At 38.4% G+C, this 115,343-nt stretch carries 96 protein-coding genes, 3 tRNA genes and 2 pseudogenes (2 of these 101 only partly in view); 48 read left to right on the top strand and 53 right to left on the bottom strand.

From position 1 onward, the window contains the following. From ACFINI_RS01375 to ACFINI_RS01365, 3 genes are all read right to left on the bottom strand, one after another. Positions 1-52: the 5' end (the start) of a YadA-like family protein gene (locus ACFINI_RS01375; RefSeq protein ID WP_375645447.1), read on the bottom strand. It extends 5,714 nt beyond the left edge of the window; the window shows 52 of its 5,766 coding nt (coding positions 1-52); it begins with the start codon at positions 50-52; the stop codon falls past the left edge of the window. A gap of 635 nt (positions 53-687) precedes the next feature. Further along, the gene (locus ACFINI_RS01370) at positions 688-7,905 is read right to left on the bottom strand and encodes a Vomp family autotransporter (RefSeq protein WP_375645446.1); all 7,218 of its coding nucleotides are present in this window, start codon (positions 7,903-7,905) and stop codon (positions 688-690) included. Positions 7,906-8,972: 1,067 nt separating this feature from the next. After that, complete coding sequence (locus ACFINI_RS01365; RefSeq protein WP_375639995.1) at positions 8,973-9,479, bottom strand: helix-turn-helix domain-containing protein; 507 nt, start codon at positions 9,477-9,479, stop codon at positions 8,973-8,975. A 492-nt stretch (positions 9,480-9,971) separates the two neighbouring features. Here ACFINI_RS01365 and ACFINI_RS01360 point away from each other — a divergent pair, with 492 nt between their 5' ends. Both ACFINI_RS01360 and ACFINI_RS01355 read left to right on the top strand, forming a co-directional pair. Beyond that, the gene (locus ACFINI_RS01360; protein ID WP_375611456.1) at positions 9,972-10,418 is read left to right on the top strand and encodes a hypothetical protein; all 447 of its coding nucleotides are present in this window, start codon (positions 9,972-9,974) and stop codon (positions 10,416-10,418) included. 2 nt (positions 10,419-10,420) lie between these two features. Next, positions 10,421-10,690, top strand: coding sequence for a hypothetical protein (locus ACFINI_RS01355; protein WP_012754562.1), 270 nt, complete (start codon positions 10,421-10,423; stop codon positions 10,688-10,690). Positions 10,691-11,008: 318 nt separating this feature from the next. Here the strand turns inward: ACFINI_RS01355 and ACFINI_RS01350 are convergent, their stop codons facing one another. Beyond that, a complete protein-coding gene (locus tag ACFINI_RS01350; protein WP_375638174.1) occupies positions 11,009-12,220 on the bottom strand; it encodes an MFS transporter in 1,212 nt (403 codons plus the stop codon). Positions 12,221-12,820: 600 nt separating this feature from the next. Beyond that, positions 12,821-13,438: a dTMP kinase gene (tmk, locus tag ACFINI_RS01345; RefSeq protein WP_375645445.1), complete on the bottom strand. Its 618-nt coding sequence runs from the start codon at positions 13,436-13,438 to the stop codon at positions 12,821-12,823. Positions 13,439-14,534: 1,096 nt separating this feature from the next. Between tmk and ACFINI_RS01340 the strand changes: the two genes are divergently transcribed. From ACFINI_RS01340 to ACFINI_RS01295, 10 genes and pseudogenes are all read left to right on the top strand, one after another. Then, positions 14,535-15,752 carry a hypothetical protein gene (locus ACFINI_RS01340; protein WP_375645444.1) on the top strand — a complete coding sequence of 406 codons (1,218 nt, stop codon included), beginning with the start codon at positions 14,535-14,537 and terminating at the stop codon, positions 15,750-15,752. Beyond that, on the top strand, positions 15,749-16,954 hold the full coding sequence (locus ACFINI_RS01335) for an ATP-grasp domain-containing protein (protein ID WP_375645443.1): 1,206 nt from the start codon (positions 15,749-15,751) through the stop codon (positions 16,952-16,954). The genes ACFINI_RS01340 and ACFINI_RS01335 overlap by 4 nt, the downstream gene beginning before the upstream one ends. Positions 16,955-17,119: 165 nt before the next feature. Beyond that, positions 17,120-17,431 (top strand): hypothetical protein, encoded by a 312-nt coding sequence (locus ACFINI_RS01330; protein WP_375645442.1) that lies wholly within the window; start codon positions 17,120-17,122, stop codon positions 17,429-17,431. Further along, positions 17,346-17,675, top strand: a pseudogene (locus ACFINI_RS01325) (YqcI/YcgG family protein). Before ACFINI_RS01330 ends, ACFINI_RS01325 begins: the two are co-directional and overlap by 86 nt. After that, positions 17,668-17,808, top strand: a complete 141-nt coding sequence (locus tag ACFINI_RS01320; protein WP_375632724.1) for a hypothetical protein — start codon at positions 17,668-17,670, stop codon at positions 17,806-17,808. Before ACFINI_RS01325 ends, ACFINI_RS01320 begins: the two are co-directional and overlap by 8 nt. After that, complete coding sequence (locus ACFINI_RS01315) at positions 17,762-17,992, top strand: cupin domain-containing protein (protein WP_375645456.1); 231 nt, start codon at positions 17,762-17,764, stop codon at positions 17,990-17,992. The genes ACFINI_RS01320 and ACFINI_RS01315 overlap by 47 nt, the downstream gene beginning before the upstream one ends. A gap of 1,479 nt (positions 17,993-19,471) precedes the next feature. Beyond that, entirely contained in the window at positions 19,472-19,642 is a 171-nt protein-coding gene (locus ACFINI_RS01310; RefSeq protein ID WP_375611449.1) for a hypothetical protein, read from the top strand. Between the two features lie 365 nt (positions 19,643-20,007). Beyond that, complete coding sequence (locus ACFINI_RS01305) at positions 20,008-20,202, top strand: hypothetical protein (protein ID WP_375645441.1); 195 nt, start codon at positions 20,008-20,010, stop codon at positions 20,200-20,202. Then, complete coding sequence (locus ACFINI_RS01300; protein WP_375645440.1) at positions 20,175-21,215, top strand: MFS transporter; 1,041 nt, start codon at positions 20,175-20,177, stop codon at positions 21,213-21,215. Before ACFINI_RS01305 ends, ACFINI_RS01300 begins: the two co-directional genes overlap by 28 nt. Positions 21,216-21,540: 325 nt before the next feature. Then, positions 21,541-21,702: a hypothetical protein gene (locus tag ACFINI_RS01295; protein WP_375645439.1), complete on the top strand. Its 162-nt coding sequence runs from the start codon at positions 21,541-21,543 to the stop codon at positions 21,700-21,702. 233 nt (positions 21,703-21,935) lie between these two features. Here ACFINI_RS01295 and ACFINI_RS01290 read toward each other — a convergent pair whose 3' ends face one another. Both ACFINI_RS01290 and ACFINI_RS01285 read right to left on the bottom strand, forming a co-directional pair. Beyond that, positions 21,936-22,259 carry an HNH endonuclease gene (locus tag ACFINI_RS01290; RefSeq protein WP_375612865.1) on the bottom strand — a complete coding sequence of 108 codons (324 nt, stop codon included), beginning with the start codon at positions 22,257-22,259 and terminating at the stop codon, positions 21,936-21,938. After that, entirely contained in the window at positions 22,252-22,737 is a 486-nt protein-coding gene (locus ACFINI_RS01285; protein ID WP_375639582.1) for an AAA domain-containing protein, read from the bottom strand. The genes ACFINI_RS01290 and ACFINI_RS01285 overlap by 8 nt, the downstream gene beginning before the upstream one ends. On the opposite strand from ACFINI_RS01285, the gene ACFINI_RS01280 reads away from it, so the two are divergent. After that, entirely contained in the window at positions 22,736-22,957 is a 222-nt protein-coding gene (locus ACFINI_RS01280; RefSeq protein WP_375645438.1) for a hypothetical protein, read from the top strand. The two genes, ACFINI_RS01285 and ACFINI_RS01280, sit on opposite strands and share 2 nt — an antisense overlap. Positions 22,958-23,107: 150 nt before the next feature. Here ACFINI_RS01280 and ACFINI_RS01275 read toward each other — a convergent pair whose 3' ends face one another. The 4 genes from ACFINI_RS01275 to ACFINI_RS01260 are packed head-to-tail and all read right to left on the bottom strand — an operon-like array spanning position 23,108 to position 25,533. Continuing rightward, on the bottom strand, positions 23,108-23,260 hold the full coding sequence (locus tag ACFINI_RS01275) for a hypothetical protein (protein ID WP_375639586.1): 153 nt from the start codon (positions 23,258-23,260) through the stop codon (positions 23,108-23,110). Then, positions 23,232-23,753: an AAA domain-containing protein gene (locus ACFINI_RS01270; RefSeq protein ID WP_375645437.1), complete on the bottom strand. Its 522-nt coding sequence runs from the start codon at positions 23,751-23,753 to the stop codon at positions 23,232-23,234. Before ACFINI_RS01270 ends, ACFINI_RS01275 begins: the two co-directional genes overlap by 29 nt. A 42-nt stretch (positions 23,754-23,795) precedes the next feature. Then, the gene (locus tag ACFINI_RS01265) at positions 23,796-24,278 is read right to left on the bottom strand and encodes a ribonuclease H-like domain-containing protein (protein ID WP_375645436.1); all 483 of its coding nucleotides are present in this window, start codon (positions 24,276-24,278) and stop codon (positions 23,796-23,798) included. Further along, entirely contained in the window at positions 24,253-25,533 is a 1,281-nt protein-coding gene (locus tag ACFINI_RS01260; protein WP_375645455.1) for a TM0106 family RecB-like putative nuclease, read from the bottom strand. Before ACFINI_RS01260 ends, ACFINI_RS01265 begins: the two co-directional genes overlap by 26 nt. 179 nt (positions 25,534-25,712) lie before the next feature. Here ACFINI_RS01260 and ACFINI_RS01255 point away from each other — a divergent pair, with 179 nt between their 5' ends. Genes ACFINI_RS01255 through ACFINI_RS01240 form a run of 4 tightly spaced genes read left to right on the top strand, consistent with a single transcriptional unit; the run spans position 25,713 to position 31,953 of the window. Further along, positions 25,713-25,925 (top strand): helix-turn-helix domain-containing protein, encoded by a 213-nt coding sequence (locus tag ACFINI_RS01255; RefSeq protein ID WP_375612860.1) that lies wholly within the window; start codon positions 25,713-25,715, stop codon positions 25,923-25,925. Next, positions 25,918-28,701 carry a DEAD/DEAH box helicase family protein gene (locus ACFINI_RS01250; protein WP_375645435.1) on the top strand — a complete coding sequence of 928 codons (2,784 nt, stop codon included), beginning with the start codon at positions 25,918-25,920 and terminating at the stop codon, positions 28,699-28,701. Before ACFINI_RS01255 ends, ACFINI_RS01250 begins: the two co-directional genes overlap by 8 nt. Continuing rightward, the gene (locus ACFINI_RS01245; protein ID WP_375645434.1) at positions 28,689-30,596 is read left to right on the top strand and encodes a DNA methyltransferase; all 1,908 of its coding nucleotides are present in this window, start codon (positions 28,689-28,691) and stop codon (positions 30,594-30,596) included. The genes ACFINI_RS01250 and ACFINI_RS01245 overlap by 13 nt, the downstream gene beginning before the upstream one ends. Then, entirely contained in the window at positions 30,580-31,953 is a 1,374-nt protein-coding gene (locus ACFINI_RS01240; protein WP_375645433.1) for a DNA methyltransferase, read from the top strand. Before ACFINI_RS01245 ends, ACFINI_RS01240 begins: the two co-directional genes overlap by 17 nt. On the opposite strand, the gene ACFINI_RS01235 is transcribed toward ACFINI_RS01240, so the two are convergent. The 11 genes from ACFINI_RS01235 to ACFINI_RS01185 form a co-directional block, all read right to left on the bottom strand. Beyond that, positions 31,950-32,387: a lysozyme gene (locus tag ACFINI_RS01235; RefSeq protein ID WP_375645432.1), complete on the bottom strand. Its 438-nt coding sequence runs from the start codon at positions 32,385-32,387 to the stop codon at positions 31,950-31,952. The two genes, ACFINI_RS01240 and ACFINI_RS01235, sit on opposite strands and share 4 nt — an antisense overlap. Before the next feature lie 153 nt (positions 32,388-32,540). Continuing rightward, the gene (locus ACFINI_RS01230) at positions 32,541-32,678 is read right to left on the bottom strand and encodes a hypothetical protein (protein WP_375645431.1); all 138 of its coding nucleotides are present in this window, start codon (positions 32,676-32,678) and stop codon (positions 32,541-32,543) included. Positions 32,679-32,765: 87 nt separating this feature from the next. Beyond that, positions 32,766-33,323 (bottom strand): hypothetical protein, encoded by a 558-nt coding sequence (locus ACFINI_RS01225; protein WP_375645430.1) that lies wholly within the window; start codon positions 33,321-33,323, stop codon positions 32,766-32,768. A gap of 194 nt (positions 33,324-33,517) precedes the next feature. Continuing rightward, the gene (locus tag ACFINI_RS01220) at positions 33,518-34,066 is read right to left on the bottom strand and encodes an RNA polymerase sigma factor (protein ID WP_375645429.1); all 549 of its coding nucleotides are present in this window, start codon (positions 34,064-34,066) and stop codon (positions 33,518-33,520) included. 196 nt (positions 34,067-34,262) lie between these two features. Then, positions 34,263-34,673 carry a hypothetical protein gene (locus ACFINI_RS01215; RefSeq protein ID WP_375645428.1) on the bottom strand — a complete coding sequence of 137 codons (411 nt, stop codon included), beginning with the start codon at positions 34,671-34,673 and terminating at the stop codon, positions 34,263-34,265. Continuing rightward, positions 34,658-35,536 carry a recombinase family protein gene (locus ACFINI_RS01210; RefSeq protein ID WP_375645427.1) on the bottom strand — a complete coding sequence of 293 codons (879 nt, stop codon included), beginning with the start codon at positions 35,534-35,536 and terminating at the stop codon, positions 34,658-34,660. The genes ACFINI_RS01215 and ACFINI_RS01210 overlap by 16 nt, the downstream gene beginning before the upstream one ends. Beyond that, on the bottom strand, positions 35,503-35,850 hold the full coding sequence (locus tag ACFINI_RS01205) for a recombinase family protein (RefSeq protein WP_375629542.1): 348 nt from the start codon (positions 35,848-35,850) through the stop codon (positions 35,503-35,505). Before ACFINI_RS01205 ends, ACFINI_RS01210 begins: the two co-directional genes overlap by 34 nt. Beyond that, the gene (locus ACFINI_RS01200; RefSeq protein ID WP_375645426.1) at positions 35,832-36,044 is read right to left on the bottom strand and encodes a hypothetical protein; all 213 of its coding nucleotides are present in this window, start codon (positions 36,042-36,044) and stop codon (positions 35,832-35,834) included. Before ACFINI_RS01200 ends, ACFINI_RS01205 begins: the two co-directional genes overlap by 19 nt. After that, complete coding sequence (locus tag ACFINI_RS01195) at positions 36,041-36,190, bottom strand: DUF2924 domain-containing protein (RefSeq protein ID WP_375645454.1); 150 nt, start codon at positions 36,188-36,190, stop codon at positions 36,041-36,043. Before ACFINI_RS01195 ends, ACFINI_RS01200 begins: the two co-directional genes overlap by 4 nt. 110 nt (positions 36,191-36,300) lie before the next feature. Next, the gene (locus tag ACFINI_RS01190) at positions 36,301-36,495 is read right to left on the bottom strand and encodes a DUF2924 domain-containing protein (RefSeq protein WP_375645425.1); all 195 of its coding nucleotides are present in this window, start codon (positions 36,493-36,495) and stop codon (positions 36,301-36,303) included. Between the two features lie 10 nt (positions 36,496-36,505). Further along, entirely contained in the window at positions 36,506-36,676 is a 171-nt protein-coding gene (locus tag ACFINI_RS01185) for a hypothetical protein (RefSeq protein ID WP_375645424.1), read from the bottom strand. 368 nt (positions 36,677-37,044) lie between these two features. Here ACFINI_RS01185 and lexA point away from each other — a divergent pair, with 368 nt between their 5' ends. From lexA to ACFINI_RS01170, 3 genes are read left to right on the top strand one after another with little or no spacing between them, the layout of a single operon-like run. Next, on the top strand, positions 37,045-38,508 hold the full coding sequence (gene lexA / locus ACFINI_RS01180) for a transcriptional repressor LexA (protein WP_375645423.1): 1,464 nt from the start codon (positions 37,045-37,047) through the stop codon (positions 38,506-38,508). 4 nt (positions 38,509-38,512) lie between these two features. Next, positions 38,513-39,739: a hypothetical protein gene (locus ACFINI_RS01175; protein ID WP_375629530.1), complete on the top strand. Its 1,227-nt coding sequence runs from the start codon at positions 38,513-38,515 to the stop codon at positions 39,737-39,739. Next, positions 39,708-40,766, top strand: a complete 1,059-nt coding sequence (locus ACFINI_RS01170) for a hypothetical protein (protein ID WP_375645422.1) — start codon at positions 39,708-39,710, stop codon at positions 40,764-40,766. Before ACFINI_RS01175 ends, ACFINI_RS01170 begins: the two co-directional genes overlap by 32 nt. Before the next feature lie 249 nt (positions 40,767-41,015). Here the strand turns inward: ACFINI_RS01170 and ACFINI_RS01165 are convergent. The 4 genes from ACFINI_RS01165 to rplU form a co-directional block, all read right to left on the bottom strand. Continuing rightward, positions 41,016-41,105 (bottom strand) — tRNA-Ser (locus ACFINI_RS01165). Between the two features lie 1,255 nt (positions 41,106-42,360). Then, positions 42,361-44,892 (bottom strand): phosphoenolpyruvate--protein phosphotransferase, encoded by a 2,532-nt coding sequence (gene ptsP, locus ACFINI_RS01160; RefSeq protein WP_375645421.1) that lies wholly within the window; start codon positions 44,890-44,892, stop codon positions 42,361-42,363. Positions 44,893-46,294: 1,402 nt separating this feature from the next. After that, entirely contained in the window at positions 46,295-46,564 is a 270-nt protein-coding gene (gene rpmA, locus ACFINI_RS01155) for a 50S ribosomal protein L27 (RefSeq protein ID WP_273723965.1), read from the bottom strand. 12 nt (positions 46,565-46,576) lie between these two features. Then, positions 46,577-47,056 (bottom strand): 50S ribosomal protein L21, encoded by a 480-nt coding sequence (gene rplU, locus ACFINI_RS01150; RefSeq protein WP_375611445.1) that lies wholly within the window; start codon positions 47,054-47,056, stop codon positions 46,577-46,579. A gap of 285 nt (positions 47,057-47,341) precedes the next feature. On the opposite strand from rplU, the gene ACFINI_RS01145 reads away from it, so the two are divergent. Beyond that, a tRNA-Ser gene (locus tag ACFINI_RS01145) sits at positions 47,342-47,431 on the top strand. Between the two features lie 346 nt (positions 47,432-47,777). Here ACFINI_RS01145 and pgi read toward each other — a convergent pair. The 3 genes from pgi to ACFINI_RS01130 all read right to left on the bottom strand — a co-directional run bounded on the left by pgi (position 47,778) and on the right by ACFINI_RS01130 (position 53,902). Continuing rightward, entirely contained in the window at positions 47,778-49,442 is a 1,665-nt protein-coding gene (gene pgi, locus ACFINI_RS01140; protein WP_375611444.1) for a glucose-6-phosphate isomerase, read from the bottom strand. Between the two features lie 189 nt (positions 49,443-49,631). After that, the gene (locus tag ACFINI_RS01135) at positions 49,632-52,766 is read right to left on the bottom strand and encodes an efflux RND transporter permease subunit (RefSeq protein ID WP_375645420.1); all 3,135 of its coding nucleotides are present in this window, start codon (positions 52,764-52,766) and stop codon (positions 49,632-49,634) included. Beyond that, positions 52,763-53,902 (bottom strand): efflux RND transporter periplasmic adaptor subunit, encoded by a 1,140-nt coding sequence (locus tag ACFINI_RS01130; RefSeq protein WP_375645419.1) that lies wholly within the window; start codon positions 53,900-53,902, stop codon positions 52,763-52,765. Before ACFINI_RS01130 ends, ACFINI_RS01135 begins: the two co-directional genes overlap by 4 nt. Before the next feature lie 368 nt (positions 53,903-54,270). Here ACFINI_RS01130 and ACFINI_RS01125 point away from each other — a divergent pair. From ACFINI_RS01125 to ACFINI_RS01110, 4 genes are all read left to right on the top strand, one after another. Continuing rightward, positions 54,271-54,347, top strand: a tRNA-Arg gene (locus tag ACFINI_RS01125). Between the two features lie 756 nt (positions 54,348-55,103). After that, a complete protein-coding gene (locus ACFINI_RS01120) occupies positions 55,104-56,777 on the top strand; it encodes a formate--tetrahydrofolate ligase (RefSeq protein ID WP_375638168.1) in 1,674 nt (557 codons plus the stop codon). 188 nt (positions 56,778-56,965) lie between these two features. Next, positions 56,966-57,199, top strand: coding sequence for a 30S ribosomal protein S21 (gene rpsU / locus ACFINI_RS01115; RefSeq protein WP_012754552.1), 234 nt, complete (start codon positions 56,966-56,968; stop codon positions 57,197-57,199). Between the two features lie 1,471 nt (positions 57,200-58,670). Continuing rightward, the gene (locus ACFINI_RS01110; RefSeq protein ID WP_375611440.1) at positions 58,671-59,237 is read left to right on the top strand and encodes an SH3 domain-containing protein; all 567 of its coding nucleotides are present in this window, start codon (positions 58,671-58,673) and stop codon (positions 59,235-59,237) included. A 46-nt stretch (positions 59,238-59,283) separates the two neighbouring features. On the opposite strand, the gene irrA is transcribed toward ACFINI_RS01110, so the two are convergent. Beyond that, complete coding sequence (gene irrA, locus ACFINI_RS01105) at positions 59,284-59,796, bottom strand: iron response transcriptional regulator IrrA (RefSeq protein WP_375611439.1); 513 nt, start codon at positions 59,794-59,796, stop codon at positions 59,284-59,286. A 233-nt stretch (positions 59,797-60,029) separates the two neighbouring features. Here irrA and fabA point away from each other — a divergent pair, with 233 nt between their 5' ends. The 3 genes from fabA to fabI are packed head-to-tail and all read left to right on the top strand — an operon-like array spanning position 60,030 to position 62,684. Further along, positions 60,030-60,539 (top strand): 3-hydroxyacyl-[acyl-carrier-protein] dehydratase FabA, encoded by a 510-nt coding sequence (gene fabA / locus ACFINI_RS01100; protein WP_273722474.1) that lies wholly within the window; start codon positions 60,030-60,032, stop codon positions 60,537-60,539. A 57-nt stretch (positions 60,540-60,596) separates the two neighbouring features. After that, a complete protein-coding gene (gene fabB / locus ACFINI_RS01095) occupies positions 60,597-61,817 on the top strand; it encodes a beta-ketoacyl-ACP synthase I (protein ID WP_375611438.1) in 1,221 nt (406 codons plus the stop codon). A gap of 48 nt (positions 61,818-61,865) precedes the next feature. Continuing rightward, on the top strand, positions 61,866-62,684 hold the full coding sequence (gene fabI / locus ACFINI_RS01090) for an enoyl-ACP reductase FabI (RefSeq protein WP_375611437.1): 819 nt from the start codon (positions 61,866-61,868) through the stop codon (positions 62,682-62,684). Positions 62,685-64,622: 1,938 nt separating this feature from the next. On the opposite strand, the gene gpsA is transcribed toward fabI, so the two are convergent. From gpsA to acnA, 11 genes are all read right to left on the bottom strand, one after another. Beyond that, on the bottom strand, positions 64,623-65,630 hold the full coding sequence (gpsA, locus tag ACFINI_RS01085) for an NAD(P)H-dependent glycerol-3-phosphate dehydrogenase (protein WP_375645418.1): 1,008 nt from the start codon (positions 65,628-65,630) through the stop codon (positions 64,623-64,625). Between the two features lie 397 nt (positions 65,631-66,027). Beyond that, positions 66,028-66,996, bottom strand: a complete 969-nt coding sequence (gene cyoD, locus ACFINI_RS01080) for a cytochrome o ubiquinol oxidase subunit IV (protein WP_375645417.1) — start codon at positions 66,994-66,996, stop codon at positions 66,028-66,030. Beyond that, entirely contained in the window at positions 66,996-67,664 is a 669-nt protein-coding gene (locus ACFINI_RS01075) for a cytochrome (ubi)quinol oxidase subunit III (RefSeq protein WP_375628427.1), read from the bottom strand. Before ACFINI_RS01075 ends, cyoD begins: the two co-directional genes overlap by 1 nt. After that, positions 67,661-69,679: a cytochrome o ubiquinol oxidase subunit I gene (gene cyoB / locus ACFINI_RS01070; protein ID WP_375611433.1), complete on the bottom strand. Its 2,019-nt coding sequence runs from the start codon at positions 69,677-69,679 to the stop codon at positions 67,661-67,663. Before cyoB ends, ACFINI_RS01075 begins: the two co-directional genes overlap by 4 nt. 76 nt (positions 69,680-69,755) lie before the next feature. Beyond that, on the bottom strand, positions 69,756-70,727 hold the full coding sequence (gene cyoA, locus ACFINI_RS01065; RefSeq protein WP_375620837.1) for a ubiquinol oxidase subunit II: 972 nt from the start codon (positions 70,725-70,727) through the stop codon (positions 69,756-69,758). Positions 70,728-70,857: 130 nt separating this feature from the next. Then, the gene (gene aroQ / locus ACFINI_RS01060; protein ID WP_375611431.1) at positions 70,858-71,310 is read right to left on the bottom strand and encodes a type II 3-dehydroquinate dehydratase; all 453 of its coding nucleotides are present in this window, start codon (positions 71,308-71,310) and stop codon (positions 70,858-70,860) included. A 54-nt stretch (positions 71,311-71,364) separates the two neighbouring features. Then, a complete protein-coding gene (gene recF / locus ACFINI_RS01055; protein ID WP_375611469.1) occupies positions 71,365-72,498 on the bottom strand; it encodes a DNA replication/repair protein RecF in 1,134 nt (377 codons plus the stop codon). A gap of 20 nt (positions 72,499-72,518) precedes the next feature. Next, entirely contained in the window at positions 72,519-73,640 is a 1,122-nt protein-coding gene (gene dnaN / locus ACFINI_RS01050; protein WP_375620838.1) for a DNA polymerase III subunit beta, read from the bottom strand. Positions 73,641-73,826: 186 nt separating this feature from the next. Continuing rightward, positions 73,827-75,398: a chromosomal replication initiator protein DnaA gene (dnaA, locus tag ACFINI_RS01045; RefSeq protein WP_375645416.1), complete on the bottom strand. Its 1,572-nt coding sequence runs from the start codon at positions 75,396-75,398 to the stop codon at positions 73,827-73,829. Positions 75,399-76,099: 701 nt separating this feature from the next. Beyond that, on the bottom strand, positions 76,100-76,366 hold the full coding sequence (rpsT, locus tag ACFINI_RS01040; RefSeq protein WP_273790272.1) for a 30S ribosomal protein S20: 267 nt from the start codon (positions 76,364-76,366) through the stop codon (positions 76,100-76,102). Between the two features lie 237 nt (positions 76,367-76,603). Next, complete coding sequence (acnA, locus tag ACFINI_RS01035; protein WP_375645415.1) at positions 76,604-79,291, bottom strand: aconitate hydratase AcnA; 2,688 nt, start codon at positions 79,289-79,291, stop codon at positions 76,604-76,606. A gap of 297 nt (positions 79,292-79,588) precedes the next feature. Between acnA and ccmA the strand changes: the two genes are divergently transcribed. Genes ccmA through ACFINI_RS01010 form a run of 5 tightly spaced genes read left to right on the top strand, consistent with a single transcriptional unit; the run spans position 79,589 to position 82,510 of the window. Then, entirely contained in the window at positions 79,589-80,200 is a 612-nt protein-coding gene (ccmA, locus tag ACFINI_RS01030) for a heme ABC exporter ATP-binding protein CcmA (protein WP_375621964.1), read from the top strand. A gap of 11 nt (positions 80,201-80,211) precedes the next feature. Further along, entirely contained in the window at positions 80,212-80,877 is a 666-nt protein-coding gene (gene ccmB / locus ACFINI_RS01025; RefSeq protein WP_375645414.1) for a heme exporter protein CcmB, read from the top strand. Between the two features lie 46 nt (positions 80,878-80,923). Beyond that, a complete protein-coding gene (locus tag ACFINI_RS01020; RefSeq protein WP_375611426.1) occupies positions 80,924-81,703 on the top strand; it encodes a heme ABC transporter permease in 780 nt (259 codons plus the stop codon). Continuing rightward, positions 81,691-81,942 (top strand): hypothetical protein, encoded by a 252-nt coding sequence (locus ACFINI_RS01015; RefSeq protein ID WP_375612828.1) that lies wholly within the window; start codon positions 81,691-81,693, stop codon positions 81,940-81,942. The genes ACFINI_RS01020 and ACFINI_RS01015 overlap by 13 nt, the downstream gene beginning before the upstream one ends. Next, positions 81,917-82,510 (top strand): DsbE family thiol:disulfide interchange protein, encoded by a 594-nt coding sequence (locus tag ACFINI_RS01010; RefSeq protein WP_375645413.1) that lies wholly within the window; start codon positions 81,917-81,919, stop codon positions 82,508-82,510. The genes ACFINI_RS01015 and ACFINI_RS01010 overlap by 26 nt, the downstream gene beginning before the upstream one ends. A gap of 706 nt (positions 82,511-83,216) precedes the next feature. Here the strand turns inward: ACFINI_RS01010 and ACFINI_RS01005 are convergent. The 3 genes from ACFINI_RS01005 to ACFINI_RS00995 are packed head-to-tail and all read right to left on the bottom strand — an operon-like array spanning position 83,217 to position 86,380. Continuing rightward, positions 83,217-84,197, bottom strand: coding sequence for an Hsp33 family molecular chaperone (locus ACFINI_RS01005; RefSeq protein ID WP_375620842.1), 981 nt, complete (start codon positions 84,195-84,197; stop codon positions 83,217-83,219). Positions 84,198-84,233: 36 nt separating this feature from the next. Further along, on the bottom strand, positions 84,234-85,169 hold the full coding sequence (argF, locus tag ACFINI_RS01000) for an ornithine carbamoyltransferase (protein ID WP_375645412.1): 936 nt from the start codon (positions 85,167-85,169) through the stop codon (positions 84,234-84,236). Next, a complete protein-coding gene (locus ACFINI_RS00995) occupies positions 85,166-86,380 on the bottom strand; it encodes an aspartate aminotransferase family protein (protein WP_375645453.1) in 1,215 nt (404 codons plus the stop codon). Before ACFINI_RS00995 ends, argF begins: the two co-directional genes overlap by 4 nt. 490 nt (positions 86,381-86,870) lie before the next feature. On the opposite strand from ACFINI_RS00995, the gene ACFINI_RS00990 reads away from it, so the two are divergent. Further along, positions 86,871-87,407, top strand: a complete 537-nt coding sequence (locus tag ACFINI_RS00990; RefSeq protein ID WP_375617530.1) for a GcrA family cell cycle regulator — start codon at positions 86,871-86,873, stop codon at positions 87,405-87,407. A 529-nt stretch (positions 87,408-87,936) separates the two neighbouring features. Continuing rightward, positions 87,937-88,185: pseudogene (locus ACFINI_RS00985) on the top strand (Arm DNA-binding domain-containing protein); the annotation flags it as partial. A gap of 135 nt (positions 88,186-88,320) precedes the next feature. Here the strand turns inward: ACFINI_RS00985 and ACFINI_RS00980 are convergent. Both ACFINI_RS00980 and ACFINI_RS00975 read right to left on the bottom strand, forming a co-directional pair. Continuing rightward, positions 88,321-88,911 (bottom strand): Smr/MutS family protein, encoded by a 591-nt coding sequence (locus ACFINI_RS00980; protein ID WP_375645411.1) that lies wholly within the window; start codon positions 88,909-88,911, stop codon positions 88,321-88,323. 52 nt (positions 88,912-88,963) lie between these two features. Next, positions 88,964-89,656 carry a Tim44/TimA family putative adaptor protein gene (locus ACFINI_RS00975; RefSeq protein WP_375645410.1) on the bottom strand — a complete coding sequence of 231 codons (693 nt, stop codon included), beginning with the start codon at positions 89,654-89,656 and terminating at the stop codon, positions 88,964-88,966. Between the two features lie 174 nt (positions 89,657-89,830). Here ACFINI_RS00975 and ACFINI_RS00970 point away from each other — a divergent pair, with 174 nt between their 5' ends. Both ACFINI_RS00970 and secB read left to right on the top strand, forming a co-directional pair. Beyond that, a complete protein-coding gene (locus ACFINI_RS00970; protein WP_375612822.1) occupies positions 89,831-90,325 on the top strand; it encodes an FxsA family protein in 495 nt (164 codons plus the stop codon). Positions 90,326-90,467: 142 nt separating this feature from the next. Further along, complete coding sequence (gene secB, locus ACFINI_RS00965) at positions 90,468-90,944, top strand: protein-export chaperone SecB (protein ID WP_375611417.1); 477 nt, start codon at positions 90,468-90,470, stop codon at positions 90,942-90,944. Between the two features lie 68 nt (positions 90,945-91,012). Here the strand turns inward: secB and ACFINI_RS00960 are convergent, their stop codons facing one another. Further along, on the bottom strand, positions 91,013-93,313 hold the full coding sequence (locus ACFINI_RS00960; protein WP_375639707.1) for an NADP-dependent malic enzyme: 2,301 nt from the start codon (positions 93,311-93,313) through the stop codon (positions 91,013-91,015). Positions 93,314-93,508: 195 nt separating this feature from the next. Between ACFINI_RS00960 and mutS the strand changes: the two genes are divergently transcribed. Beyond that, positions 93,509-96,253: a DNA mismatch repair protein MutS gene (gene mutS, locus ACFINI_RS00955; protein ID WP_375645409.1), complete on the top strand. Its 2,745-nt coding sequence runs from the start codon at positions 93,509-93,511 to the stop codon at positions 96,251-96,253. A 1,048-nt stretch (positions 96,254-97,301) separates the two neighbouring features. On the opposite strand, the gene ilvD is transcribed toward mutS, so the two are convergent. From ilvD to ACFINI_RS00935, 4 genes are all read right to left on the bottom strand, one after another. Next, positions 97,302-99,140 (bottom strand): dihydroxy-acid dehydratase, encoded by a 1,839-nt coding sequence (gene ilvD / locus ACFINI_RS00950; RefSeq protein WP_375645408.1) that lies wholly within the window; start codon positions 99,138-99,140, stop codon positions 97,302-97,304. A gap of 171 nt (positions 99,141-99,311) precedes the next feature. Beyond that, on the bottom strand, positions 99,312-99,491 hold the full coding sequence (locus ACFINI_RS00945) for a hypothetical protein (protein WP_375611413.1): 180 nt from the start codon (positions 99,489-99,491) through the stop codon (positions 99,312-99,314). A 619-nt stretch (positions 99,492-100,110) separates the two neighbouring features. After that, on the bottom strand, positions 100,111-100,362 hold the full coding sequence (locus tag ACFINI_RS00940) for a DUF1150 domain-containing protein (protein WP_012754519.1): 252 nt from the start codon (positions 100,360-100,362) through the stop codon (positions 100,111-100,113). A gap of 26 nt (positions 100,363-100,388) precedes the next feature. Then, a complete protein-coding gene (locus ACFINI_RS00935) occupies positions 100,389-100,820 on the bottom strand; it encodes an Hsp20 family protein (RefSeq protein ID WP_375612819.1) in 432 nt (143 codons plus the stop codon). A gap of 120 nt (positions 100,821-100,940) precedes the next feature. On the opposite strand from ACFINI_RS00935, the gene nth reads away from it, so the two are divergent. From nth to ACFINI_RS00885, 10 genes are all read left to right on the top strand, one after another. Further along, positions 100,941-101,681, top strand: coding sequence for an endonuclease III (nth, locus tag ACFINI_RS00930; RefSeq protein ID WP_375639713.1), 741 nt, complete (start codon positions 100,941-100,943; stop codon positions 101,679-101,681). 155 nt (positions 101,682-101,836) lie between these two features. Beyond that, the gene (gene rpmI, locus ACFINI_RS00925) at positions 101,837-102,040 is read left to right on the top strand and encodes a 50S ribosomal protein L35 (RefSeq protein WP_375645407.1); all 204 of its coding nucleotides are present in this window, start codon (positions 101,837-101,839) and stop codon (positions 102,038-102,040) included. A gap of 33 nt (positions 102,041-102,073) precedes the next feature. Continuing rightward, complete coding sequence (rplT, locus tag ACFINI_RS00920) at positions 102,074-102,475, top strand: 50S ribosomal protein L20 (RefSeq protein ID WP_375645406.1); 402 nt, start codon at positions 102,074-102,076, stop codon at positions 102,473-102,475. Between the two features lie 94 nt (positions 102,476-102,569). After that, on the top strand, positions 102,570-103,652 hold the full coding sequence (gene pheS / locus ACFINI_RS00915) for a phenylalanine--tRNA ligase subunit alpha (protein WP_375645405.1): 1,083 nt from the start codon (positions 102,570-102,572) through the stop codon (positions 103,650-103,652). A 32-nt stretch (positions 103,653-103,684) separates the two neighbouring features. Further along, a complete protein-coding gene (pheT, locus tag ACFINI_RS00910) occupies positions 103,685-106,099 on the top strand; it encodes a phenylalanine--tRNA ligase subunit beta (RefSeq protein ID WP_375645404.1) in 2,415 nt (804 codons plus the stop codon). A gap of 290 nt (positions 106,100-106,389) precedes the next feature. Continuing rightward, positions 106,390-107,298, top strand: coding sequence for a metal ABC transporter substrate-binding protein (locus ACFINI_RS00905; protein WP_375611408.1), 909 nt, complete (start codon positions 106,390-106,392; stop codon positions 107,296-107,298). Beyond that, the gene (locus tag ACFINI_RS00900) at positions 107,295-108,125 is read left to right on the top strand and encodes a manganese/iron ABC transporter ATP-binding protein (protein ID WP_375639514.1); all 831 of its coding nucleotides are present in this window, start codon (positions 107,295-107,297) and stop codon (positions 108,123-108,125) included. The genes ACFINI_RS00905 and ACFINI_RS00900 overlap by 4 nt, the downstream gene beginning before the upstream one ends. Beyond that, positions 108,122-108,988 (top strand): metal ABC transporter permease, encoded by an 867-nt coding sequence (locus ACFINI_RS00895; RefSeq protein ID WP_375611406.1) that lies wholly within the window; start codon positions 108,122-108,124, stop codon positions 108,986-108,988. Before ACFINI_RS00900 ends, ACFINI_RS00895 begins: the two co-directional genes overlap by 4 nt. After that, complete coding sequence (locus tag ACFINI_RS00890; RefSeq protein WP_273790250.1) at positions 108,985-109,890, top strand: metal ABC transporter permease; 906 nt, start codon at positions 108,985-108,987, stop codon at positions 109,888-109,890. Before ACFINI_RS00895 ends, ACFINI_RS00890 begins: the two co-directional genes overlap by 4 nt. Before the next feature lie 410 nt (positions 109,891-110,300). Beyond that, positions 110,301-110,687 carry a YbaN family protein gene (locus ACFINI_RS00885; protein WP_375611405.1) on the top strand — a complete coding sequence of 129 codons (387 nt, stop codon included), beginning with the start codon at positions 110,301-110,303 and terminating at the stop codon, positions 110,685-110,687. Between the two features lie 1,466 nt (positions 110,688-112,153). On the opposite strand, the gene pncB is transcribed toward ACFINI_RS00885, so the two are convergent. Both pncB and ACFINI_RS00875 read right to left on the bottom strand, forming a co-directional pair. Further along, entirely contained in the window at positions 112,154-113,458 is a 1,305-nt protein-coding gene (gene pncB / locus ACFINI_RS00880) for a nicotinate phosphoribosyltransferase (protein WP_375611404.1), read from the bottom strand. A 132-nt stretch (positions 113,459-113,590) separates the two neighbouring features. Continuing rightward, positions 113,591-115,343: the 3' end of a GH36-type glycosyl hydrolase domain-containing protein gene (locus ACFINI_RS00875; protein WP_375645403.1), read on the bottom strand. It continues 6,812 nt past the right edge of the window; 1,753 of the gene's 8,565 nt are visible here — the last part of the coding sequence; its start codon lies beyond the right edge, outside the window — the gene reads right to left on this strand; its stop codon occupies positions 113,591-113,593.

Below are 115,343 nucleotides of genomic sequence, written 5' to 3'. Positions count from 1 at the left end.
AACGAGAAAATTTTAAATCGCTCCCTGCTAATTTTGTATATAATTTTTTCATAATGAACTCCCCAATGAAAGAAATAACTATAAACACAAAAAAGACACATTTAAACGCTATGAAGTTCCCTAAAATTGGTTTTTCTAAACGTATTCAAAAATTTAGTACCTGACTGAAAAGATAGAGAAGTTGTGTTTTTAGGTTTTATGGTTAATGTGTTTTGCTCTTTTACATTTCCTAAGAAAGTAAAATTTTTTTTGTGGTGATTGGTTTTTTTTAACCTTTAAACTTATTGGTTGTTTTTTGCAAGGGGTAGAGTTAATTTAGCGTATTGTTTTATAGCTTCTTCCAGTAAAGTTGAAATACATTTGAATGGAGATTTTTGTCTTAGTAGAAAGGTTTTTAATAGATTTGTAGAGAGCAAAAGGTTTTTTTATCTGTAGAGTGCTACAGATTTTTCAGATTTAAAAATTAAAGAAGAAAATAATAAACTTATAATTTATGAAAAAACTCATTATCTTATTTTGAAATAAGAAGTTCATTTTGTTGAAAGCGTCCGGTTTTTCTGTTTTTTAAACCTGTATTTATCGTTAGCGCTTATCAATTTATATATATATATTTACATACCTAACAACAATTCACCCCTGCCTCATGAGACAGGGGTGAGAAGGAGTTTTTATGTATTTTGTTTATTATCAATTCAATGTCATATTGAATCCCGCACCTACACCCCAGTGACCTCCAGAAGTTGTTGCGGATATGTTAGAGCGGTATTTTCCATTTTCTGAGGTGTAACCTGCACCAAAGGCAAATGCAGACTGACTACGCCATAAACCAGTACCAAATCCAACGCTTAATTTTCCAGGTGTATCATTGTAGCGTAAGTTAGACACCGCAAGACCAATAGCCGCTGCTTGTCTTGCCTCTTTTTTCACACTCTCAATACTATAGTTTAAGACATCAAACTTCATATCTGTATATTGCTTAGCCCGATCAACAGCATCATCAATCGCATCAATCACAATATTATTAACCCGTTGATCTGTATACTGCTTGGATTCATCAAGAATAATCTTCATCTGTTCTTTAGTATAATCATGAAGTTGACCACCATTTACAGCCTCTTTCGAGCCTTTTTCAATTTTACCATCAGCTACATTATCAATCAGAACAGGTTCACTGGCATCCCCCCCCGCTAATGTGATTTTATTGGTTTTTTTGCCGTTTTCATCTCTATCATAACGAACAGCATCCTCTTCAATGCCGTCAACTCTATTATTGATGTTATCAACTTTGGCATCAATATTGATAACTGTATCACCAATATCAGCAATCGTATTGGAAATGGTATCAACTCTGTTGGTAAGATGCTTCACATCTTTTTCGACACCAGTAACACGTTCATTGGTTTCCCAAAGTTGCCCACCATTGACGGCATCTTTCGAGCCTTTTTCAACTTTACCATCAGCTACATTGATAATTTTATTCGGCTTTCCATCGCGACCAGCATCATAGGCCTTTTCTTTATCATTCCACTTTAAAGCATCTGAATCGACCTTGTTGATGACATCATCAATACGGTTATTAATATTTGACATATTTTTATTGACGTCACCAAAAGCATCAGCAACATTATGGTGCTCTGTCTCAACAGTCGTACCATCAGTATTGACTTGAACAATCTTAAAAGTAGGATCTGTCCATTTGCCATTCTCATATTTGGCACCGCCACCGAAATAATTCGCAAGTTGGTTATTCGTGGAATAAAGTTGGTTACCTGTAATGGCATCTGTTGAACCTTGAGCAATCTCACCATCTAAAAGATACTTCAATTTGCTGTTTGTTTTCTTACCATCTTTTTCATGACGTGCAACGAATGCTTCTTCCTCATCATCCCACAGTAAAGCATCTTTAGAGAAATCTTCAATTTTCTGGTTAAACTCATTGGATACATTCGTTAAGCGTTGATTCACATCTTGAACATTTTTATCAAGACCTGTTAAAGCATCACCAACATTGTAAAAATTAGCCTTCCCTACTTCACCACCTACAATAGCGGATAAAGTATATTTCAGCCCTTCAAAAGCACCGTTAATGAACTTTGCACCACCACCAAAAAACTTTGCAATATCTGCTGATATTTTATTAATCTGACTACCATTGATTGCATCGTTGGAATTTTCAGAAATGCTACCATCTTTTACGTTATGAAGAGCAACTGGTCCGTTGTTCTTATCGCCGCCCAAAGTTACACTACCATAATTAACACTATTATCGTCATTCTTATCATAGAGAACCGCAGCAGCAGTTACTGTCTCAATATCTTTAGTAATATCCTTTATGCTTTTATCAAGTTGGTCTTTGTTAACAGCTTCATCACCCTTCTCTGCTGCCTTAACACCAGAAATAGAACGCGCTACACCAGCATATCCCGCAATATTGATCTCAGTACCAGCGGTATCCTTACCAATAGTGATAGGAGCAGAAACTCCGTCTTGCTTAACAAGACTATTTTTTACCACTTCGGAAATCTTATTATCAATATTTGTGATAGAAGTATTAACACCTGTAAACGCTTCCGTAACATTATGATAGGTCTCCCCCTGAATAAGGAAAGCTGGTTCTATACCGTTCAATACATCTGTACTACCACCAAAATATTTCGATGTATTTTGAGCGACTGTTTTGAGATCATTGTTAACAGTTGTAACCTTCTTATTCGTAGCAAAAAGCTGTGAACCATTTACCGCTTCCGTTGATGTTTGAGAAAGTTCTCCATCTTTTACACCGGAAAGTGTTCTTTCTTGCTTATCTTTATTTACAAGGCTGATTTCAGTACCACCGGTTGCTTTACCCACAGTAATAAGACTATCTTCTCCCTCCTGCTTTACAAGGCTATTTTCTGTTACATTATTAATCTGATTATAAATATCTGTGATAGAATCATCGACACCCTCAAAAGCATCAGCGACATTATGATGCTTTTTCTCAACAATAGTGCCATCCTCATTACGCTGAGAAACTTTGAAAGTAGGAGCATACCATTCTCCATTTTCATCATATCCAGCACCACCACCAAAATAAGAAGCAACGTCCTTCATTGAAAGGACTAAATGATGATTAACATGTCTGATATTTGTATCAAGCCCTGACAAAGCCAATCCAACATCATTATATTCCCGCTGTTTTACCTGACCATTTTCATCAATAGTAGTTAAATTATATCTCGGTTTTCTAAAGACTCCATTCTCGAATGAGGTCCCACCACCAAAAAATTCAGCAACGTTTTGGGATATTTTATTAATCTGGCTACCATTAATTGCATCATGCGATTGATCGGAAATCTCTCCATCTTTGACGTTATGAAGAGCAACTTGCCCGTTAACCTTATTACCTCCTAAAGTTACACTCTCATAATTGACAGTGCTATCATCATTTTTATCGTAAAGAACCGCAGAGGCACTTATATTCTCAATATTGTTGTTAATCTTTCCTATACTTTCATCGAGTTGTTTTTTATTAACTGCTTCATCATCATTCTCTGCAGCTTTCACGCCCGCGATAGTCCGAGCTCCTCCACTGCCTGTAATATCAATTTTCGTTCCACCTTTTTCCTTACCAATGGTGATATCCCCTTCATTTTCCTCTTGCTTGACAAGGCTATTTTTTGTCGCATTGGAAATCTGATTAGAAATCTCCGTGATAGAATTATTGACAGAACTAAAAGCAGAACTAACATCATTATGTGTAGTGCCCTGAATCGTATAGGTTGGCGCTTTACCGTTAGCTATATCTGTATCACCACCAAAATACTTCGATATATTTGTACTTATACCGTCAAAGCCATTACCCAACTTACTAATCTTTTGGTTAGTTTCATAGAGCTGCGAACCATTTACTGCATCCGTTGAATCTTCAGAAATGTCTCCATTCAAAAGAGAGGTAAGCTTGCTGTTTGTCTTCTGTCCTTCTCCGTGGAGAGCAACAAATGCCTGCTCATCATTACTCCACAACAAAGCGTCCCCTTTGACTTCTTGTGTAATATTCGTGATTTTTTCATTGACATCTTTTACTACATTCGTCAGATGCGTATTCACACTCTTCACATTTGCATCAAGACCACTCAAAGCTGAGCCAACGTCATGATAATTGGCTTTTGCCACCTGACCATCTTCAACAATAACAGATAAACTATAGTTTGGTCCTTTAAAGGCACCATTTTCAAACGAGGCACCACCACCAAAATAATTTGCTATATCTCCAGATATTTTATTAATTTGGTTCCCATTGATTGCATCATGCGAATCTTCAGCAATTTTCCCATCTTTAACATTATGAAGAGCAACGGGGCCTTGGTTATCTACCCCACCTAAAGTTACGCTACCATAATTAACGGTACCGTTTTCTTTATCGTAGAGAACTGCAGCAGCACTTGTAAGATTAATATCATTAGAAATCTTCTCTATACTTTTATCAAGCTGGGCTTTGTTAACAGCTTCATCATTTCGCTCTGCAGCTTTTACACCAGAAATTGTACGAGCATCACCAGATTTGTTTGCAACATTGATTTTAGTCCCACCTGTTGCTTTACCAACAGTGATAGTACCTTCATTTTCCTCCTGCTTAACAAGGCTATTTTTTGTCGCATTCGTAATCTGATTTTGTATATTCGTGATAGAATTATCAACAGTACTAAAAGCAGATTCAAAATCATTATGTGGCTTACCCTGAATAGTGTAAGTGGGAGCCTTACCGTTAGATACGTCTGCACCACCACCAAAATACTTTGATATATTTTTAGCAATTGTTGCCAGATTATTTGTAACAGTGTTAACATTCTGATTAGTCGCAAAGAGCTGCGAACCATTCACTGCATCGGTTGAATTTTCAGTAATATCTCCATTGGAAAGAAATTTAATTTTGCTATTGGTTTTTCCGTCTCCATGCTGTGCTACAAATGCCTGCTCATCATTACTCCACAATAGAGAATCTTTAGAAACGCCCTCAATTTTCTGAGTAAACTCATTAGCTACATGTGTTAAGCGGCTATTCACATTGTTGACATTGTCATCAAGTCCTGTCAACGCTGAGCCAACATCAGTATGTACCTTCTGTCCTACAGTACCATCTGCAGAAACAGTAGATAAATTATATCTTGGTCCTAAAAAAGAACCATCTTGAAATACAGTACCCCCGCCAAAAAACTTTGCAATATCTCCGGATATTGTATTAATTTGGTTCCCATTGATAGCATCATGCGAATCTTTAGCAATTTTGCCATCTTTAACATTGTGCAGAGCTACCTGCCCACCAGTCTTACCGCCACCTAAAGTCACACTGTTATAATTAACACTGCTATCACCATTCTTATCGTAGAGAACTGCAAAAGCACCACCCTCCTTAATATTGTTAATAGTATCAGTAATAGTTGCAATTTCACCATCGAGTTGTTTTTTATTAACGGCTTCATTGTCTCTCTCTGCGGCCTTTACACCAGAAATACTACGGTCTCCCCCACTGCCTGCAACATCAATTTTCGTACCATCTTTTTCCTTACCAATGGTGATAAGTTTCTGTTCTTCATCCCATTTAACAAGACCATTTCCTGCTATTTGATTTTTTACTTCATTCAGCTGTGCAACATTAACCGCATCAGTCTCTGCACTCCCCGCTGCCACTCCATAAACTTGTTTATTACCAGCAAAAATACCGCTACCAGTCATACGCGGACCACCAGTAATCACGAAACCAAGGTCGCTTAATTGGGTTTTTCCTGCTTGTACACGTCCAACTGTAATGAAGTCATTCAAATCAAATTCTACTGTTTTATCATCTTTTCTTACAATTTTAATGTTCTTGTTTTCATAATTCTCAAGTTCAGCTCCAGCAAAATTGACTGTTTCACCAGGCAGAATATCCACAGCAGCTTCACCATTAACAGATAACTTCCATCCCCCTGCTTTTGATACCAATTGTCTTACCTCGCTCAACTGCGCATAATTGACTGCATCGGTATCGCTTTTCCCTGCTGCTACGTCTGTAATCTTTTTATTTCCAGCAGAAATACCATCCAAAATCATTCTTGGCCCATTCTCAATAATAAAGCCTTCACTATTCATAATGCTGTTGCCTGTCGTGACACTCGTAAGCTTAAGAGTATCATTCAAAGAAAATGTGACTTTATTATTATCTTTTTCAATCTTGATATTTTTGCTTCCGTCCCCGCTCACTGCCGCAACAATATCTACTGTACTTCCTGCCCCAACATCTGTAGCATTGTTACCATCAACAGAAAGTTTCCAGCTTCCTCCCGCCTTTGATATCAATTCTTTTACATCGTTCAGCTGTGCAACATTAACCGCATCAGTCTCTGCACTCCCCGCTGCCACTCCATAAACTTGTTTATTACCAGCAAAAATACCGCTACCAGTCATACGCGGACCACCAGTAATCACGAAACCAAGGTCGCTTAATTGGGTTTTTCCTGCTTGTACACGTCCAACTGTAATGAAGTCATTCAAATCAAATTCTACTGTTTTATCATCTTTTCTTACAATTTTAATGTTCTTGTTTTCATAATTCTCAAGTTCAGCTCCAGCAAAATTGACTGTTTCACCAGGCAGAATATCCACAGCAGCTTCACCGTTAACAGATAACTTCCATCCCCCTGCTCCTTCTACGACAGCTCTCATAGCTTTCAACTGTGCCACATTGACGGCATCAGTATCTGCAGTACCAGCCGCCAACCCAGTAATCTGGCGTGTTATACTACCGTCAGCTTTTCCAACACTGATTGCACTTTTTGTACTTTTCCATGCACCATTGTTTTGTTGTGAATTTTTGTTACTTACAGGATCATAACCAGCAACATTATTAACAACACTGGCAACGGAAGCTCCACCCAAAGCAACTCCGTCTCCAGCAATCACCTGTGCATTTGGACCAATTGCAATCGAATACTTTGTTTGAGCTTGAGCAGCATAACCTATCGCAATCGTATCTTGATCCTTCGCTTCTGCGTTATTCCCCATAGCAATGCCGTGGATACCGGTTGCAAGTCCACCAATAGCAACTGCTAATTCTCCTGATGCACTTGCCTTATAGCCTAGAGCCAAACTACTTTTACCAGTCGCTTTTGTACTTGAACCAACTGAAACCGCATTTTGCGCGCCGGCTTTAGCGGCATAACCTATCGCAATCGCATCTTGACCACCTGTAGCCGCGCTGCTACCAAACGCAATACTATCAATGCCATCTGCCTTTGAAAGCCCACCTATAGCGATAGACGATCTTTTTACCGTTTCCGATCCAATCCCTATGGCAACACTTGCCGCTCCATTCGCAAGAGCAGAAACACCAAAAGCTTGTGCTCCTCCACTCTTTGCAGTTGCACCCGCACCAAATGCTGTTGAATAATTCCCTGTTGCAGCAGATCCACAACCGGTTGCAAAAGAATACACACCATAAGCCTCAGGCATAGCACTCGTGCTACCACCTGTAAGCTTCCCCATATAACCAGTGCTGCTGTTGCTCGTATTACTATCACCACTCCAAGTGACCTTATCAGTGGTCACGCCATAAGGATAACGACCAGAAAAATTTGTATTTTTGGTAAATCTATCATATTGCTGCTCTGCGGTTATTTGATTAGTACTAGCAATTGACTCCTGTTGCTTGCCACCACGACCAATGACATTATCCACACCACAGTAATTATCATCACCCGCAAAAACAATACTGCCATGGCTACCATGGTCATAAGACACACCAGAACCACTCGTGCTCATAGTTTTGTCACCCGTTATCGCGAGATTCGAAGCAACAACAGGAGAAACACTCGATAAGAGTGTGGCCATTGCCGCGCTGAGAGAAAAAGCTTTAATTAAATTTGGTGGGGAATATTTTTTTTTCATAAGAATCTCCTCCTACAGAGTTCAACATCATCACAACGCGTGAAAACACACATGGCAAACCCCTTAGTTTGCGCACTTCAAAAACCAATAAATCAAGAAAAACCCCTCCCATCGACACCGCTATTTATTACGGCATCGACCTAAAATCTCTGCAACAACATCGAATCTAGAAAAGTCCCCAGCCCTTTTAGCTAGAGGGATTCAAGCTAAAAAATAAATAAAAACACAAGACTTTGAAAATATACCGTAATCTCCATTCAAAAACACTGCGATTTATCTCTTAACAAAAATAGTTTCACTAAAGAGCAATTCTACTTTTCAAATAAAGCGCATCAGAAGAATGGCAAGAGCGTAAAAATAATTTTTTATAAATTTGTAAAAATACTTCTCAATAAATTAGCTGTTCTTATAAGCACAAATTTATGATTTTTTTAACTTATCGCACAATGTAATAGATAATGATTATCATCATAATCTCACTTTTTGTTGCGAGGTAAACTGTTTCAATATACTATACATCTCTTTGAAAGAAATCTGTTTTAAATATAATGATGCACGCTCTGTAAAAAGTTTTAACGTACTCATCTTATCATCTTCATAAAAAGACAAAAGCGCATCTATAAATAGTCTTTCGTTCTTCTCTCTTATATATCTGTTACCCTTCTATAGGAACAAAACATCGTCATTGTATTTTCACTATTGTATAAATTTTTTAATATCACAAACCGAAAAGAAGCTGTTTTCTAAACTCTTTCCTCTCACAGAACCCACTGTATTTTCACTGTTGTCCGTATCTTTTCTTCAACCAACAAATATTTCAGGAATGATGCTATACTCGCTTCCTTTTGAAGAAATTTTGTTTGTATTGCTACCTGTCGTTCTTTTTATGAACCGTTTTATTTTTAATCAGAACAGTCTATTGATTTATAATGATAGTTTCTCGTTTTTCAGGTTGAATAAGAGACTCGAAGATCGTGAGATCTTCATATTCCAAACTTGGTTATACAGCAGAAAACCAAAAAAGTTTTATTTTTTAAAAGGCTGTTCATTCGTATCTTATGAAATTTCTAGATGTGCTTTTCAGTTTCGATTTTACGCTTTAAATGTAATTTTAAAAGTGGCAAAGTGGCTTCGACTTCTTCTATATCATTGAGGTTTTGAATAAGCTCTTGCAATCTTCCATAAAGCTCTGCTGCTAATTCCGCAACATCTTCAGGAGAAAGTGTTATTTTTGCATCATGATAGGTCGTATAAGCTAAATGTCCAAGCTTTTTCATCAGCCCAACAGGTATCGCTTGCGGTTTAAAACCAGCTGCTTTTGCCTTTGCCATATCTGAAAACATCTCGCCATTTCCCGTTACTAGCCAATCTAATGAAACACCACAAATTTCTTGATATTTGGAGAGCGCAGAGGCTGTAGGCTCACTTATACCAGTTTCATAAGTTCCTATAGAGCCAGCAGTGATACCAAGATGTTCAGCAAACTGCTTACGCTCTGTAAAACCAAGAGCGTGACGCACTTCACGAAAACGTTTTGCCAACTCAGTTTTAGGTTTTGCTTCCGGACGAGCCAAAAAAACACTCCAAAATCAATATAGTTGCTGACTAAATAATTATATTGATTTATATCTATTATTACTGCCCCTTAAGAAGAGCAGTTATCACATACATAACCCCACAAAAACGGATGTTACAGCATCCATTCAAGCAGGAGCGAAAATTATGACAATTACAAAAAATGCAATCGCCGTGGTATTTTTCTGAGCTGCGCCCTGTAATATAACCTCGAAAAAACTCAAGCCTATCAGAGGTTATTTTCCAGAGTCAAAAACATTTGGACACAGGCCAATGAAAAAACTAAATGCGCCACTGCCAACTCTATCAGTTTGCATGCCAAGCCAATTCTTGCCAACTGCTTTCTCAAAAGTTGCAGTCATATTCTTTCAAAAGCAAAAAGCCTAATACGATTCTCTTCATTTCATGCTGTGCAATATACCACTGAAATCTTATTACAAAAATATGCAAATGCATTTCCCATAGGTTTTTATAAAGTAAAAAGTTTATCAATGTCTAAAAATCAATATAAAATAGGCAAAATAATTGGTATTCTACAAAAAACGAGATTATCACTCGTTATTAAAAAGTTAGACGTTTACAAACCCTGTTTGCTTATTTTATATATTAATGGCACTGATTTAGCTGTAACTGGCAATAGAGATTTCAGGGTGTTTGGTTTATCGTCAGAATACTCTTCCTCTACGCATATTAAAAGCCTTTTGGCAATGTATTTTAAATGCTATAAATTCTATAGTAAACACATTGCCATCCATATTTACAATTGGGCGCTTCAAAATCTTGGAGTAATAAAATCTTTAATAGGCTTTGATTTAAAAGCGCGTATTTTGCAGAAAATTGACAAAACCATGAGGTTCGTATACATGGCAATTCTAAGTGATGATAGTGGAGTGATACTTAAAAAAGCTGCATGGAAACCCGCAACGTTGAGGAATTAAGCATGACCTCTTTATGCGATAAAGAATTATCTGATACACTGGTTGGTCTTTATGACGACTATCAACGCGGTTTCGACATTGGAGAAGAGCTTAAATTGTGCGTGGATTTGGCGTTATCTCTTGAATTGGAACTCAGTATTCACCGTTTAAGTGAAACAGATGCTGTTTTAAAAAAAGAGATTGTGCAAACCTTGCATCGTCGTAGAAATACTCATTCCAATGAAGATGAAATTGATACAATTTTTCATATGGATTTTGAAAAACAAAAATAATACAATACTCTCCCCATGTAATACGATATTCCCTCATCGCTTTACTTTCTACTACGCTTAAACAAAAAACTTTCAAGAAGATTTAAAGTGTTACGTTTTCGTCTTCTTAACAACAGTGAGATGAATTAAAGAAACGCATCAATTCTTTTAGATCATTATCAAAAAATAGAGAGTATTCTCTAGCATACATCAATTTATGCTTTGTTCATTAAGCACCAACTTTTACATTTTCTCAACTCTCCTTTAAAAGCAAAATATGAAATGTGCTGCAGCGTAAATGTTTAAAAATAGCGTATATTGACCACTCTTAAACGTAATTTATTGTTTTTCATGTTTATAAAACAGCACTATGAGTATTCCAACAAACGCAACAATGCTTTGAAAAAAATATATCGATTGAGGTGATATGTTACTGTTATCGCTTGCCATGATGAGATAGACTCCGAGGATCAAGCATCCAGAGATACCATTAAAACTTGCCTGCAATCTTCCTTGGTATTCAGGATCACAAGAGAGTTGTGATAAAGAAATCGAAAGAGCCCAACTCGAAAGTCCAAATCCAATCATAAAGTAAACAGGAAAAACAACAAAATTGTGTGTATTAACAGATAAAATAGCGAGGCCAATAGCCATAAAAGCTAATAAAATGGCTAATGTTTTCCTGATAGATAAAACTTTACAAAGAAGTGGTGAAAAAAACGCACCTGTCAATACGCCCATAGAATAAAGCACCTCAAATATTGCAAAGGTCCTGTTATCCGCATGTAAAACCTCTTGTATATAAGGAACGAGAATAACAGGAATGGTCATCAAAAGAGTCATAATAATCATCTGGCTTATATAAGGTACAAAAAGAGCCGGATTCTGTTTAAAATAATGAAGAGATGCTGTATAATTTTCCCACCAATTTTGCTGGTTTTGTTTTTTAGATCTTCGGTTTTTAGGTACCTTCATTGCAAAATTAAATAAACCAGCAATGATAAAGAATATACCACCTATTAGAAGAGTTCCTTTTGTTCCTGCATAGGACAGTATAAATCCACTTAAGCCCATACCTACGATAGTGCCAAGTTCATAAACCATATCGATGGTTGCATTTGCATTGATGAGCTGTTCCTTCAGCACAATACTTTGAATTAAAGAAATAGCTGATGGCATATAAAAAGGAATAAAAATACCCAAAAGAGCAGATAAGACCATCAATTCAATTTCTATACCAAAATGCCAAAGCATTACCCAGCCCACGATTACCAAACCTCTCACAAGATTTGAAATAATAATCTGCGTTTTACGGTTATATTTATCTGCCAATATGCCAAAAATAGGCGCAAAAATAATGCCAGGCGTCCAAAGAAAAAGCATCATCAACGCTACACCACGGATTGAGCCCGTCTGATTGTAAGCGATCCATGACAATGTAATATAATTTAGTCCACTTCCAAATGTAGCAAATAAGCCGCTCAAAGTAAAATAGAGAAAAGTTCTATTTTCAAATAAAGCAATGCGTTCCTTCAAATTTGAAGTGAACATAAATTATCCTCTAAAATGAATACCAGTCGATATGCATGATACATCCTGTTTAAAAACAGGCATTCTTACAATTTTTATTTTAGATCATTAAATTTAAGAAAGCAAAATTTCTTTTTTGAGGCTTTTACAATCTTTGTGCTGTTTTATGATTAATTCTTCTATGAAAACGGAACATTTATGGACAAAAACAAAATTAATATTTTATGTGCGTTTTATTCAGAAGCTACACCTTTATACATCTGTGAAACAATTTTACGGTATGGAAGCTTCACTCACATTATTGTCCTTATTATTCTGTGCACTAAAATATGCTCGAGTATATTCCTCCATGTCGTTCTTCTATCACCACACTTCGTCTCTAAAAGAATAAACATACTATTATCCTCACAATAAATATTGCTAACTTTTCTACTCCCCTTCTCTAAATCTTTTAAAACAAGCCCATTACAGTTAGTTTTCTAATTAAAATATATAACGTGATATTTTTCCTGAGCAGTTAAATTATTGCAATCACATCTCTAAAGTTTCAGATTTAGAGTAAGAATACATAAAGGAGGATTTATCGTGGATAAATTGATTAATAAATGATTTTATTCATAATCAAAAAAACTTATCTATATGATGTCGTATTTGATGATGAATTAAAGAAACAGGAGTAGTTCCATTAATTGTTATAAACCGCTCATCTATTTCCGATAAAACTTTGTATACTTTGTAAATTTTTTCAATAAAAGAGAGTTTTTCTTCGTATTTTAAGTTTAAACCATCCCTTTTCTGCAACCGTTCCAGTATAGTAATGGGCGGTAAATGAAGATAAAATGTAATATGAGGTCTTGGAATAGATTGATTTAATTTAACGACACTTTCAACAGAAAGCTCTTGAGCATAAAAATAAGCAAGACTAGAATAAACATATCGATCGCTAATTAATAAATTTTGCGATGACGTTAAGGAAGGTTCAATAATTTCAAGCGTATATTTGCGTCTATCTGTCGCTGATAAGAGTGCTAAAAGCAACGGATCAATTGCTTTTCCATTATCTAAGTAATCTCTAATTTCTGGATTATTTCTATACCAATAACTGGGTTGAAAAGTTTGTATTATATGTTTTTCTGTTGAGTAATGGCGAGCAATTTCTTTTGTTTGTGTTGTCTTACCACTCCCATCAAACCCGCATAAGACAATAAAAGAACCAGAAAATTTCTTTGAAGACCACATGGAATTATAAACTTTTTTATCAAGATCATTTTGTCTATATACTTTCCATAAGTTAAATTGTTTTATGTCTGAAATCTCTTAATGTTTAATAAGGTGTTTTTTACTCGTCTCTAAACAGAAAAACACAATACTCCCGCATTTTGTATAACTTATTAACTTTATGATAAATGGCGGTATATAGACTTAGTTTTAAGATAATGTTATATTTTAGACAACTTAAAATGAGATTAAGTATTTGTAAAAAATATATTTTTTTGATCACACTCCATAACCTGCCATTTTTTAACGAATTCTAGTAGAGTTTCTGAGGATTACTCCTATAGCGTCGTGTAAATGTATAGAAATGAGTTCGATCTCAGTATATTATTGTCCTAAGAGCTGGTACTGGATTGCTCTACATAGAAATCTAATGAAATCAGCTCTATCTTTTCTCAAACCACTGCCCTCGCTATAAGCATTTGATATCCGATCCCGTCAAAAAGCAGCAGAGCAATTCTTGGAAAACATCACTGAGATATTGAAATATGCCTAGCAAAAGCGTTTGAATCAAATGTTTCACTATATTTTTCGGTATATTCATAAACTGAAACTAAGAATATTATAATAAGCCCTCAAACAACGACGATGCCCAAATCAGCCGTAATAAAGCCTCCTAAAACTGAACCAATAATACCTTCTCTCTATAAAAAGACTACTATGTAAAGGCCTTAATACAATACCTTAGCGCTAATACCATAAATGTTTCTGATAGATAACGAAGTTTATTGTCACAATAACAATCTAACAACGGTCAATAGAAAAACCTCAACCTTGAGTATAAATGGAGGCAATCTTGAGAGTGCAAACACAGCCTTCCCAAGAACATAGCTATACTGGTCATTTAGCGAAGAAACTCCTCATTGGAAAAGCACCTCACAAGAGATACAGTAAAAATACCAACCGCCTCCGCTCTCAGTTTCTCCAAAATTAGCTATCGCTATGAGAAACGTTATCGTTCAAATCTGTATCATGCTTCTATCGAAAAAACTTGACATGCCTAACAACATATATATTAGCTTTTTGTAAAAATGTATAATGTATAGCATGTGTATTTAACATGGGGGGTAATGTGCACAAACAACTGATGTTTCGGTTTTATGGGCTTGTTGTCCTGCTGTATCTTTCTGATATGGTTTTATTTTTAAGTAATCTTTGGAATGCTTATCGCATAACATCCTCATCGGTTTTCTTGGGCGTAACCATGGCTTTGGGCACCCTTATGCCCTATCTTTTGAAAAAAAGCGGTCTTGTGTGCATTAAAGCCTCACTGCGGTTGGTCGATTTATACAAAAGGCGGATCATTATCTATAGCCTTCTTTTATTGATTGCACTTTTCCATTACGCTGATTCCCCCTTTGGTTTTATTGCTGTCTCTATCTCTATCGGCTATCTCTCTTTGATTACCTTAAGCACTCTCGAGACTTATAATACTAAACTAGCACTTAGTGGTTATATTAGCGCCCAAAAGGCTTCCCGCATTATGCAAACAGTGGTGCAAATTGGCGCATTTTTGGGAGCAGCACTAAGTGGTTATCTCTTAGAAGCGACCAGCCCTCGAGGGGCAGCGGCTGAAATTGGTTATAATGGTTTGATTGTGACACTTTGTATGTTTGACATCATTATAAGCCTTATAGCCGGATATATTATCTTTTGCGATGAATACAACGCTACAGATACCACAGCACTTGCAACTGGTAAGAAGCCAGCACCTACACCGCAAGTGGATGAGCTCTCCCATGAGCTTAAACTTTTATGCGTCTGCATAGGACTTATTGGCTTTCATATTTGCGCTTATAATACGCTAGCAACTATTCTTTTTCAGAGTGTGAAAAATTTTGGCTCTGAATATTATGGGCTTTGCAGTGCGGTTGCGGGCGTGGGCGCTTTTTTGGCTGCTTTTATCAAAATCCCTCGTTTTGAATTTATTCTCCCAGCCCTTATGTTGAGCGTAGCTGATCTTATTTTTAGCACCACACAATCGCCCTATTTGGCTGTGGTCTTTTGCTTTTTTATTGGCTTTTCAATGAATACCATGCGAATTAATGCCCGCAAACATACGATTGAAGCGACCAAAACAGAGGCTCAAGCAGAGCTGGTGGGAAGCTATAGCGGCATGCTTTATACTCTCTCCCAATCGGCAGGTTATGTCATTCTTGGTCTTCTTACAAGCTCTGCCCTTATGGGTCCTCAAGCAGCTGTTTATCTTCTGCCCCTTATAGGGTTGATAATCTTTATTTATGTTCTTTTCCTTTTATCGCAGCGGAACAAAGTATGAGAAAACCTATTCTTATTGTCGACCCTTTCTCCACGGGTGCCCTCTATGGCCCTGCTTTGCAAAAATTAGGCTATGCTTGTTATGGTGTTGTCTCTCAACAAGCTCCTTTTTCACACTATATGCTTTCTTATCAGGGAAAGGGCATGGCAGAAGCGAAGCTTCATAGTGTAGATGAGATAAAGAAACGCTTTCCTATCGACACGATAGAGGCTGTAATAGCGGGTGCCGAAGGGGGTATTTATTGTGCAGATCAATTGGCGGCTTATTATAATTGCCCTGGGAATAACCCCTTGACTACCGATTGGCGACGGAAAAAAGCAGCGATGCAAAAACGCCTTTGTGAAAATGGTTTATCTTACATCCGATCAAAGATTCTTACAAAAAACGATTGTACTTTCGATGGTTTTGAAAGCCACAGCGGCTATGTGGTAAAGCCAAATGATTCTGCAGGGAGTGATGGTGTTTTATTTTTCTCTAATCTTGAGGAAGTAGTAACGTGGACCTCTGAAATCGACTGGAAGAAAAAAAATATTTTTGACGCACCTAACGAGGCTTATTTGCTCCAAGAAAGATTGGAGGGAGAGGAATACATCGTCGATGCCGTTGTAAAGGGAGAGGCTATAAAAATATGTAGTTTGTCACGATATAAAAAAGGTATTCATAATGGAAGTACTTTTGTTTATGAAACGCTTGATGTGCTTGATGCTCAAGATCCCTCTTATGCCCCTCTTATCTCTTATGCAAAACAATGCATTCGCGTGCTGGGAATTGAATATGGACCTGCGCATATGGAAATCATGCAAACAGCTCGTGGTCCAGTGATGATTGAAGTAGGAGCCCGCCTCCACGGAGGAATTGCACCCACCTTGTTCGCACATTGCTATGAAAATGATTTACTTGAAAGCTCCGTTAACCTTATTGCAGGCGTGTTTTCGCAAACACCAAGTCGCTTTAAGAAAAAAGGGCGTATTATCTTCCTTATCAACGAGATCGACGGTCATATTATAAAAGATGTTAATGTATGGCGGCAAAAGCTTCATTCTTGGGAAAATGTGGTTCATTTTATGCTCTTTTTTAAAGAAAATGAGCCCCTCCCCCTAACCATCGATTTAAATACCTGCCCAGCTATTATAGCAATTTGGGGACACAGTGATGATGAATTATCAGCTTTGGAGAGGATCATTCGTAGCAATTTCTTATAAAATACAGCAATTGGGAGGAAAACATGGATTCAGAAGCGCAGTCAATTGAAAATATAGACAAATATTAAAAATGGAAGCAAGTCATTTTTAAAGAATTCAATGCAACCATGAATAACACAATTAGGCCTTTTCTGCCTATTCGGTGTAAATGGATACTCAAAAAATATGCTTAGATTTGGGTTCTACAATAAGTTGACCGCAAAAAATATGATGGAAGACCTGATAACTTATTGCAATAATTATAAAATTTTTGGAAAGAACACATCTTTTGTTGCATTCGAGGAGCCGGCCCCATACAAAGTATCGAAGTTTATAGAGAAGAATTCTGATCTATGCTTAAAAATTTGCGAGATTTTGACAACCGAGAATGACCTAAGTATATACAAAAAATATGTACAATCGTCTATGGGAGTTCTGCTTTCATGGCGAACCTATGTTTATAGTTTGCAATATCCCGTCTCATATAAACAGAATTAAGTAAGTTCTATATTTATGTTAACTTTCCAGCTTAAGTGTTTTTTCTAAGTCTTCTCTCTACAGAACAAAATGTATTCTCATTGTAGGAAAAAGGCCTGAACCTTTTGATATTATCACAAAATCTCCTTTTTTAGGAAAATATGGCGAACCCCAAAATAGAGAATGGACGCAATACTTCCTGCAAGATAATAATATTGAATCCCCACCTTGCCCATATCATATAATGGAGCACGATAATGACTAAATTTTCTAAAATTAAATTAAATAAAAATATCTATGATATATTCAAAATGATGCTTCCAGAGCAAGGATCAATAGAGATACAAAGAGATTTTCCAAAAAAAAATACACGATTGGCATATTCACCAGGTCGATGAAACTCTCTTAATTATAGAGGGTGAGTTAGATTTTTTCTATAGCGAAAAACATATAACCTGTACACCAGGAGATATTATACATCTACCTGCCAATACAAGGCACAAATCAATTGCGGCAGATGTAGGATGCATATATGCAATTGCTACAGAAAATCTCACTATTGGAGATATTAGAGATGGGTAACCGCACGCTCTTTAATGGATTCTTTCTCATACAGGATTTTATTCTTTTACTCCTGCCTCCCATAATGCGCCCATAGATTCTGCGGAAAATAAGGCTATGAAGTTTACGTCCTCTACCCAAACCAACGTGGAAACTTTTCAGAAACCGCATTTTACAGTACAAAATAGAACGTTATTCTTTAGGAAAAAAAATGGATCAAGCTTACCGGATTAAACAAAAAGGAAATAATTTTGTTTACAGCTTTATTGTCGAGCATTCACGAATGGATTCTGGTATTATCTCTATCTGAAATTCCCTACAAGCATGAAGCAGAAAAGTTATCAAGCATATTTAGTATACCTAATGAAAACTGCTATTACCATGCGTGATGGCTCTAAAATGTAGATGGATTTGAATTTTTAAATAATTTTTAACTCTTGCATCACTTTATTTCCATACTTTTTAAATAATATTCAATAACTTAAGTAAAATAAATATTTTTATTTTGGGTTTTGTTGTGTTGTTAATCTAAAGCATGTGAAGAGAATATATTAAAGAATTAAAATATTTATATATCGAAATTGAAGATGTCCTATTTTACCCAAAAAAGAACTATTATGACATAGGTGAATTTAGCTATTAATCTTTTGTTGCCAACAAGTGGTAAAATGATGCTGAATGTAGAAAAAATTGCATAAGAACCTTTAACAAAAATGATTAAAATTTAGATAGAATTACAAGGTATAAAATAGAATTTATTCCATCAGCGCTGCAATTTTTTCTGGTTAATTTATTCTACCAATATCATTAAAGCTTTCTTCTAATGACATCGTCTATCATTGGAAGGAGATATATGATTGTTTTTCGAATTGTGACAGCACAGAAATTTCGTGATTTATTTTGTCCATTAAAAGATGTTTGTTAGTTGAGTAAGTTAAAAAATACATAGCATTCCGTATAATGTAGTGTGTATGTATAAAACTTCTCAGGATGATCGTGTTATTTGGGAAAGATTTTACAGCAATTACGAGTATCTCTAGAATGAAAAGCACTGATTTTTAGAACAGAGAAAAACATTGATTATAACAGTTTATTAGGCTAAACGCAAAATATTATTCTAATAATTGATGGTTAATTGTAACGGGATAGTTTTTTGATAATCATAAAGAAAAAGGTATAGAGCGTGTTTCTTTTAGTTAAGGAAAAGTATTGCTCATTTTTCTTTCTAAAAGTAAGCAAATTCAAAGATAATTTTTTGTTCTTGTAGTGGTGAGAAAATAATTGTCGAAGTCAGTGAAGGGGAGATTCTAATAGATTGTTACAAAGTTTAATAAAAGTTGGAATACTTAAAAATTCTTAGTTCCTATGATGATTTAAGAATACCAGATTAGGATACGGAGAATTCAAGAGCTCAAAACTTTGTGATAATATTGGTTTAGAATTACATCTTGTTCATTCAGACGAGATGAGCCAATTATTATATGTCACAGAGACATATGGGTGGAAAATTTAAAAAAAGCTTATCCAGAATCTGACTTAAAGGTTATTGGAACTTTAGTAGTAAGATTGGCTTGGTCTCATGTTTCTCAAAAATTAGCAACCAATCTTGTTGTGACTAGACTAAATTTGGAAGATCTGCTCACTGAGCGTTTTTATAATATTATGAAATGATAAAAATATTAATATTTCTTCTTGTCCGGGACATCAAGCCGGTGCTATTTGTATTTATTATCCGTTGCACCATTGTCCGAAATATATTTTAAGTAGTTGTCACTTGAAATATGCCTTGGAAAATTATTTGGCAAGAGAGCGTACCTATATGTATTGGAAAGTAATTTCCTATTATTTGTCTCAATCTATGGGTACAACGTTGCCAAGTATAGAATTCATGCTGACAGATGACTTTCAAAAAATAAGTGCCTATAACGCATTTGAACTAAACTTTTATAAAAAACTGGAATTTAGTACCGAACCATATTCGACAATGGAGAAAATCATAAAATGGCTTGAGTCTCTGTTTAAGAGGGAGGAGGCTATTGCGTAATTCTGTTTTTCTTATGATTGTGATTGGTTGTTTGACGAGTTTTTGTGCTAGTGGTGTATTATCTATTGGCCTTTCTTTGTTACAATTCCAAGATACAACGGGAGAAGCGTCTGCTACTTTAAATGTCGTTAATTTAATCGCAATTGGAATTGCTGGCTTATGTTGGCGCACTATCAAGGCTTTATAATTGGGTTTTATAGTCAAATTATTGGCGCTTGTTTATTGTCTTTCTTATTATTTATGAACAATCCAGTACTTATTTTATTTGTATTTTTTTTACTTGCTCTCTTGATGGGGGCTGATAACCCAAATAACAATAGTGCCTTGAATCAGCTGATTCCAGCTCCCAAACAAAAAGCTGGAATTTTTGCATTTTACACTAGTTGCTGTCAGTTTTTTGTTATTATATCCCCATTGCTTATATATTTTATAATTGCGCATTTGGGGCACAAAATAGCCATAGCCTTTATTGTATTTATCTATCTTTTGAATGCCTGCTTATGGTTTCGTATAAAGTCTATACAACAACTAAACAGAGCAAAAGAGCTATTAAAAAAGCCATCTCAAAAAGCTTATGGAGTTGGGTTCAGGTGCCTTTGGCGGATTTCTGCGTTGCGTTTTTTAACGATTAATCGTATTTTGAATAATTCTCTCTATACGGGGCCTATTGTTTTATTGCCACTTGTTCTTGCTTCTATAACATCAGATAATATAAAATTTACAGCCATTCAAAATTCTATTTTTGCTTTGTCAGCACTGGGTTTTGTGATCAATGGTCTTATCTCATCTTATTATTTACGGAAATTTCCATCTTTAATTCGTTTTTTTGTATGGGGGGCACCGGCTTTTGCCGTGATCGCAATCTCTTTTGTTTTATATTTAAATTTTACTCAATATTCCCTTTATATTATGGGATTTTTATTAGGTATTGGGCAATTTTATTTTAGGGTATCGGGAATAACAATTGGACAAGCTATCACACCTAGTGAAAATTTAGCCGGGGTGATTTTGGCAGGCGATGCCAGTGTACGCATCATAACAGCTTTATTCTCTATTGTACTTTTATATGCAGGAAAATTTTTTTCATTTTCTATATTATACGTCCTGTGTGTATTTATAGGCTTTTGCGCCCCTTTATTTATTTTGCACGGACTATCTATTTACATACAAAGCTTAGAGATAAAAGAAAGCGCCGCATGAATGATGTTCAATTATTATATTACGTCAGCCTTTTTTTGATTATCGTATAGATAAAAATTTTGTACAAATATTCATGACATTAATTTTAAATAAACGCATTGCGTGAGAAAAGCTGAGGTATTCGTTACCTCTCATGTGGATAAAACGCATTTAGCCCGTTAATCAACGAAATTGCAAATAGCACTATGATCACCATTAATTCTAAAAGCTCTACCAGAAGTTAGTGATAATGGCAAAAATCCTTTAATGATATTTGAAGAGATCGTTTATGCTAGATCAGGTTATCTAAGATCGAGAGGAGAGGAGCTTAAAAAGTATAAAATTCATGGAAATTCAACAGCAATTTCTAGGTGTACATAATGATAAGCATAGATCGACGCGAACTGGTGAATTGCAAACAATAAAAAATCCTGCAAATGCTGAGCTTTTTAAACTATGTCATATCAAGCATATGAAAGTTCGTTTTAAATTAATGGCGGGGTATTGACCCCCTTTGAGTTCGAATCCTCTACACCTACTATTGAGTTGCAACAATAGTCGTCCTGAAAGATAACAAAATCAAGGTTTTTGTTGCTACGGTACTGAGGGTTTGCATTTCAAATACTGGGTAGCATGAACCCTTTAATGCAGATTACTACGGTACTATACCGAGGGTTCGAATCCTGCCTTGCCTTCATTGGAAACGGATAATCGCCGCAAAATATACGGTGATTAAGCCAGTTATTCACCGCAACGTGCTGTAGCTATTGCTGTCTTAATAATCGGAGCAACAGAATCTTTAGATATATTTCTGTCAGAGCAATATTTAGAATTAAGCCATTCAAGCAAAGGCTTTTGTCCCTTGCTTGAATTACATCCACAACAACAGAGCGCTATATTTTCCCGTGTGATTATGGATGCGTCATTAATGATATGCTCCCAACTTGCCGCCGTTTTTCTAGAAACGTTTACTGGCGTAAATTCTGACCTGCAATAGACGCAAATCTTATCACGATCCCGCACTTCTTTTTCCAACCAATCAGGAATGTTCCAGTTATTAGCCAAGGTTACTTCTCCTCGGAATTTGTTGCGTATCTCCAGAGGCTGCATACTCATCCAGCCAGCAGAATGTGTTGACCAGTTTCATCTGCTCTACAGAGTCGCATGGGATTTCCAGCAATTTTGGATTAGCGATCACGACCGCCAAACACTGTACGCGTGACACGGCAACATTCAAACGGTTCTTGCTGTAGAGAAACTCAATGTTGCGCGGCAGATCTTCGGCGCTGGATGTCACCATAGAAATCAGCACGATCGGCGCTTCTTGGCCTTGGAACTTATCAACGGTGCCGATCTTAGCATTGTCCGGCAGGATGGAGCGCAGATAATTGACCTGCACATTATATGGCGTGACCACAAGAATATCGTCCTCGGTGGATCGGGCGGATGCCATTACGGTCGGTAAACTCTTGGCCAAGCAAAGCATCATATTTGGTTTTGATGATCTCGCCTTCCTCAACGCTTTTTTGTGAGCAGCCTTCATGCTCTGCCGGGATCATGACAATCCCTGCATTGGGCAGATCAACGCCTTGCAGATTCAGGCCGCGCTCAGCAGTGCTTTTATGAGCAGTCAGGCGACCATCATAAAAGGCATCAGAAATAAACTAGCAGATGCTTGGACGCATACGGCGTGTCTGGCCAAGGAAGATGCCGCGCTCAGCCGGAATAGTGGAATAATTGCCCAACAAGAATTCCAGCACTGACAATCCAGCCTCGCCCGGATGAGTGCCTTGGATAGGCTGACCAAGCTGCATTTGATCTCCTACCAGAATGATATTCTTGGTCGCCGTGGCCATCGCCACCACATTGGCGGTAGCAACTTGTCCGGCCTCATCAATAAACAGGTAATCCAGCTAACCATCAAAGTGCGGGCTGGCAAATGTCCATGCGGTATCCGCAAACAGATCAGTGCCAAGGCTCATATTCTCGATCTTGGTTTCTGAGCGGATGAATTGCCCATCAAAGACGGTTTCATCATTACCGCTGCTGGTTTTTTTTGATGCCATGGAAGTTCCGGCCTTTTTCAGCGGCAACGCTTTCCACTTTTTCCAGCAAGTTGTGAATGGCCTTGTGCGAGTTGGAGGTAACGCCGATTTTCTTGCCGCGTTTGATCAGGTCCACAATGATATGGCTACTGGTATAAGTCTTACCTGCGCCCGGTGGACCTTGGATAAAGAGATAGCTGTTATCTAATGCCGCAATGGCTTCCAGCGCATCGCCTTGCAGATCATCAGAGGTGATAACCGCTTCGCCCGACTGCTTGCCCTGAATGCGTGGTACATTTCGCGCCAGTAGTTCTGTCGCGGCATGAGTGCCTTCTGACGCTTCCAGCACATGGTCGGCATAGCGGTAAATAGCGGAGCGGATGATCTTGCTGTCAATCGGTCCCGGTGGGCCAATTGATAGGCTTTCCGGCAATGGTTCTTTGCTGACCCCGCGCTTGATTTTGACAATGCAGGCATCTTCATCGATTTCAACAATCGTGCCTGCATTTTCCATGACAGCAATATCAACGGCCTGAGCGCCGACCTTCAGCTTGTATTACTGTGAAGGAAAGCAATCGCTGTATATCAGGGAACGCTTTTCAGGCTCGGGGCTGCCAACTTGCCGCAGGCCACCAAGGCACTCCGTATCGTCAACCAGCTCATCTTCAAATTTGTTCTGCCGTTCAAAGCTGCTCCACCATTGCGGCTTGGCTTCCCGATTATGAAACTCCCGCAGATGCGATAGCCGCTCATTGATCGGCGGTGGGTTATTCTCGATCACACCAAAGCGGGTTTGGTAATCCTCATATTCGATTTCCCAGTCCTTGCGCTGTAGCTTTTCTTCCTCGGCATATTCCGGAAGGCCCTTAAACCACGGCGCATCTTCCGGCTTAAGTGTCAGCAGCCAATCACGCAGCAAATGCGTGGAAACGCAATCCACCTCGTTATAATCAGGAATCTCTTGCAGCAATTCATCAGCACCTGTTTCACGCCATTCGTTGTAGACGATGATGCTATCGGCGGCGGGTCGCCACAGCATTGGCACGCTTGTCCATATAGAAGGTTTCCATGTTTTTGATGGAATAGCCGGGTTCAGAGGTGCGGATGCTTTCACGCACCACCAGATACATATCAATGAATTTCTGGTTGCGAAGCAGATTATCCAGCTGCTCTTCGCAGACCGCATAACGGCAGGCCAATCGTATCAGGGCTGTGGTTTCATAGTGGTTGTAATGATAGATATGGGCATGTGGGTGTTTAGCAAGATGATCAGCCAGAAAGCCCATGAAGCGCTTAAAGGTCTCTTTTTCTTCTTCATGGTCATGCGCCCAGAACGGAAGGAACAGCTCCTTGCCATCTTTGAAATAATACACCCCAAACAAATACTCCAAGCCATTCGGGTAAAGCGGATCGCCTTTCATATCAAAGAACAGGTCACCATTATCCGGCACTGGCATACGGGTAAAGCCCTTGCCTGGAGGAAACGGAATGATCTCGCATTTATTCTCCCCAGTGGTGGCTTTGTGGTGTTGCAGGACAGCTTGGGAGCGCAGGCGTAAAAATACATCACGGCTCAAATCAGGGATTTTGGTGTCAGGTGCAGTGGCGGCAAGCTCTGCAACGGTGCGGATACCAGCCTTCCGTAGCTTATCCATCTGTGAGCGCTGAATGTTGGCTACAAGGCTTAAATGGTCATCTTGCACCCACTGCGCTTTGCAGCCATCACGCCACGGGCAGAAATTGCAATGGCCACAAGGCTCAGGATATGAGTCTCCAGGCAGGTTTTGCAGATAGCTTTCAAAGCGGCCTTTGGCGCGGGTGTAGTAATAGAAAAAGTCAGCCACGCGGAAGCTGTGTTTTTCATGGTCGCCCAGAAACAGATGCATATCAGCCGGGCGCAATCCTTGCAGGTCAGTCAGCAGCTCAGAATAGACGCAAAGCTGCATGATATGCTTGGGCTCAGCCGTTCGCGCCAGTTTGGTATCCAGCACCTCATAGCTGAAATCCCCTAAGTCTGATGACGTATCGCACTTAATCAGAAAGTCAGCTTCACCCCGCCAAGGCGGCACAAAGAAAACGACCTGATAAATGACATCCGCACCGGACTGCATGGCCTCCAGTGTTAGCTGGGCACAATCTTGCAGATTGCAATCTTTAGGGATTTCAACGACGGATTTACCTTCGTCTTTAAACTGCTGGAGATACACCGCCTCATGTTCCAAGCCTTTTTGCTGCAGTAGCTGAGCTGTAGTGCTGGCTTCGGCCTTATCCATGCTCTCGCTCAGCGCCTTCACATCAAGGAAGCTCGCATGGTGACACCCCAAAAAGGTGACCAAGTCCGATGGTGAGTAGAGAATCTAATCGTTACCGTATTGCTGCACTTACATCCCTGCCATTTTTTATCATTGCCCTTGTGCTTATGAATATTTTAGAATATTTTACATCTTAATGACCAAATTATAAGTGAGAAGGCATGTCTGACGAGCACGATATTCTGACAGTTGAGGAAGTGGCCCGTTACTTAAAAGTAACAGAACGGCACGTCTATAAACTCCTTTCAGACAGGAAGATACCCGCGTTCAAAGTTGGTGGAGCTTGGCGTTTCAAACGAGAGCAGCTCGAAAAGTGGATAGAAGAAGGCGTTAACGAACAATCAAAAGAAAAAAGAACCAACAAAGATGATTGATATTTTTAAGACAAAATACAGCGATTGGAATTCTCTTGAAAGAACGCTTGAGGCTATTGGTGACAACAAAGCTAAAGGCGATGCGTTTGAATATTTCTGTTATTTTTATTTGAAGTTCTTATCTGACTTACATCAGATTAAAGAGATATATTGCCCAATTGTTGATAACCGTCCGTTTCCAAAGCATGTTGTTGATAAGCTTCGTCTGGAGAAAACAGACTATGGCATAGATGGAGTTTTTATCAACAACGCAGGAGATTATATCGCTTGGCAAGCCAAGTTCCGGTCTGGGCGAGCAGCACTTACATCACGCGAACTTTCAACATTTTGGGCTGAAGCAGAGTACGCTGATTACAGGTTTATTATTTCTAACACTCACATTCTGCCGAATGTAGCTCATAAAAAAACCGGGCATCTAAGTGCATTAGTTGACCGATTTACCTCTTTGGACGAAGACTTCTTTTCTTCTTTATATCAGTCTGCCATTTCTCAAAATATTCAAATTGAAAGAGATAAGAAGAGTCCTCGACCATATCAATCTGAGATACTTCAAGACATTATTTCTGGATTTTCATCAAGTGATCGAGGAAAGCTCATTGCGGCTTGTGGAATAGGAAAGACTCTCATCGCACTGTGGACCATTGAGCATCTTCAAGCTGACAACGTAATATTTTTTGCCCCAAGCCTGCAACTTGTTAGGCAAGCACTGGAGGAGTGGTCCGCTGAGTCTTCATCGCCATTTCAGTATTTGTGCGTTTGCAGTGATCAAACAGTTGATGCAGAAGTTGATAGCAATAACATTGATATAGGCGATATTGATATACCTGTGACTACCTCAGTAGAAGCTGTACGTAATTTTATTGCCCATCCTTCTAATAAAAAGAAGTTTATTTTTAGTACATATCAGTCTGCGGAAGTAATAAAGAATGCGCTATCCGAGAATGAAAATAGCTTTTCATTCGATATCGCTTTTTATGACGAAGCGCACAGAACTGCGGGAGTTTCAAACTCTCAGTTTAATATTGCTCTTGACGATGCTGCCATTAAAACAAAGAAAAAACTTTTTCTTACCGCTACAGAGCGCCTCGTTAGACCAAAACTAAGCTCAAAACTCGAAGAACATAATCTCTCTGTTTTTTCTATGAATAATAAAAGTATCTATGGTGATGTTTTTCACCGGCTTACTTTTGGTGAAGCAATAGAGAAAAATATTATCTCAGATTATCGCATTGTATTTACGGGAATTAGCAGTTCTGAATATAATCAACTTATAAAAAACAATGTTTATGTGACTGATGATAATAGTCATACAGAAACTGTTCAAAATATTTATAAAATAGCTTTGCTAAAGAAATCCATACAAGATCTTGGTTTAACAAAGGTTATATCATTTCACTCCAAGATTTCTGAATCTCGTGATTTTGCAAATCGCTTGTCTGCTGAGAGCTATTTTGGTGATAAAAAGACTGCTATTGCACACATCAACGGAGCCATGACTGCTCAAGATCGTGCTGAGATAATACAAAATTTTGAAGACTCAGAACTGGGCGTGATCACAAATGTTCGTTGCTTGACTGAAGGAATAGATATTCCTCTAATTGATGCTGTCTTCTTTGCTGACCCTAAAGGTTCAATGATTGACATTGTGCAGGCTGTCGGTCGTGCTGTAAGACAGAAATTTGGAGAAACAGGCAGGCTTTCGTATATAATCGTTCCTGTGTTACTCGATCAAGAAGGTGAAGATGTACTTTCTGGAGCTGGATTTGAAGCTTTATTTAATCTCATTCAAGCTATGCGAGATCAAGATGAAGCTCTTGCAGAATGGATCGATTCAATCAATTTGTCTGCTGCAAAAGGTCGAATAAAAGGTAGTAGTTCTGTTCCGGGAAAAGTAGTTATAAATCTGCCAACGGAATTGAACACTTCGGACTTTGAAGATGCGCTTTTGCTACGAATTGCAAACGTAAACAAAAACCCAACGGGTAGCATAGGTGTCGGTAGTAAACTTGGAAAAAATGAAAGAAAAGGCGACTTCACACGTATTTTTAAGACACTTTGTGACTATACACCAATAAAATTAGAAGAAAGCTTAATAACTCCTACATTTGAAATTATCACTGATAACCCTGATGCAATATACACATCAAAAGAGATCAGAATAAACAATAACAATGTATCTCACTGTAAAAGGGTCGGCTTCCTTCATGAAGTAGAGAGAAACAAATACCAATTAAGTAAACTAGGCCTTTTGTACAAGCAAGGCCATATAAGCTTTTTAGACGCTCTTAGAAACCAGTTTCTTTTGTACAGGGAAGAACATAAAGACGGTATTCTCTTTCCATATAGGGAGGCGATTAGCTTCATGCTTGAAATAAAGAGCCTGAACTACATCCAGTTTTTGTACAGCTTATTTTCAATTCAATTCAATGATGGAAAGCCTGATTTAGAACTTGCAATATCGGTTGCCAAGGAAATAGAAGCTGCATACCCTAATATTTTGCTTACAAACGAAGCAAATAAAAATGAGATACTTAAAGACTTAAATTCAAGATATGAAAAGGCTTTTTCGTACAATAATGTATGGACAGATCGTACTACAGCTGGAAACCAGTATCGGTACCTTATGCGGCACCTAGAAATCTTTGATGAGTGCTTTACCTCAAATAAAAATATCTTCTTGATAATAAAGGAAAAAGAAGCGTTCCTAGCGTCACTCCTTGCGGAGTCAGAAAAACACATACATAAAGATTATGGAGATACGCTATGGGTGAAATAAATCAAAAAAAATATTTTAGCAAACATTTAAAGTCACTTGGTCACACTCCGATTTATAAAATGCATAAATATTTCGCGAGAAGACCTCACAATGTATTTCGTGAACTCATCGACTTTTATACGAAGGAAGGTCAAATAATTTTTGATCCATTTGGTGGAGGGGGCGTCACCTTAATTGAAGGGTTAACTCTTAATCGAAAAATTGTTTCGACCGATGTTAATCCGGTAGCCTCTTTCATCCAGTATTGCCAAATTTGTGACGTTGATGCCGCTAAAATTCTTTCTTATGCACTTGACCTTAAGAAAATGGTTAAAGGTCATTTTGAAGATTCTTTTACAACAAAATGCGGAAACTGCAAAAACGACAAGGCACATGTTCGTTGGATAGAGCATGCATATTTAATAAAGTGTCCACATTGTAGCAAAAACACGTCCTTTCGTAATGACAATAAAGCGCTTAACGATGCTGGAAAACCAAAGAATGGCATATATGTCTGCGACCATTGCAGCTCAAATATTAAAGCAGCAGACGCTCCCAGAATTTCCAGTGAAATAATTAGCTTAAGATATCGATGCAAGAAATGCGGAGCACATGATGCAAAGGAACCGTCTAGAGACGATATTGAGAAACATAAACAATATAGGGAAAACCTAGAGAAATTAAAAACTAGTTTAGGACTTCATTTTCCTGATTTTGAAATTCCGGCTGAATGGGACCGACAACAGGAAGATTGTCTTCATAGAAAAGGCTTTGTGAAATTTACGGATTTTTTCACCCCAAGAAACCTTTTGATTTCGGCGAGCTTTTTTGAAATGGCCAAGAAGCTTAAAATTCAAAAAGATATGAGTGATCCCGAGTATGATTTTTTAATATTTATATTGAGTTCATTAATCAGGTACACCAACAACATGAACTTCTCAACTTCATCTTGGATGGATGGAAGACCTGTTGCGTGGGCAAAGCATGCGTTTTGGATACCAAATCAATTTATTGAAGCCAATCCATTTGAATATTTTGACAATAGATTAAAGGCGATCAAGTCTGGCCTAAAAGATCGAGATTCTAGATTTAATTCAAAGAAAAATACTCTGAACTTCTCAGACCTTGAAAAGGGCTCTGCGGACTTCATGGTGCAATGCGTGGATTCAAAACAGGTCGATATCCCAGATGGTTCTGTCGACATGATTATAACTGATCCACCATATGGAAGTAATGTCCAATATGGTGAATTGTGTGCTTTTTGGCAGGTCTGGTTAGAAGGCAGAACCAAGTTTCCACTTCCAGAGAATAAGCTTGCCTCTGAAGCCGTTGTTCACAGAAAAACAAAAGATAAAACCTACCAGAAAGATTTTTCCGATTACTATGAACTTTTACTCGGCGTTTTTCAAAAATGTAACAGAGTATTAAAATCAGACGGTTGCTTGGTTTACACCTTTAACAATAAAGATATTAGAGCATGGTATGCCGTTATCAAAGCAACCTTGGATGCAGGATTTCATATTGAACCGGAAGGGATTTTTTACCAAGAAGCCATTCATGCTTATCGAGATACGGCGCACCTCCGTCACGATGGAACTCCACAGGGTGATTTTATTTATACATTCAGCAAGAAAAGTCTGCCTAATGAGAAAGACTATAATGGCAGTTTCAATGAATGTCTCAATGATACGATGTTAAAGCTTCAAGAAAAAGACTGCAGTGTGTCATTCGGGGAATTTTTAGTTGAGCTTTATGCTAACTCGGCCCTTTGCCTAATACGTCAGATTAAAGATGGAGCAAATATTGAGGATATCGAAAACGAATTTAATTCGATGTCGCTAGAAAAAGCCTATGCGCGGATAGATCTAAGAACTAATCAAGAAACGGAGGGCTTAGCGGATGTTGCAGCTTGCTAAATCAGAAAATCAAACACGTTTGATATGGTCGGATTTGGAAGATACATTTTCGTCTACAGAACTCTGTAAATCTTTAGAAGATCTAGAAGAAAAATATAATGTTTCAAATGAAGAATCTTTCTTTAAAAAACTAGTTAACACTTCTGTTTCAAAATTACAGCCATACCACAGGTGGGTTAGATACCGCGAAGGTTATGCAGGAGATCTTGTTAAAGAAATTTTATCCAGATACCCAAACGTTTCTGGCGGTATTGTTCTTGATCCCATGTGCGGCTCAGGTTCAACCTCTGTAGCAGCGTCAGAGCTAGGCATTTCATCTGTCGGCCTAGACGTTAATCCTTTCGCAATATTATCTACAGAAGTCAAATCTTACGCTTTATCTACAGGTGAACTGCAGAAACTTCATAAGATAATAAATAATTGGAATAAATGTACTGACCATGAAAAATATGAATACAACGAATATGAGGATCAAATTAGTAAATATTTTGATCAAGGCAACTTTACTGAACTTGTTAAAATAAAGCGTCGCATTCACGAAGAATCAAATAAACGCATATTCAACATTTTGAATTTTTGTTTATTAGCAATTTTGGAGGACTGTTCTAATCGAAAACGTGATGGTAACGGGCTGGCAACAAGACCTTCACCTGTAGGTGACGTTAAAAAGCGTTTCTTGGACCAGCTGCAACTAATACTGATTGATTATGAAGAGAACCCACACAATGAGGACAGTTTAGCACGTGGCGTAGAATTTGATGCAAGAAAGTTGAGTTTAAGTGCTATATCTGGCGATCACGCTGGCTCTATTATATTTTCTCCGCCCTATGCAAATTCATTCGATTATTTTGAATCATATAAGCTGGAAATTGTTTTTGGAGAATATTCTCTACTAAGCAAACTTGGCAAATACAGGGAAAGGCTTGTACGAAATTATAGAATTAAAAAGTCTGCTGAAAAAACAACTGATATTGATTTAGTTGATACGCTGTGTGTTGAAATCGAAAAAAAGATTCCTGAAAAAGAGAAAATGACTGGCAAGCGTGACATTCGTACACGTCTCGTGCCGGGTATGCTTCGATCATATTTTTATGATATGCGAACAATTATTGAAAACTGCTACGATGTTTTATTAAAAGGCGGATTTATGCACATCGTTGTCGACCAAAGTGCTTATGTAGGAATACCCATACCCACAGATACACTCCTAGCTAAGATAGCAGAAGATACAGGTTTCAAAGTAAGGGAAATGATTGTTTGCCGAGGAGCTAGCACATCTGGCCAGCAGCTGAAAATGAACCCAAGACTCAAAGAGCTGCTTAGAGAAACAATAATTGTACTAGAAAAACCACTCTAGTGTATTTGATAAAGCAAGCATTCGGCATACCTACGCCGAACTAGCCCTTTGAGCTTACGTCTGCCCGCCCAAACCCAGCGCATGAACTGTTCTGGTACTTCGGCGTATTCCTCACGATTGATTTTACGGCGCAGTGTTGAACGCTGGAGTGCTCCGCCGCCAAGATTGTAGGTGAATAACACTAGCGCATCGAATTGGCCATCTGTCAGCGGCACATTGATTAAGTGCAAGACGGCACGCTTTGCGATCGTGGCATCTTGGCGCAAGAGTTCTTCAGCCTGTGTTTCATCAATGCCTGCCGAAAAGTCCTCGTCGTTTTTCACAACATGGCCATAACCGATTGTGGGATAGCCAGCCGGGCAAAAATAAACGGTTCGAGAGAAGCCCTCGAACCGTTTGATCAGGTCCAATTCGTTTTGTGTGATATGTCTCATTTTTCCAGTGTTCCTATAACTTTAAGGTTCTTGCTCCCATATTCAAAAACGCCATGCCATTGCTCTTGCCCGAGGACTTCTTTGCGCTCAATCATCAGCATAAAGCGGTCAATGCCGTATTTGCTTGGCCGTGGCGTAATCTTCCAGTGCGTACTAAGCTTTACGGGCCAGTGTGGTGGCCATTTTCTTGACCGTGTATTCAAAAGCATCGAGCAGTGCTTCGAGCTCTGCATCGGTACACTTCTCATTTTGAACATCTTCAATCACGGCCTTGTAAAATAGTTTGCTCATGGTGTTATCTCCCTATTTTCAATTACTTTTTACACTTACAGTAACGCTTCATTCCGGGCGCTTATCAAGTGAATAAGATCTTGTTTTTCAAGGATTTGAGCGGAACTTGGCTAAGGCACGTTGATCAAACCAGAAGGACATGACAGCGGCAAATAATGCCTGTGTTTCAGCATCCCACAGGGCGATCAGTCCGTCGGTAATTCCGACACCCTGATCCAATAACTTGAACAGTGCAGCGGTTTTGACGGTGGCGAACAGAATGAAAAACGCATAGGTGATAATCGGGCGAACAGATGCACGCAGAGCCTCAACCCATTTCACCCCACTGGGCTGGCTGGCATGAGCATAGAGCGCTTTGCTTTCTGCCACATCGGCCTGCACCTGTATTTCTTCAAGACGCTGCGTATGGCCTTGACGTTGCGCTTCCATATAAAGCTCACGGATGGCAGACAGGCGCTTGTAAATGGCGCTTTGTTCTTTATCCAAAGCCTGTGCGGCAAAGGCCAGATCATCCAGAGTGGCCTCATGGATAGGTTTGGTGGTGTCTTCTTCTATGGCACCAAGTGCCGGGATTTGAATAAATGCCGAAACATATTTGGCGTAAAGGCTGTCTTTAATCAGCTTTTGTAACGATGGTTTAAACATGAAACCTCCTTGATTTCGTAGGTTAAAATTTGCTCTTTGGTCATGTCGTTTCGGCTGCCGGATTCTGACGCCGCCCAAAGAGCAAAGCGGTCGCGGTATTTCCTGCTTCAGGTCTTGTATTTCCGCGAGAACCCAGCATGTTTTCTTGCCTTCAAGGAGTTACTTACCGAGAGGGCTCAAAAACTGTCGGCGGCTCAGTGCAGATATTCCGCAAAGCCACGCTCCTTCAGCGATCCGCGAAGTTCGGACAGCGTCCCGTAGAGGGTTGAGCGTGGGGTTTTGGTTTTGCGTGAGATTTCACTGATGCTGAGCGTTCGCAGATCAACCAGCAGAAACACCAGATGCGGCGGCATCTGCTGAACAGCTTGTTCAAGGTCAATCTGAAGGTCGCGGTTGGTCAGGTCTTCGGTTGCAGGGTCAGGCAGAGCGTTGTCGTCGCCGTCCTTATCCTCAAGCCACGCATCAAGTGAAAAATCACTGATGCCGGACCCACGTTTTTGGGCGCGGGCGGCCTCAATGAGGCTGGCACATTTGTGGTTGAGGATGCGGTCAACAAAGGTCGACCATTTTGCTTTTTCAGGAACATAAGTCTGCTTGCGGAATAAATAATCCAGCATCAACTCTTGCTCGAGGTCCTCGACTTCTACGCCATGAATGGCGGAGTGCCGCATCAGGCTGCGTGCGTGATAACGGACTTGGTTTACGACATAAGGATAGATGCCTTCATAGTTGTTTTTGCTCATGGTTTTCGTCTCCAGTTGCGGTTAGCCGCCACGCGGGCGGGTCAACTGGGACTGGCGAAAACTCACTGGAGACCCTGAAAATCGGTGCGTTACTCAAGGCGCAAAAACAAAAAAGCCCCGCATGCCGGGGCTTTGGTGGGTGTAAATTTTTTTGAAAAAATTTCAAGGTGGTCGGTGAAATTTCACCGAAGGGAGATTAGGCAAATCCAAAATGCTTTAATTGCTCATCCCAAATATCGGGAAATGGGGTTTGTATATCCTGCAGGCTTAACTGGCGCGGCTGCATGCCATCCAAGATGGCCTTTTTGATCTGGGGAGCAAGTTGATTGAGGCGCAGTATCCGCGACATATAAGAGGTGTTGATCTGGCGTTGGCGTGACATGTCATCAATGGATTTATAGCGCCCCGTATCAAGCAGGTTTTGCCAGTAATAAGCTTTGGCCAAGGCCGTTACGAATGTTTCGTCTTGCTTGGGTGCTTCTTGTGGCGGGGTCATTTGGTAGCCTGCGGGCAAAATAATCATTTTCTTGCCACCATATTTCTTGATCCGCATTGGCACCCGGATTGAAATGGTGTTGTTCGCCATCATTTTTACGCATTTATCCATGCTTTCTCCTCCAGTTTTTTTGTTGAAATGCCTTGCAGCCGCTTGTCTTGCTCGTCCAATTCCCGAGCCAAACTATCCATGCCTGCAACCCTGATCCGGATATCGACAAATTCATAATTGACGATGACTTTTTCAATCATCAGCTCAAGGATGCGTTGTTTTTCAGCAGGATAAAGTTCTTTCCAGATCGGGACGATGTCATTCAGGTTGCTGTAAACCTCATGCTCCGTGATGGTCTCATCCTCTTTTTGTGCTTCGCGCCACGTTTCCATGATCATCTCCGGCGAGGCAAAAACAGCTTGAAGCTGATTCAATATCAATGCCTCCGTTTCATTGGCGCTGACATTGCGAACCTTGCAATCCGGGTTGATACTTTTGCGGTAATGTTCACAGGTGTAATAGCGATAAAGCCTGCCACCTTTTTTACGGGTATGACTTGCCACCAATCCACATTCGCATTCACCGCACTTCAAAAGCCCCATCAAAATGGCCTTGGTTTTCTTCCGCGTGATTGCGCCTCGGTTGATGGTATTTTCTTTCATGGTGGCGCGGACTTTATTCCACGTATCCATATCGATGATGGCTGGATGGCGGCCTTCGTAGATTTTATCTTTATGTTTGATTTTTCCGATATAGATGGGGTTTTGCAGAATCTTATAAAGGCCGCCTTTATCCATTGCTTTACCACCGATAACACGTCCGTTTTTGGTTGTGCGCTTTTTGCTTAATACCCCCATGCGCGGCAACATCTTTGCCATTTCCGTGGGCGACTTGGTCATCAAAAATAGATCGAATATTTTGCGGATACCCTCAGCCTCATCGGGCTCAATCACAAGCTCACGGTTTTTGACCACATAGCCCATAGGTGTGACACCCCCATCCACATGCCTTTGCGTTTGGAGGCTGCCAATTTATCGCGGATACGTTCGCCGATCACTTCACGTTCAAATTGGGCAAAGCTGAACAGGATGTTCAGCGTCAATCGGCCCATTGATGTGGTGGTGTTGAATTGCTGAGTAACGGAAACGAAGGACACTTTGTGCTCGTCAAACAGATCAATCAGTTTGGCAAAATTAGCCAAGGAGCGTGACAAGCGGTCAACCTTGTACACGACAACTGTATCAATCAGGCTGCTTTTGATGTCGTCCATAAGGCGTTTTAAAGCTGGGCGATCCATATTGCCGCCTGTAAAGCCGCCATCATCGTAATTATCGGGAAGCTGGAACCAGAGCCTTCATGCTTTTGTGAGGCGATGTAGGATTCACAAGCTTCTCGCTGAGCATCAAGGCTGTTGAACTCCATGTCTAAGCCTTCCTCGGTGGATTTGCGCGTATAAATCGCGCAGCGTTTTTTCGGTGTGGTTGTGCTCAATGTTTGTCTCTTTGTGCTTTGTTGTTTAATCCGAAGAAGGCGGGTCCAGACCAGCTGCTGCCTGTAATGGCCAGTGCAACCTTGGACAGGCTTTTGTATAGGCAGCCTGCATATTCATAACCTTCCTCAAAATGGTGACCTGATATTCGATGCCCTTATATTCCCGCACCAGTTTGATACCGGAGATGGGCCGCTGATATTGTGTCTTGCGTTTCGGCTTGGCTTTTTTGCCAGAGCCGAATAAATCATTGGACTACTATTCGATCCGGTTCTCAATCTGTGGATCAACGCCGTAAGCAAGCTCCTGCAGGCGATAAGCCAGTCTGCGGACAATGTGGCTTTTATGGCCACCGGGTGGTTCGTCCTGATACACATCCCGCCATAAAGCCTTTAAGTCGGATAACGGCATATTTGGGAGCGCCGCCACACGCGCCAGAAGTGTTTTATCCATTCTTCACTTCCTACGATTCTGCTTTTTTCTTTTGCTTCAAGCACAGGCGTTGCCAGCCCAAGCCGACAATATGGGCGACTTCCTTTTGCCGATCTGCATCGGACACAAGTCCGGCAGGAAGTTGGCCCAGCTTGATTTGTAATCGCTCCCGTTCGGTGAGCTCTTTGTTTTCATGACTCATCAGGAACTCCTTGGTTTTTTGGTTCTTCGTCATGGACATGAATGCTTGGAAAAAACCTGAAGTCCAATGAATTAGAGGGATGTGTTGGCTCGAACTGACGGTTCAGGCGTATCTTGCGACGCAGGATGCCAAGTGTCAGCAAATGCACTACCTCATTGCGGCAATCTCGTTCATTTATTAGGTTTGGAGAAAGTGAAGACATGGCGAACCTCCTTGAGAATTATTGCGTTGTTCAAGGAGTTACTTACTGAAATGACTTGAAAACTGTCGGTTCAGTCAATGCTGTGCATTGAATCAAATTAGTCTTGTGAAAATCATAAGCCTAATTTATATTAGGTTGTTAATTAAAATATAGTTGAAGTTTGAAAATGTCAATTTTGCTCAAAGATATATGGCCGATTGAAAATTTGGCCGACTATAAAATTCACTTTGCGAGATACAACCAGCACTCGCAGCCGCTAGAGGTATGGGGAAGAAGCAAAGAAGAATGGCAAGGCTGGCAGGAATACTGGCCGGGCCGCAATGATTTTAACAGGCCGCTTATTTTCTCACTCATGCAATTTCACTACGAAACCGACATCTGGCTGTTCGGTGGTGTATTCAGAGTATTGGAGAAACATGCAGACCGCTATGAGGTTGAGCTTACTGATTTGGGCAAAGAGTTTATTGGGCGTCTGAAAATCCGATCATCTTATCGCAACCGCACGACTAGGACCAATATGGAGCCACATTACCATAAGTTTGAAGTGCAAGAGATTTTGCGTGAGCCATATTCCGGTAGAGCATTCTGCGGATACGATAAAATAGACTTATCATTTGAAGAGCTCGAAGTCTTGATCAAGAATGACAGGCCAGATTGGAAAACAGCACTAGAATGCGTTAAGGGTATTTACCCGATTACCGATACGCATACGGGAAAACGCTACATCGGCTCTGCTTATGGTGATCAAGGCATATGGTCACGATGGAAGTGTTACATTGAAACGGGTCATGGGGGAAACAAAGGCATTCATGATATGATAAACAAAGCGGGAATTGATTACTGCCGTTCTCATTTCCGTTTTGCGTTGCTTGAGCAGCGGCTTAGCACCCCCCCCCCGATGAAAAAATACTGGAAAGAGAAGTCTTCTGGAAACGCATTTTGCTCACAAGAGGCGAGCAAGGGCTTAACCATAACTGAGTGTAAGATGGATAGATTAACACAAGCACAACAGAGTTTATTACAGGCCATTGAGCGCCTGAAACGTGCCATGGAGATGTCGCCCACGGTACAAGAGCTTGCTGTGGAATTAGGGGTGAAAGCACCCAGTGTGTTTGAAGGGCTCAAGCGACTGGAAGATAAAGGCTATATTCGCAGACAGGCGCGAAAAGCGCGGTCCATCGAAATCCTCTATGCACAAACACCGGATAAGACCAACCTGACGGCTGTTCCTGTTTTGGGAATGGTTGCGGCTGGCCAACCGATTCTTGCTCTTGAAAACAAGATTGGTCAGGTCATGGTGCCGAATAATGTTCTACGCGGGAAGTGCTTTGCGCTCAAAGTGCACGGCGACAGCATGATCGATGCTGATATTTTCGAAGGAGATTACGTTGTTGTGCGCCAGCAATCTATTGCTGAAAACAGCGATATTGTGGTGGCCATGGTTGGCGAAGAGGCCACTGTAAAGCGGCTGAGTATTGAAGGGGAGCGTATTGAGCTGCGCCCTGAAAATCAGAAACGAAAACCCATCATCATAGGACAACAGGATGAACTTAAAATAATTGGGAAGGTCTTACACGTCTGCTCGGGTGTTGACACCGAGGCCCTCCTAGACGAACCCCAAGGAGGATAACTACATGAGCACCTATAATTTACGACGTTTTGCCCAACCTGATGTTTTGAAACACATCGAACAAGATAATCTGATTACTTTTCTTAAACGGTATGAAAGCTACCTGACCGGACGCGGGTTCAGCTTTGAACTGAATGAAGATAATGAGCTGGATTTTGAAACGCTCTGCCAAGTTCTGATGAATCCATCAGAGGATATGGACATTGAATTCGTTGAAGCCTTGTTTTTCATTCAAGAAATGTCCGATGGTGAACATTTTGAAGAGTTGAGTGAACAGGCTGAAGCCAATAATATTGACACGCATGAAGATTCAACAGCAGCTGATTTGGCCTTAGCATTATGGCTGCACGATCCCGAGCTTTTAAAGCGTCCTCACGCAGAGGCGATGATCCTCAAGCCAAAATCATTCATGTATTTCCAGTCTGATCAAAAGTCCCCTGATACGTTTACTCTTCCAAAATCAGAAACCATGCGAACGCTGGAAGCTGATATGGACGCTTGGTTTTTGAAAAATAAACGCGGCACTGACTGTCGAATTTTGCCTGTCAGCGCAGAGGACGAAGACAAGACATACTTCCTGATCCGTCATGGCATGCCGTTTAAGCGTGAGGGCAAGATTGAATCTGGACAATCCAAGACCATTTTTTACCGCCCAGAGTTTCATGACGTGATTGTCTATGATCGTGCCAATAATGAACTAGCCGTCTTTAATAAGTCCGGTGCCAAGAAAGAGCGCACCATGTATTTAGATTTGTTCAGCCAACATCTCTTCGGTCAGGCTGAATATTTCCCCGGCGCAGAAAAATATACATTGCAGCCACTGATCGATAACGGCGTTGATGCTTTGGCTTGTGCCGATATTGATGGGCTGGAAGATATAAAGCTGGTAGAAATCCAGCACCAGTTTCTTGGACCGTATAATGACAAGCAGACGCTACGCTCAAATGATGTGTTTGCGTCCTTAGCCTCAAGAGATCGTGAATTCCCGAACTTTGGCAGACTAGTCTCAGCCAGTTTTTCGGTGAAATTTGAAAATGCCAAACGTCCACGCATGGTCAAGGTGCGAACACCGAATATGGCCAACTTTGATCGCAAGGAAGATTCTCACCTGATTGAAACATGGCTGCGGAAACGTGGCTTTGTAAATGAGCAGAAAGAGGAAGAAGACAGCAAACAACCCGTAGCACATCAGGAGAGTCATGACGCCGTATCAATCGCCGCCATGGCGTAAACTCACAGAGCTTTCTGGTGGCAAGGGTGTAAAAGCTGAATGGCTAGACTTTCCAGAAGAATTGCTTGCCATCACCAATGAGCAGGCATCTGCCATTCCCTGTAATGGCCGAGCTGGGTGCTACATGAATGTCGTGCAACATGGGTCTAGCGATATTGTTGGCATCTGCACATCAGATACCAAGCAGTGCGACCGACGCACGCTCAAAAAATCAGAACTGGCGCTGTATCGCATAGATCATAAAAAGCTGGCGACCAAAATTGCTGAGGCCATTGGTTTTACTGAGGAAAATGAAAAGATCACGGGCCAAACGGCTCTTTGGAAATTTGGTGTGCTCAATCCGCAAGCCGAGCATAGCTTTCCTGTCTATTGCTTTTTGGGCCAGACATCCTCGCAGTTGGATAAAATTGTCAATCAGCTTTGCATGGCTGATCAGACGTTTCTGTTAATTGCCTCCACCAGCAGTCTTATCAGCACTGCCAGCTCTGACGCAAGCATCAGGCATAAATCCAAGCTCATCGGCATAAATGATGTGCTCGTCGTTGATGCTGCAGGCAAGGTCACGGCGAGAGATAGCGCTCAAACCATCATCTCCAATTGGTTGGAAACGGTGTTGCCGAAATCAGCTAAACCGGGATCTGAGTACCAATTCCCGACACCAGCAGGCGCAACATGGGAGCAGTTTGTGTTCGAATTTACCGCAACAGAGATGTTGTCAGTGACATGCGGACAAACTCAGAAACGTCTGGAACCTGAGCATCTGAAGATGAAAGATCAGAGATCTGGAAAAAGAACGAACCAGTGGACACTCCTATTGGTTCTTGCAAAAACCGGGGGAAGCCTCTCGTGGCAGGATAGCGATGCAGATGATAAGCTAAAAAAGCAGAAGCAGGAATTAGCAAACAAACTCAAACAGACCTTCGGCCTTTCTGAAAACCCGCTTCGATGGTTGCGTAAAGAGAAGTGCTATAAAGCCCGCTTCATCATTCGCGCAGATGATAATGTCCTGCGTCAGCTCACTGGTTGACAATGCTAGGCATAGACTGCTGCGAACTGGTCAATTGCCAAACCCTTGATTTCCCATGACTAAAAGCTCCGTACTTCGTTTTTCCAAGTACGGTGTTTTTCAGGAAAGGGGCATATATAGGAGAAAAATTAGAGAAAAACGGGGTGTTTTTATAGAGAGGAAGTCAATTGCAAATAGCGAAAAAGCCCGCAAATGCTGGGCTTTTGAGGCTATGCCATATAAGGCATATGAAAGTTCGTTTTAAATTAATGGCGGAGAGAGAGGGATTCGAACCCTCGATATGGTTTCCCATATACACGCGTTCCAGGCGTGCGCCTTCAACCACTCGGCCACCTCTCCAGAAGTTCGCACTATACCCAGAAAGAAATAACGTGCAAGTCTAAACTATACATTCAAAACCCAAAAAACAAATTCATTTATTAAAGTAAGAGCTTTTATCTGTTGAATAACAAGCACATCCCTTCTTTTTAAGAAAAAACTTTTTTCGTGGATAGGTTTGTAGAATACAATAATGAGAATAAAAAGATTGTCACCAGTTATAAACTTTCATGCTCATTTACGCACTTTCTGCTTCACAAAAAAATACTTCTCTTAAAATTAGCATACAGCCCATAGTTTTACACAACCAAATAATTAAAATCACTTACTTATACGTCATAGGAAGGGATGGTATGTGGGGGAAGAACATTTTAAGAGAGGATAAGCGGCTCTTATGCATTTTCTTAAATAGCACGAATTTTTGCAACATTGAGAGCTGTAAAATAGCGTGATGGTATCAGTTTTCTCTTTCATAGGATTACATAATAAGCCCTATTCTAAATCCTCTATTCAATTTCACACTTCTATATTTAGTTGATAATAAAGAAAATAAAATTCAGAAAAAACTTTGCATTTTTAATTTAATATGTATGAATATATTTTATTTTCTAAAATGAAAAAATAGTCTCATTTTGATCAAATACAAAATCATAAAAATGCAAACCTGTTTTCATTTTTACCATATATTTTTAAATTCAGCTTTACAGTTTTCAAAATATCTAAAGTAGTCTCCATTATTTAAAAAAATTACGTATTACTTCATACTTTTGATTATCGCATTCTTTAAGCGTGATATGGTCTCATCACAAAACAGAATACTCTAAAAATACTATTTTCTTTCCCATCCACACGTTTGTAAAAAAACATCTCTTAAAGCTTGCCACATCTACCTCATACGGTATCTATGAATGGTATAAAATCTATTGGATAACATCATCTTTCCTTAAATAAAAAGTAAAAACCAAGTACTATCACGCTATTTTTCGCCTAATGTTACAATATCTATTGCTATTTGAGAGAATGCATAAAAGGAATTTATTCTTTCTTAGAGTGTTTTTATCCATACATTACTCCTCCTTGTAATGTATAAAAGAGTAATTTTTATTAATTAAATATAGAGAAATTTAAAACGAAAAAACCCTACAATATTCAGGGTTCTCATTATGTAAAACGATAAATTACCATTATAAATTAATATACTGTATTAATGTTTTACAGCACTAAAGATCTGATTAGTCTGCAAAATGAGCTCGTTCTTTCCCCTTAATGTTCTTTATTACCTTATATCCTTGCTTAGAGCACGTACAGCTCGTGCAGTTTCACATTGTAATGCTTTTTGTGCTAAAATTTTCATATCTTCAAAACTATGAGTCTGTAAACACGCCTTTACTGGAGAAATATCGCAAGATATCATAGAAAGCTCATTAATTCCCAATCCAGTCAAAATCATTGCACCAAAAGGATCTCCAGCCATACCACCACATACACTCACCCAACACTTATGTTGTGCAGCTCCCTGAATAGTCTGATAAATCATACGCAAAACTGCTGGATCAAGGCTATCAGCTTCAGACACAAGGTACGGATTTTGCCGATCAACAGCCATTGTATACTGTGTTAGGTCATTGGTTCCAATTGAAAAAAAATCAACATGGGCGCTTAATACATCTGCCATAATGGCCGCTGCTGGAACTTCGATCATAATACCAAGTTTTAATTTTGGTGCATCAACATCGTTGCGGATTTCCTCTGCAATCTTTTTTATAGCGACAATCTCTGAAACAGACATGACCATCGGAAACACAATCCATAGATCTCCACCCTCTTTTGCCGCTCGATATAAAGCACGTAATTGAGGCACCAAAAAATCACGTCGACGTAACAAAAGCCGCGTTCCTCGAACACCTAAAAAAGGATTGTCCTCTTTAGATAAATGTAAATGCGTAACCTGTTTATCTCCACCAATATCAAGTGCACGAATAATTAATGGCTTATCTCCTACAGCTGTAATCATCGCCCGATATATATTAAATTGTAGCTCTTCATCCGGAATATATGGATTCTCTAAAAACAAAAATTCCGTGCGCATGAGTCCAACACCTTCAGCCCCTAAATCAAGCGCAACAGGAACCTGATTTGCGTAGTTGACATTAGCCATGATACGAATTCTTTGACCATCTGTCGTTTGCGCTGGTAATCTACATGCATTTATTTCACTGACACGTTTTTGCGCAACAGTATCAATATGCCTTTGAGCATCTTCAACGTCTTCAAGCGTAGGATTAAGGTAAATAAACCCGTTATCGCCATCAATAATAGCCTGAATATCAGACTGAATTGCTAAAATATCATCACCTGCAGCAACAACCATTGGAATACCAAGAGTACGCGCCAAAATAGCTGTATGAGATAATGGACCTCCCCATGCTGTTGCTAATCCTTTTACCCTTGTACAATCAAGTTGTGCTACATCAGAAGGAGAAAGGTCATTTGTAACCAGAATTACACCATGTGGAATATCATTTAAAAAGAACGATCTATAGGATGGATTGATTTCACCTAAAACACGTCGACCAACATCAACTAAATTAACAGCACGTGCTGCTAACAAAGGATTATCTACCTTAAAAAACATATCTGAAAATTGACGAACCGCTCTATCCCAAGACCAAGCGACACCATGACCTTCCGCTATAAAACGACAAGCTTGAGCTATTAAATTTTCATCTTCAAGCAAAACCATTTGCGCAGAAAAAATCGCAGCAGAATCTGCTCCCATACGCACTGTAATATCAGAAATCACAGATGCCATTTTATGTTTTGTTTTTGTAAGAGCATTTTCAAGACATGCTGCACCAGCTGCAAAATCAATTGGCTGATCTATTATGGAAATATCATTTTGCCTTAAAACAAAAATCTTACCAAATGCTAATCCTGAACTCGCTCCAACACCAGAAATGCCTTTTTGCATAGAGCGTGGATACCAACCATGAAAAGCCTTTGTTTGAGATTCCATTGCTCTCATCAGACATTTTTCACTAATACTCACTTTTTTTGCAATAGCAATGGCATCATTGAGAAGTTGTGCTCCTTCTGTAGCATCTGTAGAAAAAATCAGAACATCACCGTTTTTTGCTCCTAATTGCAATAAACCAACCAAATTTTTCATTTCAACGGTATATTGACCATGGCGAACTCTGATAGAGTTTTGAGCCTTTTTCGCAAAATCAACCCATAGAGAAGCTGGTCGTGCATGAAGACCACTTGGATAATCTAAAGTCCATTCCTGACACACCGAAAGGTCACCAATAAAAGTTTTTTCTATCTTCATCTCTTGGTCAAACAAAGTTGTAACAATTTGCTGTTTGTCCACAGTTGTTGCAAGTACTTCAAGCTGTTTTTTATCAAATAAAAGAGACGTCAATTTTTTACAAATTTCTCTATAGCGATCTGGACACGCTGCAATGGCAATAACCAAATATGCTTTCTTGCCATCCTGCCACTCAACACCAGCAGGCACCTGTATAACAGCAACAGCATCCTTGATAATTAAATCACGATTTTCAGCCATACCATGAGGAATGGCTATACCATTTCCAAGCCAAGTATTGGTTGTTTCTTCACGTGCAAGCATACTTGCCAGATAACACTTATCAACTGCACCAACCTGCACAAGCAATTCAGCAGCAGCATAAATTGCATCATTTTTATGATCAAAAGCAGCTGCAAGTTGTACAGATCTTATAGACAAGATTTCACCATCAGTAAAATCTACATTCATTGCTTCTGCTTTCTCATATCTCATCATGAATTCAAATTGCCTCACATTTGAACACCAATATCTCTGATACATTCCTTTTCAAAGCTGCATTTCCCAAAATACAAGCTATAAATACCACCACAGCTCTCTTTATATTTACAGAATATAGCTAAGTGAGGTGCTTAAATACCTCAATATAACCGATAAAACAATTAGATATTATTATCCACCTAAGTGCTTAAAACCATCATAAACAAGTCCGCCTCTTACTCTTTTACTTTACAAAGACAAAACCCCGTTTTTTACAGCACTAATCACCTGAAAAACTATGCTTTCAAAATGCTCTCATTATCCTAAGTTATCCAACATAACTTTTCACTATTCTCCCTACAAGAAAGCATCCTTCCCAATCATCCGTAACTTCAGCTAATATTTTAATTGATTCCTCAAAGTTTATTTAACCTATTATCCCTCTTTATAAGTTCATTACATAATTACAAATTGCTCCATGCAACTTATCATCTTTAAAATTCCGTGCTACCCATCTTATGATATCAAACTCTCGATATATAATATTTATATATTTTAAGCTACACCTTTACTTCAATCAATATCGCAAATACACAATGCCCTCTGTCGCACATTTGCAAAGTACGACATCCCCCCCAAGCACCATCACCAACTACTAAAATCAAGAAAAACTCTACAAATAAGATAAATAAAGTAAAAAATGAAAAGCAATTATTGCCTTAACCCTAGCTCTTATGCTTGTCTATTTTCAACAATACACAATAATAGTGAAATCAGAAAAAATATTCTTGAAGGGCGCTGATTGCAAGTTGGTTATTTTTATATCTTTAAACACCGTACTCCTTAAAAATATAATTTCACTCTCGATTTACCGAAAATTCCTTAATGCACGTCACTTTCAAAGTAGTTTTGACTACCTTCTTATGGATTTTTTATCCCTATGTCTTTTTAAATGAATAGCCCCACCTACCCACACTACCACCTAAAAACAGTATGACAACTCATCAATACCACAATGCCGATAAAAAGATCCATCTTTATCAAAATGATTACATCAATAATGCTCTCATTAAATTTCTCATAATTTTCTGAAAACAAACTGCTTCTCTTATAAGAAATTACTCGACGCTTCTTCATACATAAAAAGAAAGTCTCTCCTCACTGATTATTATACAGAAACTTATCAACAAACTCTATCATAATATCAATATGTTCAGTACTTAAATACTAACATAACAGCGCACAAACTTTTTCCCTCATTGAGAAAAGCCATTTCCCCGATTCTACCTTTTTATCTTCTACATTTATTATAGTACCAACGCAAAAAGGGAAAGATGAGATTCATCTTTCCCTTTGAATACTTATAAAACCACAACTACAATTCAATGAAATCCCGTTGATGGCTAGAGAGTGTTACAGATTACTCTGCTGCCTCCACCATAGGAATGACTGAAACATAGGAACGATTACCCGCTTTGCGTTGAAAAGAAACCTTTCCATTTGATAATGCAAAAAGCGTATGGTCTTTTCCAATGCCGACATTGTTTCCAGGATGCCAACGTGTACCACGCTGGCGAATAATAATATTTCCGGCAATAACGGTTTCACCACCAAATTTTTTAACGCCTAGACGTTTCGATTCTGAATCACGACCATTACGCGAGGAACCACCAGCTTTTTTATGTGCCATAGACGCTCTCCTTTAATCTTTCTTACTCTTTGATGCTACAGATGCTTTCTTCTGCGACGCAGTCTTTTTTTCAACCGTTTTTTTAGCCGTCTTCTCAACAGAAGCAGCAGCTTTTGTTTCTTTTGGTGTAGTTTCTTCTTCTTTTATAGGTTTCGCAGCAACTTTTTTAGGTTTTGAACCACCCATTAAAATTTCTAAAACACGAAGCCTCGTAAATTCTTGACGATGGCCACGCGTGCGTTTAGAATTTTGACGACGGCGCTTCTTAAATGCGATAACCTTGCGCCCACGTGCCTGTTCTAAAATCTCAGCTGTCACCAATGCATCAGCAACGACAGGGGTACCAATAACCGCATTACCTTCTTGCCCAACCATTAATATGTCATTGAATTCAACCACATCACCCGCATTTCCACTAACTTTTTCAACTTTTACCACTTGATTAGCAACAATGCGGTATTGCTTACCACCAGTTTTAATGACTGCGAACATTTTTTATCCTTCCGTTCACTCCAGCTCTTATTTAATTTCTGCCTTGAAATAAGGGAAAATAGGCTGCTTTTTATCAGTCGTAATAGATCCCAAAGAAGGATAAAACCTTCTTCAACACAAATATGCGCAGATTTCCCCACGCTTATATTTTGTATATATGAAGGAATTTCTATTCTCTGTCAATAAAGTCCCATAAAAAAGAAAAAAAGGTTGTACCAAAAACAATTGAAGGTTATCTACCCCTTATACACTCAAATAGTGCCGATTTTTGTTTCACTTTATTATGGAGAGATGGCTGAGTGGTTGAAAGCACCGCACTCGAAATGCGGCATAGGGGCAACTCTATCGGGGGTTCAAATCCCTCTCTCTCCGCCACAGTTTATAAAGCGATATTATTAAAACTGTCTTTAATCCTAGCTTTCCGGTTGTAGCTGTAGCTTGCCAGCGGGTTTTGTATATTTTGACACTAGGTTTTTACCAATTTATTTTTTTCAAAGAGTTTTTAAGGGGTTCTCAAAGGGTCTTCAAAGACCTCTCAAAGGTCTTTATCGTTTTTGCGAATAAATTCTCATTTTTACAATTTTTGCACTTTTTTGATTTTCTGTTACATAAATCTAATCCAGATAATAAGAGAAGGCATAGTAAAATTAAAGAATTATCTCATATTTCTCTCTCATTCTACTTTTGCTTAGTTAGTACAAAACCTACTGTAAAATTATATTTATTTTGCACGTCTTGCTTGAATATGTGCTAGCAACCCTAATGTTGAACTATCACGATTATCCGCTTTACTTTCTCCACGAAGAATTGGTAGTAACTCGTTTGCTAATTCTTTACCAAGTTCAACACCCCATTGATCAAATGAATTAATATTCATTAAAATCCCTTCAACAAAAGTGCGATGTTCATAAAGCGCAATAAGACGACCGAGTGCAAAAGGTGTTAATGAATCTTGAACCAGCGTAATGCTGGGACGGTTTCCTTTAAAACTTCTATGACGTGCTAAATGGTCTGCTTCACCCTCATCAACTCCATTTTTTATCAAGATATGCCGAGCATCTTCAAGACTACGCCCCTTCATCAAGGCTTTTGATTGTGCTAAACCGTTTGCTAGCAACATCTCATACATAGAATGTAATTTTTTCTCATGCCCTTTTATAAATAAAATAAATTCTACAGGAATAATATCTGTTCCTTGATGCAGAAGCTGAAAAAAAGCATGTTGACTATTTGTTCCTGAATCCCCCCAAACAATTGGACCACTTGAAAAACTTAATGGTTTTCCATCCAGCGAGACTTGCTTACCATTTGATTCCATATCAAGCTGTTGTAAATAAGCTGGAAAATGTATTAAACGCTGTGCATAAGGAATGATCGAACGTGATGAATAACCACAAATAACACGATGCCAGAATCCTAAAAGAGCAAAACGAATAGGAATATTTTTATGCAAAGACATAGTTTTAAAATGTTGATCCATTTGCAAAGCACCATTGAGAAATTGGCGAAAATTTCCACCACCTACTGCAAACATAACAACAAGTCCAATGGCTGACCAAATTGAATAACGTCCTCCAACCCAATTCCAAAATTTAAAAACTCTTGTGGAATCTATGCCAAATTCTGCCACTTTATCAAGCGCACTTGAAACAGCAACAAAATGCGTACAAACGGCTTCTTCTCCTAAATGTGAACAAATCCACTGACGTGCAACTTGAGCATTGACCATTGTTTCAGCCGTTGTAAAAGTTTTAGAAGCAATGACAAACAGCGTTGTTGCTGGATTCAAAATAGAGAGAGTATCAGAAATATGGGCACTGTCAGCATTCGAAACAAAATGACACTGTGGACCATCATGATAAGGTTTTAAAGCATACGTGACCATTGCAGGACCAAGATCAGAACCACCAATACCAATATTGACAATATCACTTATTCTCTCGCCACTGCTTCCCTTATAGCTTCCATCACGCACCTTTTCAGAAAATCTTTCCATATCGTCAAGGACGTCTTGAATATCGCGAATAAGATTATGACCATCCAACATGAAAATTTCATCAGCAGGTAAACGTAATGCAATATGAAGAACTGAGCGTTTTTCAGTTGTATTAATCGCCTTACCAGAAAACATTGCATCACGCCGGCCTAACACATCTGCTGCGACCGCTAAATCATCTAGAAGTTGCAATGTTTTAAATGTCACACCACATTTTGAAAAATCGAAAAGAAGATCATCAAGTCTGAGAGAAAAATGGGAAAAACGCTGTTCATCTTCTACAAAATGCCGACGAATATCATAGACCCCATCCTTTGCAGCATGGTTTCTTAAAGCTTTTAATGTGGCTTCAAAAGCCATTTCATTTCGAATCGAAAAGCTATCTCCCATAAGCTTATCCTATACGGTTATTGATAATGAAATCTATGCCCAAACAATAACAAAGCAGAAAACACCTCCTTTATTGCTCGCTATTTTTACTGCTCACATAAAAATGAAAGAATATACAAAATAAAAGGATAAGATCCGAAAATGATATTTTTACAAGAATAAACTTTCAAATCTTTTCTATCATATACGTCATTTAACTTGATTGAGTTCTTTTGTTAAACGTAAATCTTCTTCTGCTTTTGGTCTTATAAAACGCCCTAAAAAAAGATAAACAACCGGTGTGACATAAAGCGTAAAAATAGTTGCTAAACCTAAGCCACCCACGATAACCCAACCTAAAGCTATACGCGCCTCTGCGCCAGCACCTTTGGCTAAAACCAAAGGAATACCTCCTAAAATGGCACAAATCATTGTCATACAAACTGGACGAAGGCGAATGTTTGCTGCTTCTTCTACGGCTTCACGCACGCTTCTTCCCTGATCACGTAATTGATCTGCAAATTCAACAATAAGAATACCATTTTTTGCCATAACACCAATTAACAAAATTAATCCAATTTGGCTGTAAATATTCAGACTCACACCACTCAATAGCATAGCAATTACAGCACAACCAATCCCTAATGGGACAGTGGCCATGATAATAAATCCTGAAATAAAGCTTTCAAACTGAGCAGCCAAAATCAATAAAATAATCAAAAAGGCAATGCCAAAAACAATCATAAAACTGGAGGATGTTTCATTAAGTGTTTCAGCTTCCCCTAAGGGAACTACATAGGTCCCTTTCGATAACAAAGGAGAAGCAATTTTCTGTACCGTTTGGTAAGCTTCCCCTAAAGCAATACCCGGAGCAAGATTTGCGCTTAAAATAACAGCACTCATGCGTTTTTCCCGTTTTAATTGGGGAGAGATAGCTTTTTCATGTAAACGCGCAATAACCGATAAAGGAACATATCGATTGTCTTTGGTCTTTAAAAAAATGTTTTCTAAATCACTAGGACTCTTCATAGAATTTTTACGCGACATCAATTTAACATCGTAAGAATGATCATCCACGTTAATAGAACCAATCTTTTTACCATCCAACATTGCTTGTAATGTATCGCCCAAATTGGTGATATCAATCCCTAAATCGGAGGCTTTTTTTCGGTTGATTTCAATGAAAAATTGCGGTTGTGTTGCATCAACAGTAAGGCGTGGGCGAATAAAACGCGGATCATCTTGTAAAGTACTCACCAGCTTATCAGCAATGGGTTGTAATGTTGCATAATCATTGCCAAGAATTGCAAACTGTAATCCTTGCCCAGTTCCTCTCACACCCAAAGAATTTCCCTGCGCAGCAAACACAAAAACTGCGGGAAACTGTTTAACTTTTTCATTAATATCTTTCACGATTTCTTGCTGACTCCGTAAACGTTTATCCCAAGATGAAAGCAATAAAATTAAAAAAGCAGTATTGGGTGAACCGCCAGCACCCGCAATAGAGTAACTGTTAGCAATCTCCCCTGCATCACGTAATGGCTGTAGACTTGCTTCAATTTGCTCTATTTGCTCGTTCAAATATTGTGTTGAAATACCTTGTGGTCCATTAATAACCAAAAAGATCACAGCTCTGTCTTCTGCTGGCGTTAATTCCTGTTGTAGCTTCGTATAGCCTCCAACACAAAGACCCGCAAAAATAAGTGAAGCAAAAACAACAGCCCAAGGCTTTTCTAAACACTTATGCAAACTGTAAGTATATGCCTTATGAAAAAAAGTACCTAATTTATATAAAAAAGCAAAATGATGGGACTCTTCCTCTTTCTCCTCAATATGTTCTTTGAGAAAACGCGAAGCCAACATGGGACAAAGCGTTAAGGCAACAACTGAAGAAAGCAAAATAGAAATTGCCAAAACAAAACCAAATTCTCTAAAAAGACCTCCAACTTGCCCAGGAAGAAAGGAAATAGGAACAAACACAGCCACTAAAGTCAATGTTGTTGCTAAAACAGCAAAAAATACTTCACGTGTTCCTATCACCGCCGCAGCCCTAGACCCTAAACCCATGTTGCGCCACCGAACAATATTCTCAAGAACAACAATAGCATCATCCACAACAAGCCCTGTTGCTAAAACAAGTCCTAAAAATGTGAGAATATTCAATGAAAATCCTACAAGATAAATAGCTGCAATGGTACCAATCAAAGCGACAGGAAGAGATACAGCAGGTATCAGTGTTGCACGAATGTCTCTGAGAAAAAGAAAAATGACTAAGATAACACTCAAAATAGCAATAACCAACGCAACTTCAACCTCATGAAGAGCGCTTTTAATAAAAATTGCATCGTCATTAATAACGTCTATATTTACAGAAGAAGGAACAATACTTTTGAGATTATCAACAACGGCTCTCACACCTTCAGAAATATTAAGAGTGTTGGATTGTGCTTTACGCACAATCCCTAATCCAATACCTGTCTTTCCATTAATACGAAGAATAACCGTTTCTATATCCGGCGATAAAGTAACATGCGCAACATCACCAAGATGCACACGAGGCTTTAAAACAACTTGTTCAAAAGATTCTGGTGTTGTTAAACGTGCAGTAGCACGCACAACTAAAGTTTGTTTAGAATTGCGTAATGATCCTACTGGCACATCCGTTGTCATATCAGCAAGAACACGTGAAATATCTGCTACAGTTAATCCATAACTGGCAAGTTTTGCTTGATCTATATCAATCTGAAAAATCTTTGTGCGAGCACTATCGACCTGTACATCACCAACACCATCAACAGCAGAAATTGCATCAACAATCTGATCGTTTACAATCGTGGTTAAATCATCAACACTCATTGTTGGTGACGTCACAACCAAATACATCATGGCAGCAGCATTCGAATCTGCTTTAATAATCAAAGGCGAATCCGCATCTTTCGGTAAAGAATAGGTAATACGGGAGAGAGCATCACGAATATCAGATGCTGCAACATTCAAATCAACACCAACATTAAAATTAATCTGCACACGGGAGCGCCCAAAAGAAGACGTTGAAGAAATCGTCTTAACACCTGAAACACGAGAAACAGCATCTTCTATAATTTTTGTAACTTCACGATCAATTGTTTCTGCCGACGCACCTGAAAACACCGTCACAATCGTTGTTACGGGAGTATCAACATCGGGTAATTCTCTTACATCAACATTTAACCATGCTGCAAATCCTGCAATGATGATCATAGCATTTAAAACAAAAGTAAAAACCGGTCTGCGAATAAATAAGGTAATGAGACCACCTTGCTCGACCTGTGACATCGGCTGTTTTGTGCTCAATTCTTGGCTCATTGTATATCCGTTCCGTAAACTACTGGTAATTGCTGTTGATGAGACTTTGGGTCATCAATCATTACTTTACTTCCTGGATAAAGCATTTGTACTCCTTGAATGACAACTTGATCACCATTTTCTAGGGGTGCTTTTACGAAAACTTGATCTGCTTTATGCTGAATAATTGATACGGGTATAGCCTCTACTTTCCCTTCTCTCACACGCCAAACGAATGACCCTTTACTATTCCATTGAACTGCAAGAGGATTAACGACAGGAAAAGAACCACCATGAAATTGCAAGGCAACAGAAAAAGACATACCAGACATGAGCGTATCTTTTTCATTATTGATTTCAACCTGAGCATGAAGTGTGCGACTTTCTGGATCAACGATATTATCAATCGCATAAATATGACCAACAAAAGATCTATCTGGCTGCGCGATTAACGTTGCCGTTACCTCATCTCCTTTATGGATGCGCGACACATACCGTTCAGGGGCCCATATATCGACCAAAATACGTTCTCTATTCTCAATACGGCCTATTACAGTATTAAGGGTCACGTTATTCCCTGCATCAACGGGCAAAATACCAACAACTCCAGGAATCGGTGCACGAATTGTTCGCCGATCGAGATCTAATTCAGCATTACGCAAAACTAAATTTGCGTTATCTAACTCTAAGCGTGCTGTAATTTCTTGAACTTCCGTTGCTGTATTGCTGGCACGTAACTTAAGAATACGCGAAAGCGTTAACGCATTATTATCACGTTGTACTTTTGCTTTTGCAGCCGCTATTTCCTCTTTTTTAGAATCAAGCTTTGCAATCACATCACCTACATGTACTTTTGTACCCGCTGACACAAAAAGCTTATCAATAACACCTGGAGATAAAGGGGTAAGCTCGACTTCTGCAAGTGCTTGTCCACTCCCAAGAACGTTAAGTTGTTCATAAAAATCTTGAATTTTTACAAGATCAACGACAACCTTTACCGGTGGCCTTCCCATTTTTTCATTTGAAGCTTTATCCGATACTCTTGTTTTATCCACCATAGAAATGGGTTGGTCTGCACTCTTTTTTCCAGCCCAATAAGTAACCGTTAAAACAACGATTAAAAACACTAATGGAAAGCTCTTTTTTAATAACGCCATACATCCGCCCTTGCTGTGTCATGTTCATCTGAAATAGTTTTCAACAGTAATATCGGCGTTTTACACAAAAACCCAACAGCGGGTGTGTATATCTTACCCCCACCGCAAAAAACACATCTCATCTCTGCTTGACTATCTTTCATAGATTAAAACGTCAAGTTAACTATCGTTCATATTGCTTTGTATGGTCATGACAAAAAAATGTTCATATCAAAACCAACTGAAGCCATAATATATTATATCCTTTTTTAAAATATATCATAAAAAAAGAGAGATTTTTTTTATGACGACTCAAGTTTCACTTGCATTTCTTTAATGAAACGATTAGGAACCCTTTGTCTTAGACAATGTAAAAAATTGAAATGTATGCACCCGTAGCTCAGCTGGATAGAGCACCAGACTACGAATCTGGGGGTCAGGAGTTCGAATCTCTTCGGGTGCGCCATCTATCAATATCTTACTTATAAAGTCAGACTTTTTAAATTCTTTATTTTGTGATTTATTTTTACCTATCTTTGTATTTTGTTATTTCATTCTGTTGTGAGTCGTTTCTTTAGCCATTTTGCTAGAATAAGATGTTATGAGTCCTTCAATTCAGCTCTAAGGTGCTTTTATTAGCTTATAATCGTAGCGATTGCATGAGTAGCGTATGTTGTTGTTTTCTTTTTTCAATCTATGCGCTTGTTTTTGGTCTCTTCCGGATTATACTCTCTACTCAGTTAGGTAATTTTTTACGTGCTTATTTCTAATTGTTTCATAACTGGATGTTTCTGGATATTTTATTCCTAGCAGTCCCATCTTAAGAGGGACTTCAGATGTGCCGCCATAAATTCCGGTTTACCACCATGTGAAACTTTTTCAGTGTGTTGTTGGAAAGAATAAATAAACTACTTCTCAAACGTACTACTATGAAACACTTATGGTATCCATTAATATCATCAGCATTTGTTGCAAACCACAGCTTCTTTTTGTAATATTTTTAATTGAATTAAACGTATTTTTACTGCTTAAAAGCAAAGTGATTCTTTTTCCTAAAAAACAATAAAACTCTTCTTGTGCTTCTTTAGCATTATCTCTTGCATGGCATATCAACGATTTCTATGATATCTTAATATTTTTCTGTTCTTTATGAATTTTTCTAATTAATCCATGGGGTACAGATCCCAAACATTAATAAAAGCTGAATTTAAAGAATTTTTCCATGCCTAAAACTGATATTGAAATTGCTCGCACTGCTAAAAAGCAACATATTATTGAAATTGCACAAAAAATTGGTATCTCACATGAAAATCTCATTCCCTATGGTCATGATAAAGCTAAAATTTCTTCTGAATACATAAAATCGCTTAATAAAAATCCAGATGGTAAACTTATCCTTGTCACAGCTATCAATCCCACACCTGCCGGAGAAGGCAAAACAACAACAACTGTTGGACTAAGTGATGCTCTTAATCTTATTGGTAAAAAAACAATAGCTACCTTGAGAGAACCATCTTTAGGTCCCTGTTTTGGTGTAAAAGGTGGTGCTGCTGGTGGTGGTTATGCACAAGTCATTCCAATGGATGACCTTAATTTACATTTTACCGGTGATTTTCATGCTATTACATCTGCTCATAATCTTCTTGCCGCAATGATAGATAATCATCTTTATTGGGGAAATACTCTAAACATTGATCCACGTCGCATTGTTTGGAAACGCGTTCTTGATATGAATGACCGTGTATTGCGCGATATTGTCATTTCATTGGGGGGCATAACAAATGGTTTTCCACGCCAAACAGGTTTTGATATTACTGTTGCATCAGAAATTATGGCGCTTCTTTGTCTCTCTGAAAATTTAGAAAACCTTACACAAAGACTCAAAAAAATTATTGTTGCTTATCGTTATGATAAAACGCCCATCACCGTTGCTGATCTCAATGCGGAAGGTGCAATGGCAGTTCTTCTCAAAGATGCTATACAACCCAATCTCGTACAGACAATTGAAAATAATCCTGTTCTCGTTCATGGAGGACCTTTTGCCAACATTGCTCATGGTTGCAATTCGGTTATAGCAACAAAAACTGCTTTAAAACTTGCTGATTATGTTGTCACAGAAGCAGGGTTTGGAGCAGATCTTGGAGCAGAAAAGTTCTTCAATATCAAATGTAGGCAAGCAGGTATTGTACCAAATGCTACAGTGATCGTCGCAACTATTCGTGCATTAAAAATGAATGGTGGTCTGGATAAAAATAACCTGACAGAAGAAAATATCACCGCTTTAGAAAAAGGAGCAGCCAATCTTTTACGACATATAAAAAATATGAAGCACTACGGTATTCCTTGTGTTGTGGCTATCAATCATTTTGACAGCGATAGCGATGCTGAAATAAAAACATTACAAAAAATAGTTGCAACAACTGGACACAAAGCTATTATCTGTAAGCATTGGGAACAAGGTGGAAAAGGCGCTATAGAACTTGCACAAGAACTCGTTACCTTGATTGAAAAGCACGATTCTGATTTTAAAGTTCTCTATCAAGATGATATTCCACTCGTTCAAAAAATTAATTGTATTATAACAAAGCTATACGGTGGACGTGGCGCCATCATCTCAGCCCCTATTCTCAAACAACTTGAAACTTGGGAAAAAGAAGGTTTTGGCGTCTACCCTATTTGTATGGCAAAAACACCTTATTCTTTTTCTTCTGATCCCACGCAATACGGAGCTCCTGTTGATTTTGAAATTCCCATACGAGAAGTTCGTCTCTGTGCGGGAGCCGGTTTTATTGTTGTCATTTGTGGAGATGTTATGACCATGCCGGGACTACCCCATTATCCCACGGCTGAAAAAATTCATCTTGACGAAAATGATCAAATACAAGGACTTTCATAAATTTATAACCGTAAATTCTATCATTCATTATAAAAAGCGTTTTTATTGTAAAAAAAATAGAATTTTAAAAAGCGATATAGACAAATGTCTCATTTATATGATATAAGTGCCTGTCCTTTTGGATATGCCTTTAAAAGGACGTAGGTTTTTTCCTATCATTTATGACACTGAAAAAAGCAGGATAGATAGTGCAAGTACTCGTTCGTGATAATAATGTTGACCAAGCGCTCCGTGCGTTGAAAAAAAAGATGCAGCGTGAAGGTATCTTTCGTGAAATGAAAATGCGTAGTTATTATGAGAAGCCATCTGAGAAGCGTGCTCGTGAAAAAGCTGAAGCTATTCGTCGTACACGTAAGCTTGCTCGTAAGCGTGCACAAAGAGAAGGTTTTGTTAGTAACGGACGAACTGTTGCAGTAAAGTAATATACTTTATGATATTATATAATTGCATAAGCAATAGATAGTAAGCTACTAGAGAATTTTATCTTCATAGGCGATTGCGATGAATTGCGTGTGTGTATTTTTTTATATACAATGTTATCTAATATGTTAGTTATTTGAAAATAATAAGGTTTCTATCATAGAGGTGGTTTTTATTTCACTCTTATATTTCAAAAAATAGATAACAAACTACACTTTAGATATTTAAGCGACTTTTTCCTATGTAAATTGAGTGCGGGATGTTTTATTATCACTTCTCGCTATAATTTTTTCCTTCTGGATATCTCTTAAATAACCGCTTCTTATGTATAAATTTCATGATGAATTTCTTTTTTGTCATTAAATATTCTACATCTTTCGATCACCCTAGGTCTTTTTACAAAACAAAAACAACTATCGCCATATGCGATTGTGTGTAAGTATATGATATTAAATGCATAATCCTCTTTACCTTCAGTTATGTAACAAAACGATATAATTCCATAACTTTTATATCCCTTGATTCTGTCTCTCTAAAGGATGACGAATTTCAACCACTGCACTACAGATTCTTTTTTTCTTGATAAAATTCTTCTATTCATCACTTATGTAATTACCCTCATCAGTGTATCGAATAAGCCTTTCTATTTCATTCAACTTTCTTCTATACTGAGTTAGAGAAAAGAAAATTGATAATAAACAGAGAAAACACTGTTTTTTAATATGGATGAATGTGCCTTTTATTACCATTTTTGATGGAAATGTTTTTAAAATTTAAATAACGAGTTAAAGTTTTTAACGCGGAGATTTGTTATTATAAGTAATCATTTTTCATATTAAGTAATAATTCTTAATAACATAAAATTTCTCAACACCTTCTCATATTGAATCAATGAAGATTATTTTCTTGTACATCATAAGCGGGATTCGTACGCAAATAGAATAAAAGCTATTTAAGAAAAAACAAAAAGGCTTCCTATGAACACCATAAATAATAGGAACTGCATAACATTGAAAGCTGGTAAATAGAACAATGGAGCCAGCTTATCTACTAATACGGATAAGCATTATCATGGCATAAGATTATAGCAAATTTTATAAAATGGATTATCACGAAAAAGTGTTCTGTTAGCCCTTCATATATCAATCTACTCTATAATGTTGCTCATATTTTTACGCTTAAATGTTTCATTCATCGTATTATTTGGTTCATTTAAAATTTCTTTTCAAGCTATACAATAACCCCTTCACTGAACAGTTTTTTGTTCATAATATGTATACCTATATTTTTATTTCGAAAAATAAACCCAGAAAAGAGATACAAGCTTTTGTTTTCCTTATTTTGATATTTTTGTAGCAATTTTCTCATCGTTTAGATCTCTTTAACGAGCAGTGTGTCATACTTTTTATCAGTTTCCAGTCTTATCTTTCAGATTTTAAATTTCCAATATATGATGAAATAAAGGAGTTCGGTGTGCAAAATTCTCGTTTGTTTCGCGTTTCAATACTCGCATCATGTATCTTAATAGCAACAGTCATTGTATTAGTTTCACCTCATTTGTTGCATGCACAAACATTTAATCAAAATTTAGGGCCCAGTGGTTTACCACTTCCGCGATTTGCTTCGATTAAACCCACCAGCGTTAATGTACGCGTCGGACCAGGAAGCAACTATTCTATCATTTTTACCTACAAAAAGAAGGGCTTACCTATTGAAATCATTCAAGAATATGATCAATGGCGCAAAATTCGTGATGCCGAAGGCGATGAGGGGTGGGTGTATCAATCGCTTTTATCGGGAAAGCGAACTGCTATAACTATTCCATGGCAAAAAGATAAAACTAAAAGACTAATGCTACGAAAAAATCCCACCGACAACGCAGAACTTGTGGCAGAAGTAGAACCTAATGTCATTGGTAATATCCGCCAATGTGATGGACAATGGTGCGAATTAAACATTAATAATACACGCGGATGGCTTCAACAACCCCAGTTATGGGGAATCTATCCTGATGAAAAAGTAAAAGTAAAAGGCTGGTGAATAATCAAACTCAACAAGTTTAATTTTTATTCCTCATTGAATATCCTCACTGCCTATCACAAGATTGATTTTTTGGTTTCAATCGCACGATTAAATCAACATGTGAAATTTCCATACCTTCTGGTGGCTTAGGCAAATTTCTAATAATGGGAGATTCTTCCAAATTGTAAGGAATATCAAGAATACGATTTTCACCTTCTATATAAAAATGGTAGTGATCAGAGGTATTTGTATCAAACCAAGTTTTTGAGCCTTCTACGGCAATAATCCGTAATAATCCCGCTTCCGTAAATTGATGAAGCGTATTATAAACCGTTGCTAAAGATACAGGTACACCTGCCTTCATCGCTTCCTCATAGAGCTCTTCAGCAGTAATATGACGATTTCCTTGAGAAAAAATCATATGTGCAAGTTCCAACCGCTGACGTGTTGGACGCAGACCATTTTGACGCAAACGTTTTTCTAACATAGAAATGGAATAATATTGCACAATTTTTCCACACTCTTTTGTGAACTGCTGCTCTTCATTCATATCTAAATTGTCTGCACTCACTGACATAATTACAAACCCAAATACATTCCTGCTAAATAAGATCAAAATACAAAAAAATGGGAATAGTATGGTGTAATCTTGTATTCCATTTTTAAATAATTACCTATGTAGAATACATAAAAAAAGGCTTTTGTCATTAAAAATGATATAAAATCATTTCCCTCTCTTTAAAATTTGCTCTAAAAGTAGGTTGGGAAAAGCGCAGAAATTAAAGATATATGCAAATAAATGGAGTAACAATGGCTGAACAAAAGTCTCGCTACACATATGAAGAGCTTCTAAGCTGCGCTCGCGGCGAAATGTTTGGTAGAGGTAATGCGCAATTGCCAGCACCGCCAATGTTGATGATTCATCGAATCACTCAAATTAGTGAAACTGATGGTAAATACGATAAAGGAATGGTTCGCGCCGAATTTGACATTACACCAGACATGTGGTTCTTTAATTGTCACTTTATAGGCGATCCCGTCATGCCAGGATGTCTCGGACTGGATGGTATGTGGCAATTAACAGGTTTTTTTCTTGGTTGGCTAGGCGAACCAGGTAAAGGAAGAGCAATATCAACAGGTGAAGTAAAGTTATCAGGGATGGTAACTCCACAAACCAAAATTCTTGAATATGAAATAGATTTTAAGCGTATTCGACGTGGAAATTTAGTCTTAGGAATAGCTGATGGGTGGCTAAAAGCAGATGGAGAGACTATTTATAAGGCGAACGATTTACGCGTTGCTTTATTCAAAGAAGATTGAACGTTATTTCCGTCAGAAAGAACTTTTCACTATTCTGTATGGAACGAGGAGGTATGAATGCGTCGAGTTGTTGTAACCGGAATGGGAATTGTCTCCGCAATTGGAAATAACCCTGGAGCTGTTTTAACCAGTTTACGTGAAGCAAAATCCGGAATTTCTTACGCACCTCAATATGCTGAATTAGGCTTTCGTAGCAGAGTTTATGGCAAGCCCGATATTAATATAGAAGAACTCGTAGATCGACGTGCTCTACGTTTTCATGGGCGTGGAACAGCATGGAATCATATCGCCATGGATCAAGCAATTGCTGATGCGGGTCTAGAACCGCATGAAGTATCGAACGAACACACGGGTATTATTATGGGTTCTGGAGGTGCTTCAACACATTCAATCGTAGAAGCTGCTGACATTACACGCCAAAAAGGCCCAAAACGTGTTGGACCTTTTGTTGTCCCTAAAGCGATGAGTTCTACAGCATCTGCAACATTAGCAACTTTCTTTAAAATAAAGGGGATCAATTATTCAATCTCTTCAGCTTGTGCTACCTCCAATCATTGTATTGGTAATGCTTACGAAATGATTCAATATGGTAAACAGAAGCGCATCTTTGCCGGAGGCTGTGAAGATTTGGATTGGACACTATCTGTTTTATTCGATGCCATGGGTGCTATGTCCAGCAGATATAATGACACCCCTCACAAAGCTTCACGTGCTTATGATGTTAATCGTGATGGTTTTGTCATTGCTGGAGGGGCTGGCGTTTTAGTCCTTGAAGATTTAGAACTTGCTAAAGCACGTGGTGCAAAAATCTACGGAGAAATCGTTGGATACGGTGCGACATCCGATGGACATGATATGGTTGCCCCATCAGGAGAGGGAGCAGAGCGGTGCATGCGCATGGCTCTTGCAACAATCAATAATAAAATTGATTATATCAATCCCCATGCGACAGCAACTCCTGTTGGTGATCCTCCTGAGATAGAAGCTATCCGTCGTGTCTTTGGAGCAGGTGATCAATGCCCCCCCATTTCCGCTACCAAGTCTCTAACAGGACATTCCTTGGGAGCAGCAGGTGTTCACGAAGCAATCTATACATTGTTAATGATGAATCATAATTTTATTTGTGAAAGTGCCCATATTGAAGAACTTGATCCAGCTTTTGCTGATATGCCAATCGTTCGTGAACGACGTGATCATCAACAACTGAATACCGTATTGTCGAATACTTTTGGCTTTGGCGGTACCAATGCAACGCTTGTTTTCCAACGTTATGTATAAACAAAAGCTCTTAGTAATTGAAAAAAGTACGGTCTTACGGAGAATAATATGAAAGGTTTGATGGAGGGCAAACGCGGCCTTATTATGGGAATTGCGAATGACCACTCAATTGCTTGGGGCATTGCCTGTCAGCTCGCACAAGCAGGAGCGGAATTAGCGTTGACTTATCAAGGAAATGCTTTTGGAAAACGTGTTCATCCCCTAGCAGATAAACTTGGCTGCAAATTAGTGCTAGAGTGTGACGTTGAAAAAAGTGAAAATATTGATTACGTCTTTGAGCAACTTGAAAAAGAATGGAAAACAATTGATTTTATTGTCCATGCCATTGGTTTTTCAGATAAAACTCAACTAAAAGGGCGTTACGTTGATGTTACAACACGTGAAAACTTTCAACGCACGATGGTTATTTCAGCTTATTCCTTTACTGAAATTGCCCAGCGCGCGGGTAAGCTTATGCCGAATGGAGGAGCACTTTTAACTCTTACCTATGGTGCTTCACAGCAAGTTGTGCCTAATTATAACATCATGGGTGTTGCTAAAGCAGCTTTAGAAGCTATGGTACGTTATTTAGCAGCGGACTTTGGTCCTCAAAATATTCGTGTCAATGCGATTTCCGCTGGTCCTGTTAGAACTTTAGCAGGTAATGGTATTGCAGCTGCACGGGCAATATTTTCACATCAACGCCGTAATGCCCCATTACGTCGTACCGTAGATATTCATGAAATTGGAAAATCTGCTCTTTATCTACTCTCTGACTTATCATCAGGTGTTACAGGTGAAATCCATTATGTTGATTCAGGCTATAACATCATGTCTATGCCAATACTCGAAGAACTGAAAAAAAGTGACGATTCCCAAGAAGAATAAAATTTATTTCATTGCACTAAAAAAGAAAATCAATCATGTGCATAGTGCTTTAATCGGGTATTGAGTACTTTCTCAGCTATATAATAGTGTATTGACTTATAATAATATGACGTAAGGAACATGTGCAAATGTTTGTAAGAATAAGTCAATACAAAACCAGATGTACGATGCCTTGTTTCACGAAATATTTTATAAAAGCCGGAGTATTTCTTCAATCCATGGTTGATAAATTTTGTATTTTATGACGTCATTTACCTTACTAAAGTATACGCTTTTGCCATTGCTTATAAATCAATATCCAACCCTCATGCCACCGCAGTTTGAAACAGAGATTAGAGAATTATTAAAATCTTTAGTTTCAGCTTTTGTGTAGCAAATTGAAAAAAAAATATTTCTACCGTTTGATTTATTCTTGAAACGCAAATACAATCTAATTTAGGAAGAATATGAAGGCGTAAAGAAATCAATCGTTAATTTTACTATTATTCTTTAATGAGACTTTACGATTTTAAAAGCATCTACATCAATGTTTTTTTAATAATGGAGATTACTCTTTACCTCACACCTTTATTTTTCTCGTTCTTTAATGAAAGCGTTTCTCTGATATGTCAGGTAAAATAGAACACCCAAAAACACTATAGCTGTTGCTCCTTCATGCATTTTTTTAAGATATCTCTCAATGCATGCCATTCCATTTCACAATGGTACCTGTAAAACGTATAAAAAATCCCTGTGAAGTATATAAAATCCTTTTTTTACCACCATTTTAATGTTTATACAGATGACAAACCGACACCGTCATTTTACTTGCCATGTTCTAATATTGAAACAACCCTTGATACTTGAGATGATTCATTAGAAGTATCTTTAATAATTTTTATCCACGTACTAACCCGCTTGTGACAAGCAAACACATATTTTTAATTAACTCAATACAAAAATAAAATGAATTATTTATATAAATCAATTTCTTATCTTTATAATCACATTATTTTTTAGTTTAACTGACAGTCACAAACAAGTACAATAACATTTTCTCAATCTTAGACTTTCAAAGTTATAATTCCAAAAATCATTTCTTGCATATAAAAAACAGAATTGACATGTGAGAAAATAAAAGGCTTAAATATCTCTACTGAACAGCTTCAAGTGCCAAGAGCTGTTTCAACATTGGGGGGTAATGATGCTCGGCTTCCTCCTTCATAAAAGTAAAGATGGGGATGTGCACAATGGCTTTATCGTTATACTATTCACGGTCACCGTCGCGAAGTGGACTTGGAAGTTTTAAGAGAGAGGTCTCTTTAAAACAAGAACATGAATATACAACAGCAATCGTGTTTTTTTGGGCATTCTATTTTACCTGACACATCAGAGAAATGCTTTCATTAGAAAATGAGAAAATAAAGGTGTGAGATAATCTCTATTATTTAAAAGATATTGCTTTAGATAGCGTAAAACTGAATTTAAAAATGATTGTAGAAATGTGAACAGATTTTCAGCTTTAAAATTTCATCTTCTTCCCAAATTAGATTGTCTTCTTGTTTTAAAGAATTACAAAAACAGAGATTCGCAATATCCCTGCCCCGATATTCTTAGCTTATACGTTACATAAATAAGATGCTTCTACCTAATGAGTCTTGTATTATTCTGTTTGCAAATATCATTGTGAGATGAATTTAAGAGACAATAAAAATATCTTGTTCATTACATTACATAAACACGTATAAGTGGAAACGACAATTTATCTTCAAAGAGATAGCTCTTAGACAAAAGCCAAAACTTTTATATTTCAGCCATGTTTCATAAAGAATCGAATGATATGAATCTATAATTTTCTGGAATATGACTGCCTTATACAACCATCAATAAAATCTATTTTATATGTCTATCATAGCATGTTTCTATTTTTTACGATTGGAATTATTAAAAAACAGGATATCATTGAATTTCGTCCTTGAGAGCGCGGCTTAGTAATGTGTTTGCCGCTTCAGTTATATTTTTACCACAATAGAGAATTTGATAAATTTGTTCTACAATGGGCATTTCTACCCCAATACGCTGCGCCAACGTATATACTTCCTTGGTATTTAAGTATCCTTCCACAACCTGACCAATTTGTTTTTCTGCTTCTTTTATATCTATTCCTTTACCAAGAAGTATTCCAAAACGGCGATTACGCGACTGATTATCAGTACATGTCAAAACCAGATCACCTAAGCCTGTCATTCCCATAAATGTGGAAAGCTCAGCACCCATAGCCCCCCCTAAACGACTGATTTCAGCTAGTCCTCGTGTGATAAGAGCTATTCGTGCATTTGCCCCAAAACCTATGCCATCTGATATTCCTGCACCAATAGCAATAACATTTTTGACTGCCCCCCCTAATTGAACACCAATCATATCTGAACTTTTATAAACTCTAAAACTTTTGTCACAATGAAAAAGTTGCTGCAATTCTTTACCAAACTCAACATCAGAAGCTGCTATCGTCATTGCAGTAGGCCAACCAATAGCTAGTTCTTGAGCAAAAGTTGGTCCAGAAAAAACAGCTAAAGGAATTTTTTCACCTAAAATCTCACGAGCAACCTCTTGTAAGAAACGTCCAGTACCATGTTCTAAACCTTTTGTAGCCCAGATAACGCGTGAATGCTGATCTAAATAAGGCTGAATATTATACAAAACTTGATGAAATACATGGCTTGGAACAGCGATTAATATATTGTGACTTGCCATTATTGCAGTTTCAAGGGAAGCTTCAAGTAATAAATTTTCAGGAAATCGAACATCGGGTAAATATACTTGATTACAACGTTGTTCCTGTAATTCTTTGATATGTTGAGGACTATACCCCCAAAGTAAAACATTATGACCATTACGGGCAAGAGCTATCGCTAATGCAGTACCAAAAGAACCAGCACCTATAACTGTCATTGCAACGGTTTTCATTAAATTTTCTGATTATTCTCTAAATTTTTGATTTCAATTGCATATTATTATTACAATAATTTTAATGCTATCTTTAATATAAATTCTTTAAATCTAAAAATATTACTGCTTCGTAGCTTTTTTATCTCACACAATATAAAAACTTGTTTCGCACATTCTCTTTCTTTGTAGTAAATTTTACAAACATCACTTTTTGTATATTCTACAAATAGCTATTTGTCTCAAAAATTAAAGATTGACTAAATACCCCACGGACTTTCTCTTTTAAATTAAAAGTATATTCAAAATAATGATACTCATTCCACTGATATCTTGTACTTATCTCCTGCTTTATATCCTACGAATTCTTCTACGAAGCTGATACATGCCGCATCAGCTCCGTAGATATTTCTAACAACTACTCCACAGGAAACTGCGTATTTGGACCTTGCTCCATGGGCATTTCTGAACCAGGTGCTTGATCTACAGGAGTTTGCGTACTTAGATCCTGCCCCATGGGCATTTCTGAACCAGGTGCTTGATCTACAGGAGTTTGCGTACCTAGACCCTGCCCCATGGGCATTTCTGAACCAGGTGCTTGATCTACAGGAGTTTGCGTACTTAGACCCTGCCCCATGGGCATTTCTGAACCAGGTGCTTGATCTACAGGAGTTTGCGTACCTAGACCCTGCCCCATGGGCATTTCTGAACCAGGTGCTTGATCTACAGGAGTTTGCGTACTTAGACCCTGCCCCATAGGCATTTCTGAACCAGGTGCTTGATCTACAGGAGTTTGCGTACCTAGACCCTGCCCCATGGGCATTTCTGAACCAGGTGCTTGATCTACAGGAGTTTGCGTACTTAGACCCTGCCCCATAGGCATTTCTGAACCAGGTGCTTGATCTACAGGAGTTTGCGTACTTGCACCTTGCTCCATCGAAACCTCTGAGCCCTGTATCTTTTCTGGCTGTTTTCTTACGGATATATCTTTGTTTGATAACTGCTCAGACACTGAAGAATCATCTCTACTTGATATTTCCGGTTCAATAACACGTCCTGAACCACCCATCATATTATAATTCAAATGAGAAATAGCCCACCAAGTTCCCCCAATAATAACAAAAACGCAAATAGCAGCAAACCACAACGCGCTTAAATTCCACTTGGCGTCTGGACCAGAATTCAAGTGCAAAAAGAAAACAATTTGTACTATAATCTGAATAATCGCCATCCCAATAAGATACGCAACCTTTGTACTAACTGCCCAACTTTCCATCATTCCATACATCACAGGAATAAAAGAACCCAAAGTGAAAAATACAGCCAGAATAAAACCAACCAAATAGGAACCAGTACTGGGACCATGTGTTTCATTTTGCACGCTCATCACAACGCTCCTAATAGATAAACCATGGTGAAAACACCAATCCATACAATATCAAGTAAATGCCAAAAAATGGAAAGACATGCTAAACGTGTTTTATTGTTCTGATCCAAGCCATTACGACGAAGATGAAAAAACATCACAACCATCCAAAGAAGGCCAACACTTACGTGAAGTCCATGGGTGCCAACCAAGGCAAAAAATGCTGACCAATAAGCAGAGAGAATTTCCCGTCCAAAAAGCTGTAAACCTGTTGCAGGATCAATACCCGCATAAGCATTTGGATCAAAATAAAAAACCTCACTCAAAAGTTCATGAAATTCGTAAAGTTCCATACCAATGAAGCAACACCCCAATCCAAAGGTAATAGCCATCCATAAACGCACACCACTGATGTTATTTTTATGTGCTTGTACCATTGCAAAGCCATAAGTGACGGACGAAAACAACAAGAAAGCAGTCTCAACCAAAACAAACTTTAAATCTATAAACTCACTGCCCGCTTTACCACCACCATAAGAAGCAGAAAATACAGCAAAACTTGAAAACAGTGTCGAAAAAAGGATTAAGTCTGAAAGAATATAGACCCAAAAACCAAACGTCATTACCGAGCTACTATCGTGGTGAAGTTCATCTATAGTACTCGCGTTATTCATTGTTACAGCACTCATACTGTCACTCCTTGTTCTTTAAGAACAGCCGTAAAGGCATCTTCAGTTTTTTGCACTTCTTCAGCTGGAATATAGTAACCATGATGATCACCTGTTAATGAATGACACACAAGCGTTGCAATAAAACCAACCAGTCCAACCGCAACAAGCCACCAAATATGCCAAACAAGCGCAAAACCAACAACTAATGAGAAGAAGCCAGCAATAATTCCAGCCGATGTATTCGATGGCATATGAATTTTTGTAAATCCACTTGTCGGCCGTTGATAACCACTTTTCTTCATATTCCAATAAGCATCATCAGACTGTATCTTTGGAAGGAGGGCAAAATTATAAGAAGGAGGCGGTGAAGAGGTAAACCATTCAAGTGTACGTGCATCACCCCAAGAATCATTTAATGTTACCGGTAAGTGCCCTTTATGCTTAATACCGTACCAAATCGCCAAAACAACCTGTAGCACAAAACAAAGGATACCAAGTAAGATAATACAAGCACCCAATGCAGCAATAATAAACATCGGCTGCCAACTAGGTTCCATGTAATGCTGCAAACGACGCGTCGCCCCCATTAAACCAAGCGCATAAACGGGGAAAAAGGCAAGGTAAAAACCAATAAACCAACACCAAAAAGATGTAATACCTAGTATGCGATTTGGTTTATAACCAAAAACTTTTGGAAACCAAAATGCAATCCCTGCTAAGTACGCAAAAACCACACCTCCAATAATTGTATGATGGAAATGTGCTATCAAAAAGAGCGAATTATGAAACTGCCAATCAGCAGGAACAATAGATAATAAAACACCTGTTAATCCACCACCAACAAATGTAAAGATCATACCCATGCACCAAAGCATAGGAGGCTCAAAGCGAATCCGACCTCTATACATCGTAAGCAGCCAATTAAAAACTTTTACACCGGTTGGAACTGCAATAATCATCGTAGCAATACTAAAGAAGGTATTTACAGCTTCACCCCCACCCATTGTGAAGAAATGATGGCCCCAAACAAGAAGCGAAAGAATCAAAATAACCAACATGGCCCATATCATTGAAGTATAACCAAAGAGGCGTTTTGAAGAAAAAGTTGATACAACTTCAGAAACAATTCCAAAAGCAGGAACAACCAAAACATAAACCTCAGGATGACCAAAAACCCAAACATAGTTAATCCATACCATCGGATTTCCGCCACCAACATTGGTAAAGAAATTCATGTTCAAATAACGATCACATGCCAAGAGTGCAAATGCTACAGCCAAAACAGGATAAATGACTACAATAAGAACATTGCTGACAAAAGCACTCCAACAAAAAATAGGCATTCTCATCATTGTCATTCCAGGAGCACGCATTTTAATCATCGTTGCAATAAAATTCACTGATCCCATTGTTGTTGCAATACCAGAAAGCTGAAGTGACCATAAATAATAATCTACCCCTGTATCTGGACTCGTTTGCAATTCTGTAAAAGGTGGATACATCAACCAACCACCACGACCAAAATTCCCAACACCTAGGGATATGTTAATCAATATCGCCCCTGCAGCCGTAATCCAAAAACCTAGATTATTTGCAAAGGGAAAAGCAACATCACGTGCACCAATTTGAAGTGGTATAAGATAATTAAAAAGACCAAATAAAATAGGCGTGGCCATGAAAAAAATCATGATCGTACCATGCGCCGAAAAAATTTGATCAAAATGCTCAGGGGGCAAATAACCTGCTGTTTCACTCCCAAGAGCTAAAGCTTGATGCGTTCGCATCATAAGTGCGTCCGCAAAACCGCGAACAAGCATAATAATTCCAAGAACGATGTACATAATACCTATGCGTTTATGGTCAACCGTTGTAATCCAATTTCGCCATAGAATCCCCCACCACCCAAGTACTGTTAGAGCAATAACAGCAATTAAACCAACCAAAACAATCGCAATACATGTATACAAAACGATCGGTTCATGTGCAAGCGCATGAAAAGCACCTGCCGTAGGATCTGTAAGTCTTCCAAACATTTCTCAACCCATTTCAAATGAAATTCAAGTTTAAAAGAAACCTTTGTTAAAAGGGCTCTTTACTTTATTGACTCTGTTAAATAACATCAGGATCAAATACTGAACATAGTGCACCCCATAGCGTCTGAGCAGCAGCACGTTTCATTAAATCTTCATTACATACCGTCTTTTCATCGATACATCGATTAACAACACGATAGTAAAGCCGCTTCTCAACAGGTGCAAAATAACGAACTTCAGCATCTTTTTCCTTCGCAGCAATATCACCCATACGAGGCGCAATAGAAAGTTGACGATAAGATGAACGATCAAGTACTCGACCATTAGCCCGAGCTTTTACAATCCAATCCTCAAAATCCTGCAAAGACACAGAATGCCACTTAAACCGCATACCCGAAAAACCATCACCACTATAATTTGCTGAGGCTCCTTTGAATACTCCTTGCTCTTCAGCGACCAAATGCAACTTAGCATTCATCTGCGGCATAGCGTAAAGAACTGTACCCAATTTGGGAACCCAAAAAGCATTGACAGAATTCTCTGACGTCAATTGCAATAAAACTTGACGTCCTTCAGGCGCATAAATCTCATTAATCGATGCAACACCGTATTCAGGATAAATAAAAAGCCATTTCCAATCAAGAGCAACAGCATCAATCTGTAATGGCTTTCCTTCACCTACAACTTCCACTGGAAGAGGATTTGTAGGTTCAAGCTTATAGGTATAATAAGCTGTTAATGAACCTAAAACCATTACAATTACAACTGGAATACCCCACATCAATGCTTCAATTTTATTTGAATGTGCCCAATCAGGAGAATAGTCCGCTTTCATATTCGATGCACGATATTTTATAGCTAAAAATACCACACTCACCATAACTGGGATAACAATACAAAGCATCACCACCACACAAACAACGATCAAAATGAGCTGTTGACGTGCAACATAACCTGATGGCTGCATAACATCAATTTTACAACCAGACAAAAGCAGTGCTCCCCCTAAAATCACAAGCATTTCTAATTGTCTAACAAAGCTTTTCATCTCTATTTACCCCCGTCATACGCACTAAAAACTGTCATAAATATATACCTCACATTGTACAGATTTGAAAATAATTATCAAGAGAATTAAATGCCTATATTACTCTTATTAAACGCTTACTCTTTACCTATCACAATTTAATTGTTTTGCTTAATTGTTTTGCAATATACTCAAGTGCAAACCGATATCCATCACCTCCACACCCAGTTATGATAGCGTCTACACCTGCAGATGTATAAGAATGGTGACGAAAAGCTTCACGCTGATAAATATGAGATAAATGAACTTCTACTTTCGGCCCTGAAAACATTTTTAGGGCATCAAGAAGTGCAACAGATGTATGACTGTAAGCCGCTGGGTTAATGATCAATCCAGAACTTGCCTCTATTGCTTCTTGTATCCATGCCACTAATTGCCCTTCATAGTTACTTTGATAAAAATTTATTATAATATCATTTTTTTTTGCCCATTCTCTGCATCTTTTTTCAATATCTTCTAGAGTTTCAGTTCCATAAATTTCTGGCTCACGTTGACCTAGAAAATTTAAATTAGGACCATTTAAAATCGTTATTATCTCTGACATAGCAAGCCTTTTCTTTCAGACCTATCACTTATTAAAAAAATATTTAGCATGTTTTTACGGCAATAAAGCTCCATCCTTAATCTCAAAGAATTCTGCGCGTCCTTTTAAGTCATCAAATAAAAGACGATCTGTTCCTGTCATAAATGTTTGTACAGCTAAATCATCAAGAATATCGAATAGAGCAGCACGTCGATGCGAATCAAGATGGGCAGCCATTTCATCAAGAAGAAGAATGGGAGATCTTTCCGACATCATACCTGTTAGACGTGCATGACACAAAACTAAACCTGTTAGCAGCGCTTTTTGTTCACCTGTTGAACAAGATGTTGCTGCTCTATTTTTATCAGCATAAAAAACCTGCAAATCTGCACGATGTGGTCCTTCTAACGTCCGACCAGCAGCACGATCCATTGCGCGATTATGCCGCAATCGATCACAAAATTGTTCTTCAACTTCAGTTGCTGATATTTCACTAAGAGCTGTTTCTAAAAAACCATCAATTTGCAAAAAAGCTCGTGGAAAAGGTATCTGTGAGGGCATTTGTGTAAACATGTCATTTAAAAGACGAATAACATCAACACGCGCCGCAGAAATAGCTGTCGCCAATTCTGCCATTTGCTTTTCTAAAGCATCAAACCAAGCACAATCTTCATTTCCATCTAAAAACAAACGATTACGTGCGCGCATAGCTCTATCATAATCGGCTATGCGGCGCCTATGCAAGGGATCAATCGCCAAAACCATACGGTCCAAAAAACTACGGCGCTCAAGTGAAGGACCTGTAAAAAGACCATCCATAGACGGTGTTAGGACACTAATATGACAATAATCTGTTAGGCAATCACTCGACTCATTCACACCATTAATATGGACCTTTCGACTGTTATCGCTAACCTCAAAAGCTGTACCAATCTTTACTTCACCATAAAGAGCGCATTCAAGACGCGCAAATACAACAAATCCTCCACCACCACCATCTACAAAACTAACGTCAGAATAAACAGCACGCCGCAAACCACGACCAGGAGAAAGAAAAGATAACGCCTCTAAAAGATTCGTCTTACCAGCACCATTATGCCCAGTAAAAACCACATGCTGACCAGAAAAATGAATATTGAAAAAAGAATAATTGCGATAACGTAAAAGCTTCAGCTGCCTCACTGCCACTTTGTGCACATGACTGGCTATGCATTGCAAAACAACTGCCCCTAAACGCGAATAGGCATCAGTACATAGAGCACATCCGCATCATCATTATCACGAATCAGAGCTGGTGCTCCAGCCTCAGCCAACATAAAAACCATCTCATCACTTGAAAGCTGCCCAGCAATATCCAAAAGATAACGTGAATTAAATCCTATCTCAAGCGGTTCAGATGCATAAGTTACTGATAATTGATCTTCTGCACTGCCCGAATCTGGGCTATTAACAACAAGCCTTAACTGTCCATGCTCAATCGTTAATTTAACTGCACGCCCCCGATCACTTGAAATCGTTGAAACACGATCAACTGCAGAAGAAAAGTCCTGCCTATTAACAATTAATTCTTTATCATTTCCAAGAGGGATAACACGTTGATAATCTGGAAATGTTCCATCAATTAATTTTGATGTAAAAATCACAGAGCCTATAGAAAAACGAATTTTTGTCTCCGAAAGCTCTATACATACATCGCTATCATTTTCTTCTGAAAGAAGTTTTTGCAATTCTCCTACAGCTTTACGGGGAACAATAACACCAGGCATTCCCTCAACTCCCGAAGGAGCTTCCATCTCAACTTGTGCCAAACGATGACCATCAGTTGCAACCAAACGCAATTTCAAAACACCATCATTAATAATATGGAAATAAATACCATTAAGATAATAACGGGTTTCTTCAGTAGAAATAGCAAATTGTGTACAATCAAGTAAATGTTTTAAGCCTGATGCCGATAGAGAAAAACGATAACCAAATTGCCCAGGAAGAGACTCTGGAAAGTCTGCCCTCGGAAGACATTGAAGCTGAAAATGTGCACAACCCGAAACAATGGACATTGTACCTGCTTGATTCTCATCGAGGGATAATACAACTTCATTGCTATCAGGAAGTTTTCGAATGATATCATAGAGCAAATGTGCCGGAACAGTTGTTGCTCCAGCTTGTTTAACATTAACTGCAAAAGATTCCATAACCTCTAAATCAAGGTCTGTTGCTTTTAACTGTACACGGCCATTTTCTGCATCAATCAACACATTCGATAAAATAGGAACAGTATTACGGCGCTCTACCACACGGTGAACCCGACCAAGAGACTTGAGAAATTGACTGCGATCAACTGTAATACGCATAAAAGCCCCGTATGATTTACTAAAAACTATAAGAATTCCTTAGAATTAAAGAATAGATCCCTTTAGAGAATCGCCTGCTAGAGTTTATTAAACCTCTCTTAAAATGGCAAGTCACTCCTGCATAAGAAAAAATAAATCTTTTCATTAAATTCTTTAAAGTCTCTCCAAAGAAAGAAACGATAAACACTATACCGCCTGTTCTCCAATCAACCGCTTAAGCAACTCAAGTTCCTTAGCCAAGGTCTGATCACCACAAACCAAATCTTCAATTTTACGCACAGCGTGTAAAACTGTTGTATGATCTCGCCCACCAAAACGGCGCCCAATTTCTGGTAATGAGCGAGGAGTTAATACTTTTGCTAAATACATTGCAACTTGCCGTGGCTTCACAACCGTACGTGTTCGACGATTAGATAACAAGTCCTGTTTAGAAACATTATAATGGCGTGCTACCGTACGCTGAATTTCTTCAATCCGAATACGCTTAGGTTCACCAGGACGTGTCAAATGACCTAATAATTCATCAATCCGCTCTAAAGATAAATCAGACTCAAAAGATTGACGAAACAAGAGCTGATTAAACGCACCTTCAATATCACGCCCCGACCCTAAAACCGTTTTCGCAATATATTCCAAGATATCATCAGAAATTGATACCATGCCATCATCTTGTTGTGCCACCTTCAACCGCTGGCGCAACATTTGCAAACGCATTTCATAATCTGGTGCTTCAATTTCAAGAGCTACCCCTCCCTGAAGACGAGAGCGAACGCGAAGATCAAGCGATTCTAATTCTGCTGGTGGACGATCTGCAGCGACAACAACCTGTTTTGCACTATCAAGTAACATATTAAGCAAATGGCAAAACTCATGTTGTATCGACTTACCCTGCAAAAACTGCATATCATCAATAATCAAAAGGTCGATATCACGAAGCTGTTCTTTAAAAGAAAGAGCATCATTATCACGAATAGCTGTTGCAAAACGCCACATAAAATATTCAGCAGTTAAATAAATAACGCGCACAGACGTTAAACGCTTCAATGCAGAAGCAGCAATCGCTTGAAGCAAATGTGTTTTTCCTAAGCCAACAGATGCGTGAATAAAAAGAGGATTAAAACGTAAGGCACTTTTATGCCCCTCTGCAATGGAACGCGCAGCTGCTAAAGCAACACGATTAGAAGCCCCCTCAACAAAACTTTCAAAAGTATAGCGAGAATCAAGTGGAGATCCAAAAACTCCCGTTTGAGAATTCTTAACTGAATGCTCTGCGCAACTTTCAACAAACGATGAAGACGCCTGCTCCTCTAGCACAACAGGAGGAACACTTCTTTTACAAACGACATCTCTTGAAACGCGTTCCATACCACGAACAATAACTTCAACACGAAGAATTGCTGAATTCTCTTGTTTCCATAAATGAGTCAAAAGAGAACCATAGTGATTATTAATCCATGAACGTAAAAAAGCAGTAGGAACAGAAAGCTTTACAAGAGTATGACTATATTCAGCAAGCTTCACACGTCCAAACCAACTGGTATAAGCCTCAACACCAACCTGCACCTTTAATTGCGCCATAACACGTATAAAAGCCGCCGCACTTTCCTCCTCTGAAACAATAGAATGCCCTATAGAAGCATTTCTACAAACGTTCTCATCACTTTCCGTCATCCTATTCTTTATTATGTTCTCTGCCGACAGGATATTTACCGAAACCCTTTTAAAGGAACTAGCTTTAGAGTTCAATTTATCCACCATCTTCCATCCTGATAAAAATAAAATTTTGTCCTGCCAAACAACTAAAATAAATCTAGCGAAGGCAAAACGCCCTACCCCAAATAAGATTACTCACCCTCCCCTAGGATAGCCTCATCACAACCCTACTAACAAAGATGACCAATAAGATTTACTTGCACTCATGATATGACCCACCCTTCTAAAATGGTAAACATATCCATTAAGAAAACTAAAAAACCGTCAGAAAACCTCTCCAACACAAAAATTTCGAAAAGCCTAAATCAAAACATCTTGTATTCAACAAAATACAGAATAATGCGCTGATGTGACCCCTTCATGCTTCTTAGTCTTCATAAGAACCATACAAAACAGCAGAGGTAAAATGCAAGAGGTCAAAATAAAATCAAAAAACCCAAAAAAAATGCTTATATTAATGAGGACTGAAAAAAATATTGATTCAATTCATTTTTTTTCTCTAAATTTACCAATAATTAAAGAATCTCTTCAGATTTAAAAAAAAAAATAAAATGCTTGACAAAAAAGACTCTGTACAAATCCACAAAGCTTGTGGATAACCATACCTCCCCTTATAAACTTTCTCTCCTTTTTCAAGTGGAGAATCATTATCGATTCTTATTTTTAATAGAAACTTTTTGAAATAATAAACAAAAAGCCAGCATCCTCATGGATACTGGCTTTGTTCTCAATTAAAGGAGAAAAGCTTAAACGCTGAGAGCCTTCAAACGTTTAGCTAAACGTGATACTTTCCTCGCAGCAGCATTTTTATGAAAAACCCCTTTAGAAACTGCACGCATAATTTCAGGCTCAAAATTCTTAAAAGCAATCTCTGCAGATGCCTTATCGCCACCCGCTAAAGCGTCATCAAACTTACGTATAAAAGTACGAACGCGTGAACGGCGGGCCTTATTAACCTGTGTGCGCGCCGCAACCTTGCGCACCGCTTTTCGAGCAGAAGGTGTATTCGCCATAAATATAATCTCTCTTTCAACACCTTGGTAAAATGAGTCTCAATAACAACTCTACCAATATAAATAAATCCAACTCAAGCAAAACTATAAAGCTGCCTATAACCGTGTGGGTTATAGCGCAATCCTAAAGCTAACGTCAATTAGATTTTCAAAGATAGCCATAAAAAAACGAAGCCAAACTCTTTGATCCGCAACTTTATAGCTTAATAATAGATATTCCTTAACAAACAAAAGAATTTAAACGGCTAACTTACGCAAGACATATTGCAAAATTCCACCATGATGCAAATAATCTAGCTCATCTTCAGTATCAACACGGCATAATAATGGAACGGTTTTTACCGTACCATCAGAAAAAGTAATTTTCGCTACAGTCTTTTGACGAGGTTTCAAGTTATGAATCCCTTCAATTGTCACCTGTTCATCTCCCTTTAAGCCTAAAGATTTCCAACTTAGCCCCTCCTCAAAGACAAAAGGGACAACGCCCATACCAACAAGATTAGAGCGATGAATCCTTTCAAAAGACTGCACAATCACTGCTTTGACACCAAGAAGATTGGTCCCCTTGGCAGCCCAATCGCGGGATGATCCATTACCATATTCAATACCTGCAAAAACAACGAGTGGAATACCTTCTTGTTTATACGCCATTGCTGCATCGTAAATGGTTTGTTCTACCGCTGACGGATAATGAACCGTATAACCTCCTTCTCGACCATTTTCCCCTAACATGAAATTACGAATGCGAATATTGGCAAAGGTCCCACGTACCATAACTTCATGATTCCCACGACGCGTTCCATACTGATTAAAATCAGCTACTTTAACACCATGATCCATTAAATATTTTCCGGCAGGAGAAGCTGCTTTAATAGAACCAGCAGGAGAAATATGATCCGTCGTGATTTTATCACCAAATAAACCTAAAATCCGTGCATCTTTAATATCTGGTAAGATATCAGGTGTTTTCTGCATAGCATCGAAATAAGGTGGATTGCGTACATAGGTGGATTGCTCATCCCAAGAATAGGTAGAACCCGTAGGAATCCGAACTTTTTGCCAATTTTCATCTCCCTTAAAGACATCTGCATACTTTTCGGCAAAAACCTTCCGCGTGACATTTTTTTCGATAAACTCCTGTATTTCTTGAGAAGTTGGCCAAATATCTCTCAAATAAATGGGGTGGCCATTTGAATCTTCACCTAGAGGCTCCTTGGTTAAATCTTTACACACCGTCCCGATGAGCGCATGTGCAACAACTAACGGTGGTGAAGCTAAATAATTCGCTTGCACATCAGGGGAAACACGCCCTTCAAAATTACGATTTCCTGAAAGAACCGCAGATGCAATTATACCATTGTCATTAATCGTTTTGGAAATAGCTGGATGCAAAGGACCAGAATTCCCAATACATGTTGTGCATCCAAATCCTACTAAGTTAAATCCTAATGCATCTAAATCTTTTTGCAGACCCGAATTTTGAAGATAAGCTTCAACGACTTGTGAACCGGGTGCAAGAGAAGTTTTTACCCATGGTTTGCTCTTGAGACCCTTTGCCACAGCATTTCGTGCCAAAAGACCCGCTGCAATAAGAACACTTGGATTCGATGTATTCGTACACGACGTAATCGCAGCGATCACCACATCACCGTGACCAAGCGTATATTCTTCACCCTCGACCTGATAACGTTTATCTTGTCCAGAAGTCTTCTTATAGTCTTCGACCAATGCCTTCTCAAAACCCTGCCCAACATTTTCCAATGCAATACGTCCTTCAGGACGTTTAGGACCAGCCATAGAAGAGACAACGGTTCCCATATCTAATTCAATTGTATCACTAAAAATGGGATGAGCCACCATTTCATCATGCCACATCCCTTGTGCTTTGGTATAAGCTTCCACTAAGGCAATCCGATCTTCATCACGCCCTGTCATATTGAGATAACGCACTGTCTCCTTATCAATTGGGAAAAAACCACACGTTGCTCCATATTCAGGGGCCATATTTCCAATCGTTGCCCGATCAGCAAGCGTCATATGCTCTAAACCAGGACCAAAAAACTCAACAAATTTACCGACAACACCTTTTTGGCGTAACACTTGGGTCACCGTTAATACAAGATCGGTGGCGGTTACACCTTCTTTAAGTTTCCCTGTTAGACGAAAACCAATCACTTCAGGTAACAACATAGAAACAGGTTGGCCTAACATTGCCGCTTCTGCTTCAATACCACCAACACCCCAACCTAAAACACCCAAACCATTCACCATAGTCGTATGCGAATCAGTTCCCACACAGGTGTCAGGATAAACCGTCTCACACCCCTCTTCCTTCTTCGTCCACACGCATTGTGCTAAATATTCTAGGTTAACCTGATGACAAATCCCTGTTCCTGGAGGAACAACACGAAAATTTTGAAAAGCTTGCTGCCCCCATTTAAGAAAACGATAGCGCTCACCATTGCGTTCATATTCATGTTCAACGTTTTCCTTAAAAGCCATGGAATTGCCAAAAGCATCAACAATAACTGAGTGATCAATGACGAGATCAACGGGAATCAGAGGATTGATTTTTTCAGCGTTACCGCCAAGTTTAACCATAGCATCACGCATTGCAGAAAGATCAACAACTGCTGGAACACCTGTAAAATCCTGCATAAGAACACGTGCAGGACGGTAAGCAATTTCTGCCCCGGCGCTCCCTTTGTCGTTTAACCACTTAGCAACATTGAGGATATCCTCTTTTTTAACTGTGCGACCATCTTCAAATCGCAATAAATTTTCGAGAATAACTTTCATCGAAAACGGTAAACGAGAAACACCTTCAAGTCCGTTCTTCTCCGCTTCGATCAAGCTATAATAAGTATATTCTTTGTCACCAACATTTAATACTCTGCGACAATTAAAGCTATCAATTTGAGTCATGACTGTCCACCCTCATACTATAATCACCCAATTTCCAGGAATGAACAACACAAACTACGAGTCAAGGTCGCAGCTTGAGCGCAGACGCAATTACCTCCGCTATCCATTTCCCCCTCCACCCGCTCATAGGCAAATGCGGAAATCAGCGCCAGAAACCATTTTACACCAGATATTGATGTAAGGCACCCCTTATAGAACTATTTCTAGAACTATTCTAGGTACAATTGCATAAAAAATGTGTTTTTTATTCTATAATGCACTAAAGAATATGAAAATAAAAACAAAATAGGCAATCACATGGTGTTATCAGGCAAAAATCTAGCCGCTCACAGAAACGAGGAAATTCTGTTTCAAGGTCTTTCTTTTTGTTTATTTTCACAGCAACTTATGACAATCACCGGTCCTAATGGTATCGGAAAGTCTACATTACTCCGAATCATTGTCGGTCTTCTTGAAGCTGCTGAAGGTCATATAATCCTTAAAGACCATGATCAAATATACCCTGTTGCAACTGCCTGTCATTATCTTGGTCCTCAAAATGCTATGAAACCTCTCTTATCTGTCATTGATAATTTGCAATTTTGGGCAGATTTTTACGGTCAACATTTACATTTTGCGCATGACGCTCTTGCCGATATTGGTCTTTCTAACCTTGAACATTTACCTTTTAACGCTCTGTCAACTGGACAACAAAGACGCGCAGCTATTGCTCGCCTTTTGCTCTCCTATCGTCCTATTTGGATTTTAGATGAACCAATATCTGGGCTTGATAACCATGCTCAAAAACTCCTTGCTCGTATTTTCCAGCGTCATCTCAATCAAGGTGGTATGATTATCGCCGCGACTCATAGTTCCCTAGGTATTCCAGAAAACCATAAAATCGCTTTGGAAAAATTTTTACCTCTTTAAGAAAGAATAAAATGAAAGCACTGTTCTGGCGTGATCTTAAACTATTATTAGCACCACAAGCCTCTCCACTAACAGGACTATTGTTTTTCATCGCTGTTGTTATCATAACCCCCTTTGCCATTGGACCAGATCCCAAAACTCTTGCACAAATAGGACCAGGTATATTGTGGTTTGGAGCCCTTCTTGCAGGGCTCCTCAATCTGAACAAACTTTTCCAAATCGATCGCGATGATGGTAATCTCGACCAATTTATCCTTTCAGGACAAAGACAAAGTTTTACACTAATTGTCTTTACCAAATGTCTTGCCCATTGGGTAGGAACAATGCTTCCTCTTATTTTTGCTACACCTATTTTAGCCCTCATGCTCCATTTAGATGTAGTAATAACTTTTACAACAATACTTACCCTTTTATGCGGAACACCAGCTATTATTTTTATTGGTGCTATAGGCGCTGCACTCGCAACCTCATTGTTGCACAGTACTTTGCTTATTTTTATCATTATCTTGCCGTGGATCATTCCAATTATGATTTTTGGTGTTTCCGCTGCTACAGCCCCAATAAACCCAAATACCTCTTTTCTCACTTCTCTAGCTCTTCTCAGCGCTTTTTCACTTCTTTTGAGTCTCTTTAGCTCTTTTGTTGCTGCGATAACGCTTAAACTTTTATCAGAATAATAAAAGATGATTGCCGCATAGCAAAACTCTGCCTATTATGAATTTTATGAATAAACTATCTCGTACATATAAAATCAGGTTACTCCCTGCAAGTTTCACCCTTTTCATGAAAATAAGCAGAGTCGTCTTACCTTGGTTGGCCGGCATAACATTGTGTTTCCTTATCTTAGGGCTTATTCTAGTGATGCATTCCCCTGATGACTATCAACAAGGCATTACTGTTAAGATTATGTACCTTCATGTACCCTTTGCGTGGTTGTCTACATTCTGCTATGTAACGATGAGTGCAGCGGCTTTAGGAAATCTGATTTGGAAATATCATCTTGCTGATGTAGCACTTAAATGTGGAGCACCTATTGGGGCAATTTTTACCGCCTTGGCTCTCATGACAGGAGCGCTTTGGGGGCGACCTACATGGGGAACATGGTGGGTTTGGGATGCACGATTAACATCAGTTTTAATTCTGCTTTTTATCTATCTCTCCATTATCCTGCTTGGGCGTGCTTTTGACAACCAAGTAAAAGCCGCTCGTGCTACTGCAATTCTTACACTTGTTGGATTTGTTAATATCCCTGTTATTAAATTTTCCGTTAATTGGTGGAATACATTGCATCAACCAGCATCATTGTTACGTGCTGGAGGATCAACAATCGACAATGCTATGTTATGGCCCCTTATAACAATGCTCTTTTGTTTCATCTTTATGTTTATTGCTCTTTATTTGATGGCTATGCGAAATGAAATCAATCGTCATTATATCCGAATACTTCAGATTAAAAAATCCCGTCGTGCACAACAACAGGACGCTTCATCATGCTCGACCTAAATGGCATCCACGGCGGACTTTTAGGAAATCTATCTCAGAAAATTGATTTTTTCCTGAGCACCCTTAAACACGAGCAAATTGTTGTTTTAAGCTATGTGCTTTCTGCAATATCCCTCTTATGTCTTATTGGATATATTCTTTGCAAAGCCCTATACCAAAAAAAAATTCTCCAACAGCTAAACAAAAAAGAGCTGTCCCAAAAAGAAAAGTATAATGAAAAACATCCCTCTAAAACTTAAAAAAAATATATCTTTACCTGTTCTACTTGTTTTTTTTGAACCATTTGTGCTTTTTCTTCTTCTCATGATGTTTTTTTTCAACTTTATGGATAAAAAACACCTTCAAGATTCTTCTCTTCTCCCAAACGCATTGGCTGAAAAACCTGCTCCCAATATTCATCTTCCTCTTCTTGATAAAGAAAGTTATCTCAATTCAAAACAGTTTAAAGGACGTGTTACATTGGTCAATTTTTGGGGCTCTTGGTGTTTGCCCTGTCGCGAAGAGCATCCTATTCTTATGCAAATTGCACAAGATAAACGTTTTGATCTGATTGGTATTAATTACAAAGACAATAAAACAAACGCCCTGCGCTTTTTAAACAGTTTTGGTAATCCTTTTAAATTTATTGGCTTTGATGCTTCAGGATATACAGCTATTGACTGGGGGGTGTATGGACCACCAGAAACCTTTCTCTTGAATAAAGAGAGTATTATTATTGCCAAACATGCTGGTCCCTTAACATGGCAAATTTATCAAAAAAAAATTCTACCAAAAATTGAACAAGCGATTATGACAGAAGACAAATAAAATATCGACATATTGATTTTAAATAATTTTTACCATTTTTATCTATTAAATCAAAACACCGAATACTATGAGATTTTTTCAAATTTCTTTATGTTGAATTAAAAAAATGTTTAAGAAAAGGCTAAAAATACTTTTTATGAATCATCTAAATATGAAAATAATTGGCAATATTTTAAGTTGAAAAATATAATAATGCAGACTTGTAAGTAAAAACATCCAGTTTTACCACGCTATGTATGCCGTTTTATAGAGCACCACCATTTTTACGCTTAATATAAATAGCAAGCTATTATCACCACACATTTTGCCAGCTCTGGGGTATTACGACATAGCCTTGGCACTTGAGACGATTCAGAAGGATTTTTACACCTTTTTTCGTGTTTTACCCCCACGCCAGCTCTGCTTGTAACGTGCAAGCAAGTGATTTTAATTGATGCAATATAAAAGAGATTTGCCATGAGAGAACTTTACAATATTCTGGACTCTCATTCAACATGCAAAACGATAAATTACTATTATAAATCAATATATTGAAGGTACTGTATGATATTAATACTGATTGCAAAAGAAAGATCATTGGCATACATCGAAAAAAGCTAAAGAAAGAAATATTCTAGAAGTTCATATGAGCTTATGCGTAAACTTTTATGACGCAAATAAAATAGGCTTTTGTTGCAATCATCATTTTTTAATGAAAAATGTTTGATTATGTTTTTTCTTCCAAAAATTCTTGCGCTGTAAAACGATACATTTTTGAGCAAAATTCACATGTAACTGAAATATATTTATTTTGAACCATTTTATTGCGTTCATCAATAGAAAAGCCTTCTAGGATTCCTTTAATTTTTTCGTGTGAACAAGAACATTGATCAACAAGAGAAAAAGGGTTAAAAACTCTAACACCTTGTTCATGAAAAAGACGGAACAAGAGCTGTTTACTACCGACCTGGGGATCCGTTAATTCTGAACTTTCAATCGTTTTCATGAGTATTTTAGCTTCCTGCCATTGGTTATCCAATTGGATATGAGTTTTCGTTTCTTCTCGCTTGTGATGAGACGATGATTGGGGCAAAAGTTGGGTCAAAATACCTCCAGCTCGCCAGCTTTTCTGCGGTTTTCCTTGTTGGTCACGATTAATTAATATAGCAACAGCCAAACGGATATCGGTAGGAATTTGTTCTGATTGATCAAAATAAATACGAGAAGCTTCTTGTAAATTTGATCCATCTAATGCAACTATCCCTTGATAAGGTTGCATATGGGGACCTTGATCAATTGTGAAAGCTAAAGTGCCTTTTCCTAAAAGTATTTCTGAAGAGATTTGATTATTGTCTATGGCTTGTTTAAGCTGTTCCTTATCAAAACGAGCGTATCCACGTAAACTGGAAGGAGGCGAAAAATCGCACACCAACATATTAACTGGTCCATCGGAATGAGTTTGTAAAATAAATTTTCCCGTAAGTTTTAGAGAAGTTCCAAGCAGAACCGTTAAAAGTAAAGCTTCTGCTAGAAGATAAGAAACCGGTTCAGGGTATTGATGTCTTGTGAGAATAGAATTTAAAGTTTCCCCAAGTTGTACGGCACGTCCACGGATATCAAGTTCTTCAACTTGAAAGGGAATAACACTATCATCTTCATGCAAGAAGTTGTTGTTGAGAGAGGCTTCATCTTTAGCTTGTTCACTCATAGCTTTGCCTTTTTTATATAATTTGTTGTAGGGAGGCTATTGTGGAGAGAAAAACGCATCTTGTAAACACCAAGAAAGAATTGCTTTTTGAGCATGAAGACGATTTTCAGCCTCATCGAAAACAACGGAGTGCGGTCCATCAATCACAGAATCAACCACTTCTTCACCACGATGAGCAGGAAGACAATGCATAAAAAGAGCATCAGGTTTTGCTAATTTCATGAGAGATTCATTGACTTGATAAGGCTGAAAAATAGAACGACTGCGAGCACGAAATTCTTGTCCCATGGAGACCCATGTGTCGGTCATAATACAATCAGCATCTTGAGCTGCTTTTTGGGGATCATGGGTTAGCATAAGATGTGCTCCTCGCTCACGTGCCCAATGTATAAATTTTTCCTGTGGTTCACTGCCCTTTGGAGTAGCAATACGCAAATGAAAACCAAAAAGAGCTGCGGCTTCAATTAAGGAATGGAGCACATTATTACCATCCCCCATCCACGCAAATATTTTGCCAGCAATTGGCCCTCTATGTTCCTCATAGGTTAAGATATCTGCTAGAATTTGGCAAGGATGTGTATCATCTGTAAGGGCATTAATGACAGGAATTTGTGCATATTGTGCCAATTCGAGCATACGTTGGTGTTTCGTTGTTCGCAATATCACAATATCCACAAAACGGGATAAAACGCGCGCCGTATCAGCTATGGTTTCACTATGACCAAGTTGCATCTCTGAACCCGTGAGCATGATCGTATCTCCGCCAAGCTGGCGCATACTGATATCGAATGAAATACGGGTTCGTGTGGATGGTTTTTCAAAAATCATCGCGAGTGTTTTACCTATAAAAGGTTTTGAACCTTTTCCTGCCTTAAAAGATGCTTTAAGAATTTTTGCATAATCAATCAGTGCACGCGCCATTGCTGGCGTTAAAATGGATAAATCCGTGAAATGACGAAGAGCATTTGTCATATGTGTGATATTTGTCTTTCTTTATTTATTTGCGAAAGATAGGAAATTGCTTTTTCAATACGATGCAAACTTTCATCTATTTCTTCTTCCCTAATGATAAGAGGAGGCAATAAGCGCACAACATTGTTGTTGGCTGCAACGCTTAAGAGATATTCATTTTCCAAAGCATTAACGACAAGATTTGAAGGCACAACACATTGAATACCCAACATAAGCCCCATCCCCTGAACTGCGCAGATAATATCAGGATAGATATTGAGAATGTGCAAAAGCCCACTTTTTAGTTTATCACCCATGCGCTGAACATGGATGAGAAAACTTGGCTCTAACAAAACATCAAGAACACTATTTCCTACAGCCATTCCAAGCAAATTTCCTCCAAAGGTTGATCCATGCGTTCCAAGTATCATACTTTTTGCAACTTTATCCGTTGCAAGGCAAGCGCCCAATGGAAATCCACCTCCTAGTCCTTTTGCGAGGGTAAGAATATCAGGCGTGACATCACTCCATTCATAAGCAAAAAGCTTTCCTGTTCGTCCCATGCCCGTTTGCACTTCATCCAAAATCAACAACAGACCATTATCATCGCATATTTTACGCAAAAATCTTAAATATTCATGAGAAACCGTTCGTATTCCTCCTTCTCCTTGAATAGGTTCAATAAGAATAGCGGCGGTATTTTTATTAATAGCGTTACGCAAAGCGATTTCATCACAAAAAGGTACTTGAATAAATCCACCAGCTTTAGGTCCAAAGCCTTCAAGATACTTTTCATGCCCAGTCGCAGCAAGTGCAGCAAGTGTACGTCCATGAAATGCCCCTTCAAAAGTAATTATTTCAATGCGTGCTGAATGACCAGTAGCATAGTAATAATGACGTGCCGTTTTGAATGCGCACTCCAATGCTTCAGTGCCTGAATTGCAGAAAAAAACCTTATCCGCAAAACTATTTGCACAAAGCCGCGTGGCAAAAGATGCTTGTTCAGGAGATTGAAAAATATTAGAAACATGCCAAAGTTTTTCAGCTTGTATCTTGAGCGTATCAACCAATTTTGGATGTGAATATCCTAATGCATTAACAGCAATGCCAGATGTGAAATCAAGATAATGGTCTCCTTTATCGGAAATAAGCCATACACCATGCCCCTGTTCAAAATGCAAATTTCGTCTTGCGAAGCATTCATAAAGTGGTTGTATAGAGACGGCATCCATCATAATTCCCTTTATATTTTAGTCTTTTCAATATATATATATACAAAGCAACACTACAAATAAAACAGCATGGTATATTTCGTTACGGTGCTTTCAACATTTCATTACGATTAGTGATTAAACCTATAGAATAGATCATTACACCAATTGAAAAAAAGTCAATGAAGGTTCTAAAAATAAGCATTTTGGGAAAAAGCCTTAAACAAAAGTGAAAGTTTAACCTATGATTGATTTGCAAGTTGGGGAAAACATTCTAAATAAACTCTTTAAGAGGTAAAGACTCTTGTCATAGAGTGAGTGCATATTGTAATTTACAATATAATAAGCAAGATGATGTGTTTTGATTTGTAAATCCACAGGTTGGATGATTTTTTTATGCTCACGTAGAGTGTAAGGTTCTTTCATTCAGCGTAATGAAAACATTATTTAAACATTTGAAGATGCAACGGGGGAGAGCATCTTAGTGACGTAATCGGAATGGAGTGCTGGTATGGGTTGGACATGTGAACGCGTTGAGCTTCTTAAAAAGCTTTGGAGTGAAGGGTTAAGTGCAAGTCAAATTGCTGCTCAATTAGGTGGGGTCAGCAGAAATGCAGTCATCGGCAAAGTACATCGATTAAAGTTACCAGGACGTGGTAAGACAGCACAAGGAAGCACGCGTGCGCAAAAAACTCCCGTGGGAAGTAGCAGCCCATCATCTCCACGTGTGCGTCGCAACACATCCACGGTATCGCCAATAAACACATCATCTGTAAGTATTGAAGAAACCGCTTTAAAGACAGAATTTGTAGTGGAAGATGTAAAAGAAGTTGATATGTCCACAAAATCCAATGTAGTTGTGCCTATATCACGTCAACTTAATCTTCTACAATTGAGTGAAAATACATGTAGATGGCCGGTTGGCGATCCATTATCAGCAGATTTTCATTTTTGTGGTGCAGATTCTGATGAAAATAGCCCCTATTGTGCCTTTCATGCTAAGCTAGCATTTCAACCAATATCTGAAAGACGTCGGATAAGAGTGTAATATCCTCAATTGAATCTCGTATTCTACGCCTTCTGCGCTTCGCTATTAAATTTTAATTATCGAATTATTATGAGAAAGAAATTTAATGGAGCTTTTAATAAATGAAAAAATTTCTTCATGAAACTATTCAACGAAACTGTATCCTTTGGTGCTATTGCGCAGCTGTGTGTTGTAAAGTTATATTCCTGTTTATTTTCATAATTTTCTTTAATTTAGTTGTACTGCTTTTAACACTATCCATAGTGACATCTTTTGAATAAGCTAGTTTCTCAATTTCTCATGTTTTTATTCTTCGTGTATTTACATAGAGTAATGCTGTGGTTTATAAAAATAATTTATCGCTTTGCAACCTGAATGAGATCCATTTATATCTCTCTCATTTTAAGTCCTCTTATATTGAATCAATCAAAATCTTTTGTTTGGGCGTCACGAGCGAGATGAGAACTGTGGAGAGTTAAAAACACTTAAAGAAAGGCATGCCTCTTATAAATGCTTTCAAGTGCCAAGGACTTAAAGGGTTGTTGCAACATTGGGAGATGGCAAAGTGTATGATGATGCCAGATTGCCCTTTTATTAAGTATAAAGATAGGGGGTGCTTCATGGATTTATCATTATACTCTTCACGGATGCCGTCGCAAAATAGGCTTGGGAGCGTTGAGAGATGTTTCTTTAAAACAAGCCTGTGAATACATGCAATTCAATGTCATTCTGTTTTGCGTGAGGGATGTGCCCCGTTAAAGAATGCGATAAACAAAAGCGTGAAGCAATACGTAGAATGTAAAATAATATCTTTATAATTTTTTATAAAAAATTATAAAGAAGGGAATATTGTATTCAAGGCTCTTACGAAATATACAAAAACAATAAATTATAAGTATAAATAAATATAAAATCTAGAGCGACCACAATAACATCACTTTCCTTCTCCCGACACAAAACGGCGCAACCAAACATAAAGCGCACCTTCTCCGCCATGCTGACGCGCTGCTTGCTCAAACGCGTGGACATAATATCGAAAAGCTGGTGTTGATAACCAATACGGAACAAATCTATACAAAGCTCCATCGCTCCCAACGGATCGTCCTTTTCCTGTAATCACAAGGACATAACGCAATCCTCTCTGCTGAGAGGACTGTAGAAATTTTTTTAAGAAAAAATAAGCTTCTTCCTGCATATAACCATGGAGATCAAGACGCGCCTCAAGAGGACAACGACCTTGGGAAATTTTACGATATGCAACATGATCAAAAAAATGAATCTTTTCTGCTTGTGTAACTGACCTCTTTTCTCTTTTAATAATTGTCGAGGGTTGTTGATTTTCCTGAGACAATGAGGAGATTTGAGTTACAGGCTGTTTTTTATCATTAATATTTGCAATAGTTTCTGAAGCAGAAGAGAGCATCTTACCGTGAAGCGGTGTTATCGTACGACAAACCATCTCCCATAAAAGACGATCTTGTGAAGCCAATAAATCTCTTTTTTGTCTCCATTTACTTGAGGACATTTTAATTTCTCATAAATCATTGAATGCTTATGGAAGAAAAACAAAAAGTATTTTAATTTTCATTTTCTGTAGCAAAAAGCTTCCAGTTGGGATCTGACGATAAACTATTGCGAACAAAAGTCCAAATATCCCTGATTTCTACAATAGCATCAGGATCACCGTCTATACGCTCGCCCTGTTCATTATAAGTAACAGAAATCATCTCACTGACAATACGTATCGTTAAAAGTTCATCTTGTTCTTGTATTGCCGCCGCAACAAATTCGGCCTTATTAATTCCAACAAAAGTGAATTCTATTCTTTCTTTATTTTTTTCTCGTTGCTCAATAGCCATACAAAAGCTCTCAAAAACATCCTGACAAAGCAAGCTTTTAAGTTGATTGCGATCACCTTTGGCAAAAGCTGTTACAATCATTTCATACGCAATTTGTGCACCTTTTATAAAAAGTTGAGGAGAAAAATGAGGATCAATTCTATGAAATTCCCGCAAATTTTTATTCAAAACACTTCCCTCCGGTGAAATTTTATCAATTTCACTAAAGTCGTCTTTTTGTGAATTTTTCTGATGAGGGAACGAAACAATATTATCAGCCGTTTCTGCTTCAACTTGTTTTTTAGAACGTCGTGAATAAGGATCAAAGGGTGGCTTTTCAAACCCAATTCGTTTCCCTAATACATTACGGAGTTGCACAAAAATAACAACCATAACAACAAGAGCTATGACAAGTATAACGTCAAATTCCATAGGCGCTGTCAATCTCCAAAGCTTAAGTCTCTAATAAACATTGCAGTCAATACCATTTATCAATAAATATGTAAAATAAGGAATCTTATCATTCAAATATTTTTATAGATTTTGTATTTAAACGGAGTTCTCTTAAGAATTTCTCCCCCTACTCATCTAGAAGGAAACTTTCATGTGATAAAACTTTATTCTATAAATCCTCGTTTTTTTGTTGTTATCTTTCTTTGCATTCTTTTAATCGAGATTGCTGGTTTTATCTTTGTTGGTCAAGAAATTGGTATTTTGGCAACCTTGAGCTTGGTTATTCTCACAACCATAGTTGGGGTTGTTTTATTGCGAATTCAAGGGATTAGCCTCTTAAAAAATATACAAAATGAACTTATCCAAGGACGCACATTAGAAAATAATATTATTAATGATGCTTTCATCATGTTTAGTGCAATTTTACTTATTCTTCCCGGCTTTGTAACTGACCTCTTGGGAATATTACTTCTTATTAAACCAATTCGCTCTGTTGCTTGGCATTTCTTTGCATCATTAAAAAACAAAATGAATCCCAATACTAAAAGAAAAAATGACTCTGAAAAAATAATTGATCTAAAAGCAGAAGATTACACAATTCATGATACGACAGAATCTCCATGGCGCAAAAATGATGATAACCATTGAAATGCCTAAAAAATCTGTAACAAACTAAAAAAATATTCAAGATAAAGAGCGCATTTCTTGCAACCTTTTGCAAGGCGTGATAACCAATCTGGTCTTTAGATCTAAAATAAATATACATATTATAATGGAAGAGGTTTGTCGTATGGCCGAAGATGAAATGAATAACAGTGGTGGAGAGCCGGTTTTTGCTGTATTAACTCAATATTTAAAAGATTTATCATTCGAAAACCCTGGTGCTCCTCGTTCATTACGTGCACGTGAAAAATCACCACAAATTGATATCAATATTAACGTCAATGCTAACCCAATTGGTGATGACAATTATGATGTCGTTTTGTCTCTCTCCGTCAAAGCCAATGATGAAACTGAAACCTTATTTCATGTAGAACTTATTTACGGTGGTGTTTTTCACCTTAAAAACATTCCACAAGAACATGTTATGCCACTGGTCTTTATTGAATGTCCCCGTCTTTTATTTCCATTTGCTCGCCAAATTATATCTGATGCTACTCAAAGTGGTGGTTTTCCACCTTTGTGGATTGATCCTATCGATTTTGCAGCACTCTTCCAAAAGCGTCTTTCTGAAGAGCAAAAAGACAATCAAATACAGCCCTCTTAAAAAATTTATTTTTTTTGCTATCAAAAAGCCCCTTGATATATTATTGGTATATTAGGGGCTTTTTTCCTTTAGACGACTTTTGCGGCATGATAAGCCGCAAGCATTGCAATATTGACAACATCTGTATCGCTTCCACTAAACGGTACAATTTGGACAGATTTTTCCAATCCAATTAAAATAGGACCAATGATAGTTGCTTCACCGAGTTCTTGTAACATTTTGCTTGCAATGGAAGATGCGTGATATCCAGGCATAACCAAAATGTTAGCAGGCTCCGTTAATCCCATAAATGGATATTGCTGCATCAATTTGGAATTGAGTGCCACATCAGCACTCATTTCTCCATCAAACTCAAAATCAACTTTGCGTTCATGCAAAATATTAATCGCATCCTGAATTTGCTGCGTCGTCTTCCCTTTCATATAACTAAATGTAGAAAATGCTAAAAATGCTACCCGTGGTTGATATCCAAATCCTCGCACAAATGAAGCTGCTTGTTCAGCTATATCTGCAAGTTCTTCAGCATTAGGATTTTCATAAACGGCTGTATCCGTAATAAACACAATTCGTCCACGGCAAATAGCCATTGAAATACCAATCAATCGTTCTTTTGGTTTTTCATCAATTGCACGACGTATATCGATCAACGCTGTTTCATAATTGCGTGTCACCCCTGTAACCATTGCATCAGCATCTCCTAGTGCCACCATACACGCAGCAAAATAATTGCGATCATTATTGATACGACGATGACAATCACGCAACAGCCAACCTTGACGCTGCATTTTTTTATAAAGATAATTCGCATAAGCATCTGTACGGCAAGAAAGCTTAGCATTCATAATAGAAATACCTTCACGCTCCAGATCAATTCCAGCGATAACAGCCGCTTCTCTTACTTGCTCTTCACGACCAACCAAAATTGCTTGTCCCAATTTTTGATGAACATAGGAAACGGCTGCCCGCATAACTTGCTCTTCTTCACCTTCTGCAAATACAATTTGTTTTGGCGCTTGACGAACATGGTTATAAACCCTACGCATCATCGAGGAAGTAGGATCACGTCTCGCATTCAAATCGCGCTCATAGGCCTCTAAATCATCTATGTTCTTTTGCGCAACACCGCTTTCCATTGCTGCTTTTGCTACCGCTATTGAAACAACCGTAAATAAACGCGGATCAAAAGGAACAGGGATGATATAGTTAGGACCAAACTTTAATCGCTTTCCATAATAAGCTTCTGCAACGCTGTCAGGCACTTCTTCATGCGCTAAATTAGCAAGAGCCTTTGCCGCAGCAATCTTCATGGCTTCATTAATAACTCTTGCACGCACATCAAGCGCACCACGAAATATATAAGGAAAACAAAGAACATTATTAATCTGATTTGGATAATCGGAACGCCCTGTTGCGACAATGGCATCATGACGCACTTGCATAACCTCTTCCGGCGTAATTTCTGGATCGGGATTAGCCATAGCAAAAATGATCGGCTGGGGTGCCATGGATCTTACCATTTCAGGAGTAAGAGCACCTTTAGCAGAAACCCCAAAAAATATATCTGCACCTTCCATTGCTTCCATAAGCGTACGTTTATCTGTTTGAATAGCATGCGCAGATTTCCACTGATTCATTCCCTCTTTGCGGCCTTCATAGACCACACCCTTTGTGTCACATAATATGATATTTTCGGAACGAAAGCCCATCGCTTTAATCAGTTCAATACAAGCAATCCCTGCAGAACCAGCACCATTACAGACTAACCGCGTATTTTGCATATCGCGCCCTGTTAAAGTCAAAGCATTGAGAACACCCGCAGCAACAATAATCGCTGTACCGTGTTGATCATCGTGAAAAACAGGTATATTCATCACCTCGCGTAGGCGGCTTTCAATCATAAAGCACTCTGGCGCCTTAATGTCTTCAAGATTAATTCCACCAAAAGAAGGTTCTAAATGACGCACTAAATTGATAAAACTTTCTGTATCGTTTATATCAATTTCTAAATCAATGGAATCAATATCCGCAAAACGCTTAAACAACACTGCTTTGCCTTCCATGACCGGCTTAGAGGCAAGTGCCCCTAAGTTGCCTAACCCTAAAATAGCTGTACCATTTGAAATAACAGCAACAAGATTGCCTTTTGCTGTATAATCATAAGCTAGCGCTGGATTTTGAGCAATTGCCTTAACTGGAACGGCAACACCTGGTGAATAAGCAAGTGCTAAATCATGCTGTGTTGCCATAGACTTTGTTGCAACAATCTCAAGCTTTCCTGGTCGACCACGACTATGAAAATCTAGAGCTTCTCTTTCGCTCGCACTGTAAACAGTTTGAGACATTTTCTGATCTTGCTCGCTCTTTTTCATCTCACTTTATTTTCTCCAAAAACAGTGTAAATTTTGCTTGATAATGCGTATAGTCATTAAATTTGATTCATATATTAGAAATCGCTATTCTTGCCTTAGCAAATCTGATGATGCGTTGCAATTTAGAGATAAATAGATATTGAAGTAAACAAAAAAGAGTAAAAACTTCACTTAAAGGAAACAGGCCTCGTACAAATGGATAAAAAAAACAATCATAAAAATAATTTAATTCCACAGCCTGCCTCCCCATCTGCTTCCTCTCAAGAACGTCTTACACCTATGATGGAGCAGTACATAGAAATCAAAGCCGTCCATCATGATTCCCTTCTCTTTTACCGAATGGGGGATTTTTATGAATTATTTTTTAATGATGCGATTGAAGCTGCTCAGGCTTTAGGAATCACACTCACAGCACGCGGAAAACATTTAGGACAAGATATTCCTATGTGTGGTGTTCCCGTTCATGCTGCAGATGATTATTTACAAAAACTGATTGCTTGTGGTTACCGAGTTGCTGTTTGTGAACAAATAGAAGATCCTGCTGAAGCAAAAAAACGTGGCTCAAAATCTGTTGTTCGGCGTGATGTTGTTCGTCTTGTAACACCTGGAACAATAACAGAAGAAAAACTCCTTGATCCAACACGCGCAAATTATTTGATGACACTTTCCCGTATAAAAACTAGCGATGGAGAGGAATTTGCTCTTTCTTGGATTGATATCTCAACAGGCATATTTCGTGTAACAGAGAGCCGCCAAGAAAAACTTTTAGCAGATATTATGCGTGTTGATCCACAAGAAATCATTGTTGCTGATTCATTTTTTCATGATAAATCTCACAAGTCACTTTTTAGTGTTCTTGATCGTATCGTTTCACCTCAACCTGCTTGTCTCTTTGATGCACTCACCGCTGAACACGATATTTGCAATTATTTTAAACTCTCAACTCTTGAAGGCGTTGCCGATTATTCACGCTGTGAACTCTCTGCAATTGTAGCTGCTATTCGTTATATCGAAAAAACACAAATCACACATCGCCCTCCCCTCATGCAGCCTGAGCGCCAAAATGAAAGTGCGACTCTTTTTATTGATGCCGCAACCAGATTAAGCCTTGAACTTATTCGTACGACATCAGGTCAACGGGATGGAAGTTTATTAAAAGCTATTGATCGCACTGTAACAGGAGGAGGATCACGCCTTCTTATTGACCGCCTTATTGCTCCTCTCACCACTCCTTCAGCTATTGATACGCGTTTGGATTCTATCGATTTTTTTCTACGTAATCCTTCTCTTGCAGAAGCGATAAAGCTTATTTTAAAGGGGGGACCAGATATGCCCCGCGCCGTTTCACGTTTGGCTCTTGGACGAGGAGGTCCCCGTGATATGGCGACAATCCAGCGTGGCTTTGAAATCATTCGTGAATTGCATCAACTTCTTGATAATGAGCTTCTGCCTCAAGAAATAAGTGATGTACAACAGGTGTTCTCAAAATTACCCACAGCGTTATACTTTCATTTAGAACAAGCATTAGCTGATGATCTCCCACTCCTTAAACGTGATGGTGGTTTTATTCGTTCTAATTATCATAAAGAGCTCGATGAAATGCGTGCTTTACGTGATGAATCTCGCCGTGTCATTGCTGAACTTCAAGCGCAATATGCCCAAGAAACAGATATTAAGACGCTTAAAATAAAGCATAATAATATTCTAGGTTATTTCATTGAAGTAACCAGCACACAAGCATCTTCCCTTACAAATAATCCACAAGCTAAAGCACGTTTTATTCATCGGCAAACAATGGCAAACGCTATGCGTTTTACGACAACAGAGCTCGCTGACCTTGAAAGCCGTATTGCCCATGCTGCCAATCACGCATTGACACTTGAACTAGAGATTTTTGATATTCTCGTTCATGAAATTACCGAACAAGTTGATTTTATTCGTAAAGCCTCTGAAGCACTTGCTATTTTAGATGTCTCTGTCGCTTTAGCATATCTTGCTGAAGAACAAGGATATTGTCGCCCTAAAATTGATCTTTCACTTACCTTTCGCATTACAGCAGGACGCCATCCTGTCGTCGAGCAAGCACTCCGCAAACAAGCAGCAGAACCTTTTATTGCCAATAATTGTGATCTCTCTGTGCAAGAAAATCAGCAATATGCAGCAATCTGGCTGTTGACAGGCCCTAATATGGGAGGAAAATCAACTTTTTTGCGGCAAAATGCTCTTATTGCTATTATGGCGCAAATGGGGTCCTTCGTTCCAGCAACTTCAGCACATATTGGTGTCGTTGATCGCCTATTTAGTCGCGTTGGGGCTTCCGATGATCTTGCACGAGGGCGCTCAACCTTTATGATGGAAATGGTTGAAACAGCAACGATTCTCAATCATGCTAGCCACCATTCCCTTGTTATTCTTGATGAAATAGGACGTGGAACATCAACCTTTGATGGACTTTCTATTGCTTGGGCTGCTGTTGAATATCTCCATGAAGTTAACCATTGTCGTGCTATTCTTGCTACCCATTTTCATGAAATGACTGCACTTACCGAAAAACTTGACAGACTGCATAATGTAACCATGAAAGTCAAAAATTGGGATGGTGATGTAGTTTTTCTTCATGAGGTCACACCAGGAGCCGCTGACCGTTCCTATGGTGTACAAGTCGCAAAGCTTGCTGGACTTCCCCCAGCCGTTATTACACGAGCAACAGATGTACTCCATCAATTAGAACAAGGCGAAATGGCTGGAAAAGGACATAAACTCATTGATGATTTACCTCTCTTTTCTCTTAAAGCAACATCTCCCGTCAATGAAGCAAAAAACAAACATTGTATACTTCACGAAGCTTTAAAAAATATTCATCCCGATGAACTCTCTCCTAAACAAGCTTTAGAAGCAATTTACCACCTCAAACAGCTTGAAAAGAGTAACCCTTTATAGAAAACAGATGTTATTTTTTATTAAAAAACCTTCTTAATAGGAGATAACGTAACCATTTTTGATATACCACAGCATAAACAGTTATTTATCGTATTCCCATCGCTTTTCTACATAATATATTTTGATAAGTGTAATTGCCTATAGGCAAAACCCTATGCATTATATTTCATATTCCCTTAGATTAATATTGGCTCTTATACAAAAAATTGGTCAAGATCGGCTATTTTTACAAGATAGTCGTTTTTTGTAAAGATTGTCATGAAATCTCCTCCACCTTGCAAATACGCCATATTTAATGAATTGTGCTTTTTCACGATCAATATTATTGTTATCATAGCAATATTTTTAGTTTAAAACTGTCAGTGTTGGAATACCATCCCATTTTGTATAATAAATTCATGGATAATGGGTCTCGTATTTTCTTCACATTTTAAGTTATTCTTCACATTTTAAGTTATAAAGAGCTCTTTTACTGTTTTCATATGAAACATATAATCAGATATATCACAGCTGTACTTTATTTTCATAAACATCCTTCAACTCCTTCCCACACCTTAATGGATAAGAATTTTCATTCGAATCAAGTCTGCAAATAGTCCAGCTTCTAACGGATTTTCCTTGACTTCCTAATCATGTGCTTCTCTTAAACTCAAAGCTTTACAAACAAGTCTAAGAATATTCACCACACACTAAAAACACACTTAATATTTAAGGAAGATGCCGTATATCACAGTCCTAAATGACAGTGTTTTACGGTACAACAAGATAATGCCACCAGTACAATAAATATCTTTCATAAATATGAGTAATAAGAAATCATAATCTCATATAAGATTGGAATATGATATGAAAAGTAATTATACTGTATCTGTTTTACATAGCTGCTAAAATAAGCAATCTACCGCAGTTTTTAGTTGTATTGATAGCTTTTTAATCATACTCATCATGACTCGAAATATTCTGATAAGTTCATAAACTCATAAAATAATTAGCTTAGAATATCGTGCAAAAGATGCAAAAAATCAGAGCACTATCTCTATTCAACTCATCAAATATTACGTACTGCACCCTTTGCAGCAGATGTGGTCATCGCTGCATAGGCTTTGAGAGCCTTTGAAACTTTACGCTGACGCTTCTCAATCGGTTGCCAAGCGCCTTTTCCTTTTGCTTCCATCTTAGAACGGCGCTGCTTCATCTCAACGTCATCCACCAACATATGAATTCTACGATTTGGAATATCAATTTCTATGATATCCCCCTCTTCCACCAACGCAATTTCTCCTCCTTCAGCAGCTTCTGGTGAAATATGTCCTATTGAGAGCCCTGAACTTCCACCTGAAAAACGTCCATCTGTAACAAGTGCACAAACCTTGCCTAATCCTTTAGATTTGAGATAACTCGTTGGATAAAGCATTTCTTGCATTCCAGGTCCACCACGTGGGCCTTCATAACGGATTAAAACAATTTCACCTGTTTTAATCTTATCAGTTAATATAGCTGAAACAGCTGAATCTTGGCTTTCAAAAATTCTTGCCGGACCTTTAAAAGTTAAAATTGATTGATCAACGCCTGCTGTTTTTACAATGCAGCCATCTTTTGCAAGATTTCCATAAAGAACTGCCAATCCCCCATCTTGTGAATATGCGTGTTCCCTATCGCGAATCACACCTTTTTCACGATCAATGTCAAGGGTCTCATAGCGACAAGATTGACTAAAAGCTGTCTGTGTTGGAATACCACCTGGAGCGGCACGATAAAATGCATGAACTGTTGGCTCATTAGTTTGCTTTACATCCCAGCGGTAAAGAGCTTCTTTCATTGTTTTTGCGTGAACCGTATAAGTTGATGTATCAATGAGTCCTGCCGCATCCAGTTCACCTAAAAGCCCCATAATACCACCAGCGCGATGAACATCTTCCATATGTACATTTGCAACAGCAGGAGCAACCTTACATAAAACAGGAACACAACGTGAAAGATGATCAATATCCGTCATGGTAAAATCCACCTCACCTTCTTGCGCTGCAGCTAAAAGATGCAGTACTGTATTGGTTGATCCCCCCATGGCAATATCAACGGTCATTGCATTTTCAAAAGCCTTGCGTGAAGCAATAGAGCGCGGCAAAACTGTTTCATCATCTTCTTCATAATAACGTTTAACCAATGCAACAATCTGTTTTCCAGCTTCTTCAAAAAGCATTCGTCGATCTGCATGTGTTGCTAACATTGATCCATTTCCGGGAAGAGAAAGCCCCAATGCTTCCGTTAAGCAATTCATAGAATTGGCCGTAAACATTCCTGAACAAGAACCACATGTAGGACAAGCAGCACGCTCCATTTCAGCAACTTCTTCTTCTGAATTTTGTTCTGAAGCTGCTGCAACCATGGCATCGACCAAATCAACCGTTAGATCTTGATCCTTCCATTTAATCTTACCTGCTTCCATAGGACCGCCTGAAACAAAGATTGTCGGAATATTCAACCGTAAAGCAGCCATTAACATACCAGGCGTAATTTTGTCACAATTAGAAATACAAACAAGTGCATCTGCACAATGTGCATTAACCATATACTCTACAGAATCAGCAATGATTTCACGTGAGGGCAACGAATAGAGCATTCCATCGTGCCCCATCGCAATTCCATCATCTACAGCAATGGTATTAAATTCTTTCGCAACACCACCGGCAACTGCTATCTGTTGTGCGACTAATTGCCCAAGATCTTTTAAATGGACATGCCCTGGTACAAATTGTGTAAAAGAATTCGCAATCGCAATAATGGGTTTACCAAAATCAGTATCTTTCATCCCTGTTGCACGCCAAAGTCCGCGGGCTCCTGCCATATTACGCCCGTGGGTCGATATCCTTGAACGGTAAGAAGGCATTATTTTTTTCCCCTCAAATAATTCCATTTTGCTTGTTGTGCTGTAACTTCATTATAAAAACAAGAGCTTTAATATTCAAAAGAGAAAAATACCTTGTACTGCGGCATTTGAAGCACAAAATTAAAAGCTCTGCATAAACTTTTTCATAAAGCCTTTGTTTTTTATTACCTGTTAATCAACATCTAATCCCTGTGCGAGTCCACGTTTGAGACAAATATCAAAACGCTTCAGTATGACACGAACTGTTCCAGATTTTTGTATGCCAGATTTGGTTAGTATATTGCATCTATCTGTTTGCGTAATTTCTGGAATTGGAAAGAATATAAAGAAATCGTGATAAAAATCTATCATCTCCTTATAATTCAGCTTTACACCTTTCAAACGCATTCATAAAAATATCTTTTAAATAATGATGACGCATTATCTCATGCTTTTGTTTTTACACTCTTCAATAGAGCTACTCCCCTAAGGAAAAACAAAACACACCAAACAAAATACACTTGTATAGCCTTTATACTCATTTTAAAGAGACATCTTTCAATGCGCTCGAGCCCATTTCACGATAGCGCCTATGAATGGTATAACAGCCCCCGTGAATAATATAAATCTATAAGGGACATCTTCACACTTATGAAGAAGAAAATTGACACCATCATACATTTTTTATCCCCATATCGTGAACGTCCTTGGTAATTGAGACAATTAAAAAGAGATATTTTTATTCCTTTCTTCAAGTGTTTTTATCCACATGGCTCTCCCTGCTTATGACATCAAGCAAGTGACTTTAATTGTTTCAATATAAGAAGATCTCAAATGAGAGAACCTTATGATATTCGGGACTCTCATTCCAGTTGTAAAAAATTAATTATGAATATAAATCAATACTTAATCTAATTATAACTCACATTACACCCTTTACGAAAAAATAGATAGAATTTATAAAGAGTACAGCTTTTTCTCGTAGGGTAATCTAGTGCAGAGTTACAATTTGTAGTTCATGCTCATTGGCTCCAGCAAGGGCGATAGAACGCTCATCGGATAAAATGATAGGATAACCTGTTTCACCAAAGAGAGCCCATATCGTAATGCCTGGGGTCATTGGTGGAAGATCTGGAAAGTTTTTAGCCAGATCATCTGTACAAACTTTTTTTAAATAGGCAATCTGTCCCGCATCAGAGTAGGATGTGTTCTGAAACGACAAGTTTTGTTTGTGTTCTCCCATTTCACTGTTCCTTTACGCCTTAACTTTTATGACTCACCACTACTGACTTTAATTGGAATCTGTTTTATTTCTTTTTTTAATTTTGGTTGATACAGATTAATTGATAAAAGACCATTTTTCAACTCTGCATTTGTAACATGCATCCCTTCCGCGAGAACAAAGGTTCGCTGGAATTGTCGCGCAGCTATACCCCGATATAAATATTGATGATTTTGGTTGTCTGTTTGTTTACCATGAATAACCAATTGATTATCATCGAGTAAAATATTAAGATGGTTAATCTTAAATCCAGCAACAGCCAAAGTTATCCGGATATGATTTGCATCATCACTTTTATGCAAACGTTCAATATTATAGGCTGGGTAAGCCTCATCAGCTTTACCGATACGTTGCAATATTTTTTCTACGGTTTCAAACCCTAAAAGAAAAGGATTGGAGAAAGGCGTCACATGTGTCATTCATGAGTATCCTCTTTAAAACGGCTTTACTTGACCAAACTCTATAAAAGTGTTCGCTGCACTCCTCTCATATGGCGAGCATGAATGATAACTTCAAGAGAGAAGATTTAAGAGAGTTCAATGCCTCAAAGTAACATAAAATTATCAAAGGTGCGAAATTTATCTAGTATATTGTATAATAAAGATGAAATTGCGGAAATATTTCGCCGTTTTTCTGTGCAACGCCCAACACCTAAGAGTGATCTTAACTATATAAATACTTTTACACTTTTAGTTGCCGTTGTGCTTTCGGCTCAAGCGACAGATGTAAGCGTTAATAAAGCGACAAAAGAATTATTTTTCCTTGCTGATCAACCGGAAAAAATGGTTGCATTAGGGGAAGAAGAAATAGCAAATCATATCCGTTCAATTGGCCTTTGGCGTGCAAAAGCACGTAATGTTTATGCGCTTTGCAACTGTTTAATTAATCAATATGGTGGTCAAGTACCCGATACGCGTGAAGCACTCATGGCCCTTCCTGGAGTTGGGCGCAAAACGGCTAATGTGGTCTTGAATGTTGCTTTTGGTCAGCCTACATTGGCAGTAGATACACATATTTTTCGCTTAAGCAACCGTCTTGGTTTGGCGCCTGGAAAAACACCAGAAATTGTTGAGAAAAAATTATTAAAGATTATACCGGTTCATTATATTCGCCATGCGCATCATTGGCTGATTTTACATGGTCGCTATATTTGTCAAGCCCGTAAACCACAATGTACGCAATGCATTATTGCCGATTTATGTAAAGCAGCCATCAAAACAAATGCAATTCCAGCACCTTTGGTTGAGCTTCAAGACAATGGAGCGCCGATTTTTTTGTAATACGGTCTTGCTATTTTGTGTATACTAGCTTATGAAAACGTCTTTAAGAGCCGCCCGGCAGGGCATGCCGTGGCTGTTTAAATGCTTGTTCAAGCGTTGGTCCGCTTGAGTGAATAAAATGTTTGATTGAATAAATTAATGTACGGAGTAGCAAAATGCCCAAGATGAAGACCAAATCATCCGCTAAAAAGCGGTTTAAAATCACTGCGTCAGGCAAAATTAAAGTAGCAGCTGCCGGTAAGCGCCACGGCATGATTAAGCGTTCGAATAAATTTATTCGCGATACACGTGGAACAATGGTTTTGTGTGAACAAGATGCTAAAAAAGTCATTCAGCATTATTTGCCGAATGGTATTTAAACCTTACGCTTTTGATTTTGAGGAGATTATAATATGGCTCGTGTGAAAAGAGGTGTGACAGCACACGCTAAGCACAAAAAAGTTCTTAAACAGGCTGAAGGTTTTTACAGTCGTCGTAAAAATACCATTCGTGCAGCTAAAGCAGCGGTTGATCGTTCAAAGCAATACGCTTATCGTGATCGCAAAAATAGGAAACGTACTTTCCGTTCTTTGTGGATTCAGAGAATTAATGCGGCTGTTCGCGCAGAAGGTTTAACTTATGGACGTTTTATTGATGGCTTATCAAAAGCCGGTATTGAGGTTGATCGTAAGGTTCTTTCAGATATAGCAATCCATGAGGCAGAAGCATTTTCTGCTTTAGTAGCTTCGGCAAAAAAAGCTTTAGAATATTTAAAAGATACGACACCTAATGCTTTCGAAGGCGCTGTCAAATAAGCCAGTCGTGTTCTCTTAAAGCATTCATTTATTCGAGGTCCCGTGCTGGCTATTGCGAGTGCGGGTTTTTCTTTATTAAAAAATAGGCAAAAATATGAATGATATTGAGCGTCTGGAACAAGAAATTTGTTTAGCCTTAGAGGCAGCAGGTGATGAACAAGCACTTGAAGAAGTGCGTATTGCAGCATTGGGTAAAAAAGGTAGTATCTCTGAAAAATTAAAAGAATTAGGAAAAATGGATGCTGGCGAGCGCCATAAAGTTGGACCAGTTCTTAATGGATTAAAAAATCGCATTTTAGAATTATGGGCACAAAAGCGTGATCTTCTGAAAAGACAGGCAATGGATGCTCGTCTTTCTCGTGAAAAAGTTGATGTTACCTTGCCTGTTCGCTCTTCACCTATAGAACGGGGACGCATTCATCCTATTTCACAAGTGATTGAGGAAATTATTGCCATTTATACAAAGTTGGGTTTTTCTCTTGCAGAGGGACCTGATATTGAAACAGATTATTATAATTTTACAGCATTGAATTTTCCTGAAGGGCATCCAGCGCGTGAAATGCATGATACCTTCTTTTTTGATGTTGATAAAATGGGAGAACGAAAATTATTGCGAACCCATACATCACCCGTACAAATTCGTACACTAGAAAAACAAAAAGCACCGATACGGATCATTATTCCTGGAAAAACTTACCGCATGGATTCGGATGCAACACATTCTCCCATGTTCCATCAGGTAGAAGGTCTTGTCATCGATAAAACCTCCACCATTGCACATATGATGTGGCTGCATGAAACCTTTTGTAAAGCATTTTTTGAAGTTCCCTCTGTAAAAATGCGTTTTCGTCCCTCCTTTTTCCCTTTTACCGAACCATCTATGGAGGTAGATATTCAATGTGATCGTTCTGGTTCAGAAGTAAAGTTCGGAGAAGGACAGGATTGGTTGGAAATTTTAGGATGCGGAATGGTGCATCCCCAGGTGTTGAAAAATGTTGGTTTAGATCCAGATGAATATCAAGGTTTTGCATGGGGCATGGGCATTGATCGTATTGCCATGTTGAAATACGGTATGCCTGATTTGCGGGCTTTTTTTGATGCTGACCTGCGTTGGTTAGACCATTATGGCTTTCGTTGCTTTGATATGCCTGCTTTTTTTCCTAATAAAAATGTGTGATCTTAGTCATCGCTTTCATGTGAGGTTTTAAAATGAAGTTTACATTGTCGTGGTTAAAAGATCACTTAGAAACAAATGCATCTTTGAATGAAATTTGTGAAAAATTAACCGCTATCGGTCTTGAGGTTGATCACGTTGATGATCGGTCTTTTTTAAAAGGTTTTGTGATTGCAAAAGTTTTAACAGCAATAAAGCATCCTGATGCAGATAAACTTCAAATTTTATCAGTGGATACAGGAACTGCTACACCTTTTCAAGTTGTCTGTGGAGCACCAAATGCACGAGCAGGTCTTGTTGGTGTTCTAGCACTACCAGGCACTTATATTCCAGGACTTGATGTAACATTATCTGTAGGAAAAATCCGAGGTGTTGAAAGTTTTGGGATGATGTGTTCACAAGCAGAGCTTGAATTATCAAATGAGCATGATGGGATTATTGAACTTCCAGAAGATAGTCCTATTGGAGGTTCATTTGCAGCTTATGCTGGTTTAGATGATCCGATTATTGATATTGGTTTGACCCCTAATCGTTCCGATTGCACAGGTGTTCGTGGTATTGCACGTGATCTTGCTGCCGCTGGAATGGGAAAATTAAAAGAATTATCCTTGTCAAAATTTGATACTGCTTTTGAAACACCACTTCATGTTTCTTTAGATTTTTTGCAAGATTCATCATTATGTTTAGGTTTTGCTTGGCGTGAAGTGCGCAATGTTCAAAATGGTGCATCACCACAGTGGATGCAACAGCGTTTGAATGCAATTGGTCTGAGACCGATTAATGCGCTTGTTGATATGACCAATTACATCAGTTTTGACCTTGGTCGTCCACTCCATGTTTTTGATGCAGATAAAATTAAAGGTAATTTGTGTGTACGTTGCGCGCGTGAGGGAGAACAGCTTCAAGCACTGAACGGAAAAATCTATCATCTGGGCGCTAAGAATTGTGTCATTGCAGACGACGAGGGGGTTGTTTCGATTGCCGGTATCATGGGCGGAGAAAGAACGAGTTGTGATGAAACAACACATCGCGTTATTATTGAATCGGCGCTTTGGGATGCGCGAAGCATTGCACAAACAGGAAGAGCATTAGGTCTTATCAGTGATGCACGTTATCGATTTGAACGAGGTGTTGATCCGGCTTTTATAGAAACAGGGCTTGAAACTGCAACAGAATTGGTCTTACGTCTTTGTGGTGGTGAAGTATCTAAAAAAAGAATCGTTGGCTATCAGCAACAAGAAATCAAACAGATCGCTTTTCCTTTTTCTGAAATTAAACGTTTAACAAATTTGGAAATAGAACCTGAAAAAGTCATCTCTATTTTAACAAAACTTGGATTTTTTGTTGAAGGAAAAGGAGAAGTCGTTACGGTAAAAGTACCATCATGGCGCCCTGATATTATGGGTAAAGCCGATTTGGTGGAAGAGGTTATGAGAATTTATGGGTTAGATAAAATTAAACCTATTCCTTTGGAAAACTTTGCAGAAGGAAAAGATCAAATTTTAACATACGCACAAATTCGTTCACGTGCTACACGTTTGGCTCTAGTGCAACGTGGTATGAAAGAAGCGGTGACATGGTCTTTTATTTCTGAAAATCAAGCTCTTACTTTTGGAGGAGGTCAAGAAGAGCTTAAATTAGTTAATCCTATTGCTGCTGATATGTCAATGATGCGTCCTTCCCTTTTACCTGGCTTGATTATGGCGGCACAAAGAAATGCTGATCGTGGTTTTTCCGATCTTGCTTTGTTTGAAGTTTCAAGTATTTATGAAGGCGACGCCCCTGATAAACAACACCGTGTTGTTAGTGGAATTCGTCGCGGAACAGAGCAATTTAAAGGGGCTGGGCGTTTTTGGAATGGAAATGCAACAGTCGTTGATGTTTTTGATGCCAAAGCAGATGCTTTGGCTGTTTTAGAAGCATGCGATATGGATGTTGGGAAAGTGCAGATTGAAGTTGGAGCACCTAATTGGTATCATCCTGGTCGTTCAGGAGTCATAAAACTTGGATCAAAGATTATTCTTGGTTTTTTTGGTGTTCTTCATCCTGCTACATTAGAAACGTTAGATGTCAGTGGTCCTTTATGCGGCTTTGAAATTTTTCTAGATCGAATTCCAGAATCAAAGAAAAAAACGACCAAAAGCCGTCCTCCTTTGAAACTCTCACCTTTTCAAATGGTGCGGCGTGATTTTGCCTTTATAGCGGATAAAACTGTTGCCTCTTCTCTTATTATTCGTGCGGCAGGTGGAGCTGATAAAAAACTTATTCATTCAGTGCAGGTTTTTGATATTTTTGAAGATTTAAGCTTTGGTGAAGATAAAAAATCTGTCGCAATTGAAGTAACTATTCAGCCCATAGAACGGACTCTAACAGATGAAGATTTAGAAAAGCTTGCCTCAAAAATCGTGGATAATGTTACCAAAATGACAGGTGCATATTTGCGCTACTGAGTATTCTCATTTTTTATGAGATATTTTACATGAAGTGGGAGCTTGTTTGAGTACTCCCTTTTTGTTTAGCACTCAAGAGCTATAGAGCTTCTTGAAAGGGGATCTTATTACCAAAACAAGCTGCTTAAATCATCAGTTTTTTCAATATGAAAAAACTGTTTTTAAACATCTTGAAAAGTTATTTTTTCTCTTAATCCTTCATTGCAAATGTAAAAGATAACTGCTATTGCTAAATGATAATGCAAATTATTTGCAATAAAAAGAAGGCATATAAAGGAAAGAGAGAATCAATGAACGTAAGAACGTTTTTCACCATAGTTTTTGGAAGTGTTATTTTTTTTACACCCAATTTTGCTTTGTGTGCTGGTAAATTTAAAGCTGTTACGACATTCACTATCATTGCTGATATGGCACGCAATGTAGCAGGTGATGCCGCTGATGTTGAATCCATTACAAAACCAGGTGCGGAAATTCATGAATACCAACCCACCCCACGCGATCTTATGCGTGCTCAGGGAGCTAACCTTGTATTGTGGAATGGTTTAGAGTTAGAGCTTTGGTTTGAAAAGTTTTTTCAAAATATCAAGGATGTTCCAAGTGTTGTTGTTTCAAAAGGTATTGTACCCATTAAAATTGGTGAGGGCCCCTTTAGCGGTAAACCCAATCCTCATGCGTGGATGTCACCGACCTCTGCTTTGATTTACGTTGATAATATTCGCGATGCTTTTGTAAAATATGATCCTGAACATGCTGAAATTTATAAACAGAATGCTGAAATTTATAAACAGAAAATTCGTGCAACGATTGATCCAATTAGGGCTGAATTAGAAGCTGTACCGCAAGATAAACGTTGGCTTGTGACCAGTGAGGGGGCTTTTAGCTATTTGGCGCGTGATTTTGATCTAAAAGAACTTTATTTATGGCCCATCAATGCTGACCAACAAGGAACACCACAGCAGGTCAAGCATGTTATTGATATGGTTCGCAAATACAATATTCATGCAGTTTTTTCTGAAAGCACTATTTCCCCTGCGCCTGCTAAGCAGGTTGCCAGAGAAACAGGAGCTAAATACGGTGGTGTTCTTTATGTTGATTCTTTAAGTGAGAAAAATGGTGAGGTACCCACTTATATTGATTTATTACGTGTCACGAGTGGGCGTATTAGCAATGCTTTAGTAGAGGGAGTAAAAAACCAATGACGGAATGTGGAATTTTTGCCCAAGGAGTAACGGTAACATATCGTAATGGACATACAGCTTTACGCGAAGTGAATTTTGAAAGTCCAAAGGGTTCTATTACGGCATTGGTTGGTGTTAATGGATCCGGTAAGTCAACGTTATTTAAAGCGATTATGGGGTTTGTACGCCCCTCAAAGGGAAAAATTCGTATGTTTGATTTGCCCGTTGATATAGCTTTGAAAAAAAATCTTATTGCTTATGTTCCTCAAAGTGAAGATGTTGATTGGAATTTTCCTGTCTTGGTTGAAGATGTTGTATTGATGGGGCGATACGGTCATATGAATTTCTTTCGCTATGCCCGTACACAAGATTATGAGGCCGTTCGTATTGCCTTAGAACGCGTTGATATGTTGGCTTTTGCCAAGCGCCAAATTGGAGAACTTTCTGGTGGACAGAAAAAGCGTGTTTTCCTAGCGCGCGCGCTTGCACAGAAAGCAAAAGCTATTTTATTAGATGAGCCGTTTACAGGGGTTGACGTTACAACAGAAGATAAAATCATTGCTTTGTTACAAGATCTCCGTAAAGAAGGAGCAGTGATCTTGGTTTCAACTCACAATTTGGGTTCTGTTCGCGAATTTTGTGATCATACAGTTTTAATAAAAGGTACTGTTTTAGCTTCTGGGTTAACAGAAAAAATCTTTACAAAGGAAAATCTGGAGAAAACTTTTGGAGGGTCTTTGCATCACCATATTTTTGATCTTCAAACCACAAAAAAAAATGATGTTTTCATGGGAAGAAAGCAGTCTACCGTTTGTGAAGATATTGAAAGAGTGGAGCACGTTGCATGATTTCTTGGTTGCTTGAGCCACTGAGCTATCAATATATGGTGAATGCAATGTGGGTTTCTGGGTTAGTTGGGTGTGTTTGTGCCTTTCTTTCGGCTTTTTTGATGTTAAAAGGTTGGTCATTGATTGGTGATGCACTTTCCCATTCGATTGTTCCTGGTGTAGCAGGAGCTTACCTTTTAGGGTTACCTTTTTCACTCGGCGCTTTTTTTTCTGGTGGTCTTGCAGCAGCAGCAATGCTCTTTTTTAACCATCGGACAAAGCTTAAAGAAGATACCATTATTGGGCTCATTTTTTCTTCCTTTTTTGCCTTTGGGTTGTTTCTCAAATCATTAAAACCAATGGCCGTTAATATTGATACGATTGTTTTGGGAAATATTTTAGCAGTGAGTTCAACAGATATTCTACAATTGGCTTTTATCGGCTTTGTTTCGTTGCTTATATTGCTTTTGAAATGGAAAGATCTTCTTGTTTCGTTATTTGATGAAACGCATGCGCATGCCATTGGATTAAACGTAAAATTTTTAAAGATTCTCTTTTTCACATTGCTTGCCGCTTGTACCGTTGCTGCGATGCAAACCGTTGGAGCGTTCTTAGTCATTTGTCTTGTTGTGACACCTGGGGCAACGGCCTATCTTTTAAGTGATCGTTTCGTAAACATCTTGGTTATTGCAGTTGTAATTGGAACCTTCACAAGTGTCTTGGGTGTTTATGTGAGTTATTTTTTGAATGCACAAACGGGGGGGGTTGTAGTGCTTTTTCAAGCATCTTTATTTGTTTTGGCTTTTATTTTTGCTCCTAAACATGGGTTTATTGCTGCGCGCTTACGCATAAATGCGGCAAAAAAGGGTGTAATATTATCATGATTGATCAATTACTGCTTCCGTTTCAGTTTTCTTTTATGCTTAAGGGTATGCTTATTGTCATGATTCTTTCTATTCCCATGGCGATGCTTTCCTGTTTTCTTATTTTGAAAGGATGGGCGCTGTTAGGCGATGCCATTTCTCATGCAGTTTTTCCAGGTGTTGTTGTTGGTTATATGACAACACCATGGGTAATCGCATTTTTAACTTCTTTGCCATTTGCTTGGTTTCAGCATATGCGTCCAGAGAATATTACAATGACTTTGATTACTTGCGGTGCTTTTGTTGCAGGAATGGTGTGTGCACTATTAACGGGTTTTTTAGGGAGCAATAGCCGTATCAAACAGGACACGGTGATGGGTGTGGTCTTTTCTTCAATGTTTGGTTTGGGGCTTGTTTTAGCCACGTCTATTTATAGTAGCTTAGATTTGAATCATATTCTATTTGGTAATCTCTTGGGTGTTAACTGGCTTGATATAACGCAGACGGCAATCATTTCTGCTGTTGTCACTTTTATTTTAGCAGCAAAATGGCGCGACTTTATGCTGTATATTTTTGACACAGTTCAAGGACGTGCAATGGGGTTACCAATATCTCTACTCCACTATACCCTGCTAACGATGATTTCTCTTACAATTGTTGCGGCTTTGAAAGCTGTAGGTATCGTACTCGTTATTTCTTTACTGATAGCACCAGGAGCAATTGCCTATCTTGTCACAAAGCGGTTTTCTTTTATGTTAATGATCGCGATACTTGTTGCAGCTTTTTCTGGTTTTTTAGGGATTTATCTCAGCTTATTTATCGGCTCTGATTCTGCTTCCACAATTGTGTTGATCTTGACGTTGATTTTTATGGCTATTTTCATGATGATTTTCTTTCGTCGAAACACAGTTCAAGAGACTTGAAAGTGTTAAAATTCATGCATATCAGCCATGCATTTTTATATATTGTTTCTCATTTTTATTTTAATTAGAGTTTGGGGTGCTAGGTTATTTTTCCTCCTAATATCTAGCAGGTGAATGCAGTAAATTTTCTCCCCCCCCCAACACTGCATTCTTAATTAAGAGGCTGCATTGATTTCTTCTGCAGCCTTTTTATTTTTTTGTTTTTCTAAAATCTCTCCTCTTTTCTTGAAATCATTTAAAATGATTATAATATTGTGTAAGCTATTCGGTATTTTCAAGGAACTTATAACAGCAAAGACACTTACGCATGAAGGGGTAGAGCGTAATTGTACACTCAGACATGTAAACAGAAAAAAACAGATACAATGTTTTTGTATAGGGTTTTGCGTAGAGGAAAATAGTACGAGAAAATGAAAAAAGATTTGAAGATATCGCACCCTTTACGTATCTGCTATTATATAGCAGGGTGGGCGATGGTTATATTAGGTATTATCGGTGTCGTATTACCTATTATGCCAACTGTGCCTTTTTTATTGGTTGCCTCATGGTGTTTTACGCGTTCTTCTCCACGTTTTCATCAATGGTTGAATAATCATCGTATTTTTGGTCCCCCTATTAAGCGATGGGAAGAAAAAAAAGCAATCTCTCCATTCGTTAAAGTTTTTGCAATGATGAGTATGACAGGAGGATTTTTATCCTTTTTTGTAATGCTACACCCTCCTTTGTGGATTTCTTTACTTGTTGCGGTTATATTATTGCTGATTGCCATTTATATTGTAACACGTCCATCTTCCTAATGATAAAAAAGGCTTTATGGGATACTCTTTTTAGCTTCAACTTATTTGTAAAAACTATGAGAACTTTTAAGTTTTGAATATAAGCTCTCCATTTCCAAAATGCATATGAAATAGCAAGCTTTTTGAACGCAATTAATTAATAATATGTTTGTGAAATAATTTTTATGAACACTCAAAATGTTCTCACTTGGTAAACAATGATAAATCACATTCATGGAAGAGAGTCATTATTTTTGTAAAGCATGTTTGTATGAATCTCTACATATACATCATTAAAAAGTCATTGATATGATAGTCATTTCTTTCTAAAAGACATTTCGTTTGTTTTCATATCTCTTAATGAGGATATAATACAAAGCTTACTAAACACCATCATTTTTATACTTATACAGTTAAGAAGCCGGTCTATTATATCAATCTTTAATGTTACATCTGTTATTAACTTAAGAATAATTCATAAGAAACAACAGAGTTTTTCAAATGGTTTTATATATACACGCATTCTTATTATAATATGCGAATAAATAATTTCTCTGTCTTTGTATAAAGCTTATTCGAAATAAAAATATTATTGCATTCTCTGTTTTTTAATGAAGTCATGCCCCTCACGTAAAACAAAAGGTCTCCCAAATCATGTTATTTACACATTTATTTTTAATGAAACATTTCTCAACGCTTTACTCATTTCATAATAGCAGACTATACATGGATAAAGTAAAATCTCATTGTAACGTGTATAAAATCTATTTGAGCACCATCATCCTTGCCTTTCAAAATGCACACCAATAGTCACCATGCTATTTGTCATCCTCCAATGTTGCCTTAGTAATTCCTAATGCTACAATTATAGCTTGTCATCTGGTTTTGTATATTTTGACACTAGATTTTGTACCAATTTATTTTTTTCAAAGAGTTTAAAGATGTTCTCAAAGGGTTTTGAAAGCCTTTTCTCATTTTTACTTATGGAAACGCACTTTTTTCTGATTTTCGGTAATTTTTGCAATTTTAGGTGTCAAAATCTATTTTGATAAAACGCGCATTGAATGGTCAAAATTGTACATAAAAACAACAAATTACCACGTATTCCTACTTAATCCAACCTCTTCCCACTTAGTATAAAACCTACTGTCAAACTACAACAATAACCCTTAGAACTTGAAAACCTTCATACATGCAAGGAGATGAGTGTGCTTGATTTAACAGGGTTAAAATGAGAAAATCTCCTTGGTTAAACTTCCTTGGCTCGTTAAGTATTTTTTTAATGCGTCGTAAATATTTTTAAGTCTTATCTATCGCGCCTTATGTAAGTGAAGCGTATGCGTGGTAGGCCAAGTAGAATCTGCTCAAAAACAGCCGAACTGTTTACAGACCAGCAAAGGTTAAGAATCCTCGTCCTTAGAGTAGGACAAAAATCAATCTTATAAACAATATGATAAATCAATATACTTGTTTTAAAGAACCGGAAACTATGTCTTTATAGGTCTAGCAATTCGCTTTTTATTACCAAAAAAATTGAGATAACGTTGTACTTCTTTTGAATCACCAATCGTTTTTTCAGGATTATCTGAAAGTTTTACGGCTGGTCGACCATTGGCATAGGTCACCTTACAAACAAGGGAAAGAGCATCAAGAGTTTCAATTTCCTGAGGTGCACAACCTGTAAAATCATTGGTAAGATCCGTGCCCCATCCAAAACTCATGCGCACTTTACCATGGAAATGATGATAGGTTTTTTCAATTGTATTGACATCAAGAGCATCAGAAAAAATTAAAAGTTTTTTGCGTGGATCTTTTCCTTTTTCTTTCCACCATTGAATAATACGTTCACCACCTTCAATAGGAGGCGCACTATCGGGTCTGAAACCCGTCCAATCAGCGACCCAATCTGGTGCATTGCGTAAAAATTCTTCTGTACCAAAGGTATCAGGTAAAACAATGAGAAGATTTCCACCATAATAACGATTCCAATCTTGCAAGACTTGATACGGAGCTCTGCGTAATTCATCATCGTTGTTGCTGAGAGCCGCAATAACCATAGGCAATTCGTGTGCATTGGTTCCAAGAGCTTCTAAATCCGTATCCATGGCAAGAAGAACATTAGAAGTTCCAGTAAAAGAATGACCAATACCTTCTTTTAATGCTTCCACACACCAGCGCTGCCATAAAAAAGAATGGCGGCGCCTTGTCCCAAAGTCAGATATTTTAATATCAGGCAATTTTTTGAGACGTTCAACTTTACTCCACATTTTTGCTTTAGCACGCGCATAAAGTACATCAAGAGCAAAACGATCTAGTTTTTTGAGAGCAGCACGTGAACGTAATTCACTAATAATAGCAAGGGCAGGAATTTCCCACATGGAACTATGGGCCCAGGGTCCATGAAAATGAAGGATATATTGGCCATCTTTGCGGGTGAGTTCATATTCTGGGAGTTGAAAATTCTCAAGCCACTGAAGAAAATCCGGTTCAAAAATTTGTTTGCGTCCATAAAATGTATTACCAGCAAGCCAGATCATTTCTTTTTTTGTAAAGCGCAAACTAAGAGCATGATCAAGTTGAGCACGTAATTCACTCTCATCAATATCATCGGCAAGACGTATTGTTTTAGAGCGATTTATGAGGGAAAAAGTAACATTAACATTAGGGTATAACCCCCAAATCATCTGCACCATAAGAAGCTTATAAAAATCCGTATCAAGAAGTGAGCGAATAATGGGATCAAGCTTCCAAGTGTGATTGTAAACACGTCTAGCAATATCCGGATGATTCATAACCTTTTTCTTTCATTTTCATAAAATCTAAAATATTATGCACCAACACGGCTAATATAAACGGTGCAATATAACAACTCTACAGTTTTGGGCAAGAATAAAAAGCCTACTCTCTTTTTCCATCTTTCATCTTTAAGATTTGACAATACGCATAATTTCATGCTGACCTGTTTTTTGTAACTTTATCCCTGTATGAACTTCGGTATATTCTTTGCTATTAACATAGAGCATATTTTTAGGTCCCCATTTTACTTTAATGCTATAAACGGCATCATAAAACTTCATTGTTGCTTCATATTTTGGCCAAATAGAGGGTAAATGTGGCTGCAAAAATAATAGGTCTCCCTGACGCTGTATTCCAAGAATAGCTTGTGTTGCGGCGCGATAAAACCAACCGGCTGAACCTGTATACCAAGTCCAACCGCCTTGACCACATCGTGGTTCAACAGCATAAATATCTGCAGCCATCACATAAGGTTCAACACGATAAATTTCAGGATCTTGTCCATGGGTAATTGGGTTTATCATAGAAAATAAAGCATAAGCTTTATCGTTTTGTTCCATTTCAGCCAACGCAAAAATACTCCAAATGGCACCATGCGTGTATTGACCACCATTTTCTCGAATTCCTGGAGGATAACCTTTTATATAACCAGGCTCGAGCGTACTTTTATCAAAAGGCGGCCAAAAAAGGCGAATGAGTCCGCCTTTTTTATCATAGAGCTGTTCCAACATTGATTTCATCGCTTGTTTTTGACGTTCAGGCGATGCCATTTGAGAAATGACAGCCCAAGATTGAGCAATGGTATCAATTTGACATTCATCATTGATTTTAGAGCCAAGAGGTGTTCCATCATCAAAATAACCACGTCGATACCAAGCACCATCCCAACCGTTTTTCTCTAGGGATTTTGTTAAATGTTCAAGGTACGTACTCCATATTTGCATATGGCTATTATCACCACGTTTTTTGGCTAAAGAAATAAATGTTTGTAATGTGTACCCAAGAAACCATCCTAACCAAATGCTTTCGCCTTTTCCTTCCACACCGACCAAATTCATGCCATCATTCCAATCCCCACCTAAAATAAGAGGGAGACCATGTGGTCCGCAGCGTTTAATGGCAAGGTCTAAAGCTAAAACACAATGTTCATAAACTGTTGCAACCTTTGGGGATTGGGTGGGTTGAAAATAAGCATCCTGTTGCCCACTTTTGAGAACATCACCTTCAATAAAAGGAATGAGCGTATCAAGAAAAGCGTCATCCCCAGTGGTAGTGACATAAAGAGCTGTTGCATATGCAAGCCAAACGATATCATCAGAAATGTATGTACGAACACCAGCATTTGTGTCAGGCAACCACCAATGTTGCACATCACCTTCAAGAAATTGGTGCGCTGCTGCATTTAACAATTGTTCACGTGCTAATTGTGGTTCCAGCAATAACAAAGACAAGCTATCTTGTAACTGGTCACGAAAACCAAATGCACCACTCGCTTGGTAAAAGCCTGCGCGTGCCATGATGCGGCATGCGTAGATTTGATAAGGAAGCCAATGGTTGACCATAAGATTAAAAGAAGCATCAGGTGTTTTGACTTGGAAAGAAGAAACAAAATCACTCCATTGCTGTTTCTGTTTTGTGAGCTGAATTTCAAAATCACTTGCACGTACTTGATTGAGTAATTTTTCAGCTTCTTGCCTATTTTCAGCACTGCCAAGATAGAAGATGATTTCTTTTATTTGCCCTGGTTGAAGATCAATATCATAGGTGAATGCTGAACAAGGATCACATCCTGCTTCAATGGTATTTGAAAGAGCAGCGGCTTTACGGATCGCATTTGGACGTGTTACGGTTCCCGTTGCACCAATAAATTCAGCGCGATTG

The sequence above is a fragment of the Bartonella sp. AA56HLJMS genome (assembly GCF_042197145.1).
GTDB lineage: Bacteria > Pseudomonadota > Alphaproteobacteria > Rhizobiales > Rhizobiaceae > Bartonella.
Note: the sequence above shows the minus strand (reverse complement) of the source record. Positions and strands in the feature narration are given on the sequence as shown.

Bases quoted from the DNA above. Each gene is read 5' to 3' on its own strand.
- ACFINI_RS01370 (WP_375645446.1), bottom strand. From the start codon at position 7,905: ATGAAAAAAAAATATTCCCCACCAAATTTAATTAAAGCTTTTTCTCTC.
- ACFINI_RS01360 (WP_375611456.1), top strand. From the start codon at position 9,972: ATGTCTAAAAATCAATATAAAATAGGCAAAATAATTGGTATTCTACAA.
- ACFINI_RS01355 (WP_012754562.1), top strand. From the start codon at position 10,421: ATGACCTCTTTATGCGATAAAGAATTATCTGATACACTGGTTGGTCTT.
- ACFINI_RS01350 (WP_375638174.1), bottom strand. From the start codon at position 12,220: ATGTTCACTTCAAATTTGAAGGAACGCATTGCTTTATTTGAAAATAGA.
- tmk (WP_375645445.1), bottom strand. From the start codon at position 13,438: ATGTGGTCTTCAAAGAAATTTTCTGGTTCTTTTATTGTCTTATGCGGG.
- ACFINI_RS01340 (WP_375645444.1), top strand. From the start codon at position 14,535: ATGGGGGGTAATGTGCACAAACAACTGATGTTTCGGTTTTATGGGCTT.
- ACFINI_RS01335 (WP_375645443.1), top strand. From the start codon at position 15,749: ATGAGAAAACCTATTCTTATTGTCGACCCTTTCTCCACGGGTGCCCTC.
- ACFINI_RS01330 (WP_375645442.1), top strand. From the start codon at position 17,120: ATGCTTAGATTTGGGTTCTACAATAAGTTGACCGCAAAAAATATGATG.
- ACFINI_RS01320 (WP_375632724.1), top strand. From the start codon at position 17,668: ATGACTAAATTTTCTAAAATTAAATTAAATAAAAATATCTATGATATA.
- ACFINI_RS01300 (WP_375645440.1), top strand. From the start codon at position 20,175: ATGTTGGCGCACTATCAAGGCTTTATAATTGGGTTTTATAGTCAAATT.
- ACFINI_RS01295 (WP_375645439.1), top strand. From the start codon at position 21,541: ATGGAAATTCAACAGCAATTTCTAGGTGTACATAATGATAAGCATAGA.
- ACFINI_RS01280 (WP_375645438.1), top strand. From the start codon at position 22,736: ATGCTCTGCCGGGATCATGACAATCCCTGCATTGGGCAGATCAACGCC.
- ACFINI_RS01285 (WP_375639582.1), bottom strand. From the start codon at position 22,737: ATGAAGGCTGCTCACAAAAAAGCGTTGAGGAAGGCGAGATCATCAAAA.
- ACFINI_RS01275 (WP_375639586.1), bottom strand. From the start codon at position 23,260: ATGGCATCAAAAAAAACCAGCAGCGGTAATGATGAAACCGTCTTTGAT.
- ACFINI_RS01270 (WP_375645437.1), bottom strand. From the start codon at position 23,753: ATGGAAAATGCAGGCACGATTGTTGAAATCGATGAAGATGCCTGCATT.
- ACFINI_RS01265 (WP_375645436.1), bottom strand. From the start codon at position 24,278: ATGCTGTGGCGACCCGCCGCCGATAGCATCATCGTCTACAACGAATGG.
- ACFINI_RS01255 (WP_375612860.1), top strand. From the start codon at position 25,713: ATGTCTGACGAGCACGATATTCTGACAGTTGAGGAAGTGGCCCGTTAC.
- ACFINI_RS01250 (WP_375645435.1), top strand. From the start codon at position 25,918: ATGATTGATATTTTTAAGACAAAATACAGCGATTGGAATTCTCTTGAA.
- ACFINI_RS01245 (WP_375645434.1), top strand. From the start codon at position 28,689: ATGGGTGAAATAAATCAAAAAAAATATTTTAGCAAACATTTAAAGTCA.
- ACFINI_RS01240 (WP_375645433.1), top strand. From the start codon at position 30,580: ATGTTGCAGCTTGCTAAATCAGAAAATCAAACACGTTTGATATGGTCG.
- ACFINI_RS01235 (WP_375645432.1), bottom strand. From the start codon at position 32,387: ATGAGACATATCACACAAAACGAATTGGACCTGATCAAACGGTTCGAG.
- ACFINI_RS01230 (WP_375645431.1), bottom strand. From the start codon at position 32,678: ATGAGCAAACTATTTTACAAGGCCGTGATTGAAGATGTTCAAAATGAG.
- ACFINI_RS01225 (WP_375645430.1), bottom strand. From the start codon at position 33,323: ATGTTTAAACCATCGTTACAAAAGCTGATTAAAGACAGCCTTTACGCC.
- ACFINI_RS01220 (WP_375645429.1), bottom strand. From the start codon at position 34,066: ATGAGCAAAAACAACTATGAAGGCATCTATCCTTATGTCGTAAACCAA.
- ACFINI_RS01215 (WP_375645428.1), bottom strand. From the start codon at position 34,673: ATGGATAAATGCGTAAAAATGATGGCGAACAACACCATTTCAATCCGG.
- ACFINI_RS01210 (WP_375645427.1), bottom strand. From the start codon at position 35,536: ATGGGCTATGTGGTCAAAAACCGTGAGCTTGTGATTGAGCCCGATGAG.
- ACFINI_RS01205 (WP_375629542.1), bottom strand. From the start codon at position 35,850: ATGGATCGCCCAGCTTTAAAACGCCTTATGGACGACATCAAAAGCAGC.
- ACFINI_RS01190 (WP_375645425.1), bottom strand. From the start codon at position 36,495: ATGGATAAAACACTTCTGGCGCGTGTGGCGGCGCTCCCAAATATGCCG.
- ACFINI_RS01185 (WP_375645424.1), bottom strand. From the start codon at position 36,676: ATGAGTCATGAAAACAAAGAGCTCACCGAACGGGAGCGATTACAAATC.
- lexA (WP_375645423.1), top strand. From the start codon at position 37,045: ATGTCAATTTTGCTCAAAGATATATGGCCGATTGAAAATTTGGCCGAC.
- ACFINI_RS01175 (WP_375629530.1), top strand. From the start codon at position 38,513: ATGAGCACCTATAATTTACGACGTTTTGCCCAACCTGATGTTTTGAAA.
- ACFINI_RS01170 (WP_375645422.1), top strand. From the start codon at position 39,708: ATGACGCCGTATCAATCGCCGCCATGGCGTAAACTCACAGAGCTTTCT.
- ptsP (WP_375645421.1), bottom strand. From the start codon at position 44,892: ATGATGAGATATGAGAAAGCAGAAGCAATGAATGTAGATTTTACTGAT.
- rpmA (WP_273723965.1), bottom strand. From the start codon at position 46,564: ATGGCACATAAAAAAGCTGGTGGTTCCTCGCGTAATGGTCGTGATTCA.
- rplU (WP_375611445.1), bottom strand. From the start codon at position 47,056: ATGTTCGCAGTCATTAAAACTGGTGGTAAGCAATACCGCATTGTTGCT.
- pgi (WP_375611444.1), bottom strand. From the start codon at position 49,442: ATGGGAGATAGCTTTTCGATTCGAAATGAAATGGCTTTTGAAGCCACA.
- ACFINI_RS01135 (WP_375645420.1), bottom strand. From the start codon at position 52,766: ATGAGCCAAGAATTGAGCACAAAACAGCCGATGTCACAGGTCGAGCAA.
- ACFINI_RS01130 (WP_375645419.1), bottom strand. From the start codon at position 53,902: ATGGCGTTATTAAAAAAGAGCTTTCCATTAGTGTTTTTAATCGTTGTT.
- ACFINI_RS01120 (WP_375638168.1), top strand. From the start codon at position 55,104: ATGCCTAAAACTGATATTGAAATTGCTCGCACTGCTAAAAAGCAACAT.
- irrA (WP_375611439.1), bottom strand. From the start codon at position 59,796: ATGTCAGTGAGTGCAGACAATTTAGATATGAATGAAGAGCAGCAGTTC.
- fabA (WP_273722474.1), top strand. From the start codon at position 60,030: ATGGCTGAACAAAAGTCTCGCTACACATATGAAGAGCTTCTAAGCTGC.
- fabB (WP_375611438.1), top strand. From the start codon at position 60,597: ATGCGTCGAGTTGTTGTAACCGGAATGGGAATTGTCTCCGCAATTGGA.
- fabI (WP_375611437.1), top strand. From the start codon at position 61,866: ATGAAAGGTTTGATGGAGGGCAAACGCGGCCTTATTATGGGAATTGCG.
- gpsA (WP_375645418.1), bottom strand. From the start codon at position 65,630: ATGAAAACCGTTGCAATGACAGTTATAGGTGCTGGTTCTTTTGGTACT.
- cyoD (WP_375645417.1), bottom strand. From the start codon at position 66,996: ATGAGCGTGCAAAATGAAACACATGGTCCCAGTACTGGTTCCTATTTG.
- ACFINI_RS01075 (WP_375628427.1), bottom strand. From the start codon at position 67,664: ATGAGTGCTGTAACAATGAATAACGCGAGTACTATAGATGAACTTCAC.
- cyoB (WP_375611433.1), bottom strand. From the start codon at position 69,679: ATGTTTGGAAGACTTACAGATCCTACGGCAGGTGCTTTTCATGCGCTT.
- cyoA (WP_375620837.1), bottom strand. From the start codon at position 70,727: ATGAAAAGCTTTGTTAGACAATTAGAAATGCTTGTGATTTTAGGGGGA.
- aroQ (WP_375611431.1), bottom strand. From the start codon at position 71,310: ATGTCAGAGATAATAACGATTTTAAATGGTCCTAATTTAAATTTTCTA.
- dnaN (WP_375620838.1), bottom strand. From the start codon at position 73,640: ATGCGTATTACAGTTGATCGCAGTCAATTTCTCAAGTCTCTTGGTCGG.
- dnaA (WP_375645416.1), bottom strand. From the start codon at position 75,398: ATGGTGGATAAATTGAACTCTAAAGCTAGTTCCTTTAAAAGGGTTTCG.
- rpsT (WP_273790272.1), bottom strand. From the start codon at position 76,366: ATGGCGAATACACCTTCTGCTCGAAAAGCGGTGCGCAAGGTTGCGGCG.
- acnA (WP_375645415.1), bottom strand. From the start codon at position 79,291: ATGACTCAAATTGATAGCTTTAATTGTCGCAGAGTATTAAATGTTGGT.
- ccmA (WP_375621964.1), top strand. From the start codon at position 79,589: ATGGTGTTATCAGGCAAAAATCTAGCCGCTCACAGAAACGAGGAAATT.
- ccmB (WP_375645414.1), top strand. From the start codon at position 80,212: ATGAAAGCACTGTTCTGGCGTGATCTTAAACTATTATTAGCACCACAA.
- ACFINI_RS01020 (WP_375611426.1), top strand. From the start codon at position 80,924: ATGAATAAACTATCTCGTACATATAAAATCAGGTTACTCCCTGCAAGT.
- ACFINI_RS01015 (WP_375612828.1), top strand. From the start codon at position 81,691: ATGCTCGACCTAAATGGCATCCACGGCGGACTTTTAGGAAATCTATCT.
- ACFINI_RS01010 (WP_375645413.1), top strand. From the start codon at position 81,917: ATGAAAAACATCCCTCTAAAACTTAAAAAAAATATATCTTTACCTGTT.
- ACFINI_RS01005 (WP_375620842.1), bottom strand. From the start codon at position 84,197: ATGAGTGAACAAGCTAAAGATGAAGCCTCTCTCAACAACAACTTCTTG.
- argF (WP_375645412.1), bottom strand. From the start codon at position 85,169: ATGACAAATGCTCTTCGTCATTTCACGGATTTATCCATTTTAACGCCA.
- ACFINI_RS00995 (WP_375645453.1), bottom strand. From the start codon at position 86,380: ATGGATGCCGTCTCTATACAACCACTTTATGAATGCTTCGCAAGACGA.
- ACFINI_RS00990 (WP_375617530.1), top strand. From the start codon at position 86,871: ATGGGTTGGACATGTGAACGCGTTGAGCTTCTTAAAAAGCTTTGGAGT.
- ACFINI_RS00980 (WP_375645411.1), bottom strand. From the start codon at position 88,911: ATGTCCTCAAGTAAATGGAGACAAAAAAGAGATTTATTGGCTTCACAA.
- ACFINI_RS00975 (WP_375645410.1), bottom strand. From the start codon at position 89,656: ATGGAATTTGACGTTATACTTGTCATAGCTCTTGTTGTTATGGTTGTT.
- secB (WP_375611417.1), top strand. From the start codon at position 90,468: ATGGCCGAAGATGAAATGAATAACAGTGGTGGAGAGCCGGTTTTTGCT.
- ACFINI_RS00960 (WP_375639707.1), bottom strand. From the start codon at position 93,313: ATGAAAAAGAGCGAGCAAGATCAGAAAATGTCTCAAACTGTTTACAGT.
- mutS (WP_375645409.1), top strand. From the start codon at position 93,509: ATGGATAAAAAAAACAATCATAAAAATAATTTAATTCCACAGCCTGCC.
- ilvD (WP_375645408.1), bottom strand. From the start codon at position 99,140: ATGCCTTCTTACCGTTCAAGGATATCGACCCACGGGCGTAATATGGCA.
- ACFINI_RS00945 (WP_375611413.1), bottom strand. From the start codon at position 99,491: ATGATAGATTTTTATCACGATTTCTTTATATTCTTTCCAATTCCAGAA.
- ACFINI_RS00940 (WP_012754519.1), bottom strand. From the start codon at position 100,362: ATGGGAGAACACAAACAAAACTTGTCGTTTCAGAACACATCCTACTCT.
- ACFINI_RS00935 (WP_375612819.1), bottom strand. From the start codon at position 100,820: ATGACACATGTGACGCCTTTCTCCAATCCTTTTCTTTTAGGGTTTGAA.
- nth (WP_375639713.1), top strand. From the start codon at position 100,941: ATGCCTCAAAGTAACATAAAATTATCAAAGGTGCGAAATTTATCTAGT.
- rpmI (WP_375645407.1), top strand. From the start codon at position 101,837: ATGCCCAAGATGAAGACCAAATCATCCGCTAAAAAGCGGTTTAAAATC.
- rplT (WP_375645406.1), top strand. From the start codon at position 102,074: ATGGCTCGTGTGAAAAGAGGTGTGACAGCACACGCTAAGCACAAAAAA.
- pheS (WP_375645405.1), top strand. From the start codon at position 102,570: ATGAATGATATTGAGCGTCTGGAACAAGAAATTTGTTTAGCCTTAGAG.
- pheT (WP_375645404.1), top strand. From the start codon at position 103,685: ATGAAGTTTACATTGTCGTGGTTAAAAGATCACTTAGAAACAAATGCA.
- ACFINI_RS00905 (WP_375611408.1), top strand. From the start codon at position 106,390: ATGAACGTAAGAACGTTTTTCACCATAGTTTTTGGAAGTGTTATTTTT.
- ACFINI_RS00900 (WP_375639514.1), top strand. From the start codon at position 107,295: ATGACGGAATGTGGAATTTTTGCCCAAGGAGTAACGGTAACATATCGT.
- ACFINI_RS00895 (WP_375611406.1), top strand. From the start codon at position 108,122: ATGATTTCTTGGTTGCTTGAGCCACTGAGCTATCAATATATGGTGAAT.
- ACFINI_RS00890 (WP_273790250.1), top strand. From the start codon at position 108,985: ATGATTGATCAATTACTGCTTCCGTTTCAGTTTTCTTTTATGCTTAAG.
- ACFINI_RS00885 (WP_375611405.1), top strand. From the start codon at position 110,301: ATGAAAAAAGATTTGAAGATATCGCACCCTTTACGTATCTGCTATTAT.
- pncB (WP_375611404.1), bottom strand. From the start codon at position 113,458: ATGAATCATCCGGATATTGCTAGACGTGTTTACAATCACACTTGGAAG.